At 71.7% G+C, this 112711-nt stretch carries 108 protein-coding genes, 5 tRNA genes and 1 pseudogene (1 of these 114 running past the window's edge); 30 read left to right on the plus strand and 84 right to left on the minus strand.

What is annotated here, in order from left to right; translation table 11 throughout:
* The 3 genes from IE237_RS34770 to IE237_RS34780 all read right to left on the minus strand — a co-directional run.
* On the minus strand, positions 1–7 hold the start of the coding sequence (locus IE237_RS34770; protein WP_189806179.1) for an acyl-CoA dehydrogenase family protein. The gene continues 1916 nt to the left of window position 1, outside the view; only the first 7 of its 1923 coding nucleotides appear in the window; it begins with the start codon at positions 5–7; the stop codon falls past the left edge of the window.
* Positions 8–188: 181 nt separating this feature from the next.
* The gene (locus IE237_RS34775; protein ID WP_189806180.1) at positions 189–1634 is read right to left on the minus strand and encodes an aldehyde dehydrogenase family protein; all 1446 of its coding nucleotides are present in this window, start codon (positions 1632–1634) and stop codon (positions 189–191) included.
* 183 nt (positions 1635–1817) lie between these two features.
* Positions 1818–2789, minus strand: a complete 972-nt coding sequence (locus IE237_RS34780) for an EamA family transporter (protein ID WP_189806181.1) — start codon at positions 2787–2789, stop codon at positions 1818–1820.
* Positions 2790–2940: 151 nt separating this feature from the next.
* On the opposite strand from IE237_RS34780, the gene IE237_RS34785 reads away from it, so the two are divergent.
* Positions 2941–3153 (plus strand): hypothetical protein, encoded by a 213-nt coding sequence (locus tag IE237_RS34785; protein ID WP_189806182.1) that lies wholly within the window; start codon positions 2941–2943, stop codon positions 3151–3153.
* A 121-nt stretch (positions 3154–3274) separates the two neighbouring features.
* Here the strand turns inward: IE237_RS34785 and IE237_RS34790 are convergent, their stop codons facing one another.
* Together IE237_RS34790 and IE237_RS34795 are read right to left on the minus strand one after the other, a co-directional pair.
* Complete coding sequence (locus tag IE237_RS34790; protein ID WP_189806183.1) at positions 3275–4828, minus strand: PucR family transcriptional regulator; 1554 nt, start codon at positions 4826–4828, stop codon at positions 3275–3277.
* 142 nt (positions 4829–4970) lie between these two features.
* The gene (locus tag IE237_RS34795; RefSeq protein WP_189806184.1) at positions 4971–7547 is read right to left on the minus strand and encodes an ATP/GTP-binding protein; all 2577 of its coding nucleotides are present in this window, start codon (positions 7545–7547) and stop codon (positions 4971–4973) included.
* A gap of 290 nt (positions 7548–7837) precedes the next feature.
* Between IE237_RS34795 and gabT the strand changes: the two genes are divergently transcribed.
* Positions 7838–9172, plus strand: coding sequence for a 4-aminobutyrate--2-oxoglutarate transaminase (gabT, locus tag IE237_RS34800; RefSeq protein WP_189806185.1), 1335 nt, complete (start codon positions 7838–7840; stop codon positions 9170–9172).
* A gap of 201 nt (positions 9173–9373) precedes the next feature.
* Positions 9374–10153, plus strand: a complete 780-nt coding sequence (locus IE237_RS34805; protein WP_229843876.1) for a phosphatase PAP2 family protein — start codon at positions 9374–9376, stop codon at positions 10151–10153.
* Here the strand turns inward: IE237_RS34805 and IE237_RS34810 are convergent.
* The 8 genes from IE237_RS34810 to IE237_RS34845 all read right to left on the minus strand — a co-directional run bounded on the left by IE237_RS34810 (position 10074) and on the right by IE237_RS34845 (position 19829).
* Positions 10074–11891 (minus strand): chitinase, encoded by a 1818-nt coding sequence (locus IE237_RS34810; protein ID WP_189806187.1) that lies wholly within the window; start codon positions 11889–11891, stop codon positions 10074–10076. The genes IE237_RS34805 and IE237_RS34810 overlap by 80 nt on opposite strands.
* A gap of 107 nt (positions 11892–11998) precedes the next feature.
* Positions 11999–12478, minus strand: a complete 480-nt coding sequence (locus IE237_RS34815) for a hypothetical protein (RefSeq protein WP_189806188.1) — start codon at positions 12476–12478, stop codon at positions 11999–12001.
* Positions 12479–12599: 121 nt separating this feature from the next.
* Complete coding sequence (locus tag IE237_RS34820; protein ID WP_189806189.1) at positions 12600–14018, minus strand: NAD(P)/FAD-dependent oxidoreductase; 1419 nt, start codon at positions 14016–14018, stop codon at positions 12600–12602.
* 36 nt (positions 14019–14054) lie between these two features.
* On the minus strand, positions 14055–14849 hold the full coding sequence (locus IE237_RS34825) for an ABC transporter permease (RefSeq protein WP_189806190.1): 795 nt from the start codon (positions 14847–14849) through the stop codon (positions 14055–14057).
* Positions 14849–15781: an ABC transporter permease gene (locus IE237_RS34830; RefSeq protein ID WP_189806191.1), complete on the minus strand. Its 933-nt coding sequence runs from the start codon at positions 15779–15781 to the stop codon at positions 14849–14851. The genes IE237_RS34825 and IE237_RS34830 overlap by 1 nt, the downstream gene beginning before the upstream one ends.
* Entirely contained in the window at positions 15778–16947 is a 1170-nt protein-coding gene (locus IE237_RS34835) for an ABC transporter ATP-binding protein (protein ID WP_189806192.1), read from the minus strand. Before IE237_RS34835 ends, IE237_RS34830 begins: the two co-directional genes overlap by 4 nt.
* Positions 16948–16990: 43 nt before the next feature.
* Positions 16991–18238 carry an ABC transporter substrate-binding protein gene (locus tag IE237_RS34840; RefSeq protein ID WP_189806193.1) on the minus strand — a complete coding sequence of 416 codons (1248 nt, stop codon included), beginning with the start codon at positions 18236–18238 and terminating at the stop codon, positions 16991–16993.
* A gap of 76 nt (positions 18239–18314) precedes the next feature.
* On the minus strand, positions 18315–19829 hold the full coding sequence (locus IE237_RS34845) for a gamma-aminobutyraldehyde dehydrogenase (RefSeq protein WP_189806194.1): 1515 nt from the start codon (positions 19827–19829) through the stop codon (positions 18315–18317).
* A gap of 175 nt (positions 19830–20004) precedes the next feature.
* On the opposite strand from IE237_RS34845, the gene ybiA reads away from it, so the two are divergent.
* On the plus strand, positions 20005–20562 hold the full coding sequence (ybiA, locus tag IE237_RS34850; protein WP_189806195.1) for a riboflavin biosynthesis intermediates N-glycosidase: 558 nt from the start codon (positions 20005–20007) through the stop codon (positions 20560–20562).
* 54 nt (positions 20563–20616) lie between these two features.
* Here ybiA and IE237_RS34855 read toward each other — a convergent pair whose 3' ends face one another.
* On the minus strand, positions 20617–21297 hold the full coding sequence (locus IE237_RS34855) for a DUF4190 domain-containing protein (RefSeq protein WP_189806196.1): 681 nt from the start codon (positions 21295–21297) through the stop codon (positions 20617–20619).
* 75 nt (positions 21298–21372) lie between these two features.
* Between IE237_RS34855 and IE237_RS34860 the strand changes: the two genes are divergently transcribed.
* The 6 genes from IE237_RS34860 to IE237_RS34885 all read left to right on the plus strand — a co-directional run bounded on the left by IE237_RS34860 (position 21373) and on the right by IE237_RS34885 (position 27004).
* Complete coding sequence (locus tag IE237_RS34860) at positions 21373–22404, plus strand: adenosine deaminase (RefSeq protein ID WP_189806197.1); 1032 nt, start codon at positions 21373–21375, stop codon at positions 22402–22404.
* Between the two features lie 19 nt (positions 22405–22423).
* The gene (locus tag IE237_RS34865) at positions 22424–23107 is read left to right on the plus strand and encodes a glycerophosphodiester phosphodiesterase (RefSeq protein WP_189806198.1); all 684 of its coding nucleotides are present in this window, start codon (positions 22424–22426) and stop codon (positions 23105–23107) included.
* 2 nt (positions 23108–23109) lie between these two features.
* Positions 23110–23889, plus strand: coding sequence for an SAM-dependent methyltransferase (locus IE237_RS34870; protein ID WP_189806199.1), 780 nt, complete (start codon positions 23110–23112; stop codon positions 23887–23889).
* Positions 23890–23903: 14 nt separating this feature from the next.
* Complete coding sequence (locus tag IE237_RS34875; protein ID WP_229843877.1) at positions 23904–25034, plus strand: sensor histidine kinase; 1131 nt, start codon at positions 23904–23906, stop codon at positions 25032–25034.
* Positions 25031–25735: a response regulator gene (locus IE237_RS34880; protein ID WP_189806201.1), complete on the plus strand. Its 705-nt coding sequence runs from the start codon at positions 25031–25033 to the stop codon at positions 25733–25735. Before IE237_RS34875 ends, IE237_RS34880 begins: the two co-directional genes overlap by 4 nt.
* A 96-nt stretch (positions 25736–25831) precedes the next feature.
* On the plus strand, positions 25832–27004 hold the full coding sequence (locus IE237_RS34885; protein ID WP_189806202.1) for a serine hydrolase domain-containing protein: 1173 nt from the start codon (positions 25832–25834) through the stop codon (positions 27002–27004).
* Here IE237_RS34885 and IE237_RS34890 read toward each other — a convergent pair.
* From IE237_RS34890 to IE237_RS34905, 4 genes are all read right to left on the minus strand, one after another.
* Positions 26986–27516, minus strand: coding sequence for a hypothetical protein (locus IE237_RS34890; protein ID WP_189806203.1), 531 nt, complete (start codon positions 27514–27516; stop codon positions 26986–26988). The two genes, IE237_RS34885 and IE237_RS34890, sit on opposite strands and share 19 nt — an antisense overlap.
* A gap of 63 nt (positions 27517–27579) precedes the next feature.
* Positions 27580–28110: an HXXEE domain-containing protein gene (locus IE237_RS34895; RefSeq protein WP_189806204.1), complete on the minus strand. Its 531-nt coding sequence runs from the start codon at positions 28108–28110 to the stop codon at positions 27580–27582.
* Positions 28111–28122: 12 nt separating this feature from the next.
* Positions 28123–29286, minus strand: a complete 1164-nt coding sequence (locus IE237_RS34900) for a polyamine ABC transporter substrate-binding protein (protein WP_189806205.1) — start codon at positions 29284–29286, stop codon at positions 28123–28125.
* A gap of 142 nt (positions 29287–29428) precedes the next feature.
* Positions 29429–30865, minus strand: coding sequence for a gamma-aminobutyraldehyde dehydrogenase (locus IE237_RS34905; RefSeq protein ID WP_189806206.1), 1437 nt, complete (start codon positions 30863–30865; stop codon positions 29429–29431).
* Positions 30866–31055: 190 nt separating this feature from the next.
* Between IE237_RS34905 and IE237_RS34910 the strand changes: the two genes are divergently transcribed.
* The 6 genes from IE237_RS34910 to IE237_RS34935 all read left to right on the plus strand — a co-directional run bounded on the left by IE237_RS34910 (position 31056) and on the right by IE237_RS34935 (position 37493).
* Positions 31056–31562: an Lrp/AsnC family transcriptional regulator gene (locus tag IE237_RS34910; RefSeq protein WP_189806207.1), complete on the plus strand. Its 507-nt coding sequence runs from the start codon at positions 31056–31058 to the stop codon at positions 31560–31562.
* Positions 31547–32926, plus strand: a complete 1380-nt coding sequence (locus IE237_RS34915) for an aspartate aminotransferase family protein (protein ID WP_189806208.1) — start codon at positions 31547–31549, stop codon at positions 32924–32926. Before IE237_RS34910 ends, IE237_RS34915 begins: the two co-directional genes overlap by 16 nt.
* A 232-nt stretch (positions 32927–33158) precedes the next feature.
* Entirely contained in the window at positions 33159–33887 is a 729-nt protein-coding gene (locus IE237_RS34920; protein WP_189806209.1) for an ABC transporter ATP-binding protein, read from the plus strand.
* Positions 33869–35020, plus strand: a complete 1152-nt coding sequence (locus IE237_RS34925) for a hypothetical protein (protein ID WP_189806210.1) — start codon at positions 33869–33871, stop codon at positions 35018–35020. The genes IE237_RS34920 and IE237_RS34925 overlap by 19 nt, the downstream gene beginning before the upstream one ends.
* 78 nt (positions 35021–35098) lie before the next feature.
* Positions 35099–36238 (plus strand): LOG family protein, encoded by a 1140-nt coding sequence (locus tag IE237_RS34930; RefSeq protein WP_189806211.1) that lies wholly within the window; start codon positions 35099–35101, stop codon positions 36236–36238.
* Positions 36239–36392: 154 nt separating this feature from the next.
* Positions 36393–37493 carry a hypothetical protein gene (locus IE237_RS34935; protein WP_189806212.1) on the plus strand — a complete coding sequence of 367 codons (1101 nt, stop codon included), beginning with the start codon at positions 36393–36395 and terminating at the stop codon, positions 37491–37493.
* Here IE237_RS34935 and IE237_RS34940 read toward each other — a convergent pair.
* The 10 genes from IE237_RS34940 to rpsB form a co-directional block, all read right to left on the minus strand.
* Positions 37390–38037: a dihydrofolate reductase family protein gene (locus IE237_RS34940; RefSeq protein WP_189806213.1), complete on the minus strand. Its 648-nt coding sequence runs from the start codon at positions 38035–38037 to the stop codon at positions 37390–37392. The genes IE237_RS34935 and IE237_RS34940 overlap by 104 nt on opposite strands.
* Before the next feature lie 81 nt (positions 38038–38118).
* Positions 38119–39141, minus strand: coding sequence for an ABC transporter ATP-binding protein (locus tag IE237_RS34945; protein ID WP_189806214.1), 1023 nt, complete (start codon positions 39139–39141; stop codon positions 38119–38121).
* Complete coding sequence (locus tag IE237_RS34950; protein ID WP_189806266.1) at positions 39141–40754, minus strand: ABC transporter permease; 1614 nt, start codon at positions 40752–40754, stop codon at positions 39141–39143. Before IE237_RS34950 ends, IE237_RS34945 begins: the two co-directional genes overlap by 1 nt.
* 38 nt (positions 40755–40792) lie before the next feature.
* Positions 40793–41887 carry a thiamine ABC transporter substrate-binding protein gene (locus tag IE237_RS34955; protein ID WP_189806215.1) on the minus strand — a complete coding sequence of 365 codons (1095 nt, stop codon included), beginning with the start codon at positions 41885–41887 and terminating at the stop codon, positions 40793–40795.
* Positions 41888–42099: 212 nt separating this feature from the next.
* Complete coding sequence (rlmN, locus tag IE237_RS34960) at positions 42100–43212, minus strand: dual-specificity RNA methyltransferase RlmN (protein WP_030690627.1); 1113 nt, start codon at positions 43210–43212, stop codon at positions 42100–42102.
* 171 nt (positions 43213–43383) lie between these two features.
* Positions 43384–44487: a phosphatidate cytidylyltransferase gene (locus IE237_RS34965; protein ID WP_189806216.1), complete on the minus strand. Its 1104-nt coding sequence runs from the start codon at positions 44485–44487 to the stop codon at positions 43384–43386.
* A complete protein-coding gene (gene frr / locus IE237_RS34970) occupies positions 44487–45044 on the minus strand; it encodes a ribosome recycling factor (RefSeq protein ID WP_026057589.1) in 558 nt (185 codons plus the stop codon). Before frr ends, IE237_RS34965 begins: the two co-directional genes overlap by 1 nt.
* Before the next feature lie 94 nt (positions 45045–45138).
* A complete protein-coding gene (gene pyrH, locus IE237_RS34975) occupies positions 45139–45903 on the minus strand; it encodes a UMP kinase (RefSeq protein WP_015036487.1) in 765 nt (254 codons plus the stop codon).
* A gap of 163 nt (positions 45904–46066) precedes the next feature.
* Complete coding sequence (tsf, locus tag IE237_RS34980; RefSeq protein WP_189806217.1) at positions 46067–46903, minus strand: translation elongation factor Ts; 837 nt, start codon at positions 46901–46903, stop codon at positions 46067–46069.
* Positions 46904–47005: 102 nt separating this feature from the next.
* Positions 47006–47887, minus strand: a complete 882-nt coding sequence (rpsB, locus tag IE237_RS34985; protein WP_189806218.1) for a 30S ribosomal protein S2 — start codon at positions 47885–47887, stop codon at positions 47006–47008.
* A 255-nt stretch (positions 47888–48142) separates the two neighbouring features.
* Between rpsB and IE237_RS34990 the strand changes: the two are divergent.
* Positions 48143–48481, plus strand: a pseudogene (locus tag IE237_RS34990) (peptidoglycan DD-metalloendopeptidase family protein); the annotation flags it as partial.
* A 111-nt stretch (positions 48482–48592) separates the two neighbouring features.
* Here IE237_RS34990 and IE237_RS34995 read toward each other — a convergent pair.
* The 17 genes from IE237_RS34995 to IE237_RS35075 form a co-directional block, all read right to left on the minus strand.
* Entirely contained in the window at positions 48593–49141 is a 549-nt protein-coding gene (locus tag IE237_RS34995; RefSeq protein ID WP_189806267.1) for a TetR/AcrR family transcriptional regulator, read from the minus strand.
* A 71-nt stretch (positions 49142–49212) separates the two neighbouring features.
* A complete protein-coding gene (whiG, locus tag IE237_RS35000) occupies positions 49213–50049 on the minus strand; it encodes an RNA polymerase sigma factor WhiG (protein ID WP_189806219.1) in 837 nt (278 codons plus the stop codon).
* 239 nt (positions 50050–50288) lie between these two features.
* Entirely contained in the window at positions 50289–51491 is a 1203-nt protein-coding gene (gene dprA, locus IE237_RS35005; RefSeq protein ID WP_189806220.1) for a DNA-processing protein DprA, read from the minus strand.
* Positions 51488–53101, minus strand: a complete 1614-nt coding sequence (locus tag IE237_RS35010) for a YifB family Mg chelatase-like AAA ATPase (protein ID WP_189806221.1) — start codon at positions 53099–53101, stop codon at positions 51488–51490. The genes dprA and IE237_RS35010 overlap by 4 nt, the downstream gene beginning before the upstream one ends.
* Positions 53101–53466 carry a YraN family protein gene (locus IE237_RS35015; protein WP_189806222.1) on the minus strand — a complete coding sequence of 122 codons (366 nt, stop codon included), beginning with the start codon at positions 53464–53466 and terminating at the stop codon, positions 53101–53103. Before IE237_RS35015 ends, IE237_RS35010 begins: the two co-directional genes overlap by 1 nt.
* A 131-nt stretch (positions 53467–53597) precedes the next feature.
* Entirely contained in the window at positions 53598–53906 is a 309-nt protein-coding gene (locus IE237_RS35020) for a DUF2469 domain-containing protein (protein ID WP_005311352.1), read from the minus strand.
* Between the two features lie 55 nt (positions 53907–53961).
* Positions 53962–54582: an NUDIX hydrolase gene (locus IE237_RS35025; RefSeq protein WP_370468336.1), complete on the minus strand. Its 621-nt coding sequence runs from the start codon at positions 54580–54582 to the stop codon at positions 53962–53964.
* Positions 54579–55346 carry a signal peptidase I gene (lepB, locus tag IE237_RS35030; protein WP_189806223.1) on the minus strand — a complete coding sequence of 256 codons (768 nt, stop codon included), beginning with the start codon at positions 55344–55346 and terminating at the stop codon, positions 54579–54581. The genes IE237_RS35025 and lepB (IE237_RS35030) overlap by 4 nt, the downstream gene beginning before the upstream one ends.
* A gap of 74 nt (positions 55347–55420) precedes the next feature.
* On the minus strand, positions 55421–56353 hold the full coding sequence (gene lepB, locus IE237_RS35035) for a signal peptidase I (RefSeq protein ID WP_189806269.1): 933 nt from the start codon (positions 56351–56353) through the stop codon (positions 55421–55423).
* Positions 56322–57311, minus strand: a complete 990-nt coding sequence (lepB, locus tag IE237_RS35040; RefSeq protein WP_189806224.1) for a signal peptidase I — start codon at positions 57309–57311, stop codon at positions 56322–56324. The genes lepB (IE237_RS35035) and lepB (IE237_RS35040) overlap by 32 nt, the downstream gene beginning before the upstream one ends.
* Positions 57304–58143 carry a signal peptidase I gene (gene lepB, locus IE237_RS35045; protein WP_189806225.1) on the minus strand — a complete coding sequence of 280 codons (840 nt, stop codon included), beginning with the start codon at positions 58141–58143 and terminating at the stop codon, positions 57304–57306. Before lepB (IE237_RS35045) ends, lepB (IE237_RS35040) begins: the two co-directional genes overlap by 8 nt.
* A gap of 69 nt (positions 58144–58212) precedes the next feature.
* Complete coding sequence (gene rplS / locus IE237_RS35050; RefSeq protein ID WP_015036473.1) at positions 58213–58563, minus strand: 50S ribosomal protein L19; 351 nt, start codon at positions 58561–58563, stop codon at positions 58213–58215.
* A 127-nt stretch (positions 58564–58690) separates the two neighbouring features.
* Positions 58691–59512, minus strand: a complete 822-nt coding sequence (gene trmD / locus IE237_RS35055) for a tRNA (guanosine(37)-N1)-methyltransferase TrmD (protein WP_189806226.1) — start codon at positions 59510–59512, stop codon at positions 58691–58693.
* Entirely contained in the window at positions 59509–60087 is a 579-nt protein-coding gene (gene rimM, locus IE237_RS35060; protein ID WP_189806227.1) for a ribosome maturation factor RimM, read from the minus strand. The genes trmD and rimM overlap by 4 nt, the downstream gene beginning before the upstream one ends.
* A 111-nt stretch (positions 60088–60198) precedes the next feature.
* A complete protein-coding gene (locus IE237_RS35065) occupies positions 60199–60438 on the minus strand; it encodes an RNA-binding protein (protein WP_020868149.1) in 240 nt (79 codons plus the stop codon).
* Between the two features lie 2 nt (positions 60439–60440).
* The gene (rpsP, locus tag IE237_RS35070) at positions 60441–60884 is read right to left on the minus strand and encodes a 30S ribosomal protein S16 (protein WP_015036470.1); all 444 of its coding nucleotides are present in this window, start codon (positions 60882–60884) and stop codon (positions 60441–60443) included.
* Between the two features lie 154 nt (positions 60885–61038).
* Entirely contained in the window at positions 61039–61632 is a 594-nt protein-coding gene (locus IE237_RS35075; RefSeq protein WP_030690647.1) for a hypothetical protein, read from the minus strand.
* 376 nt (positions 61633–62008) lie between these two features.
* Between IE237_RS35075 and IE237_RS35080 the strand changes: the two genes are divergently transcribed.
* Positions 62009–62734 carry a methyltransferase domain-containing protein gene (locus IE237_RS35080; RefSeq protein ID WP_189806228.1) on the plus strand — a complete coding sequence of 242 codons (726 nt, stop codon included), beginning with the start codon at positions 62009–62011 and terminating at the stop codon, positions 62732–62734.
* A 5-nt stretch (positions 62735–62739) separates the two neighbouring features.
* Here the strand turns inward: IE237_RS35080 and ftsH are convergent, their stop codons facing one another.
* From ftsH to nsdA, 6 genes are all read right to left on the minus strand, one after another.
* Positions 62740–64659 (minus strand): ATP-dependent zinc metalloprotease FtsH, encoded by a 1920-nt coding sequence (gene ftsH, locus IE237_RS35085; RefSeq protein WP_189806229.1) that lies wholly within the window; start codon positions 64657–64659, stop codon positions 62740–62742.
* A 144-nt stretch (positions 64660–64803) separates the two neighbouring features.
* Positions 64804–66357: a signal recognition particle protein gene (gene ffh / locus IE237_RS35090; RefSeq protein ID WP_189806230.1), complete on the minus strand. Its 1554-nt coding sequence runs from the start codon at positions 66355–66357 to the stop codon at positions 64804–64806.
* A gap of 119 nt (positions 66358–66476) precedes the next feature.
* Positions 66477–68951: a [protein-PII] uridylyltransferase gene (locus tag IE237_RS35095; protein ID WP_189806231.1), complete on the minus strand. Its 2475-nt coding sequence runs from the start codon at positions 68949–68951 to the stop codon at positions 66477–66479.
* 20 nt (positions 68952–68971) lie between these two features.
* Complete coding sequence (locus IE237_RS35100) at positions 68972–69310, minus strand: P-II family nitrogen regulator (protein ID WP_015036464.1); 339 nt, start codon at positions 69308–69310, stop codon at positions 68972–68974.
* Entirely contained in the window at positions 69307–70653 is a 1347-nt protein-coding gene (locus tag IE237_RS35105; protein WP_189806232.1) for an ammonium transporter, read from the minus strand. Before IE237_RS35105 ends, IE237_RS35100 begins: the two co-directional genes overlap by 4 nt.
* Before the next feature lie 365 nt (positions 70654–71018).
* Entirely contained in the window at positions 71019–72494 is a 1476-nt protein-coding gene (nsdA, locus tag IE237_RS35110) for a transcriptional repressor NsdA (protein WP_189806233.1), read from the minus strand.
* A 427-nt stretch (positions 72495–72921) separates the two neighbouring features.
* Between nsdA and IE237_RS35115 the strand changes: the two genes are divergently transcribed.
* Positions 72922–73575 (plus strand): bifunctional DNA primase/polymerase, encoded by a 654-nt coding sequence (locus IE237_RS35115; RefSeq protein ID WP_189806234.1) that lies wholly within the window; start codon positions 72922–72924, stop codon positions 73573–73575.
* Between the two features lie 60 nt (positions 73576–73635).
* Here IE237_RS35115 and ftsY read toward each other — a convergent pair whose 3' ends face one another.
* Complete coding sequence (gene ftsY / locus IE237_RS35120; protein ID WP_189806235.1) at positions 73636–74856, minus strand: signal recognition particle-docking protein FtsY; 1221 nt, start codon at positions 74854–74856, stop codon at positions 73636–73638.
* Between the two features lie 85 nt (positions 74857–74941).
* Between ftsY and IE237_RS35125 the strand changes: the two genes are divergently transcribed.
* Complete coding sequence (locus tag IE237_RS35125; protein ID WP_189806236.1) at positions 74942–76402, plus strand: cytosine permease; 1461 nt, start codon at positions 74942–74944, stop codon at positions 76400–76402.
* A 52-nt stretch (positions 76403–76454) separates the two neighbouring features.
* Positions 76455–77423 carry an LLM class flavin-dependent oxidoreductase gene (locus tag IE237_RS35130; protein ID WP_189806237.1) on the plus strand — a complete coding sequence of 323 codons (969 nt, stop codon included), beginning with the start codon at positions 76455–76457 and terminating at the stop codon, positions 77421–77423.
* Positions 77424–77498: 75 nt separating this feature from the next.
* Here IE237_RS35130 and IE237_RS35135 read toward each other — a convergent pair whose 3' ends face one another.
* The 4 genes from IE237_RS35135 to IE237_RS35150 all read right to left on the minus strand — a co-directional run bounded on the left by IE237_RS35135 (position 77499) and on the right by IE237_RS35150 (position 83779).
* A complete protein-coding gene (locus IE237_RS35135; protein WP_189806238.1) occupies positions 77499–78932 on the minus strand; it encodes a sugar porter family MFS transporter in 1434 nt (477 codons plus the stop codon).
* Between the two features lie 182 nt (positions 78933–79114).
* The gene (gene smc / locus IE237_RS35140; RefSeq protein WP_189806239.1) at positions 79115–82657 is read right to left on the minus strand and encodes a chromosome segregation protein SMC; all 3543 of its coding nucleotides are present in this window, start codon (positions 82655–82657) and stop codon (positions 79115–79117) included.
* Between the two features lie 232 nt (positions 82658–82889).
* Entirely contained in the window at positions 82890–83108 is a 219-nt protein-coding gene (locus IE237_RS35145) for a hypothetical protein (protein WP_030690660.1), read from the minus strand.
* A gap of 389 nt (positions 83109–83497) precedes the next feature.
* Positions 83498–83779 (minus strand): acylphosphatase, encoded by a 282-nt coding sequence (locus IE237_RS35150; RefSeq protein WP_189806240.1) that lies wholly within the window; start codon positions 83777–83779, stop codon positions 83498–83500.
* A 192-nt stretch (positions 83780–83971) separates the two neighbouring features.
* Here IE237_RS35150 and IE237_RS35155 point away from each other — a divergent pair, with 192 nt between their 5' ends.
* Entirely contained in the window at positions 83972–84898 is a 927-nt protein-coding gene (locus tag IE237_RS35155) for a CAP domain-containing protein (protein WP_189806241.1), read from the plus strand.
* A 135-nt stretch (positions 84899–85033) separates the two neighbouring features.
* On the plus strand, positions 85034–86533 hold the full coding sequence (locus IE237_RS35160; protein WP_229843878.1) for an MFS transporter: 1500 nt from the start codon (positions 85034–85036) through the stop codon (positions 86531–86533).
* A 67-nt stretch (positions 86534–86600) separates the two neighbouring features.
* Here the strand turns inward: IE237_RS35160 and IE237_RS35165 are convergent, their stop codons facing one another.
* Positions 86601–87185: a flavodoxin family protein gene (locus tag IE237_RS35165; RefSeq protein ID WP_189806242.1), complete on the minus strand. Its 585-nt coding sequence runs from the start codon at positions 87183–87185 to the stop codon at positions 86601–86603.
* Positions 87186–87307: 122 nt separating this feature from the next.
* Between IE237_RS35165 and IE237_RS35170 the strand changes: the two genes are divergently transcribed.
* Entirely contained in the window at positions 87308–87694 is a 387-nt protein-coding gene (locus tag IE237_RS35170) for a winged helix-turn-helix transcriptional regulator (RefSeq protein ID WP_189806243.1), read from the plus strand.
* Between the two features lie 4 nt (positions 87695–87698).
* On the opposite strand, the gene mutM is transcribed toward IE237_RS35170, so the two are convergent.
* The 9 genes from mutM to IE237_RS35215 all read right to left on the minus strand — a co-directional run bounded on the left by mutM (position 87699) and on the right by IE237_RS35215 (position 96719).
* The gene (mutM, locus tag IE237_RS35175; RefSeq protein ID WP_189806244.1) at positions 87699–88568 is read right to left on the minus strand and encodes a bifunctional DNA-formamidopyrimidine glycosylase/DNA-(apurinic or apyrimidinic site) lyase; all 870 of its coding nucleotides are present in this window, start codon (positions 88566–88568) and stop codon (positions 87699–87701) included.
* A 151-nt stretch (positions 88569–88719) separates the two neighbouring features.
* Positions 88720–89514 carry a ribonuclease III gene (rnc, locus tag IE237_RS35180; protein WP_189806245.1) on the minus strand — a complete coding sequence of 265 codons (795 nt, stop codon included), beginning with the start codon at positions 89512–89514 and terminating at the stop codon, positions 88720–88722.
* A gap of 17 nt (positions 89515–89531) precedes the next feature.
* Complete coding sequence (rpmF, locus tag IE237_RS35185; RefSeq protein WP_015036448.1) at positions 89532–89705, minus strand: 50S ribosomal protein L32; 174 nt, start codon at positions 89703–89705, stop codon at positions 89532–89534.
* Positions 89706–89707: 2 nt separating this feature from the next.
* Complete coding sequence (locus IE237_RS35190) at positions 89708–90328, minus strand: YceD family protein (RefSeq protein WP_370468337.1); 621 nt, start codon at positions 90326–90328, stop codon at positions 89708–89710.
* A 171-nt stretch (positions 90329–90499) separates the two neighbouring features.
* Positions 90500–91552 carry a F0F1 ATP synthase subunit B gene (locus tag IE237_RS35195; protein ID WP_189806246.1) on the minus strand — a complete coding sequence of 351 codons (1053 nt, stop codon included), beginning with the start codon at positions 91550–91552 and terminating at the stop codon, positions 90500–90502.
* 110 nt (positions 91553–91662) lie between these two features.
* Positions 91663–92142 carry a pantetheine-phosphate adenylyltransferase gene (coaD, locus tag IE237_RS35200; RefSeq protein ID WP_189806272.1) on the minus strand — a complete coding sequence of 160 codons (480 nt, stop codon included), beginning with the start codon at positions 92140–92142 and terminating at the stop codon, positions 91663–91665.
* 26 nt (positions 92143–92168) lie between these two features.
* The gene (gene rsmD, locus IE237_RS35205) at positions 92169–92750 is read right to left on the minus strand and encodes a 16S rRNA (guanine(966)-N(2))-methyltransferase RsmD (RefSeq protein WP_189806247.1); all 582 of its coding nucleotides are present in this window, start codon (positions 92748–92750) and stop codon (positions 92169–92171) included.
* 71 nt (positions 92751–92821) lie between these two features.
* Complete coding sequence (gene recG / locus IE237_RS35210) at positions 92822–95017, minus strand: ATP-dependent DNA helicase RecG (protein ID WP_189806248.1); 2196 nt, start codon at positions 95015–95017, stop codon at positions 92822–92824.
* Positions 95018–95075: 58 nt separating this feature from the next.
* Positions 95076–96719 carry a DAK2 domain-containing protein gene (locus IE237_RS35215; RefSeq protein ID WP_189806249.1) on the minus strand — a complete coding sequence of 548 codons (1644 nt, stop codon included), beginning with the start codon at positions 96717–96719 and terminating at the stop codon, positions 95076–95078.
* A 237-nt stretch (positions 96720–96956) separates the two neighbouring features.
* Here IE237_RS35215 and rpmB point away from each other — a divergent pair, with 237 nt between their 5' ends.
* On the plus strand, positions 96957–97142 hold the full coding sequence (gene rpmB, locus IE237_RS35220; RefSeq protein WP_003957616.1) for a 50S ribosomal protein L28: 186 nt from the start codon (positions 96957–96959) through the stop codon (positions 97140–97142).
* A gap of 135 nt (positions 97143–97277) precedes the next feature.
* Here the strand turns inward: rpmB and thiD are convergent, their stop codons facing one another.
* Together thiD and IE237_RS35230 are read right to left on the minus strand one after the other, a co-directional pair.
* Positions 97278–98075 carry a bifunctional hydroxymethylpyrimidine kinase/phosphomethylpyrimidine kinase gene (thiD, locus tag IE237_RS35225; protein WP_189806250.1) on the minus strand — a complete coding sequence of 266 codons (798 nt, stop codon included), beginning with the start codon at positions 98073–98075 and terminating at the stop codon, positions 97278–97280.
* On the minus strand, positions 98072–99034 hold the full coding sequence (locus IE237_RS35230) for a thiamine-phosphate kinase (RefSeq protein WP_116158650.1): 963 nt from the start codon (positions 99032–99034) through the stop codon (positions 98072–98074). The genes thiD and IE237_RS35230 overlap by 4 nt, the downstream gene beginning before the upstream one ends.
* 233 nt (positions 99035–99267) lie before the next feature.
* On the opposite strand from IE237_RS35230, the gene IE237_RS35235 reads away from it, so the two are divergent.
* Both IE237_RS35235 and IE237_RS35240 read left to right on the plus strand, forming a co-directional pair.
* Positions 99268–99501 (plus strand): Lrp/AsnC family transcriptional regulator, encoded by a 234-nt coding sequence (locus IE237_RS35235; RefSeq protein WP_017947604.1) that lies wholly within the window; start codon positions 99268–99270, stop codon positions 99499–99501.
* Positions 99502–99521: 20 nt separating this feature from the next.
* Positions 99522–100019, plus strand: a complete 498-nt coding sequence (locus IE237_RS35240) for a DUF3515 domain-containing protein (RefSeq protein WP_189806251.1) — start codon at positions 99522–99524, stop codon at positions 100017–100019.
* Between the two features lie 31 nt (positions 100020–100050).
* On the opposite strand, the gene IE237_RS35245 is transcribed toward IE237_RS35240, so the two are convergent.
* The 3 genes from IE237_RS35245 to IE237_RS35255 form a co-directional block, all read right to left on the minus strand.
* A complete protein-coding gene (locus tag IE237_RS35245) occupies positions 100051–101190 on the minus strand; it encodes a D-alanine--D-alanine ligase family protein (RefSeq protein ID WP_189806252.1) in 1140 nt (379 codons plus the stop codon).
* Between the two features lie 89 nt (positions 101191–101279).
* A complete protein-coding gene (locus tag IE237_RS35250) occupies positions 101280–102281 on the minus strand; it encodes an NAD(P)H-dependent glycerol-3-phosphate dehydrogenase (RefSeq protein ID WP_189806253.1) in 1002 nt (333 codons plus the stop codon).
* Positions 102278–103030, minus strand: coding sequence for a lysophospholipid acyltransferase family protein (locus IE237_RS35255; RefSeq protein WP_189806254.1), 753 nt, complete (start codon positions 103028–103030; stop codon positions 102278–102280). The genes IE237_RS35250 and IE237_RS35255 overlap by 4 nt, the downstream gene beginning before the upstream one ends.
* Positions 103031–103157: 127 nt before the next feature.
* Between IE237_RS35255 and cofC the strand changes: the two genes are divergently transcribed.
* Both cofC and IE237_RS35265 read left to right on the plus strand, forming a co-directional pair.
* Positions 103158–103823 (plus strand): 2-phospho-L-lactate guanylyltransferase, encoded by a 666-nt coding sequence (gene cofC, locus IE237_RS35260; RefSeq protein ID WP_189806255.1) that lies wholly within the window; start codon positions 103158–103160, stop codon positions 103821–103823.
* A 10-nt stretch (positions 103824–103833) separates the two neighbouring features.
* Entirely contained in the window at positions 103834–104043 is a 210-nt protein-coding gene (locus IE237_RS35265) for a hypothetical protein (protein ID WP_189806256.1), read from the plus strand.
* A 103-nt stretch (positions 104044–104146) separates the two neighbouring features.
* On the opposite strand, the gene IE237_RS35270 is transcribed toward IE237_RS35265, so the two are convergent.
* The 4 genes from IE237_RS35270 to leuC form a co-directional block, all read right to left on the minus strand.
* On the minus strand, positions 104147–104842 hold the full coding sequence (locus tag IE237_RS35270) for an HU family DNA-binding protein (RefSeq protein ID WP_189806257.1): 696 nt from the start codon (positions 104840–104842) through the stop codon (positions 104147–104149).
* 143 nt (positions 104843–104985) lie between these two features.
* Positions 104986–105213 (minus strand): SCO5555 family protein, encoded by a 228-nt coding sequence (locus IE237_RS35275; protein WP_030325570.1) that lies wholly within the window; start codon positions 105211–105213, stop codon positions 104986–104988.
* A 104-nt stretch (positions 105214–105317) separates the two neighbouring features.
* Positions 105318–105911, minus strand: coding sequence for a 3-isopropylmalate dehydratase small subunit (gene leuD / locus IE237_RS35280; RefSeq protein WP_189806258.1), 594 nt, complete (start codon positions 105909–105911; stop codon positions 105318–105320).
* A 6-nt stretch (positions 105912–105917) separates the two neighbouring features.
* On the minus strand, positions 105918–107342 hold the full coding sequence (leuC, locus tag IE237_RS35285; RefSeq protein WP_189806259.1) for a 3-isopropylmalate dehydratase large subunit: 1425 nt from the start codon (positions 107340–107342) through the stop codon (positions 105918–105920).
* A 140-nt stretch (positions 107343–107482) separates the two neighbouring features.
* Here leuC and ndgR point away from each other — a divergent pair, with 140 nt between their 5' ends.
* Positions 107483–108199 carry an IclR family transcriptional regulator NdgR gene (ndgR, locus tag IE237_RS35290; protein ID WP_005311436.1) on the plus strand — a complete coding sequence of 239 codons (717 nt, stop codon included), beginning with the start codon at positions 107483–107485 and terminating at the stop codon, positions 108197–108199.
* Between the two features lie 128 nt (positions 108200–108327).
* Here the strand turns inward: ndgR and IE237_RS35295 are convergent.
* From IE237_RS35295 to IE237_RS35335, 9 genes are all read right to left on the minus strand, one after another.
* Positions 108328–108400, minus strand: a tRNA-Glu gene (locus IE237_RS35295).
* Between the two features lie 41 nt (positions 108401–108441).
* Positions 108442–108513: transfer RNA gene (locus IE237_RS35300), tRNA-Gln, on the minus strand.
* Positions 108514–108532: 19 nt separating this feature from the next.
* Positions 108533–108608, minus strand: a tRNA-Glu gene (locus IE237_RS35305).
* 61 nt (positions 108609–108669) lie between these two features.
* A tRNA-Glu gene (locus IE237_RS35310) sits at positions 108670–108742 on the minus strand.
* 40 nt (positions 108743–108782) lie between these two features.
* Positions 108783–108854 (minus strand) — tRNA-Gln (locus tag IE237_RS35315).
* Positions 108855–108949: 95 nt separating this feature from the next.
* On the minus strand, positions 108950–109672 hold the full coding sequence (locus IE237_RS35320; protein ID WP_189806260.1) for an HAD family hydrolase: 723 nt from the start codon (positions 109670–109672) through the stop codon (positions 108950–108952).
* A gap of 60 nt (positions 109673–109732) precedes the next feature.
* A complete protein-coding gene (gene gltX / locus IE237_RS35325; RefSeq protein ID WP_189806261.1) occupies positions 109733–111208 on the minus strand; it encodes a glutamate--tRNA ligase in 1476 nt (491 codons plus the stop codon).
* On the minus strand, positions 111201–111986 hold the full coding sequence (locus IE237_RS35330; protein ID WP_189806262.1) for a fumarylacetoacetate hydrolase family protein: 786 nt from the start codon (positions 111984–111986) through the stop codon (positions 111201–111203). The genes gltX and IE237_RS35330 overlap by 8 nt, the downstream gene beginning before the upstream one ends.
* Before the next feature lie 141 nt (positions 111987–112127).
* Positions 112128–112331 carry a hypothetical protein gene (locus IE237_RS35335; protein WP_189806263.1) on the minus strand — a complete coding sequence of 68 codons (204 nt, stop codon included), beginning with the start codon at positions 112329–112331 and terminating at the stop codon, positions 112128–112130.
* Between the last annotated feature and the right edge of the window lie 380 nt (positions 112332–112711).

Below are 112711 nucleotides of genomic sequence, written 5' to 3' on the forward strand. Positions count from 1 at the left end.
CGGACATGGACACCTCCTTGGGCTTCCTGTCCGTCGTACCCGATTCCGGCGGGTCCGGAAAGAGGAGCGGGCCGCTCCGGGTACGTCCCGCGGAGGTCGTCCGCCTCGTGGACGCCCCCGTCTCATGAGAAAGGCGGCCCGAGCCCCCGCACAGTGGGCTCGGACCGCCTGGTCTCGTGGCGTACGCCTTACAGGGCGAGGCCCGTCAGGACGAGCACGCGCTCGTAGGTGTAGTCGTCCATCGCGTACTTGACGCCCTCACGGCCGACGCCGGAGCGCTTGGCACCGCCGTACGGCATCTGGTCGGCGCGGTACGAGGGGACGTCGCCGACGATCACGCCGCCGACCTCCAGGGCGCGGTGGGCGCGGAAGGCGGTCTGCAGGTCGTGGGTGAAGACACCGGCCTGGAGGCCGAAGTCCGAGTCGTTGACCGCGGCGAAGGCCTCGGCCTCGCCGTCGACCTTGGCGATGGTCAGGACCGGGCCGAAGACCTCGGCGCGGGCCAGGGTGACGTCCGCCGGGAGGTCGGTGAGGACGGTCGGGGCGTAGGTGGCGCCCTCGCGCTTGCCGCCGGCGAGGAGCTTCGCGCCGGCCTCGACGGCCTCGTCGACCCAGGACTCGACGCGCTTGGCCGCGGCCTCGTCGACGAGCGGGCCGACGTCGGTGGCGTCGTCCGCCGGGTCGCCGGTGACCTGCGCCTCGACGGCGGCGACGATCTTCGGCACCAGGCGGTCGTAGACCGAGGCGTCGGCGATCACGCGCTGCACGGAGATGCAGGACTGGCCGCCCTGGTAGTTGGAGAAGGTCGCGATGCGGGTCGCGGCCCAGTCCAGGTCGGCCTCCGAGGACCAGTCGGGCAGGACGACGGCCGCGGCGTTGCCGCCGAGCTCCAGGGTGCAGTGCTTGTGCGGCACCGACTGCTGGATGGCGTAGCCGACCTTGTCGGAGCCCGTGAAGGAGATGACCGGGAGGCGCTCGTCCTGGACGAGGGCGGGCATGCGGTCGTTCGGCACGGTCAGGATCGACCAGGAGCCGGCCGGCAGGTCGGTCTCGGCCAGGATCTCGCCCAGGATCAGGGAGGAGATCGGGGTCGACGGGGCCGGCTTGAGGATGATCGGGGCACCGACGGCGATGGCCGGGGCGACCTTGTGGGCGCTGAGGTTCAGCGGGAAGTTGAACGGCGCGATGCCGAGGACGACGCCCTGGGGGATGCGGCGGGTCAGGGCGAGGCGGCCCGCGCCGCCGGCCTCGGTGTCCAGGCGCTGGGCCTCGCCGGCGTTCCAGCGGCGGGCCTCCTCGGCGGCGAAACGGAAGACGGAGACGGCACGGCCGACCTCGCCGCGGGCCCACTTGATGGGCTTGCCGTTCTCGGCGGAGATCAGCTGGGCGATCTCCTCGGTGCGCTCGGCGAGCCGCTTCGACACGTGGTCGAGGGCGGCGGCGCGGACGTGCGCCGGGGTCGCGGCGAACTCGTCGACGACGGCGTGCGCGGCGGCGACGGCCTCCTCGACCTGGGCCTCGGTGGGCACGCTGACCTTGCCGACCAGACGTCCGTCGTACGAGTTCGTGACGTCGAAGGAGGCGTCGCCGGTGGCCTCGCGGCCGGCGAGCCAGAAGGCGTGGGTGGTCGTCATTGCGTCCCGGCCCTTTCCGTTTCGGGGAGCGAGCGATTGCTCTGGTGACACGTTAGGGCCGGGGCGGCGGGCGCGGGCTTGTCCGGTATGGAGTAGTGGGGGTGGCGGCTCTGTCCGCTTCGGCCGAAGAGCCGCGGCCGAAGGGCTCCGATCGCGAGGCCTGTCAGGCGGGAGGACGGTTGATCATCCGCGCCGTTCCGTCGAGACGATCAGTGAGACGCCGCCGACGACGATCGCGCCGCCGAGGAGGATCGGCCAGGTCAGGGCCTCGTCGAGGACGAGGGCGCCGAGCAGGACGGCGACGACCGGGTTGACGTAGGCGTAGGTGGCGACGAGGGAGACCGGGGCGGCCTGGAGGAGCCAGGCGTACGCGGTGAAGGCGACGAGCGAACCGAAGACGATCAGGTAGGCGAGGGCGGCCCAGGAGCGGCCGGAGACGGCGCCCAGGTCGAGGCCGTGCTGCTCGCCGCGCACGAGGCCGAGGGTGAGCGCCGCGAGGCCGCCGGCCAGCATCTCGTACGCGCTCGCCGTGAAGGGGTTGGCGGGCATGGGCAGCCGGGCGGAGGAGACGGAGCCGACGGACCAGAGCAGGGCCGCGACGAGGACGAGCAGGACGCCGCCGATCTTCACCTCGCCGCTCAGGCCCGGGACGGTGAGGACGCCGAGGCCGGCGAAGCCGAGCAGGACGCCGCCGTAGGCGCCGGAGCCGGGGCGGTCGCCGAAGACCGTGCGGAGCAGGACGACCCAGACGGGGACGGCGGCGACGAGGAGGGCCGCGAGGCCGGAGGGTATGGAGGTCTCGGCGAGGACGACGAGACCGTTGCCGCCGAGGATCAGGAGCAGGCCGACGAGGACGGCGGAGCCGAGTTCCCGGCGGGTGACCTTGAGGGCGGCGGGGCCCTGCCGCCAGGCGACGATCGCGGCGAGGAGCAGGCCGGCGGTGACGAAGCGGGCGCCGCCGGAGAGGAACGGCGGGAGGGTCTCGACGACGATCCGGATGCCGAGGTACGTGGACCCCCAGACGACGTACACGATGCCGAGCGCGGCCCAGACGGCGCCGGTGATCCGGCGGGCGGGGACGGCGGGAGCGTCGGTACGGGGTGCGGGGGCGGCCGGGTGCGTCTCGGGGGCCGGATCGACGGCGGGGCTTGTCATGAGCAGGAGAGTAAGGAGTACGAGCCCTGACGGCCAAGAAAACTGCCCGAATCCGGGCAGCGTCAGCGGAATTCGGACGGAACGGGAGGCTCGGCGGGCCTTGCGGAGGGGTGGGAGGATGACCGGGACCGCATGACCTCAGGGGGAAAGCATGATCCTTTACGTACTGATCGGAGTCCTCGTACTCGCCGTTCTCGGCTGCGTCTGCGTCGTGTGGGCGTCCCGCGGCGGCCCCCGCTGGGTACGGGCCGTGGCCATGGTGACCCTGCTGGGCGGCGAGGCGGTCCGCGCCGGACAGCGCAGGAGCAGGCGACGGTCGGGCGGGGACACCTACACCGGTGACTACGGCGGCGGCTCCGACTAGGGGGCGTCGCGAGCCCGGCCTGATCGACAAGACACCCCCTAGGGCCTGATCGGCGGACCAGGGCCGGCCCCGGCCATGATCGGCCGGACAGGCCCGGGAGCCCCTCGCCCTCCCCGACGCGCTACTCCGCGCCCTCGCCCGTCGCCTTCAGGGCCAGCCACAGCTCCATCCGGACGTCCGGATCGTCCAGGGAGCGGCCGAGGATCTCCTCCACCCGGCGCATCCGGTACCGCAGCGTGTGCCGGTGGACGCCCAGGTCCGCCGCCGCCGCGTCCCACTGGCCGTGCCGCGAGAGCCAGGCGCGCAGCGAGGCCACCAGGTCGCCGCGGCCGGTCGCGTCGTGCTCCCGCAGCGCCCGGAGCATCCCGTCGGCGAAGGCGCGGACGGCGTCGTCGGCGAGGAGCGGAAGCACCGACCCCGCCGCCAGGTCCTCGTGCTCGACGAGCGCCCTGCCCCGCCGCCGGGCGACCGAGAGGGCCTGCTCGGCCTGCTTGTACGCGGCCGCCGCGCCGCTCGGGCCCGCCGGTGCCGAGAGACCGACGACGACACCCGCCTCCTCCGCCTCCCGCTCCGCGTACCCCTCGCAGGCGGCGACGACCGCGCCCGCGTCCCCGGCGAGGACGACGAGCCGCTGCGCGCTCTCCGCGACGGTGAGCACCGCCTCGCCCGCACGGGCGGCGGCGGCCTCCAGGGCCTCGGCGAGCACCGGCAGCGGGGGCTCCCCGGCCGGTTCTCCCCCGGCGGGCTCGGCGACGAGGAGCCGGTACGGGGCGTCGAGCAGCCCTCCGTACAGATCGCCGGCGACCGAGCGGGCCGGCTCGGGCTGGCCCGCGAGCATCAGGCGCAGCACCGCGGCGCCGAGCCGCTGCTCCGCCGCCTGGAGCGAGCGGGAACGTTCCGTCGTGAGGGTGAGCAGGGCGATCGCCGAGTGGACCGCGTACCGCTCGGCGGTGCCGAGGGGCGCGCCCGTACCGACGGCGAGGGCGCCGCGCACCCGGCGCCCGGTTCCGAGCGACTGGAGCTCGACGCGGTCGTCCGTACCGCCGACGACAGCGCTGGCGGGCGCGGGGCGCTCGCGCAGCCGCTCCACGTCGGGGGTGAGCCGGGCGGCCCGGCGCGCCGCCCATTCGGGGGAGACGGCGACGACGGTGCCGGAGGCGTCGTACAGCGCGGCCCAGCCGTCGACGTGCGCGGCGAGCCGGGCGACGACGGCCTCGGGGCCCTCGGAGAGCGCGGCGCGGGTGAGCTCGCGCTGGGCCTCGAAACCGGCCGTGACGGCCCGGTACTGGTCGGCGGAGATGGCCGCCGACACGGCCTTGCTGATGGCGAGGAACGGCGTCCGGCGCGGCACTTCGAGCAGCGGCAGGTGCTCCTCGCGGGCCGCGTCGAGCAGGGCCGGCGGGATCTCCTCGTAGTTCACGCCGACGGCGAACCCGAGCCCGACCACTCCGGCGCCGAGCAGCCGCCGCACATAGCGGCGCATGGCCTCCAGGTCCTCCGCGTCGAGGGTGAGCGCGGTGGTGAGGAGAAGCTCGCCGCCCTCCATGTACGGGACGGGGTCGGCGAGCTCGCTGACGTGGGCCCAGCGGACGGGGGTGTCGAGGCGGTCCTCACCGGCGCGGACGATGAGCTTGAGGGCGGAGTGCTGCACGAGCGAGGCGAGGGTGGGCGGCATTGGGGACCGTCGGACCTTTGAGCGAGGACCGTGCGCGGGGGGAGCCGCGCACAGCGGCGGGGGGCACCGCTCAGCCGAGCGGCGCCCCCGATTGTGCCAGGGCCACCGGGAGCGCGCTCAGCCGCGCGAGGGGTGAGACGGGTCAGCCGCGCAGGTCGACGAGGACCGGTGGGGTGTGCGCGCCCTGGGCCGTGGTCAGGGACACGACGGCGTGACCGGGCGGCACGGAATGCGCGAGCTCGGACGCGGACCACCGCTCCCGCTCGACCTTCCGGGTCGTGACCGCGTCCGTGGTGACGGCCTTGCCGGTGACCCTCTTGCGGACAGCGTGGATGAACCGGGTCATCGGCTGGTCGGCGAAGACCGTGTGGTGCGCCACCTCGGTGGTCTCGACCCACTCCTTGCCCCACGTCTCGGCGAAGCCCCGGCCGTCCCAGGTGGTGATGCCGGAGAGCGCCACCCGGCAGCCGACCGCGCCGAACAGCGGGCCGTGCAGGGCCTCGGGCACCTCGCCGAGGGTACGGAGCCCCAGGACGACACCGGCGTCGTGCGGACGCAGCCGCTGGAGGGAGCGCACGGTGCCCGCGGTGAGCGCCCCGGTGGCGTCGTCGAGGACGAGGGAGACGAAGTGCGCGCGCTTGGCGCCGGTCCGGGCCGCCGCCAGGAACTGGGCGAGGACCAGCCGGGCGAGGAGTCGCGAGGCCTCCTCGTGGCCGCGCTCGGGAAGCTTGATCCGGACGCGCAGCGGGTGGTGGACGACGGACTTCAGCGAGAAGGGCCGCACGTCGCTCCCGTCCGCGCCGAAGAACTCGGCGAAGGCCGGCCGGTCGAGCAGCGAGAGGCGGTCCGCGAGGAGCGGCCCGGCGTCGGCGGAGGTGCCGGCCTGCCGGATCCGGGCCTCCAGCTCGCGGCGCATGGCCGTGCCGTCGGCCGGCAGCCGGTCGAGGAGCGCGGTCAGCGTCTCCGGGCCCGCTTCGAGGAGCTCACGGAGCACCGGCACGGACGGGAAGCGGCCATGCGCCGCCCGGTAGGGGCCGATGAGCTGGGCGAGGACGGTGGCGGCCCGCCGGGCGTCGAGGTTCTCGACGTCGCCCACGAGGCCCTCCGCGAGCAGCGCGGCCGCCTCGTCGGGGTCGCCGAGGCCCGCGTACAGGTCGAGGTCGTACGGCGAGGCCGGGTCGCCCGGCCGGACCACGACGTCGTACGCGGCGTCCGGGCCGAGCGGCGCGTCCGCCGTGCCCACGGCGACGACCGCGCAGGCGCCGGTGAGGGCCTGCAGGGTCAGCGACTCGACGACCGGGCCGGTCAGCCGCGTGGTCTTCCCGGCGCCGGAGGGGCCCACGACCAGCAGGGAGGTGGCGAGCGCGGCCGGTTCGAGGGCGAGGCCCACACCCCGGTAGGCGGCCGGGTTCCGCTCCTCGGCCACGCAGCGGCCGATGCGGACCTGTCCGAGGAGGAGGTCGTGGGTGGCGGCGCGGCCCGGCAGGTCGCGGTCGCCCGAGGGGTGCGCCCCGGCCGCGGCGCCCTGTCGGAGCACGGTGTCGACGAAGGAGGCGAGGCCGCCTCCGTGCGTCCGTCCCCGCTCCACGCTTCGGCGTACGCGGGCGCAGTCGACGTCGTTCATGCGCCCGGCGTAGAGCTCGGCGGCGAGCAGGTCCGCCGCCGGCCGCCCGCCGGCCGCCCGCAGCTCGGGCCACTGCGAGAGCGGTACGGGCGCTGCCGGGTCGAGGGGCGGCGGGGTGCCGTCCGCCGTGGCGGCGGCGCGGGCCCTGAGCCGTCCCCGGACCAGGCCGGGCCAGTCGCCGAGGCGGGCGAAGGGCCAGAGCACGGCGGCCGTGATCAGGGCGTACAGGGTGTAGACGAGGGCCGGCGAGGTGAGGACGTCGTACCCGCCGCCGAGGAGCACCACGAGGGAGAGCAGCGGCGCGACGACCGGCAGCGCGTCCCAGCCGACGCCGGGGAAGGCCTCCGGCCAGACGAACGTCAGGACGATCAGCGCGGCGCCCGCCGTGAGCGCGGCGCGCACGGGCGGGCGGCGGTCGGCGAGGAGGTGGCGGGAGAGTTCGGCCCAGGCTCCGAGGCGGGCGATCGCGTAGACCAGGACGGCGAAGAAGACCCCGTCGTAGACGACGTGTGCCTCGGCGCCGTGCCAGTCACGGGGTGAGGTGCCTCCGCCGTACCACCAGTCGGCGGGGGTGAAGGTGGCGAGCGGGATCCACTGGTAGGGGACGGCCCCGCGCCGCCAGGCCGACCAGAGCAGGAGTCCGATCACGAGCGGGATCAGCAGCCCGGCCACGGTGACGGGCGCGAGCTTCCGCGCCTCGCGGGGCGGCGGCGGTGGCACGTGCCGGAACCGCCAGATCCCGGGCGCGGTCTCCGGCCGCGGGGCGTCGAGCCAGGCGACGACGGGAGGGGCGACGGCCCCGGCGGCGACGGGAGCACCGGGAACGGCCCCCGCGGCGGCGGGAGCGGCGGGGCCCGTCCCGGCGGCCGCGGAGCCGCCGACAGCCGCCACCCCAGGCGCCACAGTCCCAGGTGTCACAGTCCCGGGCACCGGCGTCCCGGGCGCGGTCGTCGGCCTCGGCGGCGTGCGCGGCGGGGCCGGTACGTGTGCGGGGGCGTCGGGGTGCGCGGCCCGGCCGTCGGTCGGCGGCGCCGCCGGGCGCGGTACCGCGCCCCCCCTGGTGTCGCGTGACTCGTACGTGCCGTCGGTCTCCATGAACCCCTGCCCCCTGACCAGCCAGGTCGCCGCGTCTGTGCCACCGTCAATCTAGTGGGCCGGGAGCCCCCGGGAGGGGATTCGACCACCCGTACGGCCGAGGACCGGCCCGAGTCGTCCGGGGACGGGTCGGGGACGTTCCGGCGCACGGAACCGGAGCCGCCATGTCCATCCCGGACAACGACACACCCCCCATCACTCCCGATCGGCGCATGCCTCTCCCCCTCCCCCGCGCCTAGCCTGCGGAGGAAACCCGCAAGTGCGTCCAGAACCACCCCCAGGAGCCACGCATGAACGCTGTCCCGCAGGAGCGGCGCGTCGTCACCGCCATCCCCGGTCCGAAGTCGCAGGAGCTTCAGGCCCGCCGTCTCGACACGGTCGCCGGTGGCGTCGGCTCGACGCTGCCCGTCTTCACCAAGCGGGCCGGCGGCGGCATCATCGAGGACGTCGACGGCAACCGCCTGATCGACTTCGGCTCCGGCATCGCCGTGACCTCGGTCGGTGCCTCCGCCGAGGCCGTCGTGCGCCGCGCCGCCGCGCAGCTCCAGGACTTCACCCACACCTGTTTCATGGTGACGCCGTACGAGGGTTACGTGGAGGTCTGCGAGGCGCTCGCCGAGCTGACCCCGGGCGACCACGCCAAGAAGTCCGCGCTGTTCAACTCGGGCGCCGAGGCCGTCGAGAACGCGGTGAAGATCGCCCGTTCGTACACCAAGCGCCAGGCCGTCGTCGTCTTCGACCACGGCTACCACGGCCGTACCAACCTCACCATGGGCATGACGGCGAAGAACATGCCGTACAAGCAGGGCTTCGGCCCGTTCGCGCCCGAGGTCTACCGCGTGCCGGTCGCCTACGGCTACCGCTGGCCCACCGGTGCCGAGAACTGCGGTCCCGAGGCCGCCGCCCAGGCGATCGACAACATCACCAAGCAGATCGGCGCCGAGAACGTCGCCGCGATCGTCATCGAGCCGGTCCTCGGCGAGGGTGGCTTCATCGAGCCGGCCAAGGGCTTCCTGCCGGCGATCGTGAAGTTCGCCAACGACAACGGCATCGTCTTCGTCGCGGACGAGATCCAGGCCGGCTTCTGCCGTACCGGCCAGTGGTTCGCCTGTGAGGACGAGGGCATCGTCCCGGACCTCATCACCACCGCCAAGGGCATCGCGGGCGGTCTGCCGCTCGCCGCCGTCACCGGCCGCGCCGAGATCATGGACTCCGTCCACGGCGGCGGTCTGGGCGGCACCTACGGCGGCAACCCGGTGGCCTGCGCCGGTGCGCTCGGTGCCATCGAGACGATGAAGGAGCTCGACCTCAACGGCAAGGCCAAGCGCATCGAGGAGGTCATGAAGGCCCGCCTCACCGCCATGCAGGAGAAGTTCCCGGCCATCGGTGACATCCGCGGCCGCGGCGCCATGATCGCCATCGAGCTGGTGAAGGACCCGGTCACCAAGGAGCCGTACGCCGAGGCCGCCGCCGCGCTCGCCAAGTACTGCCACAACGAGGGCGTGCTCGTCCTCACCTGTGGCACCTACGGCAACGTGCTGCGCTTCCTGCCGCCGCTGGTCATCGGCGAGGACCTGCTGAACGAGGGCCTGGACGTCATCGAGGCCGCGCTCGCGCAGATCTGATCGCAGATCCGGTCGGCCGTCGGATCGCCGATCCGGTCGGCTGTCGGATCGCCGATCTGATCGATGGTCGGATCGCCGATCTGATCGATGGTCGGATCGGATCGCGGATCTGACGCTCCGTGTGAAGACTCTGTGGGGGGCCGATGGCGGGATGCGTTTCCCGCTGCCGGCCCCCCGTTTCGTGACGTACGGTTTCTGCAGATGAGAGAAACACCCCGGGCGGAGCCTCCCCAGCCCCGCCCACACCGTGCCTTCGCGCACACCACCGGGGCCTCGTGCCCCGGAACTCCTCACCGATCGGATGGCCGCCCGCCCCACACCCCCCGGGGCGCGCGGCAGCCCGGTCCCCTCGGCCGCTCTGGAACCACCCCCCCTGTTCCAGGGCGGCCGGCTCTCTTCTCGGCGCTCGTCGCCCTCGCCGTCGTGACCTGGCAGGTGCTCGTCCACGGCCCCTTGGCCAGGCTCGACGAGCGGGTGTCCCGGTCCTTGGTGGACACGGTCCCCCGGTGCCTCTCCGAACTCGCCTCCGACCTCGGCAACATGACGGTCGCCCTGCCCGTCCTCGCCTGCGCGATGGCGTACGCGGTGTGGCGGGGCCGCCGCGCCGCCGCCCTGTACGCCGGGCTCGCCATGGCCGCCGTGCCGCTCCTGGTGATACCGCTGAAGGAGTGGACCGCGCGTCCCGGACCGCTGGAGCCCTGGGCCCAGGGCTACTACCCCTCGGGCCACACGGCCACCGCGGCGGTCGCCTACTTCGGTGCGGCCTTCCTGGTCTCGAACCGCCTGATCCCCGTCGCCGCCGTGCTGACGGCGGTGACGGGGACCGGGCTGATCCTTCGGGGCTTCCACTGGCCGCTGGACGTGTTCGCCAGTCTCTGCCTCTCGCTGATCGTGCTGGCCGTCAGCTCCAGTTGGCAGCGTTCCCGAAGTACGTGTCGAAGTTCTGCGAGAACTGCCACTGGTTGTAGCGGTCCCAGTTGATCGACCAGGTCATCAGGCCGCGCAGGGCCGGCCAGGTCCCGTGGGTCTGGTAGCTGCCGCAGTTCGTCTTCTTCGTGAGGCAGTCCAGGGCCTTGTTCACCTCGGCCGGTGCGGTGTGGCCGTTGCCCGCCTGGGTGGAGGCGGGGAGGCCGATGGCGACCTGCTCGGGGCGGAGCGCCGGGAAGAAGCGGTCCGTGTTGCCGGCGACGGGGAAGCCGGTGAGGAGCATGTCGGTCATGGCGATGTGGAAGTCGGCGCCGCCCATCGAGTGGTACTGGTTGTCGAGGCCCATGATGGAGCCCGAGTTGTAGTCCTGGACGTGGAGCAGCGTCAGGTCGTCGCGCAGGGCGTGGATGACCGGCAGGTAGGCGCCGGCGCGCGGGTCCTGGCCGCCCCAGGGGCCGGAGCCGTAGTACTGGTAGCCGAGCTGGACGAAGAAGGTCTCCGGGGCCATCGTCAGGACGAACTTCGCGCCGTACTTGGCCTTGAGGGTCTTGACCGCCTGGATCAGGTTGACGACGACCGGGCTGGTCGGGTTCCGGAAGTCGGTGTCGCCGGTCTGGAGCGAGAGCGAGTGGCCCTCGAAGTCGATGTCGAGGCCGTCGAGGCCGTACTCGTCGATGATCTTCGAGACGGAGGAGACGAAGGTGTCGCGGGCCGCGGTGGTGGAGAGCTGCACCTGGCCGTTCTGGCCGCCGATGGAGATGAGGACCTTCTTGCCGGCGGCCTGCTTGGCCTTGATCGCCGCCTTGAAGTCGGCGGGCGATTCGACGCCGGGGCACTCGGTCGCCGGGCAGAGGCTGAAGCGGATGTCGCCGGAGGTCACCGAGGTCGGTTCGCCGAAGGCGAGGTTGATGACGTCCCAGGAGTCGGGGACGTCGGCCATGCGGGTGTAGCCGGAGCCGTTGGCGAAGCTGGCGTGGAGGTAGCCGACGAGGGCGTGCGCGGGGAGGCCGCCCCCGCCCCCTCCGCCGCCGGAGGTGGTGGTCGCGGTGACCGCGGGGGACTTCGGGGATTCGCCGGCGCTGTTCACGGCGGTGACCTGGAAGGTGTACGGGGTGGAGGCCGTGAGGCCGGAGACGGTGGCCGAGGGGGCGGTGACCGTCTGGACCCTGGTGGACCCCTGGTAGATGTTGTACGAGGTGGCGCCGGAGACCGCGGTCCAGGTCAGCGGCACGGAGGTGGAGGTCGGGGAGCCCGCCGTGAGGCCGGCGGGAGCGGCCGGGATCTGCACCGGGTCGCCGCCGGGGCCGTACAGGGAGAGGTCGTCGGCCTGGTAGGCGGGGGTGCCGTACCAGCCGTGGGTGTAGATCGTGACCGAGGTGGTCGAGGCGCCCGTGGTGAACGAGGTGGTGAGCTTCTGCCAGTCGGGGGCGGAGCCCGTCCAGGTGGAGACGTCGGTGGTGCCGGTGCCGGAGGCGCCGAGGTAGACGTAGCTGCCGCGGACCCAGCCGCTGAGCGTGTACGTGGAGCCGGGCTTCACGGTGACGGTCTGGGAGCACTTGGCGTTGTCGCTGCCGGCCGGGGTGGCCTGGAGCGCCTTCGTCCCGCCGTGCACCGGTGACGGGACGACGGCGCCGCTGCCCGCCGTGCAGGTCCAGCCGTCGAGGCCGGCCTCGAAGCCGCCGTTGCGGGCGAGTTCGGTGTCGGCGGCCTGGGCCGCGGGGGTGAGTGCGAGGAGCCCGCCGGCGGCGAGGGAGCCCGCCAACAACAGGGTGAGGGGTCTGGTGCGGTCCACAACTGCCTCCGGGGGTGGGGGAATCGAGGTGGAGCGCGCCACAGCATGGTCCAGACCAATCGAGTGGTCAAGACCTCTGTAGACCTCCATGCGGCCCGGGGCTCCGCTCAGACGGCCCCCGACCCCCGGTCCTCCCTGGCCAGTCGGCCCGCCGCCTCGTGCATCGCCAGTTCCAGGAGCGAGGGGTCCGTGAGGGTGCCCAGGCCGTCCGGCGCCACCAGCCAGTGCGCCGCACCGGTCGCCCGCCCCGGGTACGGGACGACGATCCAGGTGCCGGCGCCCGCGCCGCGCACCCCGGTGCCGAGCCAGCGGGCGGCCGTTCCCGGCGGGACGAAGAAGCCCGTCCGGGCGTCGCCGAAGTCGGCCAGGACCGGGCCCGGGCGGTCCACGAGGCGGCTCAGCACGTCGAGCGTGGGGCGACCGAGGTCCCCCGGCAGGATCAGTACGTCCCAGCGCCTGCCGGCGGGCAGCAGCGCGACCCCGTGGGGGTTGCGCTCCCACTCCCACCGGCAGGCCTCGGGATCCGGCGCGACCGAGGCCAGCCATTCCACCGCGGCCCTGGCGCCAGAAGCCCCCGTACCAGTCATCGCGACGTTCTCCTCTCCGTGTGGACACGGTGTCCACACGGAGAGAGCGGGTACGGGGGCTTCTCTTACGCGGCTTCGCCTACTCGCCGCTTGTGACCTGCGTCACTCTCCGGTTCGTCCGTCAGCTGTCGAAGCCGAGGCCGAGCCGGTCCATGGCCTTCAGCCACAGGTTGCGCCGGCCGCCGTTCTCGTCGGCGCGGGCGAGCGACCACTTGGTGATGCCGATGCCGGCCCAGGCCACCGGCTCGGGCGGGAACGGCAGCGGCTTGGAGCGGACCATCTCCAGGTCGGTGCGCTCGGTGCGCTCCCCCGCGAGCAGGTCGAGCATCACGTCCCCGCCGAAGCGGGTGGCGCCGACGCCGAGGCCGGTGAACCCGGCCGCGTACGCCACCTTCCCCTGGTGGGCCGTGCCGAAGAAGGCGGAGAAGCGCGAGCAGGTGTCGATCGCGCCGCCCCAGGCGTGGCTGAAGCGGAGTCCCTCCAGCTGCGGGAAGCAGCGGAAGAAGTGCTCGGCGAGCTTGAGGTACGTCTCCGGGCGGTGGTCCATCTCGGCGCTGACCTTGCCGCCGTACGGGTAGATCGCGTCGTAGCCGCCCCACAGGATGCGGTGGTCGGCGGTGATCCGGAAGTAGTGGAACTGGTTCGCGGAGTCGCCGAGCCCCTGCCGGTTCTTCCAGCCGATGGAGGCGAGCTGCTCGGGGCTGAGCGGCTCGGTCATCAGGGCGTAGTCGTAGACCGGGACGGTGTACGCCCGGACGCGCTTGACCAGCGACGGGAAGACGTTGGTGCCGAGCGCGACCCGGCCGGCGACGACCTTGCCGTACGGGGTGCGGACGCCCATGCCGGCGCCGACCGACACCAGCTGCAGACCGGGGGTGTTCTCGTAGATCCGGACGCCCAGGTCGAGGCAGGCCCGCTTCAGGCCCCAGGCCAGCTTGGCCGGGTGGAGCATGGCGACGCCGCGCTTGTCCCACATGCCGCCGAGGAAGGTCGGCGAGTCGACCTCGGCCCGTACGGCGTCCCGGTCGAGGAGTTCGACGCCGTCCGCGAGCCCGAGCCGGTCGAGCTCCTCGTACACCTCGGCGAGTTCCTCGACCTGGTACGGCTCGGTGGCGACGTCGATCTCGCCGGTGCGCTCGAAGTCGCAGTCCAGCGCGTAGCGGGCGACGGCCTCCTCGATGGCGTCGAGGTTCTGCTCGCCGAGCCGCTCCAGCTTCGGCAGCTCGCCCGGCCAGCGGGCGAGCCCGTTGCCGAAGCCGTGGGTGAGGGAGGCCGCGCAGAAGCCTCCGTTGCGGCCCGAGGCGGCCCAGCCCACCTCGCGGCCTTCGATCAGGACGACATCCCGGGAGGGGTCGCGCTCCTTGGCGAGGAGCGCGGTCCACAGTCCGCTGTATCCGCCGCCGACCACGAGGAGATCGCACTTCTCGGTGCCGGTGAGGGCGGGCAGGGCTCCGGGCTTGCCGGGGTCTTCCAGCCAGAAGGGGACGGGCTGGGCGTCGGAGAGAGATTGTGCAGCGAGACGCATGGCGACTGGGGCCATGGTTTCCAACTCCTTCGGTGCCTGACCGACGGACGGTCAGGCTGTTGCTGTTTTCTTGCGCCGGTTCGTAATCATTTGCCCGGCCACGACCACCAGTACCGCGAGGACGAACATCGCGGTGCCGATGACGTTGATCTGAACGGGGGTTCCACGCTGCGCCGAGCCCCAGACGAACATGGGGAAGGTGACGGTGGAGCCCGCGTTGAAGTTGGTGATGATGAAGTCGTCGAACGAGAGCGCGAAGGCGAGCAGCGCGCCGGCGGCGATGCCGGGCGCGGCGATCGGCAGGGTCACGCGCAGGAAGGTCTGCGTCGGTCCCGCGTAGAGGTCGCGCGCGGCTTCCTCCAGGCGCGGGTCCATGGACATGACCCGGGCCTTGACCGCCGTCACGACGAACGACAGGCAGAACATGATGTGGGCGATCAGGACCGTCCAGAAGCCCAGCTCGATCCCCATGTTGAGGAAGAGCGTGAGCAGCGAGGCGGCCATGACGACCTCGGGCATCGCCATCGGCAGGAAGATCAGCGAGTTGATCGCGCCGCGCGCCCGGAAGCGGTAGCGGACCAGCGCGAAGGCGATCATCGTGCCGAGCACGACCGCGCCGAGCGTCGCCCAGGCGGCGAGCTGGAGCGAGAGCGAGAGCGACTCGCACATGTCGGCGACGCCGCAGGGGTCCTTCCAGGCGTCGAGGGAGAACTCCTGCCAGGAGTAGTTGAAGCGTCCCTTCGGCCGGTTGAAGGAGAACGCCATCACCACGAGGTTCGGCAGGATCATGTACGCGAGCGTCAGCAGGCCCGCGATGACGACGAGGTTGCGTCGTATCCAGCGCATCAGACCAGGTCCTCCGTTCCGGCACGGCGGATGTACACGGTGACCATGCCCAGCACGATCGCCATGAGGATGAAGGAGAGCGCGGCCGCCGTCGGGTAGTCGAGCACGCGCAGGAACTGCGACTGGATGACGTTTCCGACCATCTTGGTGTCGGTCGAGCCGAGCAGTTCGGCGTTGACGTAGTCGCCGCTCGCCGGGATGAAGGTGAGCAGGGTGCCGGAGACGACGCCGGGCATCGACAGCGGGAAGGTCACCTTGCGGAAGGTGGTGGCCGGGGAGGCGTACAGGTCCTGCGCGGCCTCGTGCAGCCGGCCGTCGATCCGCTCCAGGGAGGTGTAGAGGGGCAGGATCATGAAGGGCAGGAAGTTGTACGTGAGACCGCAGACGACCGCCATCGGGGTGGCGAGCACGCGGTCGCCCTCGGTCCAGCCGAGCCAGCTGGTGACGTCCAGGAAGTGGAGGGCGTTGAGCGCCTCGACCACCACGCTGTCGTCGGCCAGGATCGTCTTCCACGCGAGCGTGCGGATGAGGAAGCTGGTGAAGAAGGGCGCGATGACGAGGACGAGGAGCAGGTTGCGCCAGCGGCCGGCCTTGAAGGCGATCAGGTAGGCCAGCGGGTAGCCGAGCAGGAGGCAGAGCAGGGTCGCGGTCCCGGCGTACAGCAGGGAGCGGATGAACTGCGGCCAGTATTCCTGGAAGGCGTCCCAGTAGGTCTGGAAGTGCCAGGTGACCTCGAAGCCCTTCTCCAGGGAGCCGGTCTGGACCGAGGTCGAGGCCTGGTAGATCATCGGCAGCGCGAAGAAGACGACCAGCCAGATGATGCCGGGCAGCAGCAGCCAGTACGGGACGAGCCGCTTGCGGGCGGAGGGCTTGCGCAGAACCGGCTCTTCGACCGGTGCCGCGTCCTCCTTCGTCAGGGTGGAGGTGCTCATCCGGCGTCCTCCACCGTCTCGACGCCCGCGTCGATGTCCTGGGCGGCGTCGAGGCCGAAGGTGTGGGCCGGGTTCCAGTGCAGGACGACCTCGGCACCGGGGACGAGCCGGGTGTCCCGCTCGATGTTCTGCTCGTAGACCTGGAGCTCCGCGCCCGCCGGGCTGTTCACCACGTACTGGGTGGAGACTCCGATGAAGGAGGAGTCGGCGATCCGGCCGGTCACCCGGTTGCGGCCGTCGGCGATCGAGCCCGCGTCGTCGGCGTGCGTGAGCGAGATCTTCTCCGGGCGGACGCCCACGAGCACCTTGCCGCCCTGGCGGACGGCGGAGGTACAGCGGTCGCCGGGGACGCGGAGCTTGCCGCCGCCGGCCGTGACGATCACGTCGGCGCCGGTCTCGACGACCTCGGCCTCGATCAGGTTCGAGGTGCCGAGGAAGTTGGCGACGAAGGTGGTCTGCGGGTTCTCGTACAGGTCGGCGGGAGCGCCGAGCTGCTCGACCCGGCCGCCGTTCATCACCGCGACCTGGTCGGCCATCGTCATGGCCTCCTCCTGGTCGTGGGTGACGTGCACGAAGGTGATGCCGACCTCGGTCTGGATCCGCTTGAGCTCCAGCTGCATCTGGCGGCGCAGCTTGAGGTCGAGGGCGCCGAGCGGCTCGTCGAGGAGCAGCACCTGCGGGTGGTTGATGAGCGCGCGGGCGACGGCGACGCGCTGCTGCTGGCCGCCGGAGAGCTGGTGCGGCTTGTGCCGCGCCTTGTCGCCGAGCTGGACGAGCTCCAGCATGTCGTCGACCTGCTTCTTCACCGACTTGATGCCGCGCCGGCGGAGGCCGAAGGCGATGTTCTCGGATATGTCCATGTGCGGGAAGAGCGCGTAGGACTGGAAGACGGTGTTGACCGGCCGCTTGTACGGCGGGAGGTCGGTGACGTCCTTGTCGCCGAGGAAGACGGTGCCGGTGGTCGGGTCCTCCAGGCCGGCGATCATGCGCAGCGTGGTGGTCTTTCCGCAGCCGGAGGCGCCGAGCAGGGCGAAGAAGGAGCCCTGCGGGACGGTCAGGTCCAGCGGGTGGACGGCGGTGAACGAGCCGTACGACTTGCTGATCCCGGTGAGACGGACGTCGCCGCCGCCAGTGTTCTTTCCGGTGTGAGCAGTCTTGTCAGTCATGGGTTGCGGTCCCAGGGAGTGAGAGAGGTGGACGAGGCCGGACTCAGGCGCCGATGAGCTTGGCGAACTTCTCCTCGTACGCCGTCTCCTCCGCGCTGCTGAGCGAGCGGAAGGCGTGCGACTTCTTGGCCATGGCCTTGTCCGGGAGGATCAGCGTGTTGTTCGCGAGCTCGGGGTCGATCTTGGCGAGCTCGTCCTTCACCCCGTCGACGGGGCAGACGTAGTTGATGTACGCGGCGAGCTGGGCGGCGACGGGAAGCTCGAAGTAGTAGTCGATGAGCTTCTCGGCGTTCGCCTTGTGCCGGGACTGCGCGGGGACGAGCAGGTTGTCGCTGGAGGTGATGTATCCGGCGGACGGTATGGAGTACTTGATGTCCGGGTTGTCGGCCTGGAGCTGGATGATGTCGCCGGCCCAGGCGAGGCAGGCGGCGATGTCGCCCTTGTCCAGGTCGGAGGTGTAGTCGTTGCCGGTGAAGCGGCGTATCTGCTTCTTGTCGACGCCCTTCTGGAGGCGCCCGATCGCCGCGTCGTAGTCGGCGTCCGTGAAGTTCCCCGGGTCCTTGCCCATGTCGAGCAGGGTCATGCCGACGGAGTCGCGCATCTCGGTGAGGAAGCCGACCCGGCCCTTGAGCGCGGGGTCGTCGAGGAGCTGGGTGACCGAGTCGACCTTCTTGCCGCCGGTCGCCTTGACGTTGTACGCGATGACGGTCGAGATGCCCGTCCACGGGTACGAGTAGGACCGGCCCGGGTCCCAGTCGGGGCGGCGGAACTGGGCGGACAGGTTCGCGTACGCGTTGGGCAGGTTGGCCGGGTCGAGCTTCTGCGCCCAGCCGAGCCGGATGATGCGGGCGGCGAGCCAGTCGGTGACGCATATCAGGTCGCGGCCGGTGTCCTGGCCGGCCGCGAGCTGCGGCTTGATCTTGCCGAAGAACTCGACGTTGTCGTTGATGTCCTCGGTGTACTTGACCTTGATCCCGGTGCGCTTCGCGAACGCCTCCAGGGTCGGACGGGACTTCTCGTCCTCGCTGACGTCCATGTACTCGGTCCAGTTGGAGAAGGCGACGCTCTTCTCCTTGGCCGAGTCGTCGGTGGAGGCGGGGCCCTGGCCCTCCCGCTTCGCCGGCGGGATGCCACAGGCGCTCAGGCCGGCGAGACCGCCGACCGTGAGCGCGCCGACGCCGCCCGCGCGCAGCATCGAACGGCGGCTGAGGGCGCCCCGGCCGCTCGTCAGGCTGCGCCGTATCGCCGCCAGCTGCGCGGCGGACAGGCTGTCGGGCTCGTACTGCTCCATGCGCTGTGCCCTTTCGGGATGGGTGGGCCGCTGGTCGGGCGGCGGTCGCCGAGCGGCGGTAGCCGCATATCGATTACTAACGGTCCCCGAAGATCGTGCGGTGCCAATCCTTCGCCGCCACCGCGGTGTTGTCGAACATCACGTGCTTGACCTGCGTGTACTCCTCGAAGGAGTACGCCGACATGTCCTTTCCGTAACCCGAGGCCTTGGTGCCGCCGTGGGGCATCTCGCTGATGATCGGGATGTGGTCGTTGACCCACACACAACCCGCCTTGATCTCCCGCGTGGCACGGTTGGCCCGGTAGACGTCACGGCTCCACGCGGAGGCGGCGAGGCCGTAGGGGGTGTCGTTGGCGAGCCGGATGCCCTCGTCGTCACCGTCGAAGGGCAGGGCCACCAGGACCGGACCGAAGATCTCCGACTGCACGACCTCGCTGTCCTGTGCGGCGCCGGTGATCAGGGTGGGACGGTAGTATGCGCCGTTCTCGAGCTCTCCACCAGGGGCTTCTCCGCCGGTGACGACCGTGGCGTAGCCGCGGGCCCGCTCGACGAAGCCGGCGACGCTGTCGCGGTGGCGGTGGCTGACGAGCGGACCGAGGTCGGTGTCGGAAGCGAAGGGGTCGCCGACGCGGACGGTCTCCATGAGCTCGGCGACCCGGGCGACGAAGGCGTCGAAGAGCGGGCGCTGGACGTACGCGCGCGTGGCGGCGGTGCAGTCCTGGCCGCTGTTGATGAGGGAGGCGGCGACGGCGCCGTGGGCGGCGGCCTCCAGGTCGGCGTCGTCGAAGACGAGGAACGGGGCCTTGCCGCCGAGTTCGAGGTGGAGCCGCTTCACGGTGGCGGTGGCGACCTCGGCGACCCGCTTGCCGACCGGGGTGGAGCCGGTGAAGGAGGTCATGACGACGTCGGGGTGGCCGACGAGGTGCTCACCGACGACCCGCCCGGAGCCGCTGACGATGTTGATCACACCGTCGGGGATACCGGCCTCCTTCGCCGCCTGCGCGAACATGATCGAGGTGAGCGGGGTCAGCTCGGCCGGCTTCAGGACGATCGTGTTTCCGGCGGCGATCGCCGGGAGGATCTTCCAGGCGGCCATCTGGAGGGGGTAGTTCCAGGGGGCGATGGAGCCGACGACGCCGATCGGCTCGCGCCGGATGTACGAGGTGTGGTCGCCGCTGTACTCGGCGGCCGACTGGCCCTGGAGGTGGCGGGCGGCCCCGGCGAAGAAGGCGGCGTTGTCGATCGTGCCGGGCACGTCGAACTCGGTGGTGAGCTTGAGCGGCTTGCCGCACTGGAGGGACTCGACCCGGGCGATGTCCTCCGCCCAGTCGGCGAGGACCCCGGCGAGGCGGTGCAGGGCGTCGGAGCGCTCGCCCGGGGTGGCTCCCGCCCAGCCCGGGAAGGCGGCCTTGGCCGCGGCGACGGCCTCGTCCACGTCGGCGGTGGAGGCGAGCGCGTACGTGTAGACGCTCTTCCCCGTCGCCGGGTCGATCACGCTGTGTTCCTGACCTGAGGTTCCGGCGCGGAGCTTTCCGCCGATGTACTGCGCGCCGTCCGCGAAGCGGTCCGTCACCTGGAAGCGGTTGCTCATGACGCTCTCCGTTGTCCCAGCTCGAATTGAGTGCCGATCCTGGCATGGGGATAGTGGTCCAACAAGTGATTCCGTTGTTGCCTTTTGGTTACGCGACGGAATCGGTCGACCATGTGTCGAGGCCGCCGGAAAATCTCCGTACGTAGTGTCCGTGGCGAATGCCAGACTCGCATGTATGACCAAGATCGAAGAGCTGACACAGCAGGTCACCCGGGGTGACCGAGTGAAGTGGCTGCATTTCTGGGGGCACCGTCCGCACCCCGACGGCCGCCTCTCGGCGAGCTGTCTGAGCCAGTGGTGGCCGGCGCCCTTCGTGGTCGACGGCGTGTCCTACGCGACGGCCGAGCACTGGATGATGGCGGCCAAGGCCCGCCTCTTCCGGGACGCGGACGCCGAGCGGGCCGCGCTGACGGCCCGCACCCCCGCCGAGGCCAAGAAGGCGGGCCGGCTCGTGCGGGGCTTCGACGACGCGGTCTGGGAGCGCGAGCGCTTCGGGATCGTCGTCGAGGGCAGCGTCCACAAGTTCTCCTCGGACGAGGCCCTGCGCGCCTTCCTCCTGGGCACGGGCGAGCGCGTCCTGGTGGAGGCCAGCCCGATGGACCGCATCTGGGGCATCGGGCTCGCCGCGGACGCCCCGGGGGCCCACGACCCGGCCCGCTGGCGCGGCCTCAACCTGCTGGGCTTCGCCCTGATGGAGGCGCGGGAGCGGCTGCGCGCGGCGCCCGGCGTATGAGAGAGGGGCCCCGCACCGGTCGGTGCGGGGCCCCTCTCTCCTGACGTACCGGCGTCAGCGGCCGTCCCGCTCGATCTGGAGGACCGATCCGAAAGGGTCGTCGCCCGAGTCCTCGAAGGACGTGCTGTCCTGCGAGATCGCCCAGATCATGAAGCCCAGGAAGACGGCGCTGACCAGCGTGCCGATGGCGCCGAGCACGACGCCCGCGAGGGCCATGCCCCGGTTCGTCGCCTCGCCCCGGCCGACCTTCTTCAGGCCGATGATGCCGAAGATCAGCGCCAGGATGCCGAGGATCACCCCCAGGCCGTACATGCAGAAGCCCGCGACGGCGATGATGCCGAGCACCATCGCGGTCGTCCCCATGCCGTTGGACGGGGACTGCTGCCAGCCGGGCTGGCCGGGCTGCGGGTACCCCGACCCGTAGGCGGGGTAGCCGTACCCCGGGGACGTCGGCGGCGTCGGGGCCGCCGCCGGGTAGCCGTAGCCGCCGGACGTGTCCGCCGGGTAGCCGTAGCCGGGCGTGGCCGCCGGGCCGCCGGGGGCGACCGGCGGCGGCGGGACGTCCCCCGTAGGGGCTCCCGGAGCGGCCGGGAAGGCCGTCATGGTCGGCTGGTCGTGCACCGGCGAGGGCGACGGCGTCGCCGGCTTGCTCAGTTCCACCCCGTCGCGGTTCGGCGGAGCCCACGGGTCCGTCGGGTCGTACCCGCCCCGCGACTGGTCTCGGTTGTCAGACATGGGCCTCCCCCATCGTGGTCACGCCATGTTACGGCCTCACCCCTGCGAGGGAACCGCCCGGCCTACGATGATCCGATGACCGACCTCCACCCCTTCATCGCGGGGCTCCCCAAGGCCGAGCTGCACGTCCACCACGTCGGCTCCGCCTCGCCACGGATCGTCGCCGAGCTCGCGGCCCGGCACCCCGACTCCAAGGTCCCCACGGACCCGGAGGCACTCACCGACTACTTCACGTTCACGGACTTCGCGCACTTCATCGACGTCTACCTGTCGGTCGTCGACCTGGTCCGCACCCCCGAGGACGTCCGGCTGCTGACCTTCGAGGTCGCCCGGGACATGGCCCGGCAGAACATCCGCTACGCCGAGCTGACCATCACCCCGTACTCCTCCACCCGCCGCGGCATCGACGAGCGCGCCTTCATGGCGGCGATCGAGGACGCCCGCAAGGCCGCCGAGGCCGAGTTCGGCACGATCCTGCGCTGGTGCTTCGACATCCCCGGCGAGGCCGGCCTCGTCTCCGCCGAGGAGACCGCGCGCCTCGCCACCACCGACGGGCTGCGCCCGGAGGGCCTGGTCTCCTTCGGCCTCGGCGGCCCGGAGGTCGGTGTGCCGCGCCCTCAGTTCAAGCCGTACTTCGACCTGGCCCGGGCGGCCGGTCTGCACTCCGTCCCGCACGCGGGCGAGACGACCGGCCCGGAGACCGTCTGGGACGCGATCCGCGACCTGGGCGCCGAGCGCATCGGCCACGGCACCAGCTCCGTCCAGGACCCGGCGCTCCTCGCCCACCTCGCCGAGCACCGCATCGCCCTGGAGGTCTGCCCGACCTCCAACATCGCGACCCGGGCCGTCGCCACCCTGGAGGAGCACCCGATCCGGCAGATGGTCGACGCCGGGGTCCTCGTCACGGTCAACAGCGACGACCCGCCGATGTTCGGCACGGACCTCAACAACGAGTACGCCGTCGCCGCCCGTCTCCTCGGCCTCGACGAGCGCGGTGTGGCCGCCCTCGCCAAGAACGCGGTGGAGGCCTCCTTCCTCGCCCCGGCGGGCAAGGCCCTGATCGCCGCCGAGATCGACACGTACACGAACGACTGGCTGGCGCGCTGACCGCGACGAGAATGGGGCCATGCGCCCTGTCACTGCCGTAGGCCACCGCGGCGACCCGTACCGCGTCCGCGAGAACACCCTCCCCTCGATCGCCTCGGCGATCGAGCAGGGAGCGGACGCGGTCGAGATCGACGTCCGGCTGACGAAGGACGGGGTGCCCGTCCTCCTCCACGACGACACCCTGAAGCGCCTGTGGGGCCACGACCGACCCCTCTCCGGCCTCTCGCACGAGCTGCTGCGCGAGCTCACCGGCGACGGGGTGCCGACCCTCCGGGACGCGCTGCTCACCGCCGGGGACCACCGGCTGATGCTGGACCTGCCGGGCGGGAACGAGGACTCGGTCCGCGCGATCGTCCGTACGGTCCGCGAGTGCGGGGCCGGGGAGCGCGTCTACTACTGCGCGGGCGCCGTCGCCATGCTCCAGGTGCGGGCCGCCGACCCGGCCGCCGAGATCGCCCTCACGTGGACCTCGCTCGCCCCGCCCCGCCGGGTGCTGCTCGACGCCGTACGGCCCCGATGGCTCAACTACCGTTTCGGCCTGGTGAGTCGGGAGCTGACCGAGCGGGTCCACCGGGACGGGCTCCTCGTCTCCGCCTGGACGGCGGACACCCGGCGCACCATGCGTAAGCTGATCGGGAACGGGGTCGACTCGGTCACCACGAACCGGGTCGACGCACTCGCCGCCGTGCTCCGAAGGACTTGACGATGAACGACCGGATCCGCACCGACATCGCCCACAACGCCCGGGTGTGGAACTACTGGCTCGGCGGCAAGGACAACTATCCGGTGGACCGCGCGGTCGGCGACCAGGTCACCGGCTTCTACCCGAGCATCGGCGAAGTGGCGCGCGCGGACCGGGCGTTCCTCGGGCGGGCGGTGACCCATCTGGCCGCCGAGGCGGGCGTCCGGCAGTTCCTGGACATCGGTACGGGCCTGCCGACCGCCGACAACACCCACGAGGTGGCGCAGCGGGTCGCCCCCGACGCCCGGATCGTCTACGTCGACAACGACCCGATCGTCCTCACGCACGCCCGCGCGCTCCTGACGAGCGCGCCGGAGGGCGTCACCGAGTACGTCGACGCCGACGCCCACGACCCCGAGCGGATCGTGGCGGCGGCCGTGGGGACGCTCGATCTCTCCCGTCCGGTCGCGGTGATGATGCTCGGCATCCTCAACTTCGTCCTGGACACCGGCAGGGCCCGGTCGATCGTGCGGACCCTGATGGCCGCGATGCCGTCCGGAAGCCACCTGGTGCTGACCCATCCGACGCTTGAGCCGGAGCTCGGCGGCGAGGGCAACAAGGCCGCGATGGCCTTCTGGAACGAGAACGCAACCCCGCCGATCACCGCCCGCACCCGGGAGGAGTTCACCTCCTTCCTGGACGGCCTCGACCTCCTGGAGCCGGGCATCGTCTCCTGCTCCCGCTGGCGCTCCGAGGAGGGTCCCGTGGTGGCGCAGTTCGGCGCGGTGGGCCGCAAGCCGTAATGCGCATACGGGGGATGCGGGAGCTGCGCTCCTGGGGGGCCGCCCATCCGTGGGCGGTGGACATCGGGCTCGCCCTGGTCGTGCAGGCGGCGATGACGATGCCGTTCGTGGTGCCGCGCGGGCCCGAGCTCGAACCGGCGACCTGGCCGGCGTACGGGCTGACGACGCTCACCGTGGTGCCGCTGGTGTGGCGGCGGCGTGCGCCGATGGCGGTGCTGCTCGCGATCCTGGCGACGAGCGCGCTGTACAAGCTGGCCGTCGAGGGGCCGGGGCAGCCGCTGCCGTACACGGGTCTGGTGAGCGTCTACACGATCGCGGTGCTCGCGCCCTCGTGGCAGCGGATCGTGACGGCGGGGCTCATGGTGGTCGCGGTGCCGGCCTCGGTGTGGCTCAACACCCAGTCGGTGCGCGAACTCACCTTCTCCCTCTTCGTGTTCGGCGCGGCCTATGCGTTCGGGCGGCTGACCGAGGCCCGGCAGCGGGCGCAGACCGTGGAGGCGGAGCGGGCGGCGGCGCGCGAACGGGCCAGGATCGCCCGGGAGATGCACGACGTCCTCTCCCACGCGGTGAGCCTGATGATCGTGCAGGCGGAGGCCGGTCCCCTGGCCGTGCGGGCGGCGCCGGAGCGGGCGGAGGCGGCGTTCGAGGCGATCTCGGCGGCGGGCCGCGACGCCATGACCCAACTGCGCGGGATGCTGGGCGTGCTGCGGGAGGGGGAGGAGGCGCCGAGGGCGCCGCAGCCGGGGATCGGGGATCTCCCCGCGCTCCTGGAAGGGGTGCGGGCCGGCGGTCTGACCGTCGGGTACGCGACGGAGGGCGGGGTGCGGGCGCTGCCCGCGGCGGCCGGCGCGAGCGTCTACCGGATCGTCCAGGAGGCCCTGACGAACGTGGTGAAGCACGCGCGGGCCCGGGCCGTCGACGTCCGGCTCGTCCACGCCGACGGTGTCCTGCGGGTCACGGTGACCGACGACGGACGCGGCCCGCAGGGCGGTCCGGGCGGGCACGGTCTGGTGGGCATCCGGGAGCGGGCCGGCGCGCACGGCGGGACGGCGGAGACGGGCCCGGGCCCGGACGGCCGGGGCTTCGAGGTGCGGGTCCTGCTCCCCGTGGCGGAGACGGCGGGGACGAGGAAGGTGGGGGCATGACGATCCGTGTGCTGGTCGCGGACGACCAGGAGCTGGTGCGCAGCGGCTTCGCGATGATCCTGGACGCGCAGCCGGACATCGAGGTGGTGGCGGAGGCCGGGGACGGGGCGGAGGCCGTCGAGGCGGTGCGCCGGCTCGCGCCGGACGTGGCGCTGCTCGACATCCGGATGCCCCGGACGGACGGCATCGAGGCGTGCCGGGCGATCAGCGCGGAGTCCGGCTGCCGGACGGTGATGCTGACGACCTTCGACACCGACGCGTACGTGTACGAGGCGCTGCACGCGGGCGCGAGCGGTTTCCTCCTCAAGGACGTGCGGCGGGACGACCTGGTGCACGCGGTACGGGTGGTGGCGGCGGGCGACTCGCTGCTCGCGCCGTCCGTGGCGCGGCGGCTCGTGGAGCAGTACACGGCGGGCGGGCCGCGCAGGACCGATCCCCGGCTCGACGTCCTCACGGGACGGGAACGCGAGACGCTGCTGCTGCTCGCCCGGGGCCTGTCGAACGCGGAGATCGCGGCGGAGCTGGTGGTCAGCGACCACACGGTGAAGACGCACGTGGGGAACGTGCTGGCCAAGCTGGGGCTGCGGGACCGCATCCAGGCGGTCATCTGCGCGTACGAGACGGGCCTGGTCGCGGCGGGCTCTCCCCCGCCCGGGGGAGGAGCCGGCCCCGGTCTCTCCCCCGCGCCGGGGAGGAAGTGACCGGCCGAAGACCGCCGGTGCGGGCGATCCGTGGATCGCCACAGGTCAGCAGGATGGAGCCATCGAGAACAACGGCTCACACCACCGGAGTTGACCATGAGGAAGTCCACCCGCACCCTGCTCGCCGCCGCCCTGGTCCTGGGCGTCGCGGCCGGCCCTGCGCTCACCCCGGCCTTCGCGGCGGAGCCCCCGCAGGCCGTGTCGCAGAGCTCTCAGGAGCGGAGCCCTGACCTGAGCGCGGTCATCGCCGGGCTCCCGCGCGCCGACGCGACGGCCGCGCTGGTCCGGGTCGGCGGCGCCGAGGGTTCCTGGCAGGGCAGTGCGGGCGTCCACGACCTGGAGACGAACGCCCCGGCGGACCCGGCCGCCCGCTTCCGGGCCGGTTCGGTGACGAAGGTGTTCACGGCGGCGACCGTCCTCCAGCTGGCCGCCGAGGGCCGGATCGACCTGGACCGGCCGGCCCGCGCGTACCTGCCGGACCTGATCCCGGGCCGCTACGCCCGGGTGACCGTGCGTCAGCTCCTCAACCACACCCACGGCATCCCGGCCGCCGACCTCCCCGGCGAGACCGTGGAGGAGTGGTACGAGAACCGCTTCGTCGTCCACACCCCCGAGGAGCTGGTCCGTTCGGCGACGGCGCAGCCGCGCGAGTTCCGGCCGGGCACGAAGCAGCACTACCTGAACATCGGGTACACGATCGCCGGCCTGATCGTCGAGCGTGTCACGGGAGACTCGTACGAGCACCAGGTGGAGCGTCGGATCCTGCGCCCGCTGGGGCTGCGGGACACCTGTTTCCCGGGCGCGGACCCGGAGATCGCCGGCCCGTACAACCACGGGTACCAGACGATGCGGCTGGACGACGGCACGACGGGGCTGCGCGACGTCTCGGTGTGGGGGACGACGGACGGCTGGGCGGCCGGGGATCTCGTGTCGACCACCGCCGACCTGGAGCGCTTCACCCGGGTCCTGTTCAAGGGCGGTGTGGTGCGCGGTCCGCTCCTGGAGGAGATGTTCACGATCCCGAAGGTCCCGGACTTCACGTCCGGCGACCCGGCCGCGTACTCCGCCGGTCTGTCGATGAAGCGGCTGGGCGGGCGCGAGGTCTGGGGCAAGACGGGTGGCCGCTGGGGCTACAACGCGGCCATCGCCTCGACCCGCGACGGCGCCCGCACCCTCGTCTACAGCGTCAACTCCACCGACGCCAAGGGCCAGCAGATGAACAAGACGGCCCTCGGCCTGATGGTGGCGGCCTACGGCCTGCCGGACTGAACGGGGCGCAGGGCCTCCAGGCGCTTGATCAGCCGGCGCACGTGGAACAGCGGCAGGATGCCGATGACGCCGAAGGACATGTCGATGACCGACCACCAGAAGGGGATGCCCCGGAGGGGCCCGCAGATCAGGGCGAGGGGGATGATGCCGACGCAGGCGATCATGCCGAACTCGATGACCCAGATGTTGCGGACGGGGTCGCGGTAGGGCCCGTAGAAGGCGACCGCGATGACGAGGTGGGCGAAGGCCAGCCAGTCGGTGCCGTAGAGCAGGTACGGAGCCTGCTCGTCGGCGGACCGGACCCCCTCCTCGACACGGCCGATCCACTCGGCGAGCCCGGGCAGGAGTTCGGCGACGGGCGCCGCCCAGCCGTCCAGGGCGGCGTCGAGGAGCCGGAGTTCGGTGACGAGCGGGAAGGCGGTGGCCCCGCTCAGGACCAGGCAGACGACGAAGGCGATCAGCCACACACGGATGCGCTGGAGAAGGGCTCTCGGCCCGTTCGTGTCGCTCATGGGACCAACGTACACCCCTCTTGAACGTGTTCAGAAACGAGGGGTGGTCAGTTTTGATCGCGTTCAGAAACGGGCGGCGAGCCTGCGTCCCACCGCGTGCGAGACCACCGTCGCCCCGGCCGCCACCGCGAGCCCCGTCACCACTCCCCCGAGCCGGACCGGCCGCAGCACCCCGGCCCTCCGCAGCCGGCCGCGGGCCCACAGGGAGAAGGGGACGACGACGAGCGGCGAGGTGACCGAGCCGGGGGTCACGTCCCGGACGGCGGCGGCCTGCGCGAGGTGGACGAGCCCGTGCAGACCGAAGCCGGCCAGCGCGCCCTGATAGAAGGAGGACCGGCCGCCGGAACGCGCTCCCGCCGCGGCCGCCGCGCCGACGATCACCGCCATCACCCCGACGGCCGCGGCGAATTCACGCTCGTCGACGCCTTCGGCCGCCCGCCACACGGCCTCCGGGACCCCGGGGAACCGCTCGCGCAGCCCCGGCAGGTTCTCCCGGAGCCAGCGCGGCCCGAAGGCCAGCTCCTCCGCGTCGTGCACGGCCCAGGCGAGGAACAGCCCATAGGTGGCGAGGGGGTTCACGTTCGATGTGGTCACATCCCGCTCAACTCACAGGCCGACGATCGCGTTCCACCTCTTCGCGAAGGCCTGGCGCTCCTCGGCCGTGATGTCCCGGGCGATGGCGAGCCGGCTCCGCATGTCGGCGTCGGGGAAGATCAGCGGGTCCTCGGCGAGCGCCACGAGCTCCTCGTCGCCGGAGTCCGCCAGGACGTTCTGCGCGGCGGGGACCGGACAGACGTAGTTGACCCAGGCGGCGAGGTCGGCGGCGACCTCGGGCTCGTAGTAGTAGTCGACGAGCTTCTCGGCGTTGGACTTGTGCCGGGCGAGATTCGGGATCATGAGGGACTCGGCCCACAGCTCGGCGCCCTCCTCGGGGACGACGAACTCGATGTCCGGGTTGTCGGCCTGGAGCTGGATGACGTCGCCGGAGTACGCCTGGCAGGCGAGGACGTCGCCGGTGGACAGGTCCTTGATGTAGTCGTTCCCGGTGAAGCGCCGGATGTGCCGGGTCCGGACGAGCCCCTCGATCTGCTCGCACACGGCCTGGAAGTCGTCCCCGGTCCACCGGGTCACGTCGACGCCGTTGCCCAGCATGAGCAGGGCGAAGGACTCGTCGAGGCCGGAGAGCAGGGTGACCTTGCCGCGCAGGTCGTCGGCCCACAGCTCCTTGATGGAGCGCAGCTCCCGGCCGAGCTTCCTGCGGTTGTACGCGATGCCGGTGATCCCGGACTGCCAGGGCACGCTGTGCAGCCGCCCGGGGTCGAAGGCGGGCGACCTCAGCTGCGGGTTGAGGTTCTTCGCGACGTTCGGCTGGGCGGCGCGGTCCATCTCCTGGACCCAGCCGAGGCGGACGAAGCGGGCGGCCATCCAGTCGCTGACGACGATCAGGTCGCGCCCGGTCTCCTGGTGGTTCATGAGCGACGGGCTGATCTTGCCGAAGAACTCGTCGTTGTCGTTGATCTCCTCGGTGTACCGGACGGAGATCCCGGTCCGCTTCCGGAACGCGTCGAGGGTGGGCCGCCTCGACGTGTCGTCGTCATCGGTGTCGATGTACAGCGGCCAGTTGGCGAAGTCGAGCGTGCGGTCGCGCGCCGAGAGGTCACGGCCCGCCCGGTCGCCCTCGTCGACGTAGGCGGCGGGAACCCCGCACCCGGCGAGCAGGGCGGCGGCCCCCACACCGCCCGCGCCGCGCAGCAGGGACCGGCGGGACATGTACTTCCTGGCTGTCGCTCTCACCCGAGCAGCATCGCCGCCCGCCGCCGACCGGGGCAATGGACGGTCCGTCGAGCGACGGCGCGCGGCCCCGACACCCTGTCGATCAAGGTGCCGGGGCCGCGCGGGGGTCCGGAGGGGATCAGCCCAGGGAGGTCATGACGTGCTTGATGCGCGTGTAGTCCTCGAAGCCGTAGGCGGAGAGGTCCTTGCCGTAGCCGGACTTCTTGTAGCCGCCGTGGGGCATCTCGGCGACGAGCGGGATGTGGGTGTTGATCCACACGCAGCCGAAGTCGAGGGCCTTGGACATGCGCATCGCGCGCGCGTGGTCCTTGGTCCAGACGGAGGAGGCGAGGGCGTACTCGACGCCGTTCGCGAACTCCAGGGCCTGGGCCTCGTCCGTGAAGGACTGGACGGTGATGACCGGGCCGAAGACCTCGTTCTGGACGATCTCGTCGTCCTGCTTGAGGCCCGAGACGACGGTCGGGGCGTAGAAGTAGCCCTTGTCGCCGACGCGGTGGCCGCCGGCCTCGACCTTGGCATGGGCCGGGAGGCGCTCGATGAAGCCGGTGACCTGCTTCAGCTGGTTGGCGTTGTTCAGCGGGCCGTACAGCACGTCCTCGTCGTCCGGCTGACCGGTCTTCGTCTCGGCGGCGGCCTTGGCGAGGGCGGCGACGAACTCGTCGTGGATGGACTCGTGCACGAGGACACGGGTCGCGGCCGTACAGTCCTGGCCGGCGTTGAAGAAGCCCGCGACCGAGATGTCGCCGACGGCCGACTCGATGTCGGTGTCCTCGAAGACGACGACCGGGGCCTTGCCGCCCAGCTCCAGGTGGACGCGCTTGACGTCCTTGGCCGCCGACTCGGCGACCTGCATGCCGGCGCGGACCGAGCCGGTGATGGAGGCCATCGCCGGGGTCGGGTGCTCGACCATGGCCTTGCCCGTCTCGCGGTCGCCGCAGACGACGTTGAAGACGCCCTTGGGCACGATCTGACCGATGATCTCGGCCATCAGGACGGTCGACGCGGGGGTCGTGTCCGAGGGCTTGAGGACGACGGTGTTGCCCGCGGCGAGGGCCGGGGCGAACTTCCACACGGCCATCATCATCGGGTAGTTCCACGGCGCGACCTGCGCGCAGACGCCGACCGGCTCGCGGCGGACGATGGAGGTCATGCCCTCCATGTACTCGCCGGCCGAGCGGCCCTCGAGCAGCCGGGCGGCACCCGCGAAGAAGCGGATCTGGTCCACCATCGGCGGAATCTCCTCGCTCGCGGTGAGAGCGACCGGCTTGCCGGTGTTCTCGACCTCGGCGGCGATGAGCTCCTCGGCGCGCTCCTCGAAGGCGTCGGCGATCTTGAGGAGCACCTTCTGGCGCTCGGACGGCGTGCTGTCACGCCAGGCGGGGAAGGCCGCGGCGGCAGCCTCCATGGCGGCGTCGACGTCGGCCTGCCCGGAAAGCGGGGAGGTGGCGAAGACCTCGCCGGTGGCCGGGTTGACCACCTCGATGGTGCGGCCGTCGGCCGCGTCGCGGAACTCCCCGTTGATGTAGTTACGCAGCCGGCGCAGCTCGGTGGTCACTTGCCACCCCTCCTGTCACGTTCTGTCTTCGCACATCTTTGTGCGGTGTCCCGATGGGCGAGACACCTCAGCCTAATCGCTCGACTGACGCTTTCAACAGCCCCGACCCCCCGCAACTTCGGATTCAGTGAGATCTGGAGCGCTTCACAACGAATTTCATCGCTCCGGGCTTGCATGACTGCCCATCTCGGTGCACAGTGAAGCCGTGGCCAGTCGAAGCACAGACTCCAGAACCGGAACCGGTTCGTCCCCGACGATCGACGCCGTCTCCCTGGCGATCATCGAACAGCTCCAGGAGGACGGTCGCCGCCCCTACGCGGCGATCGGAAAGGCCGTGGGCCTCTCCGAAGCCGCCGTGAGGCAGCGCGTCCAGAAGCTGCTCGACCAGGGCGTCATGCAGATCGTCGCCGTCACCGACCCTCTCACCGTGGGCTTCCGGCGGCAGGCGATGGTCGGCATCAACGTCGAGGGTGACCTGGATCCGGTTGCGGAAGCCCTGACAGGCATGGCCGAATGCGAGTACGTGGTGATGACCGCGGGCTCCTTCGACCTGATGGTGGAGATCGTCTGCGAGGACGACGACCACCTGCTGGATGTGATCAACAAGCGCATCCGCACACTGCCCGGCGTCCGCTCGACCGAGAGCTTCGTCTACCTCAAGCTCAAGAAGCAGACCTACATGTGGGGAACTCGATAATCGTGACCCAGGACCTCTCCAAGACCGCGTACGACCACCTGTGGATGCACTTCACCCGCATGTCGTCCTACGAGAACTCGCCCGTTCCCACCATCGTGCGTGGCGAGGGCACCTACATCTTCGACGACAAGGGCAAGCGCTACCTCGACGGTCTCGCGGGGCTCTTCGTGGTCAACGTCGGACACGGCCGCAAGGAACTGGCCGAGGTCGCGTACAAGCAGGCCCAGGAGCTCGCGTTCTTCCCCGTGTGGTCGTACGCGCACCCCAAGGCCGTCGAGCTCGCCGAGCGTCTCGCGGACTACGCGCCGGGCGACCTGAACAAGGTCTTCTTCACCACCGGTGGCGGCGAGGCCGTCGAGACCGCCTGGAAGCTCGCCAAGCAGTACTTCAAGCTGCAGGGCAAGCACACCAAGTACAAGGTCATCTCGCGTGCGGTCGCCTACCACGGCACCCCGCAGGGCGCCCTGTCCATCACCGGCCTGCCGGCCCTGAAGGCCCCCTTCGAGCCGCTGGTCCCCGGCGCGCACAAGGTGCCGAACACCAACATCTACCGCGCCCCGATCCACGGCGACGACCCCGAGGCCTTCGGCCGCTGGGCCGCCGACCAGATCGAGCAGCAGATCCTCTTCGAGGGCCCCGACACCGTCGCGGCCGTCTTCCTGGAGCCCGTGCAGAACGCCGGTGGCTGCTTCCCGCCGCCGCCCGGCTACTTCCAGCGCGTCCGCGAGATCTGCGACCAGTACGACGTGCTGCTCGTCTCGGACGAGACGATCTGCGCCTTCGGCCGCCTCGGCACGATGTTCGCCTGTGACAAGTTCGGCTACGTGCCGGACATGATCACCTGCGCCAAGGGCATGACCTCGGGCTACTCCCCGATCGGTGCCTGCATCGTCTCGGACCGCATCGCGGAGCCGTTCTACAAGGGCGACAACACCTTCCTGCACGGCTACACCTTCGGTGGCCACCCGGTGTCGTCGGCGGTCGCGATCGCCAACCTCGACATCTTCGACAAGGAAGGCCTGAACCAGCACGTCCTCGACCAGGAGGGCAACTTCTTCAACACCCTGAAGAAGCTGCACGACCTCCCGATCGTCGGCGACGTCCGCGGCAACGGCTTCTTCTACGGCATCGAGCTCGTCAAGGACAAGGTCACCAAGGAGTCCTTCACGGACGAGGAGACCGAGCGCGTCCTGTACGGCTTCCTCTCCAAGGCCCTGTTCGAGAACGGCCTGTACTGCCGTGCCGACGACCGTGGCGACCCGGTCATCCAGCTGGCCCCGCCGCTGATCGCCGACCAGGGCACCTTCGACGAGATCGAGGGAATCCTGCGCTCGGTGCTCACCGAGGCGTGGACCAAGCTGTAAGCACGAGGCTGTAAGGACCGAACCACGGCGGTCCCCCCAGCATCACGCCGCCCTCACGGCGTGACCCCCGGCCCGGGTATGCCGCCATCCGAGTGGATGGTGACTGCCCGGGCCGTGTGCTGTCCGTACAAGCGGATCTGAATCCTTACGGTGCCCAGTGACCGACAGGCCCGTCCTTCGTTCCCCCGGACGGGGGAACGTAAGAATCGGATCCGACATCGAGGTGTACGCGATGGCCCCACCGGACAACGACGTGCTCTGGGCGCGTTCCCTGCACTGCGCCCTGGGCGGTTCGGACGCGCTCAGCGGCGTCTCCCTCGGCGTCCGCGAAGGCGAGATCCTCGCCCTCGTCGGCCCGCGCGGCAGCGGCAAGACCACCCTCATGCGCTGCCTCTCCGGCCAGCTCGTCGCCCAGCAGGGCGAGGTCTGGTTCAACAGCAGCCCCGTCCACACCCTGAGCCCCGCCCAGCGCGAGCGGCTCCGCCGCGACCGCTTCGGCTGGATCGACCCCGAGCCCGGCCTCGTCCCCGAACTCACCGGCTGGGAGAACACCGCCCTGCCGCTGCTGCTCCGCGGCGACTCCCACCGGGCGGCGAAGACGGCCGCCCTGGAATGGCTGGAGCGGCTCGACATCGGCGACAGCGCCCGCAAGCGGCCGCACGCCCTCACCCACTCCGTGCGCCAGCGGATCGCGATCGCCCGCGCCCTGGTCACCACCCCGTCGGTCCTCTTCGCCGACGAACCCGTCGCCACCCTCCACCGCGCCGACGGCGCACAGGTCCTGCGCACGCTCACCGCAGCGGCCCGCTCGCACGGCATCACCGTGCTCCTCGCCACCCACGACAGTGAGGTCGCGGCGCTCGCCGACCGCACCGTCGCCCTCCTCGACGGACGCAGGGTCGCCGCCGTACCCCCGGCGTCAGGGGCGGAGGGCGTCGCCGCGTGCTCGCTCTCCGTCTAGCCCGCGGGACCCACCCCCTCGTCCTCACGCGCCGGCTCCTCGTCGCCGCCGCGGCCGCGGGGGTGGGCTTCCTGCTGCTCTGCACCCTCGGATACGCCGTCGGACACCCGGAGCGGTCCTCGACCTCGGCGCTGCGGCTGCTCTGGTGCGTCCTGCCGCTCGCCGCCACCGTCCAGTTCGCCGTCGCGGTGGCCCGCACCGACCCCAGCACCCGGCCGCGCCCCGGGCTCTCGGCCGTCGGCCTCGGCCCCGCCCGCCTCACCGCGATCGCCGCCGCCTCGACGGCCGTCGCCTGCACGCTCGGCTCCGTCGTCGCGCTCCTGTTCTACCTGCACCTGCGCGGCGACATCACCGGTCTGCCCTTCGACGGCGCGGCCGCCGAGCTCCTCGCCGCCGACCAGCCGATCCCGCTCGCGGCCGCCCTCACCCTGCTCGCCGTCCTGCCGGTCGTCGCCGCCACGGCGGCCGGCCTGGCGCTGCGCCCCCGCACCGCACCGGTCCCGCCGGAGGGCGCCGAGACGACGATGCCGTCCGGGCTGCCCTGGGGTGTCGCCCTCGTCGCCATCGGCCTCGCGATCGAGACGTACGCGGGCCGCGGCGGCGCCGGGAGCGGCCTCCCGCTGCCGGGCCGCTTCGACGGCAACCCGGCGGGCGTCCTCGCCGGCTGGGTCCTCACCGCCGCGGGCCTCGCCCTGGCGGGCCCGGGCCTCGCCCACGGCTGCGGCCGGCTCCTCCAGGCGGTCCGGCCGGGCGCCACCCGGCTCCTCGCGGGCCGCGTCCTGATGGACGAGGCCCGCCGTATCGGCCGCCCGCTCGGCGTGGTGAGCGCCGTGCTCTCCGGCACCTTCGCCGCGGCCTCGGTGTACGACGCGGGCACGGGCTCCGACGCCTTCGGCCCCCTCACCGGCCTCGGCGCCGCCCTGATCCTGGCCTGCACCACCGCCACCCTCCTGACGGCCGCGCTGGAATCCAGGCAGGGCCGCGCCCACACCACGGAGGCCCTCCTCCGCATCGGCGCACCGCCCACCGTCCTGCGCACGGCGGCGCTGCTGCGCGCCGGCGCGCTGCTCGCCGTCTTCCTCCCGCTGACCTGGGCGGTCGCGGAACTGGCGGCCCTGCCGCTGACCGGCTGAGCGGCCCCGCCCAGCGCCCGCCCGGCTCGGCCACCCGCACGAGGGGCCGCCCACCACGGCGGCCCCTATCGTGGGCCCATGGCGACGCTTCCCCCGGCACACCGCCCGCCCGGACCGCGCGGGCACGGACGCGAGATCCACACGCTCGCCGAGTTCGACGCCGCCGCAGCCCGCCCCGGCTCACTGACAGGACACCGGATCCAGTCGATCGACCTCACCGGCCGGACCTTCACCCTGCTCACCGCGGTCACCGCCGACGCCGTCTTCCTCGGCTGCCGGATGGAGCCGGAGGCCGCCGCCAAGGTCCGCGCCGACGGGGCACTCGTCTTCCCGCCCGTCCCCGAGCTGCCCTTCGACCCCTACCGGGCGCGGCTCTACACCCCCGAGGAGCTCTACGAGGGGATCACCGACGCCGGGTACGGGGGAACGCCGGACGCGCGCGCGTACGCGTGGTTCGGCCGGACCAGGGCCGACGGCGACATCCTCTCCTCGATGCTCCGCTCCCTCCACGACGACGCCGTCTCCGACGCCCTCGACGAACTCCTCGACGGAGCCCGGGTCGTCGGCGTCATGGGCGGGCACGCGATGGGCCGGGGCACGGAGGCGTACGCGGGCGCGGCCCGGCTCGGCAGGTCCCTGGCCCGCGCCGGGATGACCGTGGCGACCGGCGGCGGACCGGGCGCGATGGAAGCGGCGAACCTCGGCGCGTACCTCGCGCCCTTCGAGGACGCGGCCCTCACCTCCGCGCTCGACCTCCTCGCTCGGGCCCCGTCCTTCACCCCGTCGGTGACCGACTGGGCACGCGCCGCCTTCGCGGTACGGGACCTGTGGCCGCACGGCGGCGACTCGGTCGGCATCCCCACCTGGTTCTACGGCCACGAGCCGCCGAACCCCTTCGCCGACCACATCGCCAAGTACTTCGCCAACGCCACCAGGGAGGACGGCCTGCTCGCCCGCTCGACGGCGGGCATCGTCTTCCTCCCGGGAGCGGCGGGCACGGTGCAGGAGGTCTTCGACAACGCGACCCCGAACTACTACGGGTCCCGGGGCGACGCGACCCCGATGGTCCTGGTGAACCGCGCCCACTGGACGGAACACCTCCCGGCCTGGCCCCTCCTGGAGGCCCTGGCCGCCGGCCGCCCGATGGCGGCCCGCATCACCCTCGTGGACTCGATCGACGAGGCTCCGGAGGCCCTGGAGCGGCTGGCGAAGGCCTGACGGGGCGGGCGGGCCGGCGGGGGCTCACGAAGTGCTGCCGAGAGGCCGGCGGGGGCCTGCCCCCTGAGCCGTATCCCCGCCTCCGCCGCACGGCGGAGCGGGAGGCGACCACAGGCCGACGCCCCCGGGGGGCGCTTCCCGCGAGGCTCGGACCATGACGCCGAAGACACGTCCGGCCGAACGGCCGTCCTGGGCCGACTGGCCCTCCTGGGCGGGGCGCGCCGCCCTCCTCTGGTCGCTTCTGTACGCCACGGGCGCGGGGCTCGCCGCCCTCACCGGGCCCGCGTTCGGCTACGCGCTCCTCGGCAAGGGAACGGGCACGGCCGCCGAGGCAGCCGCGGCGGTGCTGTACGGGACCACCGCCGTCCTCGCGTACGCGCTGCTCCGCCGCCCGGACACGAGGTGGCTGTCCACCGCTGCCTGGGCGGTCGTCGCGCTCTGTCTGACCTCGGGCTTCCCGGCCCTCCTCAGCCCCACCCACCTGCTGTTCTTCCTGTCCCGCAACCAGGACCCGGTCGACTGGGCGGCCCTGGTCAACCAGTCCCTCGCCGTCCTCGGCGCGGTGCTGTGGGGGCGCGCGGCCCTCGCCCACCGCCGCCGGGCGCTCGGCACGTGCCTGTACTGCGGCGGGCGTGGCCGCACCGCCACGGGCACGGAGAGCGCGCCCGCCACCCGCGCCGGTCTCGTCGCCGTCGCCGCCCTCGTCCCGTACACCGTCCTGAAGACGATGTGGGCGCTGGGCGTCACCCCCGGCTACACGGGCACCGGCCGCCCCGGTGCCGACCCCGAGTACACCAGCGACCTGGGCATCTGGCTGTACGACCACGGGGTCGACGTCACCGCCGTCCTCGCCCTCATCGGCATGGCCCTCGCGCTCGCGCTGACCCGGCCGTGGGGCCGGCGGCTGCCCCGGCTGCCGCTGCTCGCGCTCGGCTGGGCCGGGGCGGGCGCGCTCGCCCCGTTCGGGGCCTTCCTCGCCGCGCTGGGCGTGCTCGCCTGGACCGGTGTCATCGACGTCGGCATGGCGGACCACGCCCCCTGGGTGGTCGCCGTCGCCTACGGCGGCTTCTCCCTCTACGGGCTCGCCCTCGCCCGGGCCGCCCACCGGTTCCAGCGGGCGACCCGTACGGCCTGCGGACGATGCCGGCCGGTCACTTCCGCCAGTAGAGGTGGTGCGTCACCGTCCCGCCCGGGCTGGGCACGACATCGCGGTGGAACCGGTCGAGCAGCTCGTCGGGCGAGTCCCAGAGCTTGACCCCGGCGCCGAGCTTCACCGGCGAGACCGCGACGTGCAGGGTGTCCACGAGGTCGGCGTCGAGGAACTCCCGGATCGTGGTCGCCCCGCCGCCGAGCCGGACGTCCTTGCCGTCCGCCGCCTCCCGCGCGGTCGCCAGGGCCGTGGCCGGGTCGGCGTCGATGAAGTGGAACGTGGTGTCGGAGAGCGTGAACGACGGACGCGGATGGTGGGTCAGGACGAACACCGGCGTGTGGAACGGCGGCTCGTCGCCCCACCAGCCGCGCCACTCCTCGTCCTGCCAGGGCCCACGCTGGGGCCCGAACTTGTTGCGGCCCATGATCTCGGCGCCGATGTTCCGGGCGAAGTCCCGCGTGAAGTAGTCGTCGAGGCCCCGGCTGCCCCCGGGGTCGGTGCGGTTGGGCCAGCTCGCCGTGGCCCCGGCCCAGGAGAACAGCTCCCCCGGATCCGCGTGGCCGAACGGCCGCTCCAGGCTCTGGCCCTCCCCCGTACCGAAACCGTCGGACGAGACCATGAAGTTCTGCACTCTGAGCAACTGGCCCATCGCTGTGCCTCCTGTGTGGTGGGCGGAGAGACGCCGAACACCTAAGGAGACTCCCCCGACCGGGAAAACTCATCGCACCCGCTACGGGGTGTCGTCCCCCAGCACCACCACGTCCTCCGCACGGAACTCCACTCCGACCCGCGCGCCCTCCTCCGGCGCCTCGCGGAGCGGCAGCTCGGCCTCCAGGGCGGGCCCTTCGGCCGGGCGGAGCCGTACGACGGCATGGCTGCCGCGGAAGGTCCGGGACTCCACCGTCCAGACCGGCCCCTCCGCCACCAGCCGCACCCCGCCCGGGCGGACGAGGAGCCGCCGCTCCCCCTCCGGCGAGCCGTCCGGGACCGGGACCTTCCCCCACACGGTCTGCGCGACGCCGCCGGTCACCCGTGCCGCCACCACGTTGTCGAAGCCGAGGAACCGCGCCACGAACTCCGACGCGGGCCGCCGCCACACGTCGACGGGCGTCCCGGACTGGGCGATCCGCCCGTCCCGCATGACCACGAGCCGGTCGGCGAGCGCGAAGGCCTCGCCCTGGTCGTGGGTGACCGCGAGGACCGTCGTCCCGAGCCGCCCGAAGAGCTGCCGCAACTCCACCACGAGCCGCTCCCGCAGCCCCCGGTCCAGCTGGCCGAGCGGTTCGTCGAGCATCAGGAGGCGGGGCCGGGGCGCCAGGGCGCGGGCCAGCGCCACCCGCTGCTGCTCGCCGCCGGAGAGCGCGGCGACGGACCGCCGCTCGGCCCCCGGGAGGCCGACGAGGTCGAGCAGCTCCCGCACCCGCTCCGCCTGCTCGGCCTTCCCGGCACCCCGCATCCGCAGCCCGAAGGCGACGTTGCCGCCGACGTCCCGCTGCGGGAACAGCTGGTGGTCCTGGAACATCAGGCCGACGCCCCGCCGGTGCACCGGCACCCCGGCCTGGTCGGCGCCGCCGAGCAGCACCCGGCCCCCGTCGAGCGCCTGGAGCCCGGCGACGGCCCGCAGCATCGTGGACTTGCCGCTGCCGCTCGGGCCGAGCACGCACACGATCTCGTGCTCGGCGACGTCCAGGCGCACGGCGTCGAGCACGGCCCGCTCCCCGAACCGTACGGTCGCGTCCTCGATCGAAAGCATCAGAACTCCCCGGAGGTCCGGTCGGTGCGCAGTCGTTCGAGCAGCAGCAGGGACACCGCGCACACCACCATCAGAATCGTCGAGAGGGCCATCGCCTGGCCGTAGTTGAGCTCGCCGGGCCGGCCGAGCAGCCGGGCCACCGCCACCGGAAGCGTCGGGCTGTCGGGCCGGGCGATGAACACGGTCGCCCCGAACTCGCCGAGCGACACCGCGAACGCGAACCCGGCCGCGATGAGCAGCGCCCGCCGCACCAGCGGCAGGTCCACCTCGCGCCAGGCCCGCCACGGCGAGGCGCCGAGCACGGCCGCCGCCTCCCGCAGCCGCTCGTCCACCGCGCGGAGGACCGGCAGCATCGTCCGCACGACGAAGGGGACGCCGACCAGGGCCTGCGCGAGCGGTACGAGGATCCAGCTGGCCCGCAGGTCGAACGGCGGCTCGTCGAGCGTGATGAGGAACCCGAAGCCGACGGTGACGGCCGACACCCCGAGCGGCAGCATGAGGAGCGCGTCGAAGCCCCGGACGAGCCGCCCGGCCCGCCTGGTCAGCGCGGCCGCGGCGAGCCCGCCGATGACGAGGGCGATCAGGGTGGCGACGACGGCGTACCGCAGCGAGTTCCCGATCGTGTCGAGCAGGGGCACGAGGAAGGTGCCGGAGGGGTCGGGGGTCTGCAGGGCCCGGTAGTAGTCGAGCCCGTACCCGTGGGAGGTGGCGAAGGACCGCTCGACGAGCACCCCGAGCGGCAGCACGATCAGCAGGGCGACGGAGAGCAGCACGCCCGCGAAGAGCGCCCACTGGCCGATGCCCCGGGGCCGGCGGGCCGCCTCCTCGGGTGCCACCATCCTCAGCGCGGTCTCCCGGCGGCGGACCGTCCGGGCGTGCACGGCGAGGACGACGCCGACGGCGACGAACTGCACCATCGTGAGGACGGCCGCCGTCGTCAGGTCGAAGCGGACGACGGTCTGCCGGTAGATCTCCGTCTCCAGGGTGGAGTACGTGGATCCACCCAGGATCTGGACGACGGCGAAGGAGCTCGCCGTGAACAGGAAGACCATCAGCGCCGCCGCGGCGACCGACGGGGCGAGCGCCGGCAGGGTCACGGTCCGCCACGCCTTCCAGCGGGACGCGCCGAGGACCCGGGCCGCCTCCTCCTGGCGTGGGTCGAGCTGCGCCCACAGGCCCCCGACGGTCCGTACGACGACGGCGTAGTTGAAGAACACATGGGCGATCAGGATCGCCCAGACCGTGGTGTCGAGCCGTACGCCCCACAGCTCGTCGAGGAGCCCGCCGCGACCGACGAGCGCCAGGAAGGCCGTACCGACCATGACGGTCGGCATCACGAAGGGCACGGTGACGACCGCGCGCAGCAGCCCCTTCCCGCGGAAGTCGAAACGCGCGAAGACGTACGCGCCGGGCAGCGCGATCAGCAGGGTCAGCCCGGTGGAGGCGAGCGCCTGCCAGAGCGTGAACCACAGGACGTCGAGGATCTCCGGCCGGCTCAGCGTCTCGCCGAACCGGCCGAACTGCCACACCCCGTCGACCCGCAGCCCGCGCTCCACGATCGAGGCGACGGGCCAGGCGAAGAAGAGCGCGAAGAAGGCGACGGGCACGGCCATCAGGCCGAGCCGCGCCGCGCTTCCCCGGCGGTCGGGGACTACTTCAGAACGAGCGACGACCACTGCTGGATCCACGGGTCACGCTTCTCGGCGATCTTCTCGGGCGCCATGGTCTCCGGCTTGTCGATCACCACGCCGTGCTTCGTGAACAGCTCGGGCAGGGCCGCGTCCTTCGCCACCGGGTTGACGAACATCTGGAGCGGCATGTCCTCCTGGAACTTCTTGGAGATCAGGAAGTCGATCAGCGCCTTGCCGCCCTCGGGGTTCTTCGCCCCGTTCAGCAGACCCGCGAACTCGGTCTGCCGGAAGCAGGTGCCGGTGGAGACGCCGGTGGGCGCCACCTTCGGCTGCGGCTCGCCGTAGAGCACCTCGACCGGCGGGCTGGAGGCGTACGACACGACCAGCGGGCGGTCGCCCTTGGCCTGCTTGCCGCCGGCCGAGCCGGAGAACTCCTGGTTGTAGGCGAGCTCCCAGCTGTCGACGGTCTTCACGCCGTTGGCCTTGAGCTTCTTCCAGTAGTCCTGCCAGCCCTCGTCGCCGTACTTCGCGGCGGTGCCGAGGAGGAAGCCGAGGCCCGGGGAGGACCGCTCCGGGTTCTCGACGACGAGGAGGTCCTTGTACGCCGGCTTCGCCAGGTCGTCGAAGGTCACCGGCGGCGCCAGCTTCCTGTCGGCGAAGTACTTCTTGTCGTAGTTGACGCAGATGTCGCCGGAGTCGATCGGGGTGACCCGGTGCTCCTTGTCGAGCTGGTACGCGGCCGGGACCCGGTCCAGGCCCTTCGCCTCGTACGGGACGAAGATCCCGTTGTCGAGGGCGCGGGACAGCAGCGTGTTGTCGACGCCGAAGAAGACGTCGCCCTGCGGGGAGCCCTTGGTCAGGATCTCCTTGTTGACGGCCTCACCGGCGTCGCCGCTCTTCAGGACCTTGACGGTGAAACCGGTCTGCCGGGTGAAGTCCGCCAGCACCTCCTTGGAGGCGTTGAACGAGTCGTGGCTCACCAGCGTCACGGTCTTCGGCGCGGGCTCTCCGGTCTTGCCGGCCGCGCCCCGGACGTCGTCGGTGCCGCACGCGGCGAGGCTGGTGACGCCGAGCGCCGCGACGAGCGCGGCGGCAGCAGCCTTCTTGATGCTCACTGGAATTTCCTCCTGGGTATGACCAGGAAGAGACGCGGCCCCGCCCACCCGAAGGTGGGCAGGGCGCAACAGCTTGAGTTACGACCGAACTTCCTACCCAGAATGACCTGGGCGAGGTTCAGAGGGTCTGCGGTCCTACGGTGACCGCACTCTCAGCGCTGTGGCGCTCCCCTGTCGGAATATGGAGATGTGTTCGAGCTCAGACTACAAGGTCAGCGCTCCGCGGCCGCGAGCTGTCCACAGGCACCGTCGATCTCCTGGCCCCGGGTGTCCCGCACGGTCACCGGCACGCCGTGGCGGGCGATCGCCTCGACGAAGGCCTTCTCGTCCTCGGGGCGGGACGCCGTCCACTTCGAACCGGGCGTCGGGTTCAGCGGGATCAGGTTGACGTGCACCCGCTTGCCCTTGAGCAGCCGGCCGAGCAGGTCACCCCGCCAGGCCTGGTCGTTGATGTCCCGGATGAGGGCGTACTCGATGGAGATCCGGCGCCCGGACTTCTCCGCGTACTCCCAGGCCGCGTCGAGGACCTCCCGCACCTTCCAGCGCGTGTTGACGGGTACCAGGGTGTCGCGGAGCTCGTCGTCCGGAGCGTGCAGCGAGACCGCGAGCCGGCACTTGAAGCCCTCGTCGGCGAAGCGCAGCATCGCGGGCACGAGACCGACGGTGGAGACGGTGATGCCGCGCTGCGAGAGCCCGAGGCCGTCCGGCTCGGGGTCGGTCAGCCGCCGGATGGCGCCGACGACCCGCTTGTAGTTGGCGAGGGGCTCGCCCATGCCCATGAACACGATGTTGGACAGCCGCGCCGGCCCGCCGGGCACCTCGCCGTCGCGCAGGGAGCGCATCCCGTCCACGATCTGGTGCACGATCTCGGCGGTCGACAGGTTCCGGTCGAGGCCCGCCTGCCCGGTCGCGCAGAACGGGCAGTTCATCCCGCATCCGGCCTGCGAGGAGATGCACATGGTCACCCGGTCCGGGTAGCGCATGAGCACCGACTCCACGAGCGTGCCGTCGTGCAGCCGCCACAGGGTCTTGCGGGTGGTGTCGTCGTCGCACGAGATGTGCCGCACCACGGACATCAGATCGGGCAGCAGCTCCCCGGCCAGCTTCTCCCGCGAGGCGGCCGGGATGTCGGTCCACTCGGCGGGGTCGTGCGCGTACCGCGCGAAGTAGTGCGTGGACAGCTGCTTGGCGCGGAACGGCTTCTCGCCGATCGCGGCGACGGCCTCCTTCCGCTCGGCGGGCGAGAGGTCGGCCAGGTGCCGCGGCGGCTTCTTGGCTCCGCGGGGGGCGACGAAAGTGAGTTCTCCGGGCACTGGACGGGCCACGATCGGGTGTCTCCTCAGACGGCACGAGGTCCGGCATCCCGCATCGGCGGGAAGGGCGGCATCACGATGCCGGAGCCAGGAGACCTCACTGGACCGTCCCCGCAGCGGCGAGGACGACGGAAGGGCCCGCGGCGCACGCGCCACGAGCCCTTCCAGAGTACCCGCTGTCCGTCAAGCCGTTCCGACGAACAAGGCCAGCAGCAGCCACACCACCGGTGCCGTCGGCAGCAGGGAGTCCAGGCGGTCCATGATGCCGCCGTGGCCCGGCAGCAGCGTGCCCATGTCCTTGATGCCCAGGTCACGCTTGATCATCGACTCGCCGAGGTCGCCGAGCGTCGCGCTCGCCGCCACCGCAAGGCCGAGGATCAGCCCCTGCCACCAGGCACCCTCGTCGATCATGAACTCCATGCACAGCGCGCCCGCCGCCATCGCGAACGTCACCGCGCCGACCAGACCCTCCCGGGTCTTGCCGGGACTGATCCGCGGAGCCAGCTTGTGCTTCCCGAAGCGCCAGCCGACCGCGTACGCCCCCGTGTCGCTGACCACGGTCAGGATCAGGAAGGTCAGCACCCGCTCCGGGCCGTCGTCCGCGGTCAGCAGCAGCGCCACGAAGGTCGCCAGGAACGGCACGTAGAACGCCGCGAAGACGCCCGCCGTGACGTCCTTCAGGTAGCCCTCGGGAGGCTCCGTCATCCGCCAGACGAGCACCGCGAGCGCCGTCAGGGCCATCGCCACCCAGGCACCCTCGGCACCCCGGACGTAGCCGGCGACGACCATCGCCGCACCGCCGACCGCGAGCGGCACCAGCGGAGCCTTGATCCCCTTGCGCTCCTGGAGGCGGGAGGTCAGCTCCCACAGCCCGACCACCACGGCGACCGCTATCACCCCGATGAACGCCGGCGCCCAGATGTACAGCGAGGCGATGATGACGGCCCCGAGGCCGACCCCGACCCCTATGGCCGCGCCCAGATTGCGCCCCGCGCTCTTCTTCTGCCGTGGCGCCGTCGGCGCGGGCGGCGGAGGCGGGGTGGGGCTGGACATGGGCTCCTGCGGGTGCTCGTGCGGCGTCTCGTCACGGAACAGGGGACCGCTCGGGTGAGCGGCCCCCCGACCGTGACCGTCCTGGAATCCGCCGGCGGGAACGTCGGGCACGATGGGCATGGGCCGAGTCTGCGCCGCCTGATGCCGATCGTATGCGGGACCCGCCGGGGCGGGCCCCTGGTCGGGTCCCCCACGGCCGGAACCGGCCGGGGCCCCCCAGGAAGAGTCGTTCATCAGACCTCGAGCAGCTCGGCTTCCTTGTGCTTGAGCAGCTCGTCCACCTGCGCGACGTACTTCGCGGTGGTGTCGTCGAGCTCCTTCTCGGCGCGGCGGCCCTCGTCCTCGCCGACCTCGCCGTCCTTGACGAGCTTGTCGATGGTCTCCTTGGCCTTGCGGCGCACCGAGCGGATCGAGATCTTCGAGTCCTCGGCCTTGCCCTTGGCGACCTTGATGTACTCCCGGCGGCGCTCCTCGGTCAGCTCGGGGAACACCACCCGGATGATGTTGCCGTCGTTGCTCGGGTTGACCCCGAGGTCCGAGTCCCGGATCGCCTGCTCGATGTTGCGCAGGGCGCTCTTGTCGAACGGCGTCACCACGGCCATGCGCGGCTCCGGGACGGAGAAGGACGCCAGCTGGTTGATGGGGGTGATGGCACCGTAGTAGTCGGCCACGATCTTGTTGAACATCGCCGGGTGCGCACGGCCGGTGCGGATCGCGGCGAAGTCCTCCTTGGCGACCACGACGGCCTTCTCCATCTTCTCCTCGGCCTCGAGGAGGGTCTCTTCGATCACCACATGCTCCTGCGTGTCGTCGCGTTGTGTCCTGCACGGTGTACGACCGGCAGGGCTCTGTCCATCCCCTTGCGGGGCGGTTCCCCGGTTCGGGTCAGGCCCGGGTGCCCTGGTCGCTCACGAGCGTGCCGATCTTCTCACCCTTCACCGCGCGAGCGATATTGCCCTCGGTGAGCAGTTCGAAGACGAGGATCGGGAGGTTGTTGTCCCGGCACAGGGTGATGGCGGTGGCGTCGGCGACCTTGAGGTCGCGGGAGATCACCTCGCCGTACTCGAGGGCGTCGAACTTGACCGCGTCGGGGTTGGCCTTCGGGTCGGAGTCGTAGACGCCGTCCACGCCGTTCTTGCCCATGAGCAGGGCCTCGGCGTCGATCTCCAGGGCCCGCTGGGCGGCGGTGGTGTCCGTGGAGAAGTACGGCATGCCCATGCCCGCACCGAAGATGACCACGCGGCCCTTCTCCAGGTGGCGCACGGCGCGCAGCGGGATGTACGGCTCGGCGACCTGCCCCATGGTGATGGCGGTCTGGACGCGGGAGTCGATGCCCTCCTTCTCCAGGAAGTCCTGGAGCGCGAGGCAGTTCATCACGGTGCCGAGCATGCCCATGTAGTCGGAGCGGGCCCGGTCCATGCCGCGCTGCTGGAGCTCGGCGCCGCGGAAGAAGTTGCCGCCGCCGATCACGATCGCGATCTCCGCGCCGTCGCGGACGACGGCCGCGATCTCACGCGCGATGGCGTGCACGACGTCGGGGTCGACGCCCAGGCCGGTACCGCCGGAGAAAGCTTCTCCGGACAGCTTCAGCATGTAGCGGCCGGCCTTCTTGCCGTTGTTGTCGTCGCCCTGTACGGCGCCCTGGTTCATGGAGATCTCCTCGTGCACATACGAAGGAGGCCATTGCCTTGGGTCCTCGCGGTATCCCGTACGGCAATGGCCTCCTCGTCAGATCTGCGGTCGTCCTGCGCGTGCGCGGACGACTGCCTCAGACCCTACCGGGGTCCGGCGTCCGTCGCGTTCGCGTACGGACTCAGATGCCGACCTTGATGCGGGTGAAGCGCTTCAGGGTGACACCGGCCTCGTCCAGGACCTTCTGGACGGACTTCTTGTTGTCAAGGGCGTACGGCTGGCCGAGCAGCGTGGCGTCCTTGAAGAAGCCGTTGACGCGACCCTCGACGATCTTGGCGATCGCGGCCTCGGGCTTGCCCTCGGCGCGGGTGGTCTCCTCGGCGATGCGACGCTCGGACTCGACGACCTCGGCCGGAATGTCTTCCTTGGTGAGGTACTTCGGCGCGAAGGCGGCGATGTGCTGGGCGACACCCTTGGCGACGTCGGCGTCGGCCTTGTCGAACTCGACGAGGACACCGATCTGCGGCGGGAGGTCCGGCATCGTGCGGTGCATGTACGCGTAGACGAAGCCGTCGGCGTACTGCGCGAAGCGGTCCAGGACGATCTTCTCGCCGAGGTTGGCGTTGGCCTCGTCGACGAACGCCTGCACGGTCTTGCCGGCCTCGATCTCGGAGGCGAGCAGCGCGGCCAGGTCGGCCGGGGCGGTGGCGGCGACGTGCTCGGCCAGCTGGGCGGCGACGGCCTGGAACTTGTCACCCTTGGCGACGAAGTCCGTCTCGCACTTCAGCTCGACCAGGACACCGGAGGTGTTGTCGTCGGCGATGAGGGAGACCACGGCGCCGTTCTCGGCAGAGCGGCCCTCGCGCTTGGCGACGCCCTTCTGACCCTTGATACGCAGCGCCTCGACGGCCTTGTCGACGTTGCCGTCGGCCTCGTCCAGGGCCTTCTTGCAGTCCATCATGCCGGCGCCGGTGAGCTCGCGGAGCTTCTTGACGTCAGCGGCGGTGTAGTTCGCCATGAGTCTGTTTCTCTCTCGAAGTCTGAAAGATCGGGCGGGTCCACGGGTGGACGGCGGGGGCTTCGTGGGCCCCCGCCGTCGTCACCCGAAGGTCCTGAAGGGTCAGGCCTGCTCGGCGTCCGTGGCCGGAGCCTCGGCGGCGGCCTCGGCCGGAGCCTCGGCAGCGGCCTCGGCGGCGGGGGCCTCGACAGCCTCGTCGGCCTTCTTCTCGCCCTCGAGCAGGTCGCGCTCCCACTCGGCGAGGGGCTCTCCGGCGGCCTTCTCGCCCGGCTTCGAGTCGCCGGTCGCGGCGCCGGAGCGGGCGATGAGGCCCTCGGCGACGGCGTCGGCGATCACGCGGGTGAGCAGGGTGACGGAGCGGATCGCGTCGTCGTTGCCCGGGATCTTGTAGTCGACCTCGTCGGGGTCGCAGTTGGTGTCGAGGATCGCGACGACCGGGATGTGGAGCTTGCGCGCCTCACCGACGGCGATGTGCTCCTTCTTGGTGTCGACGATCCAGACGGCGCTCGGCACCTTCTGCATCTCGCGGATACCACCGAGGGTCTTCTCCAGCTTGGCCTTCTCGCGGGAGAGGACCAGGAGCTCCTTCTTGGTGAGACCCGAGGCGGCGACGTCCTCGAAGTCGATCTGCTCGAGCTCCTTGAGGCGCTGCAGACGCTTGTAGACGGTGGAGAAGTTGGTGAGCATGCCACCGAGCCAACGCTGGTTGACGTACGGCATGCCGACACGCGTCGCCTGCTCGGCGATGGCCTCCTGGGCCTGCTTCTTCGTACCGACGAACATGATGGAGCCGCCGTGCGCGACGGTCTCCTTGACGAACTCGTAGGCGCGGTCGATGTACGACAGCGACTGGAGCAGGTCGATGATGTAGATGCCGTTGCGCTCGGTGAAGATGAAGCGCTTCATCTTCGGGTTCCAGCGACGGGTCTGGTGACCGAAGTGGACGCCGCTCTCCAGCAGCTCCCGCATCGTGACGACGGCCATGGCCGTATCTCCTTGGGTTTCTCGGTTGTGTTCCTGACGCCCCGGCGCGCCGTGCCACGAAGGACCGAAAGGCGCTGCCACCCGCCGTGAAGGCTGGTGGCGGGGCGTGCGAAGTCGACCCGGTGACCCGAGTCGCCATAGGAAGTGTACGGGACCCCGGGAGCGCCGGGTGACGGCACTGTCCACAACCGGCGAGTAGTCCACAGATACCGTCTGTCATCGGAACGAACCGGACGCCCGGGGGAGCCTTCCCCCATGCATCTGATCCCTCTGTTCCTCGCCCTGGCCCTCGTGTGGCCGGTGGGCCCGCCCCCGCCGGAGATCCTCCGCGGCTGGCAGCCCCCGCCCGGCCCGTACGCCGCGGGCCACCGCGGTGTGGACCTCGCCGCGCCCCCGGGCACCCCGGTCGTCGCCCCGGCCGCGGGCACGGTCACCTTCGCGGGCCCGGTGGGCGGCCGCGGCGCCGTCACCCTCACCCTTCCGGGCAGGGGCACTCCCCCGCTCCGTACGACCTTCACCCCGGTGACCCCGCTGGTACCGGCCGGCACCCGGGTCGCGGCGGGCACCCCGATCGCACGGGTCACGGAGAGCTCCCACTGCCCCCGAGCCTGCCTCCACTGGGGTCTCCTCAGGGGCGGGGAGTATCTGAACCCCCTGCTCCTGACGAGAAGGGCCCCCTCGCGTCTGCTCCCGCTCGCGGGTGGCTCAGGCCTGGCGGCCGGTGACGCCGTGGAGGGCCATCGTGACCGCCGCTTCGGCGATGTCCGCGGGATCCTCGGCGGCGCCGAGCTCGATGCGGCGGACGGCGGCGTCGACGACGCCCTGGAGGAGCATGGCGCCCAGGCGGGGCTGGGGCTGTCCCAGGGCGGCGAGTGCTTCGACGATCATCGCGACGAGGCCGCCGTGGGCCGCGCGGATCTTCTCACGGGCGCCGTCGTCCAGTTCGCTCGCCGAGATGGCGACGACCGCGCGGTGGCGCCGGTCCCCGACGAGGTCCAGCTGCTTGCGGACGTACGCCTCGACCTTGCCGCTCGGTGACTCCGCGCCGGCCATGGCGGCCTCGACCTCGGCGGCCCAGACGGGGAAGTCGACGGCGCACAGCTCTTCGACGACGGCGGCGCGGGACCGGAAGTACTCGTAGACCGACGAGCGGGCGAGGCCCGTGCGCTCGGCGAGGGCGGAGAAGGTCAGCGCCTCCGTACCACCCTCGGACAGCAGGGAACGCGCGGCGTCCAGCAGGGCGCCGCGCTGCATCGTCCGGTGCTCGGCCACCGAGGCCGCTCGAATCCTGGGCACGGCTCCACTGTACGACCGGGCCGCAAGCCTCAGCGTCCGACGTCGGCCAGCTTGGCGCGGAGCTGGAGGACGGACTTGGTGTGGATCTGGCTGACCCGGCTCTCGGTGACACCGAGGACATGGCCGATCTCGGCGAGGGTCAGGCCCTCGTAGTAGTAGAGCGTGACGACGGTCTTCTCCCGCTCGGGGAGCGTGTTGATGGCGCGGGCGAGCAGCCGGCGCAGCTCACGGTCCTCGGCCACCTCGACGGGGTTGTCGGCGGCGGTGTCCTCCAGGGTGTCCATGAGCGACAGCCGGTCGCCGCCCTCGCCGCCGACGTGCAGCAGCTCTTCCAGGGCGACCACGTTCGCCAGGGACAACTGGCTGAAGACCCCGTGCAGTTCCTCCAGCGTGATGTCCATCTCCGCGGCGACCTCGCTCTCGGAGGGGGTCCGGCGGAGCTGGGCTTCGAGGGTGGCGTAGGCGCGCTCGACGTTGCGGGCCTTCTGGCGGACGGAGCGCGGGATCCAGTCCAGGGCGCGGAGTTCGTCGATCATGGCGCCGCGGATGCGGGTGATCGCGTACGTCTCGAACTTGATCGCCCGCTCGACGTCGAACTTCTCGATGGCGTCGATGAGGCCGAAGACCCCGGAGGAGACGAAATCGGCCTGTTCCACGTTGGACGGCAGCCCCACGCTGACTCGTCCGGCGACGTACTTGACGAGGGGCGAGTAGTGCAGGATCAGCTGCTCCCGCAGCCGCTCGTCGCCGGTGTCCTTGTAGGACCGCCACAGCTCGTCGAGTGAGGTCGGTGCGGGCGGTCGCATGGCGCCCCGGGCTGCTGGGGGCGCCGCAGCGCGGTCAGACCCGGAGGTGTGCTGGGGCATGCGTTGCCTTGAGCCGTTCTGCTGTCGGGTGTGTCGGTGCGGTTGTCCTGGAGGGAATTCTGGTGAGCGTAGCGTGAGTGCGCTGTCGCGGTGCGCGAACATCGGCGGATCGCGCCGCTCCGGGTGGACGCCGTCGGCCACATCTTCGAACCCGGGCCGTGGCGCGTGTCGGCCCCTCGGGTGCGACCGAGAGAACTCGGTTCTTCATCGGCTTCACCTTTTCACCCGAATGCGCCAGGTCAAGTACCGCCTCGCCGGGCGTTCGACGCTTCTGTCGCGGTGTTCGTCAACCGCCAGCCCTCCCCGTGCCGTTCGACGAAGCCGAGCGAATGGAGTTCGTACAGCTTGGCGAGGGTGTCGTCCGGGGTGGTCCCGGCCCGGCGGGCGACGACGGTGGTGGGCGTGGGACCGCGGGCGGGGATCGCTTCGAGGACGTGCGCGGCGGCCGGGGCGAGGAGGTCGCGGGGCAGGACGGGGCCCCGGCGCGCGGGGGCGAGCCGGCCGATGTCCCCGACGAGCTCGATGATCTCGTCGGTGTCGGTGACGAGGGTGGCGTCGCCGCGCAGCAGTTCGTGGACGCCGGCGGAGAGTGCGCTGGTCACGGGGCCGGGGACGCCCATGGTGTGGCGGCCGAGGCGGGCGGCGGCGCGGGCGGTGACGAGGGAGCCGCTGCGGTGCTGGGCCTCGACGACGACGGTCCCCCGGGTGAGGGCGGCGATGACGCGGTTGCGGAGGATGAAGCGGCTGGGGGTGGGGTGGCTGTCGGGGGGCAACTCGCCGACGACGAGGCCCTGTTCCGCGACGCGTCGGATGAGGCGGTCGTGGCCGCGGGGGTACGGGGTGTCGACGCCGCAGGCGAGGACGGCGACGGTCGCGCCGCCCGCGGCGAGGGCGCCCCGGTGGGCGGCGCCGTCGATGCCGTAGGCGGCTCCCGAGACGACGACCCAGCCCTGTCGACTGAGGCCCGCGGCGAGGTCGGCCGCGGTGTGGGCGCCGTACGGGGTGCAGGCGCGGGCGCCGACGAGGGCGACGGAGCGCAGGGCCCAGGTGCGCAGGTCGGCCGGGCCGCGCACCCAGAGGCCGATCGGTCGGGCGTCGCCGAGGTCGTCGAGTTGACGTGGCCATTCGGTGTCGCCGGGGACGAGGAAGCGGCCGCCGAGGCCGTGGACGGTGTCGAGGTCGTGGCCGGGCCGGGCGGCGGTGGCGCGTTGTCGCCAGGAGGCGACGCGTTTGGCTCCGGTGCCGGGGAAGGGCGAGGTGTCGTCCCCGCCGTGGAGCAGGCGGTCGAGGAAGCCGGTGGCGCCGTACCGGCGGAGCCAGCGGCCGGCGTGCTCGTCGCCGGGCTCGACGGCGCGGCTGAGGGCCGCACGGGCGAGGTGCTCCTCGGTGGGGGCGGGAGGGGGAGCGGGCGTGGGGGCGGAGGGAGTGGAGGGAGTGGTCATACGAACTCCCCCGCTCCGACGGGCACGCCGCGGGCGACGCCGGTGCGCAGTTCCAGGGCGAGGCCGATGTCCTGGCTGTCGGGCCGGTCGTGTCCGGCCAGGTCGGCGACGGTCCAGGCGACGCGGAGGACGCGGTCGAGGCCGCGGGCGGTGAGCAGCCCGCGCTCGATGTCGCGTTCCGCGGCGGCGAGGGCGCCGGGTACGGCGAGGTAGCGGGTGCGGAGCTCGTGTCCGGGGATCTCGCTGTTCACCCTCCAGGGGGTGTCGGCGAGGCGCGCGGCGGCCCTGGCCCGGGCCTCGTGGACGCGCCCGGCGACGGTGGCGGTCGTCTCGCCGCGCCCGCCCTGTCCGAGGAGGTCGGCCCGGGTGACGGGCTCGACCTCCACACGGAGGTCGACGCGGTCGAGCAGGGGTCCGGAGAGCCGCGCCTGGTAGCGGCGGACGAGGGAGGCGGGGCATTCGCAGCCGGTGCCGAGGAGGGTGTGCCGGCCGCAGGGGCAGGGGTTGGCGGCGAGGGCGAGGAGGAAGCGGGCGGGGAGGCGGACGACGCCGGCGGCGCGGGCGATGACGACGTGTCCGGATTCGAGGGGCTGGCGGAGCGCGTCGAGTGCTTTGCCGGAGAACTCCGGGGCTTCGTCGAGGAAGAGGACGCCCCGGTGGGCCAGGGAGACGGCGCCGGGCCTGGGGAGGCCGTTCCCGCCGCCGACCAGGGACTGCATGGTGGCGGAGTGGTGGGGTGCGCAGTAGGGGGCGCGGCGGACGAGGGGTTCGCCGGGCGGCAGGATGCCGGCGACGGAGTGGACGGCGGTGACCTCCAGGGATTCCTGCCGGGTGAGGGGCGGGAGGATGCCGGGGAGCCGCTCGGCCAGCATGGTCTTTCCCGCGCCCGGTGGGCCGGAGAGGATCAGGTGGTGGCTGCCCGCGGCGGCGACCTCCAGGGCGAGGCGGGCCCGGTGCTGGCCGGCGACGTCGGCGAGGTCGGGTCCTTCGGCGGGGCCGGCGGCGAGTCCGGTGCCGAGGCCCGCGCCGGGGACCAGGAGCCCGGCGAGCATGGCGTCGGGCCTGCCTTCTTCGTCGGCTTCCTCGTCGGGGACGGGTTCGTCGGTGAGGACGGCGATCAGCTGGCGGAGGGTGCGGACGCCGAGGACGGAGACGCCGGGGACGAGCGAGGCCTCGCCGGCGGTCTGTTCGGGGACGACGACCTGGCTGTATCCGGCGTCGGCGGCGGCGAGGACGGCGGGCAGGACGCCGCGGACGGGCCGGACGCGCCCGTCGAGGCCGAGTTCGCCGATGAGGACGAGGTCGGCGATGGCTCGCGGGTCGATGCGCTCGGCGGCGCCGAGGACGGCGGCGGCGACGGCCAGGTCGAATCCCGAGCCGCCCTTGGGGACGGAGGCCGGGCTGAGGCCGACGGTCAGCTTCTTCTGGGGCCATTCGCCACCGGAGTTGACGACGGCCGCGCGGACCCGGTCGCGGCTCTCGGTGAGGCTCTTGTCGGGAAGGCCGACGAGGGTGAAGGCGGCGACGCCCGGTTCGAGGTCGGCCTGGACCTCGACGACGACGCCTTCGACGCCGACGAGGGCGACGGAGCAGGTGCGGGCGAATCCCATCAGGCCACCCCCTGGGCGTGGGTGAGGACGGGGGCGCCCTTGCGCGGCAGGACGATGCCGACGAGGTCGATGCGGACGCCGCCGCCGGGGGCCGGGGTGTCGTTGCGGTCGAGCCAGCAGGCGGCGAGGCGGCGGAGCCGCTCGGCCTTGCGGGGCGTGACGGCGGCCATCGGGTGCTCGTAGGCGCCGTCGCGCCGGGTCTTGACCTCGCAGATGACGAGGGTGTCGCCGTCGCGGGCGACGATGTCGATCTCGCCGCTCCGGCCGCAGCGCCAGTTCCGGGCGAGGATGTGCATGCCGGTCGCGGTGAGCCGGCGGGTCGCCAGCTCCTCGCCGTACCGTCCGAGTGCTTGGGTCTTGTTCATGCGGTACCACCTCCGTCACCGACTGTGACGGAGTGCGGCGGACCGCGTGCGGCGCTGTGTACGGCCGGGAGGCTGTGGACAACCTCGTCACCCTTGAGGGTGGTTCGGGCCGGGGAGGCGCGGGGGTGGCCTCAGCTGCCGGGAAGTTCGAGGTCGCTCTTGTTGAGCTCCTCGATGTTCACGTCCTTGAAAGTGAGGACGCGGACCTGCTTGACGAACCTGGCGGGCCTGTACATGTCCCAGACCCAGGCGTCAGCCATGCTGACCTCGAAGAAGACCTCGCCCTGCACCGAGTGCACCTGCATCTCGTAGTCGTTGGTGAGGTAGAAGCGCCGCTCGGTCTCGATCACGTATTTGAACAGCCCGACGACGTCGCGGTACTCCCGGTAGAGCTTCAGCTCCATCTCGGTCTCGTACTTCTCGAGGTCCTCGGCGCTCATGGCATGTTCCCCTTCAGCCGTGCGTCCCCCTATTGTGCGCCAGTCGTACGCGCCCCTAAACGATTTCGGGGGCGAGAACCACCGGTGCACTCGGAGGTCCCTCGTCGAGCAGCGTGTGGAGCAGCTCGGCGAGCCTGGTCGGGTACACCGTCTCACGGGCCGCCGACAGTTCGGCGGAGGTCCACCATCTCAGGCCCGCGAGACTGCGGGTCTCCAGCTCCGTGAGGGCCTGCGGCCGGGGCGCGGCCTCGGTCCCGCGGGTGCGGGCCAGGTAGTACCACTCGTCCTGGTCCCAGCGGCGCCCGTCGAAGGGGAACGAGCAGTACCGCTTCCAGAGCACCGGGCCGAGTTCGACCTCGGTGATGCCGGTCTCCTCCGCCAGTTCGCGCAGCGCCGCCTCCTCCCGGGTCTCGTCGCCCTCCAGGCCGCCGCCCGGGGTGAACCACCAGCTGTCGTCCGGGTGGTCGGGCTCGTAGCCGTGCATGAGCAGGATGCGGTCGTCGGGGTCGAGCAGCACGACCCGCGCGACCCGCCGCCGCACGGCCGCCGACCCGGACCCCGACCCCGGCAGCGACACCGGTCCCGGCCCGGGCTCGGACCCCGGCGCAGGCGACGACGCCCCCGCCGGCCGGGTCTCGGAACCGGACCCCGGCCCCGCGCTCCCCGTGTCCCTCATGCCCCCACCTTCTCCCGCGTGCCCGGCCGCTGCCCGTCGGGCCGGCGCCGGGTCAGGCGGCGTGCCACCGGACCGTACGCGGCCCCCACGAGGATCAGCGCGGTGCCGGCCGTGATCGCCGTGAAGAGCGCCGTGAACGGACCCGGCTGCGAGATGCCGCCCGGGAGGTCGGCGAAGCCCTCGGGGGGCGCCAGGAGACCCTTGGCGGGCCAGACGACGGCGTCGACCCTGCCGACGACCGTGGAGCGCGGCACGGAGCCCTGTCCGGCCTCCTCCATGTGCGTACGGGAGTCGAGCGAGGTGTGCCGGTCGTCGCCGAGCAGGAAGAGGTTGTCCCGGGGGACGGTCACGGAGAAGTCCTGGCCCGAGGCGACCGTCCGGCCGCCGGGTCCGGGCCGGAGGTACGGCTCCTCGACGGGCTTGCCGTTCACGGTGAGCCGCCCGTCCCGGTCGCAGCAGGCGACGGTGTCGCCGCCGACGGCGGCGACCCGCTTGACCATGGGCGAGGAGCCCCAGAGCGGGTCGGTGAAGACGACGACGTCACCGCGCCGCACCTCGTCGCCGTCGATCCGCTGGGCGAGGATCTTGGACCCGACGTCGAGGGTCGGGGTCATCGAGTCGGTGGGGACGGTGTACGGCTGGTAGAGCACGGCGCCCCAGACGAATCCGCCGAGGAAGAGCACACAGCCGACGGCCACGGCCAGCCCCGACAGCACGCTGCCGAGGCGGCCGTGGCCGCCCTTGGTCCGTATGTTTCCGCTCATGTGCGCACCCCGTAGGTCTGTCGGCGGACCGTAGTCCTGTCGACGGTCCGGGACGGCACCCTACCCGCGGGTCGCTACTCGGCGGTATGCCGTGCGGCCTGCTTCTTCCGGCGCCACAGCACGAGCGGGAGCGCCCCGGCGAGACCGGCCGCTCCCATGGGGGCGGCGGCCATGGCCTTGTCGAGGGCCGGCTGGTCGAAGACCTCGGGGATCGGGAGCGTGGCCCAGCGCGTGACCGGCCAGGCGACCACGACGGCGCGGCCCACGACCTCGTCGTTGGAGACGGTGCCGCCACCGGGGAGCTGCTGGTGGAAGCGGGAGTCCAGGGAGTTCTGGCGGTTGTCGCCCATGACCCAGATCCGGTCCTTGGGGACCTTGATCGGGCCGAAGGAGTCCTGGCAGGGCACCGCGCCGGGGGCGAGGTACGCGCTCTCGTCGAGCGCCACGCCGTTGAGGACGACCTTGCCGCCCTCCTTGCAGGAGATGGTGTCGCCGCCGACCGCGATGACGCGCTTGATGAGGTCCTTCTCCTCGGCGGACGGCATGAGGCCGATGAAGCTGAGGAACTTCTGCACGACGTTCGGCTTGGGGGCCTCCTGGCCCTCCAGCCAGCCGCCCGGGTCGTGGAAGACGACGACCTCGCCGCGCTCGGGCTCGGAACCGAACCAGGGGGTCAGCTTGTCGACGAGGACGCGGTCGCCCTTCTGGAGGGTGTTCATCATCGATTCCGAGGGGATCGAGAACGCCTGCACCAGGAAGGTCTTGATCAGCAGGGCGAGCACCAGGGCGATACCGACGAGAAGCGGCAGTTCCTTCCAGAAGGAACGCGGCTTCTTCGGGTACTTGCCCTCGCCCGCGGCTGCGTCGCCGTCATCGCCCGGCGTACCGTCGCCCGGCGGCTGCGCCTGCTCGTCACCCGTCACGTCGTCACCCGTCGTGTCATCGCGGAAGGCCCCGTCGGCCCTCTTCTCGGGCTCATCGTGTCCGGATCGTGCGCCGACGGCCAAATCCCCCACATCCACTCCTCAGTCCGTGCGAACGCCCGCCCCGGGTCAGGGACAGGCCCACCACTCCCATAACGAGCAGAAGTTCCGCAGGGGTCGGGAGCCCGGGCAATCCGTTCAGATTGCGCGGGGACACACTATGCGACAGATCGGATGCGGTCCCGGAACTCGCACGGGCGTCCGGTACGGCGGAGAAGGTGTCCCGTTCCTCCAGGCCGCGCCAGTGCCCGAAGGGCCAGGCGATCACCACGGCACGCCCGACGATCTGGTCCTCCGAGACGGTCCCGTGGTCCTTCTCGTCGAGGTGGTAGCGGGAGTCCGCCGAGTCGGAACGGTGGTCGCCGAGGACGAAGACGCGGCCCTGCGGGACCTTCACCTCGAAGGGGATCTTGGACGGCGGGTTCCCGGGATGCAGGTACGGCTCGTCGAGCGGCACGCCGTTGACGCTGATCCGCCCGTCCGCGCCGCAGCAGCGGACGGTGTCGCCGCCGACGGCGACGACCCGCTTGATGAGGTCCCGGTCGTCGGCGGAGGGCAGCAGCCCGATGAAGGTCAGGGCCTGCTTGGCCTGCTTGATGCCGATCGGGTCGTCGGCGGGCGGCGCGGTCTCCTGCTGGAGCCAGTTGCCGGGGTCCTGGAAGACCACGACGTCGCCGCGCTCCGGCCGGGAGCCGAACCAGGGCGTGAGCTTGTCGACGAGGACCCGGTCGTCGATGCGGATCGTCTGCTCCATGGAGCCGGACGGAATGACGAACGCCTGGACCAGGAAGGTCTTGAGGACGAGCGCGATCAGCACGGCCACGGTGATCAGGATCGGGATCTCCCGGAGCGCGGAGCGCTGCCTGCGCCGCTTGACCTTGCGGGCCAGCTTGCGGCGCTCGGCACGCCCCGGCAGGGCGGCGCCCTGACCGGCGGCGGGGCCGTGGGCGGACCCGCCGGGCGGACGGCCCCGGCTACCCATGGGGTCCCGCTCCGTGTCCGCCGGCCGGTGGGGCCGGTACGGCGTGGAAGGCATCGGTGCCGGGCACGGTGGACCAGCGGCCGAAGGGCCAGGCGATCCAGTCGGCGCGGCCGACGACCCTGTCGACGGGGACCATGCCGCCGCCGGGGTTGCCCAGGTGGTCGCGGGAGTCGCTGGACTGGCTGCGGTGGTCGCCCATGACCCAGAGCCGGTCCTGCGGGACGACGATGTCGAAGGGGACCGCGGAGGGCCGGTCGCCGAGCATCACGTACCGCTCCTCGACGGGGACGCCGTTGACGGTGAGCCGGCCGTCCTTGTCGCAGCAGACGACCCGGTCGCCGCCGACGCCGACGACCCGCTTCACGAAGTCGGTCTCGTCGGGCTCCGCGAGCCCGAGGGCGGCCGCCCCGTCGTGCAGGAGCCCGGTGACCGGATTGCCCTGCGGCTGTTCCCGTACGAAGGAGCCGGTGCCGTCGAAGACGACGACGTCACCCCGGGCGGGCTCGCTGCCGAAACGGTACGCCAGCTTGTTCACGAGGATCCGGTCGCCGACCTGGAGCGTCGGCTCCATGGAGCGGCTGGGGATCAGGAACGGCTGGATCACGAAGTGGCTCAGGAGCAGCAGGAAGGCCACACAGGCGCCGCCCACGAGGGCGGTGCGGCGCCAGGAGGGGGCGCGCCCGGAGTCCTGGGAAACGCGCCCGGAGTCCTCGGCTACGCGTCCGGCGTCCTCGGACGCGCGCGCGGAGTCGGCGGAAACGCGCGCGGAGCGCGACCCTTCCTCCGTGTCGGAAGAGGGGTCGCGCTCCGTGTGCTGTGCTTCGGTGTCCATCGCTGGCAGAGCCTATCCGGCCTGCCTGTGCGAGGAGTCGGAAGCGGTGAGCGTGCCGGGAGCCGAGGCTCAGCGGTCGCGCTTCTCCTTGATCTTGGCAGCCTTGCCGCGCAGCTCACGCAGGTAGTAGAGCTTGGCGCGACGGACGTCACCGCGGGTCACGAGCTCGATCTTCTCGAAGATCGGGCTGTTCACCGGGAAGGTGCGCTCGACGCCGACGGAGAAGGAGACCTTGCGGACCGTGAAGGTCTCGCTGACGCCCGAACCCTGGCGGCGGATGACGACGCCCTTGAACTGCTGGATACGGGAGCGGTTGCCCTCGATGACGCGCACGTGGACGTTCACGGTGTCGCCGGGACGGAAGGCGGGGAGGTCGGAGCGGAGCGAACCCGCGTTGACCTGGTCGAGCAGGGAGGCCATGGAGGTCTCTTTCCTCGCTGATGCCACAGGTCATCAGCGGTACGTTCGAATGATTCGGAGCGTCGTCCGTTTCTGGCGGCGTCGTTCCCCCTGTGGCAGGGGCGCGCGCCGGACGGACGACAGCGGCCTATTCTTCCACGCCCTCGACCCTGCGCCAAAATCGGCCGCCGGGCTCGGGCGCCCACCCCATCATGGAGAGGATCTCGCGGTCCTTCTTGTCGAAGGCGGACGGGTCGCAGCGCTCGATGAGGTCGGGCCGGTTGGCGACGGTGCGGCGGAAGGCCTCGTCACGCCTCCAGCGGGCGATCTTGCCGTGGTGCCCGCTGAGGAGGACGTCGGGGATGCCCCGGCCGCGCCACTCGGGCGGCTTGGTGTAGACGGGGCCCTCCAGCAGGTTGGCCATGGCGCCGGGGGCGAAGGAGTCGTCCCGGTGGGACTCGGCGTTGCCGAGGACGCCGGGCAGCAGACGGGCGACGGCCTCGGTGACGACGAGGACGGCCGCCTCGCCGCCCGCGAGGACGTAGTCGCCGATGGAGACCTCGTAGACCGGCATCCGGGTCGCGTACTCGTCCATGACGCGGCGGTCGATGCCCTCGTAGCGGGCCGGGGTGAAGATCAGCCAGGGCCGCTCGGAGAGCTCGACGGCGAGCTCCTGGGTGAAGGGGCGGCCGCTGGGGGTCGGGACGACGAGGACCGGTCCGTGCGCGCCGGCCTCGTAGCCGTCGGCGAGCGTCTGGTCGAGCGCGTCGCCCCAGGGCTCGGTCTTCATGACCATGCCGGGACCGCCGCCGTAGGGGGTGTCGTCGACGGTGTTGTGCCGGTCGTAGGTCCAGTCGCGCAGGTGGTGCACGTGGACGTCGAGCTGTCCGCGCGCGCGTGCCTTGCCGACGAGGGAGACGTTCAGCGGTTCGAGGTACTCGGGGAAGATCGTGACGACGTCGAGCCTCATGCCGTCTCCTCGCCGGACTCGTCGCCGGAGGCCTCGCCGTCGTCCCGGGAGGAGACGATCTCGGCGCGGTCGTCGATCAGGCCGGGCGGCGGGTCGATCACGGCCCGCTGCTCCTCCAGGTCGATCTCGGTGACGATCGACGACACGAAGGGGATCATCAGCTCGGTGCCGTCGGGCCGCTCGACGATGAAGAGGTCCTGGGACGGCAGGTGGGAGATCTCGGTGATCCGGCCGATCTCGGTGCCGTCGGCGAGGACGACGTCGAGGTCCATGAGCTGGTGGTCGTAGTACTCGTCCTCCTCCTCCGGCAGTTCCTCGGGGTCGACCTCGGCGATGAGGAGGGTGTTGCGCAGGGCCTCGGCGGCGTTGCGGTCGCGGACGCCCTCGAAGCGCAGCAACAGCTTGCCGCTGTGGACCTTGCCGGACTCGATGGTCAGCGGCCCGGCGGAGGCCGGGTCGGTGAGCAGTACGGCACCGGGGCCGAGCCTGAGCTCGGGCTCGTCCGTCCGCACCTCGACGGTGACCTCGCCCTTGACGCCGTGGGCGCGGCCGACCCGCGCGACTACCAACTGCACTGCTCCACACTCTCCTGTCACACAGCTCGTACGTACGACAACGGGCCGGGGTGGGCTCTTCAGCCCTCCCCGGCCCGTGCCGGCACAACTAAGGTGATGCTGCCGACCTGCTCAGCGGACCTGGTCCACGTCGACGAGGTCGACGCGGATCCCACGACCGCCGATGGCACCCACGACGGTGCGCAGCGCACGCGCGGTGCGGCCGTTGCGGCCGATCACCTTGCCGAGGTCGTCGGGGTGGACCCGGACCTCCAGCACGCGCCCCCGGCGCAGGTTGCGCGAGGCGACCTGCACCTCGTCGGGGTTGTCGACGATGCCCTTCACGAGGTGCTCGAGAGCCTCCTCGAGCATGATCAGGCCTCGGTCGACTCGGTGGACGCGGCCTCGGCCTCGTCCGCCTTCTTGTCGGCCTTCTTGGCCTTCGGGGTGATGGCCTCACCCTTGTCGTCGCCGCCCTCGAGGGTCTTCGCGAACTCGTCGAACGAGGCGCGCTTCGCCTCCTTCGTGGCGGGGACGAGCAGAGCCTTCTCGGGGGCCGGCAGACCCTTGTGCTTCTGCCAGTCGCCGGTGAGCTTCAGGATGGCGAGAACCGGCTCGGTCGGCTGGGCGCCGACGGACAGCCAGTACTGCGCACGCTCGGAGTCGACCTCGATACGCGACGGGTTGTACGTCGGGTGGTAGAGGCCGATCTCCTCGATCGCGCGACCGTCACGACGGGTGCGCGAGTCGGCGACGACGATGCGGTAGTGCGGCTGGCGGATCTTGCCGAGGCGCTTGAGCTTGATCTTGACTGCCACTGGAGTGGTGTCTCCTGGTCTTGACGTGGTTGGGCACTTGAGATGCCACGTGGGGTTGCGGTACTCGGGTGCCCGATGGACGCGTCAGCCGGAGGAGAGAGGGGTCCTGTGCGACTGTCGAGTACAGCTAGCCATTGTGCCACACCCAGCCGACTCAGTTGGCGGCGCCCACGGTCTCCGGGATCCGGAAGGGCTTGCCGCAGCCGCCGCAGACGATCGGGGCCTGGGCGAGCACCGACGGCACCACGCGCACGTTCCGCCCGCAGTCGCAGACGGCCTTGACGCGGACGCCGCCGCCCGAGGAGCCGTGGCGGGCGGCCGGTCCGCGGAAGGAGCGCTTGGTGTCGGCGGCCGTGGCGACCGTGTGCGCCTTGAGGGCGCGCTGGAGCCGCTCGATGGTGGGCCGGTAGCGCCGCCTGGCCTCGGGGTTGAGCGTGACCAGGGAGAAGCCGCTGCTGGCGTGGGGCTCCTCGGGATGGTCGAGGCCCATCTCCTCGGCGATCGCGAGGAATCTGCGGTTGTGGTAGCGGCCGGCGCGGGAGGTGTCGCGGACACCTCGGGCGGCGGCGATGCCGTGGACTGCCTCGTGGAGCAGTCGTTCGAAGGAGAGTTCGGCGCCGCAGGCGGACGAGGACTCTCCGATCAGGGACTCGGGCGCGGCAAGATCGGGCAGCTCGGGGTGGTGCCGCTGAATGTCGGCCCACGCCTGTGCCAGCTCTGCGGCGAGAACAGGGGGTGTCGTGCTCACGTCGCGTACAACGAGCCGGAGTGCCCCCGGGTTCCATTCCGGGGCATCCCAAATATTTTGCACGTACCCGTCAGTTGCCCTTGATGTGTCCCGACGCGGGCCAGTGCCCCGATCTGCGGAGAAGTCACGCAGAGAACGTCAAGTCGGTGTCTAGTGGCGCATACGCCCCGGCGCGTGGCCGCGGTGCGTGCGCCCCCGAGGGGGACGGCGCGGCCCGGGCGACCGTTGCGAGGACATTACCGGGTCGGGGCGCAAGGCGGCGCACCGCCCCTCCCCCGGGCGAATCCGTCCGGCGCGACCACTGGACGCGGCCCGGGATGCGCAGTTCCCTGACTACGGGGGGCTGTCGTCCGAGCACGGATTGGGGCGCTTTTCCATGACACCTACGCTCGTCCCGCACCACCCCGCGCGCGACTGGGCCGAGATCCAGGAACGGATGCTGGTCCCGCTCTACGAGGCGGTCTACGACCACCTCGGTGTGGGCGCGGGCACCCGGCTGCTCGGCCTGGGCTGCGGCTCCGGCCTGGCCCTCCTGATGGCGGCGGCGCGGGGCGCGCGGGTGGCCGGCGCGGACCGGGACCACGCGCGCGTGGCGCTGGCGCGGGAGCGGCTGCCGGAGGGCGTCACGGTCACGGAGGAACCGCCCGAGGACCTCCCGTACGACGTGATCACGGCCTTCCACGCGACCAACGGGATGCTCCCGGGGCTCCGGTCTCTCACCCGTTCGGCCCAACCGGGCGCGGCGGTCGTCCTCGCCGGGTGGGGGCCGTCGGAGCGGTGCGCCACGGAACCGGTGCTGCGGGTGGCGGCCCGGCTCGCGGACCGCGCGCCGGCGCCGGGGCCCGACCTGGACGCAATGGTGGCCGGGGCGGGGCTCCGCCCTGTCGGCTCGGGCCGGGTGGCCTGCCCCTTCGGATACGCGGGCGAGGCCAGCGCGGTGCGCGGGCTGCTCTCCACGGGCGCCTTCGACGCGGCGGTCCGGGCGACGGACCTGTCGCAGGTGGAGAAGGAGATCGAGGAGGCGCTCGCCCCGTACGTCCGGCCGGACGGGACGGTGTGGATGCCGAACGTCTTCCGGTACGTCGTCGCCCGTGTGGCGTAGGCCCTTCAGGACTCCTTCTTCAGGCGCGGGATGCCGGCCGCACGGTAGGCGGCCTCCTCCTCCAGGGTCTCGTTGGCGAGCAGGGCCTCGGCCAGGGCGTCCAGCTTGTCGCGGTGCTCGCGGAGCTGCCGCAGCGCGCTCTCGTAGCACTCGTCGACGATGCGGCGCATCTCCTCGTCGACGGTGTCGAGGGTCGCGGGGGCGGCCGAGAGCCCGTACGCCTGCTGGGCGTCGCTCGGGATGGCGGTGAGGCGGCCGACCCGCTCGCTCATGCCCCAGCGGCCCGCCATGCCCCGGGCGATGTTGGTGACCTGTTCCAGGTCGCTCTCGGCGCCGGTGGTGATGACGTCGAAGACGACCTGCTCGGCCGCCATGCCGCCGAGGGCGCCGATGATCCGGCCCCGCAGGTAGTCCTCGGTGTAGGCGTACTTGTCGGCGTCGGGGGTCGAGAGGGTGACACCGAGGGCCCGGCCGCGCGGCACGATGGTGATCTTGCGGACCGGGTCGGCTCCGGGCTGGAGCATGCCGAGCAGGGCGTGGCCGCTCTCGTGGTACGCGGTCCGGCGCCGCTCCTCGTAGGGCATGACCAGGGGGCGTTCGGCGCCGAGCTGGACCTTCTCCAGGGCGTCGGACAGATCGGACTGGGTGACGGCCTTCTGGTCGCGCTTGACCGCGAGGAGGGCGGCCTCGTTGGCGAGGTTGGCGAGTTCGGCGCCGGTCATGCCCGGGGTGGTCCGGGCGACGTGCTCCAGGTCGACGTCCTGGGCGAGCGGGATCTCCCGGGTGTGGATCCTGAGGATGGCCTCGCGGCCGCCGCGGTCGGGCGGGTTGACGTGGACGATCCGGTCGAAGCGGCCCGGCCGGGTGAGGGCCGGGTCGAGCACGTCGGCGCGGTTGGTGGCGGCGAGGACGATGACGCCCTCGGAGCCGGTGAAGCCGTCCATCTCGGTGAGGATCTGGTTGAGGGTCTGCTCGCGCTCGTCGTGCCCGCCCATCCCGGAGCCGCCGCCCCGGGCCCGGCCGATGGTGTCGATCTCGTCGATGAAGATGATCGCGGGGGCGACCTTGCGGGCCTCGGCGAACAGCTCGCGGACCCGGGAGGCGCCGACGCCGACGATCATCTCGATGAACCCGGAGGCGGAGGCCGAGAAGAACGGCACCCCCGCCTCGCCCGCGACGGCCCGGGCGAGCAGTGTCTTGCCGGTGCCGGGAGGGCCCGCGAGGAGTACGCCGCGGGGCATCCTGGCACCCATCTCGCGGTAGGCCTGCGGGTTCTTCAGGAAGTCGACGACGTCGTTGAGCTCGCCCTCGACCTCGTCGATGCCGGCGACGTCCTGGAAGGTGGTGCGCCGACCGCCCTCCAGCTCGACCGGCTTCGGCGGCTGCTTGCGGCCGAGCATGCCGCCCGCGCCGCCCATGCCCGCGCTCATCCGGCGGGCGATGAACACCCAGAGCACGACGAGCAGCAGCATCGGCGCCAGCGAGATCAGCAGGTTGACGAGGAAGCTGCGCTCCTTGACGACCGGCTCGGCCGTGACGACCACGTTCTGCTTGGTCAGCTGCGCCCACAGGTCGTCGTCGGCGAAGGCGGGCCGCTGGGTCTGGAACTTGGTGTAGTCGCCGTCGCCGTCGGGGACGGGCTGTTTGTTCTTCAGCTGCCCCTGGATCGCGTCGCCCTTGGAGTAGATCTTGGTGACGTTCCCGGCGGCCACCTGCTTGTCGAACTCGGTGTAGGAGATGGTCGGCCCGTCGCCCTCGTTGAAGAACGACAGCACGATGTTGGCGAGCAGGTAGACGACGAGCGCGGTGAGGATGAGGCTGCCCCAGGACCCCGGCATCCTCTTCTTCGGCGACGGGGGCGGCGGAGCCCCTTCCGAGCGCCAGGGCTGATCGGTCCGGTCGCGCGGGGGTACGGGGTTGGCCACGTGGCTCTCCTCGGGGCGGCAGTGGCCCCAGTATCGAAGAGCGGGTCGAACCGGGCATCGCGGGCGGTCCGGCGGGGTGAAGAGGGGAGTGAGAAGGGGCCCGGGGCGGTTTCGCACCGCCCCGGGCCCCTTCTCGTACGCGTGTCAGCCCATGAACTTCTTGAACTCGTCCGGGAGCTCGAAGTCCTTCGGGGTCTGCCCGGCCGCCGGGAGTCCGAAGGCGCCGCCGGCCTGCGCCTGCTCGCGGCGCTCGGCCGCGGCCTGCTCCTCGGCCTTCCGCTTCATCGGGTTGCCGCTCTTGCGCTTGCCCTTGGCCTGCTTGACCTGCTTCTTCTGCCGGCCGGGGCCGCCGCCCATGCCCGGGATGCCCGGCATCCCCGGCATGCCGCCGCCCTGCGCCATGCGGGACATCATCTTGCGGGCCTCGAAGAACCGCTCGACCAGGCCCTTGACCGCGCTGACCTCGACACCGGAGCCCTTGGCGATACGCGCCCGGCGGGAGCCGTTGATGATGGTCGGGTCCTGGCGCTCGGCCGGGGTCATCGACTTGATGATGGCGCCGACGCGGTCGACCTCACGCTCGTCGATGTTGGCGATCTGCTCCTTCATCTGGCCCATGCCGGGCAGCATCCCGAGGAGCTTCGAGATGGAGCCCATCTTGCGGACCTGCTCCATCTGCGCCAGGAAGTCGTCGAGCGTGAAGGCCTCGCCCTTCTTCGAGGCGAGCTTCGAGGCCATCTTGGCGGCCTCTTCCTCGTCGAAGGTCTGCTGCGCCTTCTCGATGAGGGAGAGCATGTCGCCCATGCCGAGGATGCGGGACGCCATGCGGTCCGGGTGGAACGCGTCGAAGTCGTCCAGCTTCTCGCCGTTGGAGGCGAACATGATCTGCTTGCCGGTGACGTGCGCGATGGAGAGCGCGGCACCACCGCGGGCGTCGCCGTCGAGCTTGGAGAGCACGACGCCGTCGAAGCCGACGCCGTCGCGGAAAGCCTCGGCGGTGTTGACCGCGTCCTGACCGATCATGGCGTCGACGACGAAGAGGACCTCGTCGGGGCTGACGGCGTCGCGGATGTCCGCGGCCTGCTGCATCAGTTCCTGGTCGATGCCGAGACGGCCGGCGGTGTCGACGATGACGACGTCGTAGAGCTTGGTCCGCGCGTACTCGATGGAGTCCTTCGCGACCTGGACCGGGTCACCGACGCCGTTGCCCGGCTGCGGGCCGTAGAAGGCCACGCCCGCGCGGTCCGCGACGACGGAGAGCTGGTTGACGGCATTGGGGCGCTGGAGGTCACAGGCGACGAGCAGCGGGGAGTGGCCCTGGCTCTTCAGCCAGACGCCCAGCTTTCCGGCGAGGGTGGTCTTACCGGCACCCTGCAGACCGGCGAGCATGATCACGGTCGGCGCGGTCTTGGCGAACCGCAGGCGGCGGGTCTCGCCGCCCAGGATGGCGATCAGCTCGTCGTTGACGATCTTGATGACCTGCTGGGCGGGGTTGAGGGCCTGGGAGACCTCAGAGCCCAGCGAGCGCTCCTTGACCTGCTTGATGAAGGCGCGGACGACCGGCAGGGCGACATCCGCTTCGAGCAGCGCGATACGGATCTCGCGCGCGGTGGCGTCGATGTCCGCCTCGGACAGACGGCCCTTGCCGCGGAGGTTCTTGAAGGTCGCTGCAAGGCGGTCGGAGAGGGTATCGAACACGGCGGTCGCGGATCCTCGGTGTCGGGGGCGGTCGGATTGCCCTCCAGGGTATCGGGCCGCTCGAAGTGTGTGCCCCCGCCCGCCGAAACCGGCGCGCGGAGGTGGTTCCGGTCACGCCGTCACCGCAGCGCCTCCTCCAGGGTGCGGGCCAGGTCGATCGCCTCCTCGTCGGGGAGCAGGGAGCCGTCCGGGCGGGTCACGTACAGGGTGTCGACGGCGTTGGCGCCCAGCGTGGAGACATGGGCGCTCCGCACCCGCACCGCCGCACCCTCCAGGGCGCGGCCGATGCGGTGGAGGAGGCCGGGGGCGTCCTGGGCGCGGACCTCGATGACGGTGGCGAGGCGGGAGTCGGCGGCGGCGACGGTGACCCGGGGCGGCGGGGCCGTGAGGCCCCGGCGGCGGGGGTAGGCGGCCTCGCGTTCGGCGAGGCGGGCGGGGATGTCGAGGGAACCGTCCAGGGCGCGGACGAGGTCGGCGCGGAGCCGGGCGGCCTCGGGCAGGGAGCCGTACTCGGCGGCGACCCGCCAGTCGAGGACGAGGACGGAACCGGAGCCGAGGCCGACGGGGAGGTCGACGGCGCGGAGGTCGGCGGCGCGGACGGTGAGCCGGTGGAGGGCGAGGACGCCGGCGGCGGCGGGGAGGACGCCGGGCTGGTCGGGCAGGGCGATGAGGAGCTCCACGCCGACCGGCTCGGGCCCCTCGGGCTCCGCGCCGGCGGGCCCGGGGCCGTCGGCTTCCGCGCCGGCGGGCTCGGTACGGAGGGCGAGGACGGGTTCGCCGGTGCGCAGGGCCTCGATCGCGAGCCGTTCCTGTTCGGCGCTTGGTGCGGCGGCCTCGGGGTCGGGCAGAGGTTCGCCCGCGAGGACGCCGGCGACCCGTTTGACCAGGTCGGCGACGAGCGAGGCGCGCCAGGAGGACCAGGCGGCGGGGCCGGTGGCGAGGGCGTCGGCCTCGGTGAGGGCGTGCAGGAGCTCCAGGGTGCCGAGGGTGCCGACGGCGGTGGCGACGGACTGGACGGTGGCGGGGTCGTCGAGGTCGCGCCGGGTGGCGGTCTCGACGAGGAGCAGGTGGTGGCGGACGACGGTGGCGATGACGTGGGTGTCGGTGCGGTCGAAGCCGATGCGGGCGGCGAGGTCGCGGGCGATGGTCTCGCCCGCGACGGAGTGGTCGCCGGGCCAGCCCTTGCCGATGTCGTGGAGGAGCGCGGCGACGAGGAGGAGGTCGGGGCGGCCGACGCGCCGGGTCAGCGAGGAGGCCCGTACGGCGGTCTCGACGAGGTGCCGGTCGACGGTCCAGGTGTGGACGGGGTTGCGCTGGGGCCGGCAGCGGACCCGCTCCCAGTCGGGGAGGAGGAGGGTGATCAGCCCTTCGGCCTCCAGGGCCTCCCAGACGGGGACGGTGGCCTCACCCGCGCCCAGGAGGGTGACGAGTTCCTCGCGGGCCTCGGCGGGCCAGGGCACCGGCAGGGGTTTGGCGACGGCCGCGAGGCGGCGTACGGCGTGCAGGGAGATCGGGAGGGCGGACTGGGCGGCCGCGGCGGCGGCCCGCAGGGGCAGGACCGGGTCCCGCTCCGGTCGGGCACCGCGGGCGAGGACGGCCTCTCCGTCCATCTCGACGACGCCCTCGGCGAGCGGGGTCCGCTCCACGGGGGGTTTCGCGGCGCCGCTGCGGCTGAGGAGGGCGCGGAGCCGGGGGCGGGCGGAGCGGGCCTTGAGGACGCGGTTGACCTCGCGCCAGGTGACGTCGGTGGCGTACGAGATGGTCCGCGCGGCCTCGTACACCTCGCGGAGCAGGGTGTCGGCGTCGAGGAGGCCGAGCTCGGCGGCGACGGCGTCCTGTTCCTGGAGGGCGAGGCGGTCGGTGGCGCGGCCGGTGGCGAGGTGGAGGGCGTCGCGGGCGTCGAGCAGCCGGCGGCGGGCGGTGTCGAGGCCTTCGCGGGGGGCGTCGGCGAGCCAGGAGGCGGCGACGGCGCGCAGGACCTGGGCGTCGCGGAGGCCGCCCCTGGCCTCCTTGAGGTCGGGTTCGAGGAGGTACTGCAGCTCCCCCATGCGTTCGGCGCGCTCCCGGCAGAGCGCGTCGAGTTCGGGGAGCCGCCGGGGGGCCTGGTTGCGCCAGTCGGCGAGGACGGGGGTGCGCAGGGCGGCGACGAGTCCGTGGTCGCCGGCGAGGGGCCGGGCGTCGAGGAGGCCGAGGTGGACCTTGAGGTCCTCGCCCGCCGTGGCGCGGGCCTCGGCGGGGGTGCGGACGGAGTGGTCGAGCGCGAGGCCGAGGTCCCAGACGGGGTACCAGATCCGGTCGGCGAGGGCGGCGACGGCCGCCTTGTCGGCGGTGCCGTCGTGGAGCAGGAGGAGGTCGAGGTCGCTGCGCGGGGAGAGCTCGCCGCGCCCGTAGCCGCCGACGGCGACGAGGGCGGTCCCGCGGGGCGGTGCGGCGGCCGCGAAGAGGCCGGCCAGCCAGTCGTCGGTGAGCCGGGCCAGGGCGGCACGGCGCGGCGGCCCGGGCCGCTCCTTCTCCTGGAGAAGGAGCAGCCGGGCCGCCGCGTAGCCGCCGGGTCCCGAATCTTCGGTCGCTTCACTCGTCTCGAGGCTCGTCACCCGGCGGCTCCTTCGTGTGCTTACAGTGCGTCCGGACCGCGCTCGCCGGTGCGGACCCGTACGGCGGTCTCGACCGGCACGCTCCACACCTTGCCGTCTCCGATCTTGCCGGTTCGGGCGGCCTTCACGACGACGTCGATGAGCTGTTCGGCGTCCTCGTCCTCGACGAGGACCTCGATGCGGATCTTGGGAACCAGGTCGACGGTGTACTCGGCGCCCCGGTAGACCTCGGTGTGGCCCCGCTGGCGGCCGTAGCCGCTGGCCTCGGTGACGGTGAGCCCGTGGACGCCGAACGCCTGGAGGGCCTCCTTGATCTCGTCGAGCCGGTGCGGCTTCACGACCGCGGTGATGAGCTTCATGCGTCCACCTTCTTGTTCTCGCTCAGGACGGGCGTGGCCACGGAGGTGCTGCGTCCGGTGATGCCGCCGCCGGCCCCGCTGAAGTCGTACGCGGTCTCGGCGTGCTCGACCTGGTCGATGCCGGAGACCTCGTCGTCCTCGCTGACCCGCATCCCCATCGTCTTGTCGATGATCAGGGCGAGGATCGCGGAGGCGATCAGAGAGTAGGCGAGGACGGCGAAGACGCCGATGGCCTGCTTGCCGAGCTGCTCCAGGCCGCCGCCGTAGAAGAGGCCCTTGGCGTCGGACTGGACGCCGCCGGTGGCGAAGAGGCCGACGAGGAGGGAGCCGGCGACACCGCCGACGAGGTGGACGCCGACGACGTCGAGGGAGTCGTCGTAGCCGAACTTGTACTTGAGCCCGACGGCCATGGCGCAGAGGAGGCCGGCGATGGCGCCGACGGCGATCGCGCCGAGCGGGCTGACGGCGCCGCCGGACGGGGTGATGGCGACGAGTCCGGCGACGGCGCCGGAGGCGGCGCCGAGGGTGGTGAAGGAGCCGTGGCGGATCTTCTCGTACGCGAGCCAGGCGAGCATGGCGGCGGCGGTGGCGACCTGGGTGTTGACGAACATCACGGCGCCGACGCCGTCGTCGTTGCCGAGCCAGGAGCCGGCGTTGAAGCCGAACCAGCCGAACCAGAGGAGACCGGCACCGAGCATGACCAGCGGGAGGCTGTGCGGGCGCATCGGGTCCTTCTTGAAGCCGACGCGCTTGCCGATGACGAGGATCACGCCGAGGGCCGCGGCGCCGGCGTTGATGTGGACGGCGGTGCCGCCGGCGAAGTCGATGACGCCCATCTCGAAGAGCCAGCCGCCCGCACCCCAGACCCAGTGCGCGACCGGGAAGTAGACGATCGTGACCCAGAGCGTGATGAAGAGGGCCCAGGCCGTGAACTTGACGCGGTCGGCGAGGGCGCCGCTGATGAGCGCGGGGGTGATGATCGCGAACATCAGCTGGAAGACGGCGAAGACGTACACCGGGATGGTGTAGCCGTCCCAGAGCTCGGTGATGCCGATGCCGCTGAGGCCGACGTACTCGGAGGACCAGCCGATGAGCGATCCCGAGTCGGTGCCGAAGGCGAGGCTGAAGCCGAAGAGCACCCAGAGGATCGTGACGATCCCGAGGCTGATGAAGCTCATCATCAGCATGTTGAGGGTGGACTTGACGCGGACCATGCCTCCGTAGAAGAAGGCGAGTGCCGGGGTCATCAGCATGACCAGGGCGGAGCAGATGAGCATGAACCCGGTGTTGGCGGCAGACAGCTCGGGGGCGTCTGCTGCCAGGGTCGTGATGGCTGGTGCCATCGGCGTCTCCTCGTCGTCGAATGCGGCCTGTGCGGGGCGGGGCCGGGGAGCGTCCGGCCTTGAGGGGTGGCCGGTTATGGGCCAGAGATTCGCGCAGCGCGGTTTCCGCCGATGCCGCTCGATGTTTCGGCGCAGTGACGAAGGGGTGGGGCGTGTTACGTGGCCGTGAACGGTCGTGTCGGTACGAGGGGACGTCCGCACGCTCCCCGGGGCCGTGGACCGGCCGCGCCCCGGGGGAAACGAGCCGGCCGCGCCGGGCGTCCGTGTGACCTTGCGGCGGGGGAGCCGAGTCGGGCAGTACGGGACGTCCGGCACGGCCGGGGTCTGTGCGGGCTCAGGGAGCCGGGGGCCGGGGCCCTGAGGGGTCAGACCGCTTCGGCGGCCTCGGGCAGGAGCTGGGTGAGCCGGTCGGTGAGCTGGACGACCTCGGCGACGTCGCTGTAGTTGCGGGCGGCGTGGTCGACGGTCTTGCGGAGCCGGGTGTTGACCCGCTCGGAGCGGATGCTGCGGGCGACCCCGAGGGCCTTCTCGGCGAGGACCACGGACTGCTCGGGCTCGCGCTTGAGGAGGTGGACGGTGGCCATGCCGATCAGGTTGAGCGCGTACGACCGCTGGTGGTCGGGGTCCTTCTCGAAGAGCTCCACGGCCCGCTCCATGACGGGCTCGGCGAGCGAGGCGTAGGTCGGGGAGCGGCCCGCGACGTAGGCGAGGTCCCGGTAGGAGTGGGAGTTCTCGCCGTTGAGCTCGGCCTCGGAGAAGAAGCCGATCCAGTCGGGCTCGGGCTCGCCGTCGAGACCGACGTCGGCGAAGGTGTCCTCGGCCATCCGGACGGCCCGCTTGCACTTCGAGGGCTGCCCCATGTTGGCGTAGGCGCGGGCCTCCATCGCATACAGCATGGCCTGGGTGCGGGAGGTGGCGCAGTCCCGACTGCCGTACTGGGCGAGGTGGATGAGTTCGAGGGCGTCGTCGGGCCGGCCGAGGTGGATCATCTGGCGGCTCATCGAGGAGAGGATGTACGAGCCGAGGGGCTTGTCGCCGGCCTCCTTGGCGGCGTGCAGGGCCAGCACGAAGTACTTCTGGGCCGTGGGCTGGAGACCGACGTCGTAGCTCATCCAGCCGGCGAGCTCGGCGAGTTCGGCGGCGCAGGTGAAGAGGCGCTTGGCGGTGGCGGCCGGCTGGGACTCCTGGAGGAGGTCGGTGACCTCGTGGAGCTGGCCGACGACGGCCTTGCGGCGCAGTCCGCCGCCGCACTGGGCGTCCCACTTGCGGAACATGGCGGTGGTGGACTCCAGGAGGTCGAGCTCGATCTCCGAGAGCCGGTTGGGGCGGCGGGCGTCGACGAGGGGCTCGGGGCGCTCGATGTCGCCGACCGGGGTGGGGACGAGCCAGCGCTGCATCGGTTCGATGAGGGCGGGTCCCGCGGCGAGCGAGAGGGAGGAGCCGAGGAAGCCCCGGCGGGCGAGCATGAGGTCGCTGCGGGAGAACTCGCTGAGCAGGGCGACGGTCTGCGGCCCCGCCCAGGGAAGGTCGACGCCGGAGACGGAGGGCGACTGGTGGGCGGTGCGCAGCCCCAGGTCCTCGACGGCGACGACGGAGCCGAAGCGCTCGGAGAAGAGCTCGGAGAGGATCCGCGGGATGGGCTCGCGGGGCTGCTCGCCGTCGAGCCAGCGGCGCACGCGCGAGGTGTCGGTGGAGATGTGGTGCGCGCCCATCTGGCGCGCCCTGCGGTTCACCTGGCGTGCCAGTTCGCCCTTCGACCAGCCGCTGCGCACGAACCACGAGCCCAGCTGCTCGTTCGGGCGCTTGCCGGCAGTCGTACCGTCTGCGCCGTTGCCGCTCACTGGAACGCCCCCATCCACCTGATTCACCTGTCGTCCGAACCCCTATCAGAATGCCGCCTCTCGCGGCATCCGTCCGGCGTTCGCACTCCTCCGAACGGGAAACCTGGTTGCCACCGGCATACCCACGCGTGCACGTGGTCCCGGGGTTCGAGTACCGAAAGTAATCCTACGATCACCCCTCCACGAGGGGGATTCAAGAAACGCCACCATTCGCCACCCCTTCGAATGAACTCGCCGCGCGTGGAACGCGATTCACTTGACATGCGACGAACCGGAGTCGGCGGACGGAAGCGCGGAGAGGCGCGTGTCCCGGCCCGCACCACCCCTCCCGCGACCGTGCGCCAGATCGGGCGACGGGAACGTGACGAAGGGTGACGCCCGTGCTCCGGGTCGTAACCACCGGCGCGCTCGACCCGTTGGAGGGGGCATGGGTTTCACGATCGGCGGCATTCGTGAGATGCGGTCCGGCGCACGCCGCCGCGTACGCACCACGGAGTGCACTGCGGTGGCCGAGTACACGGGACTTTGGGGCTGGGACGTCGTCCCCGGCGCGCGGGCCGTCTCCGGCCAGTGCTCCTGCGGGGATCCGGCGTGCGCGGCCCCCGGCGCGCACCCCCTCTCCTTCGCGGAACCGGTCCCGGCGGGCGCCGGCCTCGACGACGCCACCAAAGCCTGGTCCGAGTACCCGGGCGCGGCGCTGCTCCTCCCGGTCGGCCGGGCCTTCGACGTGATCGAGGTCGCCGAGGCGGCGGGCCGGCGGGCGCTGGTGCGTCTGGAGCGCATGGGGCTGCCGCTGGGCCCGGTGTGCGCGACCCCGACCGGTCGGGCGCGGTTCTTCGTGGCCCCCGGAGCGGCGGCGGAGCTGCCGCAGCTGCTGTACCGGATGGGCTGGGACGACGCCGATCTGGACCTGCACTGTCTGGGTCCCGGCTCCCATGTCACCGCTCCCCCGTCGGACCTGGGCGGGCTCGGGCCGGTGCGCTGGCTGCGGCCCCCGACGCTGGACACGGCGGGCGCGCCGCCGCAGGCCCGGCTGCTGCTCGGCACGCTGGCGTACATCTGCCACCGGACGCACTTCTGAGGACGCGGAAGGGCCCCCGCCAGGAGATGGCGGGGGCCCTTCCGTGTGCCGTACGGGGTGTCAGTCGCCGATCAGGGCGTCGACGAAGGCGCCCGGCTCGAAGGGCGCCAGGTCGTCCGGGCCCTCGCCGAGGCCGACCAGCTTGACCGGGACGCCCAGCTCGCGCTGGACGGCGACGACGATGCCGCCCTTGGCGGTGCCGTCGAGCTTGGTCAGCACGATGCCGGTGATGTCGACGACCTCGGCGAAGACACGGGCCTGGATCAGGCCGTTCTGGCCGGTGGTGGCGTCGAGGACGAGGAGGATCTCGTCGAGCGGGCCGTGCTTCTCGACGACGCGCTTGACCTTGCCGAGCTCGTCCATGAGGCCGGTCTTGGTGTGGAGCCGGCCGGCGGTGTCGATGAGGACGACGTCGGCCTTCTCGGCGATGCCCTCCTTGACCGCGTCGAAGGCGATCGACGCCGGGTCGCCGCCCTCCGGTCCGCGCACGGTGCGGGCGCCGACGCGCTCGCCCCAGGTCTGGAGCTGGTCGGCGGCGGCGGCGCGGAAGGTGTCGGCGGCGCCGAGGACGACGGACTTGCCGTCGGCGACGAGGACACGGGCCAGCTTGCCGGTGGTGGTGGTCTTGCCGGTGCCGTTGACGCCGACGACCATGACCACGCCCGGGGTGTCCTCGGGACTCTCGGTGTGCACCGTGCGGTCGAAGTCGCCGAGGAGGGCGACGAGCTCCTCGCGGAGCAGGCCGCGCAGCTCGTCGGGGGTGCGGGTGCCGAGCACCTTGACGCGCTCGCGCAGCCGGTCGACGAGCTCCTGCGTGGGGGCGACGCCGACGTCGGCCGTGAGAAGGGTCTCCTCGATCTCCTCCCAGGTGTCCTCGTCGAGGTGCTCGCGGGACAGGAGCGTGAGCAGCCCCTTGCCGAGCGAGTTCTGGGAGCGGGCGAGCCGGGCGCGGAGCCGCACGAGGCGGCCGGCGGTCGGCTCCGGGACCTCGATCTCGGGAGCGGCGGGCTCCTCGACGACGGGCTCCTCGACCGCGACGGGGGCCTCGGGGGCCGCCTCGGCGGGGAGTTCGACCTCCTCGACCGTGCGGCGTGGTTCCTCCCGCGGTGTCTCCGCCTCCTCGCCGACGTGCGGTTCGGCGGGCGGAGCGGTGATGGTCGGCGTGGTGGACGGCGGCTCGGCCGGCGGCAGCTGCTTCTTCTTGCGACCGCTGATCACGAGCCCGCTCGTCACGGCGACCGCGACGACCAGAGCGATGACTACAGCAAGGATGAGTTCCATAACCCGACCAGTATCGGCCACGAGGGGACCGATGGAGGAGCACGTACGCTGGGTGGGTCCCCCCACATCTGTACGGAGTACCCCCATGCCCCACGACGCCTCCGAAGCCGCAGGCGCGACGCACGACGGTGCCATGGAGACCCGCGGTCTCGAACCCGTCCCCGACACCGAGCGGACCGGTCGGGTCCGTGAGCTCTTCCCGACCTGGGTCGCGGCCAACATCAGTGTGCTGCTGCTCACGATGGGCGCCGGGCTCGTCGTCTTCAACGGGCTGAACTTCTGGCAGGTCCTGACCGTGGCGATCGTCGCGCCGGTCCTCTCGTACGGGATCGTCGGCCTGATCTCGATCGCGGGGAAGCGCGGCGGGGCGCCGGGCATGGCGCTGTCGCGGGCCGTCTTCGGTCAGCGGGGAAACCTTTTTCCCGGTGCGCTGATCTGGGTGGCCCGCTGGGGCTGGGAGACGATCAACGCGGTCGCGGGGGCGTACGCGGTGCTGACCGTCCTCGATCTGCTCTTCGGCGTGAAGTCGAACACGCTCCTCATCGTGGTGACCCTGCTGCTCTTCGTGACCTGCACGTTCCTGGTCTCGGGCCTCGGGATCAACGCCCTGCGGGTGTGCAGCAAGTGGTCGACGTACCTCTTCGGCGCCTTCTCCGTCCTCGTCCTCGTCTACCTGGTCGCGAACACCGACTGGTCGGCGGTCTTCGACAAGCCGGCCGGTTCGACGGCGATGATGGTCGCGGGCATCGGCACGATCGCGGCCGGCGGCATCAGCTGGGTGCCCTCGGGCCCCGACTTCACGCGCTACCTGCCGCGTACGGCCTCCTCGCGGGCGATGGTCGGCTCGACGATCGGCGGCGCCGGCATCGTGGTGCTCCCGATGGTGCTGATGGGCGCCGTGATGGCGGTGTCCACTCCGGACCTGGCCTCGGCGCAGGATCCGGTCTCCTTCATCGGTGAGCTGCTGCCGATGTGGATCTCGGTGCCGTACCTGGTGATCGCCCTGCTCGGGATGCTCCTGATCAACTCGATGTCGATGTACTCGGCCGGGTTCACGGCGCAGACCCTGGGCATCAAGGTGTCCCGGGCGGCGGCGGTGAGCGTGAACGCCGTGATCAGCCTGGTCTTCGGCTTCCTCCTGATGGTCGTGGCGACCAGCTTCATCGGCTCGTTCATCTCCTTCCTGACCCTGCTCGCGGTGGCGTTCTCGGCGTGGATCGGGGTCTTCGGCGTGGACATGCTGCGCCGGAGGTCGTACGACGCGAAGGCGCTGATGGACACCACCCGGACCAGCGCCTACTGGTACCGGGGCGGCTTCGCCTGGCAGGCGATGACGGCGTGGGCCGCGGCGCTGCTCGTGGGTCTGCTGTTCACGAAGGTCGACTGGTTCTCCGGTCCGCTCGCCTCGTCCTGGATCGGTGAGAACGGTCTGGGCTGGGCGGCGACGATCGTGATCGCGGGCGTGCTGTACGCGGTGCTGCCCCGCACTCCCGAGCGGACCCCGGCGGAACCCGCCGCCGAGGTGCGCGAGACCGTTTCCATCTGACGCCACGTCAGTTACTGTCCCCCTTCCGCGCACCAGCGAAGGGGGACTTCCCATGCCGTTCAGCGTCGTACGGTTCAACCTCGTCGATCCCCGCGCGACCCCGGAGTCCCTCTCGGAGCGCTACCGGGCCGCGCTCGCCATGGCCGCGTACGCCGACGAGCACGGGGTCGACACGGTGCAGACCGAGGAGCACCACGGGGTCGAGAACAACTGGCTGCCCTCCCCCTTCGCCTTCGCGGGCGCGGTCTTCGGCGCGACGCGCAGGATCGCGGTCACGGTCTCTGCGATCATCGGCCCGCTGCACGACCCGCTGCGCCTGGCCGAGGACATCGCGGTCCTGGACCTGCTGAGCGGGGGCCGGCTCGTGACGGTGGCCGGGATCGGCTACCGGCCGGAGGAGTACGAGGAGCGCGGGGTCGACTGGGGGCGGCGGGGCAAGCTCCAGGACCTGCTCCTGGAGACCCTGCTCACGGCCTGGACCGGGGAGCCGTTCACGTACCAGGGCCGTACGGTACGGGTCACCCCGCGGCCCTTCACCCGCCCGCATCCGATGCTCCTGGTCGGGGGTTCGTCGCGGGCGGCGGCCCGGCGGGCGGCCCGGCTCGGGCTGCCGTTCTTCCCGAGCGCGCATCTGCCGGAGCTGGAGGCGTACTACCGGGAGCGGTGCGCGGAGTACGGCACGGAGGGCTGGACGATGATGCCGGCGGAGGAGACCCCGCTGCTGCACCTGTCGGAGGACCCGGACCGGACCTGGGCGGAGCACGGCGAGCACTTCCTGCACGAGGCGCGGACCTACGCCTCCTGGCAGTCGAAGGACATCCGCTCGGCGGTGCGGTCGGCGGCGACGACGGTGGCGGAGCTGCGGGCGGAGGGCGTCTACCGGATCGTCACGCCGGAGGAGTGCCTGGCGCTGGGCCTGGAGAGCCTGGTGCTGCATCCGCTGTGCGGCGGGATGCCGGTCGAGGAGGGGTGGCGGAGCCTGCGGCTGTTCTGCGACGAGGTACTGCCACGGCTCGCCTGAGACGACGGAACCGCCCCGGCCGGAGGCGTCGGGCCTCGGCCGGGGCGGTCGTCGTGAGGAGAGGGGCAGCGGGGATTAGCCCATCTCCTCCAACGCCTTGCCCTTCGTCTCCTTGACGTACCTGAGCACGAAGGGGATCGAGAGCACGGCGAAGACCGTGTAGATGATGTAGGTGCCGGAGAGGTTCCAGTCCGCGAGGGACGGGAAGCTGGCGGTGATGGCCCAGTTGGCGATCCACTGGGCGGAGGCGGCGACGCCGAGGGCCGCGGCGCGGATCCGGTTGGGGAACATCTCGCCGAGGAAGACCCAGACCACCACGCCCCACGAGAGGGCGAAGAAGAGCACGAAGACGTGGGCGGCGACGAGGGCCACGACGCCCTGGGTCTCCGGGAGCTTGCCGTCGACGAGGTCCGCGGAGAAGGCCCAGGCCTCGACGGCGAGGGCGATCGCCATGCCGACGGAGCCGACGAGGGCGAGCGGCTTGCGGCCGACCCGGTCGACCAGGACCATCGCGATCACGGTGCCGATGATGTTGATGATCGACGTGGTGAACGAGTAGAAGAACGAGCTGGACGGGTCGATGCCGACGGACTGCCAGAGGGTCGCGGAGTAGTAGAAGGCGACGTTGATGCCGACGAGCTGCTGGAAGACCGAGAGTCCGATGCCGACCCAGACGATGGGCAACAGCCTGAACCGGCTTCCGGCGACGAGCAGGTCCCTGAAGGTGGACTTGTGCTCGCTGCGCATGGCGCGGTCGATCTCGGCGACGCGGTGGTCGAGGTCGACGCCCTGGCCCTCGACCTCGGCGAGGACCTCCTTGGCCCGGTCGGTCTTCCCGACGGAGATCAGGAAGCGCGGGGACTCGGGGATGGCGAAGGACAGCATGCCGTAGAGGAGCGCCGGGACGACCATCACGCCGAGCATCCACTGCCAGGCCTCCAGGCCGCCGATCTCGCCGCGCTGGTCGCCGTCGGCGAGCTGGAGGATGCCGTAGTTGACCAGCTGGGAGATGGCGATGCCGATGACGATCGCGGCCTGCTGGAAGGAGCCGAGGCGGCCGCGGTAGGCGGCGGGGGCGACCTCGGCGATGTACGCGGGGCCGATGACGGAGGCCATGCCGATGGCGAAGCCGCCGATGATCCGCCAGAAGGCGAGGTCCCAGAGGGCGAAGGGCAGCGCGGAGCCGACGGCGCTGACGGCGAAGAGCACCGCGGAGATCTGCATGCAGCGGATGCGGCCGATGCGGTCGGCGATCCGGCCGGCGGTGGCGGCGCCGATGGCGCAGCCGATCAGGGCGATGGCGATGACCTGCGCGAGGGTGCCGGAGCCGATGTCGTAGCGGTCGCGGATCGCCTCGACGGCGCCGTTGATGACGGAGCTGTCGTAGCCGAAGAGGAAGCCGCCCATCGCGGCGGAGGCCGTGATGAAGATGACGTGGCCGAGGTGGTCCGGGTGAGCGGCTCGGCCTTCGGAAGGCGGCGGCGTGGGCGCCTGCGCGGTGCTGGTCACATGGACTCCTCGGTGGGGGGGCAAGCCCTTCCAGTGGCGCACAACTTCACGCCGCCCACCACGTGAAGGTAAAAGCAACGTTGCAGAGACTATGCCTTCAAGTTTCTAAGTCAATAGTCGATGTCGTGTGACTTTAGGAGCATGGCGAGGATGCTTGAGTTCAACACTTGAACGAGTGCAGCTCAGCGCAGTCGCTGGCTGATCACCTTCGAGACGCCGTCGCCCTGCATGGACACGCCGTACAGCGCGTCCGCGACCTCCATCGTCCGCTTCTGGTGCGTGATCACGATCAGCTGCGAGGACTCCTGGAGCTCCCGCATGATCCGGATCAGCCGCTGGAGATTGGTGTCGTCGAGCGCCGCCTCGACCTCGTCCATCACATAGAACGGGCTGGGCCTGGCCTTAAAGATCGAGACCAGCAGCGCCACGGCGGTCAGCGAGCGCTCCCCGCCGGAGAGCAGCGAGAGGCGCTTGACCTTCTTGCCCGGAGGACGGGCCTCCACCTCGACGCCGGTGGTGAGCATGTTGTCCGGGTCGGTGAGGACGAGCCGGCCCTCGCCGCCCGGGAAGAGCCGCGAGAAGACGCCCTCGAACTCGCGGGCGGTGTCCCGGTAGGCCTCGGTGAAGACCTGCTCGACGCGCAGGTCGACCTCCTTCACGACCTGAAGCAGGTCGGTACGGGTCTTCTTCAGGTCCTCCAGCTGCTCCGAGAGGAACCGGTGCCGCTCCTCCAGGGCCGCGAACTCCTCCAGGGCCAGCGGATTGACCTTGCCGAGCTGGTGGTACGCCCGTTCGGCGGCCTTCAGCCGCTTCTCCTGCTCCGAACGGACGAACGGCCGCGGGCGGACATCGGACGCCTCCTCCGGATCCCCCTCCGCCGTTGGCGCCGGGGGCACGGGCTGGTCCGGGCCGTACTCGGCGACCAGCGCGGTCGCCTCCACCCCGAACTCCTCCAGCGCCTTCGCCTCCAGCTGCTCGATCCGCAGCCGCTTCTCCGCGCCGAGCACCTCGCCCCGGTGCACGGAGTCCGTCAGCTTGTCGAGCTCGGCCTTGAGGTCCCTGCCCCGGGCCCGGGCGACCGTCAGGCCCCGCTCCCGGTCGGCCCTCGCCGCCTCGGCCACCGCCCGCTCCCGCTCGGCGCGGACCAGCGAGACCTCCACATGGGCCAGGAGGGACCTGGCGCCGGCGCCGACCGCGCCCGCGACGCGCTCCTCGTGGCGCAGCCGGGCCCGGCGCTGTTCGGCACGCGCGCGTGCCTCCCGTTCGGCGCGGGCGGCCCGGTCGAGCGAGTCGGCCCGCCCGGCGAGCGCCTTGACCCGCTCCTCGTGGGTACGGACCTGGAGCCGCGCCTCCATCTCGGTCTGGCGCGCGTTGGAGCCGTCGATCGCGAGCCGGTCGCGCGTGGAGGTGTCGGGCTCGTCCTCGGCCGGCATCTCCTCGGCCACGAGGAGCCGTTCGGTCAGCTCCTCGGCCTCGGCGGCGGCCTTCTCCAGCGCCTCCTGGGCACGGGCGGCGGCCGCCGCGGTGCGCTCGGCCTCCCCCGCCGCTCCCCTGGCCTGCCCGGCGAGCCGCCCGAGCCGCTGCGCGACGGCGGACCTCTCGCGCTCACCGGCCCGGCGGCGGGTGTCGAGCTCCTCGACGAGCGACGCGGCGGCGCGGCGGCGCTCCCCGGCCTCGTCGCGCGCGGCGGCGGACTCCTCGCACAGGACGCCCAGTTCGTCGAGCTCGGCGGCGGCCTCGGCGACCGAGGCCTGGACCTCCAGGAGGCTGGGCGCGCCGGCGGAGCCGCCCTGCGCGAAGTGCGCCCCGAGCAGGTCGCCTTCGGCGGTGACGGCGGTCAGCGCGGGCCGGGTCCTGACCAGCTCGGCGGCCTCGTCGAGGTCACCGACGACCACGATCCCGGCGAGCAACCGGCGGACGGCGCCCAGGAGTTCGGCGGGTCCGCGGACCAGATCGGCGGCGTACGGGTGTCCTTCGGCCGGCTCGGAGGCCCCGGCCGGGATCGGCTCGGGGGTGCCCGCCAGGATCAGGGAGGCCCGGCCCGCGTCCTGCTTGCGCAGCAGGCGCAGGGCCTCCGCGGCGGCGGAGGGCCCATCGGCGGCGAGCGCGTCGGCGGCCGCGCCGAGGGCGGCTGCGACGGGGATCTCGTACCCCGGGGTGACGGTGAGGAGTTCGGCCGCCGGGCCGAGGATTCCGCTGAGCCCCGCGGAGAGCAGCGCTCCCGTGCCGTCCTTGCGGCGCAGCCCGAGGGCGAGGGTGTCGTGCCGGGCCCGGGTCGCGGCGCGGCGGCGCTCGGCGTCGGCGGCGGCCTCGCGGGCGGCGCTCAGCGCGGCCTCCGCGTCGGCGAGTTCGCGGCGGGCGGCCTCGTACCGCTCGCTCTGCTCGGTGTCCTCCGCGTCGAGGCCGTCGACCTCGGCCTTGAGCTGCTCGTACTCCTCCTGGGCGGCGGCGGCCCGCTCCGCGGCCTCGTCTCGGGCGGCGGCGAGCCGGTCGATCTCGGCCTGGGCGGAGGCGGCGCGCGAGCGGGCCGCGTTGGCCTGGCCGTGGAGCCGGGCGAGGCCCTCGCGCCGGTCGGCGATGGCACGGGCCAGGTCCTTGAGGCGGCGCTCCTCGGCCGCGAGGGTCCGCTCCAGGTCCGCGCGGTGGGCGACGGTGTCCTCCAGGGCGCGCTCGGCGGCCTCCAGGGCGGCTTCGAGCTCCGCCTCCTGTTCACGGACGCGGGCGGCCTCGCGCTCCAGGTCCTCCGGGTCGCGGCCGCGGCGTTCCTCGGCGGGTGCGGCGGTGGCGCTCTTCACGCGCGCGTCGGCCAGGGAGACGGTGCCCCGGACGCGCTCGGCGAGCTGGGAGAGGGCGTACCAGTTCTGCTGCGCGCGCTCCAGACGGGGCACGAGGGTGCGGGCCTCCGCCTCCAGACCGGCCTCCTCGGCGAGGGCGGCGCGCAGTTCGGCCTCGGTGGCCTCCTTGCGGGCGAGCAGCGCCGCCTCGTCGGCGACCTCCGCCGTGAGCGCCTGCTGGAGCCGGACGAGGTCGTCGGCGAGAAGGCGGAGCCGGGCGTCGCGGAGATCGGACTGGATGACGACGGCGCGGCGGGCGACGGCGGCCTGCCGGCCCAGCGGCTTGAGCTGGCGGCGGAGTTCGTCGGTGAGGTCCTGCACGCGCGCGAGGTTGGCCTGCATCGCGTCCAGTTTCCGCAGCGCCTTCTCTTTCCGCTTGCGGTGCTTGAGGACGCCGGCGGCCTCCTCGATGAAGGCGCGCCGGCCCATCGGGTCGGCGTGCAGCACCGAGTCGAGCTGTCCCTGTCCGACGATGACGTGCATCTCGCGTCCGATGCCGGAGTCGGAGAGCAGGTCCTGGAAGTCGAGCAGGCGGCAGGTGTCGCCGTTGATCTGGTACTCGCTGCTGCCGCCGCGGAACATGATCCGGGTGAGGGTGACCTCGGCGTAGTCGATGGGCAGCGCGCCGTCGGAGTTGTCGATGGTCAGCGAGACCTCGGCGCGGCCGAGCGGGGGGCGCCCGGTCGTGCCGGCGAAGATGACGTCCTCCATCTTGCCGCCGCGCAGCGACTTGGCGCCCTGCTCGCCCATGACCCAGGAGAGGGCGTCCACCACGTTGGACTTGCCCGATCCGTTGGGGCCCACGACACAGGTGATTCCCGGCTCGAACCGCAGCGTGGTGGCCGAGGCGAACGACTTGAATCCGCGGAGGGTCAGGGCCTTGAGGTGCACTCCGGGGACTCTACCGGGGCCCGTGCGTTTCGCCCGCGACGGCGTGGGGCAGATCCTCGGATGAGGAGGGGTGGTACGCGGGGGAAACAACGGGTGAAAGAGAGAAGGGACGCCGAGGCGCCCCTTGCAGGTCCAGCTGTCGTGCGCGTGCGTCGATCCGCACGATCAGCTGTGTGGGTGTCCGGCTGCGCCGACGAGAATGCTTTCCACCTGGCCCCTGGGGGCTGGGTTGTCAGGTGAGCGCAGGCTCTGCCTGGGGTACGTCGAGGTCGATGCTGTTCAGCAGCGACTCTCCCTGGTGCTGAGCGGCGGCAGCGGCGAGCGTGTCGTTCTCGGACTGGATCCGTACCAGCTCGGATTCGAGGTCCTGGACGCGCTGCTGAAGCCGTCGCATCTCGGCGAGGAGTCGCGGGTCGGAGCCGCCGACGTAACCGAGAAGCGCCTTTGCCATGATGGATGGTCCTCCACAATGAGTGACCGACCGAAGCGGTGTGGGTCGTGAGGGATTCGCACCCGCGGTGCTCGGCAGTACTGCTTGTCGTGCCGGTTCCACTGCCAAACAGCTAAGGTGCGCGGGGATTCCAGCGTCTCACCAAAAAGTTTGACGGTCAACACGATCACGCCCCGTTTGAAGGGCTACCGAGGAGTCCACGGCCGCTCAGCGGGCGGCGGGGCCTTCGAACTCGGTGCCTCGGGGGCGTCGCGATCATCCTTACCGGGCAGCCTTGCACGCTCGGCGTCAGTTGGCAACCATCAGGCGGTTCGCTGGTCACACCCCTGTTACCGCCCGTCCGCCCGGCACCGCTCTGGGTCACCGGGCGGGGTGTCGGAGCGTGATCGTCAGCGGATGGCGAATCCGTCGTAGCCGCCGCGCGGGGTGTCCCAGATCTCAGTCACACCGTCCACGCGTCCGGGTGTGTCGTCGGAGTGGAGCCAGTCGAGCAGACGGTGGCAATTCTCACGCGACCCCTCGGCCACGACCTGCACCCGGCCGTCGTCGAGGTTCAGGGCGAAGCCCACCAGGCCACCGATCTCCAAGGCGTTTGCCCTGGTGAACCAGCGGAAGCCCACTCCCTGTACCCGACCGCGCACCCAGGCGGTCATCCGTGCGTCGTCACTCATGACTGCACGCTAGCGGGCGGATTGCCAGATCAGCACATCGCCCCTGCTTCTCATGGACTACAGTCCCGACCGAACACGCCTCACCCGTTCGGGCGCGCACCGTTCGACTGCCGTTCCGGACCGGTACCGACAGCAAAGATCAGCAAAGCCCGGCAAAGAGCCAGCGAAGACCAGCAGAGGAAGGCAGGGCAGATGGGACGCCACCGTCGCTCCGGCGCCGCACCCGCCGCAGAAGACTACGCGGCCGGTTCGGGCCGCCCCGACCGGGGTGCCCGTCGCCGCCGGCCCGTGCGCAACGGCCTGCTCGGCGCCTCCGCGGCCGTGGCGGTCGGCGCCGTCGCCGTCGCCTCGGGTCTGCTCCCCGGCGGGGACACGTTCACCGTCGGAAGCGCCGGTACGAGCGAGCGCCAGGTCCAGACCCGGCAGGCCCCGGAGCTGACGACGCAGGGCGGGGCGACGCAGACCCCGACCGGCACGGGCACCGGGACGGACACGGGCAGAGCCCGCACCTCCCCCGTGGCGGCCCCGTCCGCGAAGCCGAGCCCGAAGGTCACCCCGAAGGCGAAGCCGAAGCCGACCCCCACTCCGACCCCGACCAGGACGAGGACGAAGGCGCCCGCCCCGAAGCCCGTGCCCACGAAGGCCTCGGCCGCGCCCACGACGAAGGCGCCCGCGCCGAAGCCGGACCCGACCACGGCGGCGCCGACGGCGAAGGCCCCGGTCACCTCCACCGCCGACCGGAGCGAGGCCGCCGAGGCCGAGGTCCTCCGGCTGGTCAACGCCGAACGCGCCAAGGTGGGCTGCACCCCGGTCCGCGCCGACGCGCGGCTCGCGTCCCTGGCCGGCGCGTTCAGCGCGGACATGGCCACCCGGGGCTTCTTCGACCACACCGACCCGGACGGCGACACCCCGTGGGCCCGGGCGGAGCAGGCCGGCGTCACGGGCATGGGCGGCGAGAACATCGCGCGCGGCCAGGTGGACGCGGCGGCGGTCATGGCGTCCTGGATGAACAGCGACGGCCACCGCGCCAACATCCTGAACTGCGACTTCACCACCCTGGGCGTGGGCGTCGCCTTCGGCGACGGCGGCCCCTGGTGGACCCAGGACTTCGGCTACTGAGGTTCCCGCAGGTCAAAGCGTATTTCTTGAGGTGGGCCGTCCCGGGCCGTGAATTCGGCACCGGGGCGGCCCACACCGCGTTCCGGTGGCCGTGGCCGAACTGCGGGGCGGCGCACCGCGTGTGACCCTGCCCCTGTGAACATCCAGGAACAGGGTGCGGCCGCCGAAGGCGCCGGCACGGCGGCCCCGGCGGCCGTGCTCATCGCGACCTGCGTCTCGACCTTGGTCGTCAACGCGAACACCTCGGCGGTGAGCATCCTGCTGCCGGCGATCAGTGAGGACACCGGCATGTCCCTGGACGCCCTGCAGTGGGCCGTCACCGGGTATTCGCTGGTCGGAGCGGCGGTGATCGTCACCTCGGGGGCCCTCGGCGACGTGTTCGGACGACGGCTGGTCTTCCTGGGCGGCCTGGTGCTGTTCATCGTCTCGTGCGTGCTCATCGCGCTCTCCGACAGCGGAGGCGGGGTGATCGCGGGCCGGGCGATCCAGGGGGCGGCGGGGGCGACGATCCTGGCCTGTGGGATGAGCCTGCTGTCCGTGTCCACCTCGGGGGAAGGGCAGGTCCGGGCGGTGACGCTGTGGGGTGGCGCGTCGGCGGTGGGCGCCGCGGCCGGGCCGTTGCTCGGTGGTCTGCTGGTGGACGGCACGGGCTGGCAGGGCCTGTTCTGGATCGATGCGGCGGTGGCGCTCGCCTGCGTACCGATCACGTTGAAGGGGGTCGCCGAGTCCCGCGATCCGACGCGCAGCCGCTCGATCGACTTCGCGGGGACGGTACTGATCGCCGCCGTCCTCGCCCCGGCGCTCCTCGCGCTCAGCGAGGGGGCGGAGTGGGGCTGGACCTCGGCCGCGGTGCTGGGGTGCTTCGCGGTGGCGGCGGTGTCGTGCGTGGCGTTCGTCGCGGTGGAGCGGCGGGTCGAGGCACCACTGGTCGACCTGCGGCTGCTGAAGGACCGCGTACTGATCGGGGCGACGGTCGGGATCCTGCTGAGCGCGGGCGTCATCAACGGTCTGATGTATCTGGTCAGCCTCTACTTCCAGAACCCCGCCACGCTCGCGCTGAGCCCGTTCGAGGCGGGCCTGGCCACGCTGCCCGCGACGGTGGGTCTGATCGCGGTCACGCCCCTGGTCCCCCGGATGGTCCAACTGCTCGGCATCGGACCCGTGATCGCTCTCGGCTTCGCGGCGGCGACGGCCGGTTGCGTGCTGCTGGTCTTCGTCCAGGGCGACTGGCGGTACGCGGCGTTCGTCCTGCCGCTCGTGCTCCTGGCCGCGGGTCTGGGGTTCGTCAACGGTCCGGCGAGTTCGGCGTCCACGTCGACGGTGTCCGCCGCCGACGTCGGAGCGGCCTCCGGCATCTCGAACATGGCGCGCTACATCGGTGCCGCGGCGTTCACGGCGGCCGTGGCGACGGTCAACGCGACGGTGGGAGCGGATCGGCTCGCGGAGGGGGACGGGGCGGCGGACGCCCTGGCGGCCGGTCTGTCCGGCGCGTGCCTGCTGCTCGCGATCGCCTCCGGGGTGGGCATGCTGCTGTCGGTCCTGGCGGTCCGGGCCCGCCGGCGCCGGGTCGGACCGGGCGCCTACGGAGCGGCCGCGGCGTCCCACGCGCACACCGTCCACGTCGGCGGCACATGATCGCGTGAACGCCCGAGGGCCCCGTCACCCTCATGGTGACGGGGCCCTTCCGCAGGACGCGGGGGTGTCAGACGGCGGCCTTGCCGGCCGCGAAGGTGCGGGCCGTGGCGGCGACGCGGCGGCCGAGGTGCTCGGCGGTGGCGACGTCGGCCTTGTGGACGCCCTCGGGGCCCTGGTCGGTGTGGGTCTGGGCGCCGGCGCCGGAGAAGAAGCCGAGGCGGTTGAGGTCGTTCTCGGAGGCCTCGCTGCTGTTCCAGCCGGGCTTCAGGCCCAGGTTGACCCAGGTCATGCCGTGCTGGCCGGCGAGGGTCTGGAAGAACTGCAGGGTGTGCAGCTTGTCGCCGCTCTTGGAGCCGGAGTTGGTGAAGCCCGCGGCGAGCTTGTCCAGCCAGGCGTCGGTGAACCAGCGCTTCGAGGTGGCCTCGGCGAACTGGTGGAAGGCGCCGGAGGCGGTGCCCATGTAGGTCGGCGAGCCGAAGACGATCGCGTCGGAGGCGTCGAGGAGCTCCCACTCGGCGTCGGTGATCTCGTCGACCTTGATCAGGTGGACGGTGGCGCCCGCGTCGGCGGCGCCGTCACGGACGGCCTCGGCCAGGACGGCGGTGTGGCCGTAACCGGAGTGGTAGGCGATGGAGACGACGGGCGTGGTCACAGAGTGCTCCTCGAAGGGGTGTGCGGGGTATGACCAGAAGTAGAGCACTAACTTTTGGATAGCGCAAGCCTGTAGATAGCGCACCCGTGGCAGTAAGCGCTGCGCGAGAGTACGGTGGACCCATGACTGACGACCTCGCCTACGACGTGTTCGCGCGCGCCTGCCCCTCGCGCGGCACGCTGGAGCACGTGACGGGCCGCTGGGGCAGCCTCACCCTGGGCGCCCTGCACGAAGGGACGTTCCGCTTCAACGAGCTGCGGCGCCGGGTCGACGGCGTGAGCGAGAAGATGCTGTCGCAGACCCTGCACGCCCTGGAGCGCGACGGCCTCGTCCACCGCGAGGCCCAGCCCACGAACCCGCCGCGGGTCGACTACCGGCTCACCCCGCTCGGCCGCGAGATCGCGGACCGGCTGATCGGCCTGATCGAGCTGGTGGAGGGGCGGATGCCCCAGGTGGAGGCGGCGCGCGAGAGTTACGACGCGGAGCGCGCGGCCCCCGTCACGGCCTGAGAGCTCAGGCGGTGGTGCGCGGCGGGCGCTGGCAGCGCGGGCAGAAGTAGCTGGACCGGTTCATCCAGGCCCGTCGCCGCATCGGCGTACCGCAGCGGTGACAGGGCTCGTCCTCGCGTCCGTACGCGTCGAGCGAGCGGTCGAAGTAGCCGGACTCGCCGTTGACGTTCACGTACAGGCTGTCGAAGCTGGTGCCGCCGGCGACGAGTGCCGCGTTCATCACGTCCCGGACATGGCCGAGCAGCTCGGCCGAGCGCGGGCGGGTCAGAGAGGCCGTCGGGCGGTCGTAGTGCAGCTTCGACCGCCAGAGCGCCTCGTCCGCGTAGATGTTGCCGACGCCGCTGATCAGCGACTGGTCGAGCAGCGCCCGCTTGATCGTCGTACGGCGCAGCCGCAGCGCGCTCTGGAAGGCGGCGTCGTCGAACACCGGATCCAGCGGATCGCGGGCGATGTGCGCGATGACGTCCGGAAGCCCGTCGGTCCCGGCGGGGGTCTGGTCGTGCAGCGAGAGCCCGCCGAAGGTGCGCTGGTCGACGAAGCGCAGCTCGGTGCCGGCCGAGTCGTCGAAGCGGATGCGGATGCGGAGGTGCTTCTCGTCCGGGGCGCCCTCCGGCTGCACCAGGAGCTGACCGCTCATCCCGAGGTGCCCCAGGACGGACGTCCCGGTCTCCGCCAGCGGCACCCACAGGTACTTCCCGCGCCGCCGCGCCACCTCGAAGCGCTGCCCCTTCAGCCGGGCCGCGAAGTCCTCGCCACCCGCCGGATGGCGTCGTACGGCCCTGGGGTGCAGCACCTCGACCTCGGTCACGGTCCGTCCGGCGACCCAGCGCTCCAGACCGCGCCGTACGACCTCGACCTCGGGCAGCTCGGGCACGGGACTCCTCCGGAGGGGGTGCGGGGTGGTCCGGCCAGCCTACCGCCCGGGAAGGACCCGCCCCCTCCCCCGGAAACGGCTCCGCCCGCCCCTGGCGGGGGCGGGCGGGAAGACTCCGCTGAAGGAGTGCGGAAAATGCGCGGGGCCGCGGTCAGGCGGTGGCGGGGGTGACCCCGTCCGTCCGGTCCTGCTCGCCGGCCGTGCCGGCGTCGGCCGCGGCCTTCGCCGCCGCCGCACGCTCGTCCGCGGCCGCGCGGATCGCACGCCACGCGGATTCCGCGGCCTGCTGCTCCGCTTCCTTCTTGCTGCGGCCGGTGCCGGTGCCGTACGAGACACCACCGACGCGGGCGGCAGCAGTAAAGGTCTTCTCGTGGTCCGGACCCTCCTCGGAGACGAGGTACTCCGGAACACCCAGACCCTCGGCCGCGGTGAGCTCCTGGAGGCTGGTCTTCCAGTCCAGGCCGGCACCGAGGTTCGAGGACTTCTCGATCAGCGGGTCGAAGAGCCGGTGCACCAGCTCGGACGCCGCGTCGAGGCCCTGGTCGAGATAGACCGCGCCGATCACCGCTTCAAGGGTGTCGGCGAGGATGGACGCCTTGTCCCGGCCGCCCGTGCCCTCTTCGCCCCGGCCGAGCCGGATGAAGGAGCCGAGTTCGAGGCCGCGGCCGACCTCCGCCAGCGCACGCGAGTTGACCACCGCGGCCCGCAGTTTGGCCAGCTGGCCTTCCGGCAGATCGGGGTGGGTGCGGTACAGCGTGTCCGTGACCACCAGGCCGAGCACGGAGTCCCCGAGGAACTCCAGACGCTCGTTGGTGGGCAGACCGCCGTTCTCGTACGCGTACGAGCGGTGGGTCAGCGCACGCACCAGAAGGGCGGACTCGAGCTGATACCCGAGCCGCCCTTCCAGAAGCGTGTGGGACGAGGCTGCGCTGATGCTCTCAGACATCGTGCCTCTCACCAGCCTCAGACCGAGAGGACCTGGCGCTTGTTGTAGGTGCCGCAGCTCGGGCACGCGATGTGCTGCAGCTTCGGCTCCTGGCAACGCTCACACGAAACCAGGGTGGGGACCGCAGCCTTCCACTGCGACCGGCGGTGGCGCGTGTTGCTGCGCGACATCTTCCGCTTCGGAACAGCCACGGCTACTTCTCCTGCTTCTCGGCGGCGCTTCGGACGTCCCCGTCAGAGGCTTTGCCGCTCATGTTGTCCTTCTCATCGGTTCCCAGCGAACCGGCGAGTCCCTGCAGTGCCGCCCAACGGATGTCGACGGCGTCGTGGTGGTGGTCCGGGTTCTCGTTCAGGTTGGTTCCACACTCGGAACACAGGCCTGCACAGTCCTCCCGGCACACCGGCTGCATCGGCAGTGCGAGCACCACCGCATCACGCAGCACGGGTTCGAGGTCGAACATGCCGTCCTCGAGGGGGATCATGTCCTCGTCTGCCTCGGCTTCGTCGTCCGCGGCCGCCCTGGAGCGGCCCCGGTCGTCGGAGTCGGGGTACGAGAACATCTCCTGGAAGTCCACGTCGAGCTCCAGCTCGACGGGCTCCAGACACCTTACGCACTCCCCCTCGGCCGATGCACGGGCGGTGCCTGTGACAAGCACCCCTTCCATGACCGACTCAAGACGGAGATCGATTTCCACCGGAGCGCCCTCGGGCACTCCGATCACTCCTTCGACGCCCAGGTCCCGGGGGGCCTCGATCGAGCGGGAGATCCTCTGGAGGGCGCCAGGACGCCGCCCCAGCTCGTGCGTGTCGAACACGAGGGGGTTGCGGTGGTCGAGGCGCGTGCTCAGGGCTCTTCCTGCTTTCGGATCGTTCTGCTGCGTAGAGGAGGCTGCCAGACGTGGGCAGCAAGGATCGCGGACATAGCGCGACCGAAGAGCCAGGATACTGGACGCTTCGCTCAGGGCCCAATCCGGGCCCCGTGCCCCTTACTGTCCCTGTTCGTACCGGCGCAGCTGCTCCAGGTCGATCATGCTCGTGTCGAAGAAGCTGGTCTCGTCGAGCGCGGCGGCCTGCTGCTGCTGCTGCTGGTGGTGGGGCTGTGCGTGGACCTGGCCCTGGGGGTCGTACTGCTGCTGTTCGTAGCCGTACTGCCCCTGGTACGCGTAGGGGTCCTGCTGCTGGTAACCGTAGGCGTCCTGCTGCTGGTACGCGTAGGCGGGGTCCTGCTGGGGCTGCTGGGGCTGCTGGTAGCCGTACGGGTCGGGCTGCTGCGCCGGGATCTGCGGGGCCTGCGGCTGCGCCGGCGCGGGGTCGGAGAGCTCCGCGAGCCCGGCCAGGTAGTCGGCGTCGCTGGTGTGCACCGCGCCGCCCAGGCCGTCCTGTGCGGCCATGTGCTCACCGAGGGCGTCGGTGGCGATCCGGCCGTGCAGCTTCTGCCGGCCCCGCCCGACGGCCTCCAGGGTCTTGCTGAGGACGGCCTCGAAGGCGCCCAGCTTGGCGTCCACGTACGCGTCGGCCCGCTGGATCAGGGTCTGCGGGTCGGCGCTGTACTCGGGGGCGTCCGCGTCGGCGTAGCCGTCCTGGTCGAGGCCCGGGCCGCGGCCGAGGAGCTTCTCCCGCCCGCGGTCGACGGAGCCGATGGTCTTGTTGAGGACGACCTCGAAGTTGGCGAGCTTGGAGTCGACGTAGTCGTCGGCCTCGGCCTTGACCTCCTCGGCCTCGCGGCGGGCCTCGGAGAGGATCCGGTCGGCCTCCTCCTGCGACTGCCGGGCGACCTGGGTGTCGGAGACGATCGAGCCCCGCTCGGCGTGGGCGGCCTCGATGATCCGCTCGGCCTCCTGGCGGGCCTGCTCGACCATCTGCTCGCGGCCGCCGATCAGCTCCTGGGCCTGGGCGAGGGAGCCGGGCAGGGCCTCCCGCACCTCTTCGAGCAAGGCGAGCAGCTCGGCGCGGTTGACCACGCAGGATGCCGACATGGGCATGGAGCGGGCGCCCTGCACGGTCGCGACGATCTCGTCGAGCTTCTTCTGCACGTCCACCTGGTGCTCGCCACTCTCTACAGCTGGATGGAGACGGACGGGACGACTGTAAGGGCAGTCGGCGCCCGTCCGACACCAGGTGACGGAGCGTCAGCGGCGGTGGCCGCGCGTCACTTCTGCGCGAGCCGCTCGGTCAGCCGGCCGAGGACCAGCGGCGGGACGAGGTGCGAGACGTCGCCGCCCCAGGCCGCCACCTCCTTGACCAGGGAGGAGGAGAGGAAGCTGTAGGTCGGGTTGGTGGGGACGAACAGGGTCTCCACGCCCGAGAGGCCGTTGTTCATCTGGGCCATCTGCAGCTCGTAGTCGAAGTCGCTGACGGCGCGCAGGCCCTTGACGATCGCGGGGATGTCGCGCTGCTTGCAGAAGTCGACGAGGAGGCCGTGGAAGGACTCCACCTCGACGTTGCCGAAGTCGGCGGTGACCTCACGGATCAGCTCGATCCGCTCGTCGACCGTGAAGAGGCCCTTCTTCGACTGGTTGATCATCACCGCGACGTGTACGACGTCGTACAGCTTGGACGCGCGGGCGATGATGTCGAGATGTCCGTTGGTGATGGGGTCGAATGACCCCGGACAGACGGCGCGGCGCAACTTGGGTCCCTCGCTCTCCGGTCCGGTCATCGTGCGTCTTCGCACGTAGAGGCGGCGCGACCGTACCAAAACGTTCCCTCGCCGTAGCGACGGGACCGCAGGGCCTCGAACCCGGCCGGCCAGCCGAATTCCCCGCCTCGGGTGCTGCGCTCCACGGTGACGAGGGCATCCTCGCTCAGCCAGCCCCCTGAGCGCAGTGTGAGGAGAATCTCGCGGAGATCGTCGTCCCCGACGGCGTACGGCGGGTCGAGGAAGACCAGGTCGTACGGATCGGCCGGGGCCGGTCCCGTCACGATCTGCTCGGCCCGGCCGGTGCGGAGTTCGGCGCCGGGGAGTCCGATCGAGCGGACGTTGTCCCGGATCGTCTTCGCGGCGCGGGGGTCGGCCTCGACGAGGAGGGCGTGCACGGCCCCCCGGGAGAGCGCCTCCAGACCCACGGCGCCGGAGCCCGCGTACAGGTCGGCGACCCGGGACCCGGCGAGGCCGTGGAACGACTCCCAGGTGGAGAAGAGGCCTTCCCGTGCCCGGTCGGAGGTGGGGCGGGTGCCGTTGCCGGGGGGCACGGCCAGGCGCCGTCCGCCGGCGGTACCGGCGATCACGCGGGTCATCGGTGTCCTCGTCCTGCGTCGTCCAATGCGTACGTCCCAGGATATGGCCGCGGTCGGGCGCTCAGCCCTTCTCAGCCCTTCTCGAGGTACTCCTCCCGCTCCTCGCTGAGGAGGGCGTCGAGCGCGGTGCGCAGGCCCGGGTGGGCGGTGAGGTCGGGATCGGCGAGGACGAGGGCGGTGGCCTCCTCGCGCGCGGCGGCGATGACCTCCTCGTCGTCGATGACGGTGAGCACCCGCAGCGAGGAGCGGACGCCGGACTGGGCCTGGCCCAGGACGTCGCCCTCGCGCCGCTGTTCGAGGTCGATGCGGGAGAGCTCGAAGCCGTCGAGGGTGGTGGCGACGGCGTTGAGCCGCTGCCGTGCGGGGCTCGCCTCGGGCATCTCGCTGACGAGGAGGCAGAGGCCGGGGGCGGAGCCGCGGCCGACGCGGCCGCGGAGCTGGTGGAGCTGGGAGACGCCGAAGCGGTCGGCGTCCATGATCACCATGGCGGTGGCGTTGGGCACGTTGACGCCGACCTCGATGACGGTGGTGGCGACGAGGACGTCGAGCTCGCCGGCGGCGAAGCGGCGCATGACGTCGTCCTTGTCGTCGGGGTGCATGCGGCCGTGCAGGACGGCGATGCGCAGGCCCGCGAGGGGGCCGGTGCGGAGCTTCTCGGCGACGTCGAGGACGGCCAGCGGCGGGCGCTTCTCGGCCTCGTCCTCGGGGGACGCCTTGGACTTCTTCTTCTGGTCCTCCTCGTCGCCGATGCGGGGGCAGACGACGTAGGCCTGGTGCCCGTTGCCCACCTCTTCCCGGACCCGCTCCCAGGCGCGCGCGAGGAAGTGCGGCTTGTCGGCGGCGGGGACGACATGGCTGGCGATCGGCGAGCGGCCGGCGGGCAGCTGGTCGAGGACGGAGGTCTCCAGGTCGCCGAAGACGGTCATGGCGACCGTGCGCGGGATGGGGGTGGCGGTCATGACGAGGAGGTGCGGGGGCTGCTTCCCCTTGCCCCTGAGGGCGTCGCGCTGTTCGACGCCGAAGCGGTGCTGCTCGTCGACGACGACGAGGCCGAGGTCGTGGAACTTGACCTTGTCCTCGATCAGCGCGTGCGTGCCGATGACGAGGCCGGCCTCGCCGGTGACCAGGTCGAGCAGGGCCTGGCGGCGGGCGGCGGCGCCCATGGAGCCGGTGAGCAGGACGACCTTGGTGGCGCGGTCGGAGCCGCCGAGCATGCCTCCCTCGGCGAGCTCGCCCATCATCTCGATGACGGAGCGGTGGTGCTGCTGGGCGAGGACCTCGGTGGGGGCGAGCATCGCGGCCTGCCCGCCGGAGTCGACGACGGCGAGCATGGCGCGCAGCGCGACCATCGTCTTTCCGCTGCCGACCTCGCCCTGGAGGAGGCGGTGCATGGGGTGTTCGGTGGCGAGGTCGTCGAAGATCTCCTTGGAGACCTTCGTCTGGCCGTCGGTGAGGGTGAAGGGCAGCTTGGCGTCGAAGGCGTCGAGGATGCCGTCGGGGGCGGGCCTCCGGGCGACGGCGGGCAGTTGGGTGTCGGCGTGCCGGCGGCGGGCGAGGGCGACCTGGAGGACGAAGGCCTCGTCCCACTTGAGCCGCTCACGGGCGGCGGCGATGTCGGCCTTGGTGCGGGGCCGGTGGATCAGCTCCAGGGCCTCGGGCAGCTCGACGAGGCCGCGGCCCTCGCGCAGGGCGGGCGGCAGCGGGTCGACGGCGTCGGCGGCGCTCGGCAGGACGGCGTGGACGGCCTTCGCGATCTTCCAGGACTCCATCTTGGTGGTGGCCGGGTAGATCGGGATGAGGGCGCCGGCCCAGGTGTCCACGGCGGCCTCGCTGTCGCCGCGGAGGAGTTCGTACGAGGGGTGGGCGAGCTGGAGGCGCCGGTTGAAGAGCGAGACCTTGCCGGCGAACATCGCGCGGGTGCCGGGCAGCAGGTCGTGGTGGGGCTTGTGCACGCCCTTGCCGAAGAAGACCAGCTGGAGGCGGCCGCTGCCGTCGGTGATGGTCACTTCGAGGCGCTGGCCGCGTCCCTTGGAGCCGTTGAACGTGAGCACACGGGCGTCGGCGACCTGCGCGACCACCGTGACGTGCTCGTCGAGCGGCAGGTCGGCGAGGGTGGTCAGCTCCCCGCGCTCGGCGTACCGGCGGGGGTAGTGGTGGAGCAGGTCCCCGACCGTGTGCAGGTCGAGCGCCTCGGCCAGGACCTTGGTGGTGGCGGGGCCGAGGGACTGCTTGCTGAGTGGTTCGTCGAGCGCGGGCACGCCCTCCATTGCACACCACGGGACCGACAGTCGTGCGGAAGCCTGTGGACGACGGGGGGAACGGGGGCTATTCCACCCCGATGAGCAGCGGCGGGGCCCCCGCGCCCGCGTGGTACGTGGTGGTATCGACGGCCAGGTAGCCGCGCCGGACGTGGCGTTCCAGGTCGGGGGCGAGCCCGGGCGGGGTGTCGTCGGCGACGACGAGGGTGACGAGTTCGCCGCCCGCCGAGAGCATGCGGTCCAGGACGGTGCGGGCGGTCTCGGTCAGGTCCTTGCCGATGACGGCGACGTCGCCCTCGATGAGGCCGAGGATGTCGCCGGCCTGGCAGACGCCGGCCGAGGTGAAGGACTGGTGCTCGGCGACGGCGAGTTCGGCGTAGCGGGTGGCTCCGGCGGCGGCCGTCATGGCGACGACGTCCTCGTCGAAGCGGCGGTCGGGTTCGTGGACGGCGAGGGCTGCGATGCCCTGGACGGCGGCCCGGGTCGGGATGAGGGCGACGCGGATGCCCTCGGCCCTGGCGCGTTCGGCGGCGGCCGCGGCGGTCTGGCGCAGGTCGGTGTCGTTGGGCAGGAGGACGACCTCGCGCGCGTGCGCCCGCCGGATCGCCTCGACGAGTTCGTCGCCGGCGGGCGGTTCGCCGGGCCTGCTGCGGACCGTCGTCGCGCCGGCCTCGGCGCAGAGTCCGGCGAGGCCTTCGCCGGGGACGACGGCGACGACCGCGCGCTGGGCGCGTTCCCCGCGTGCGGTGCCGGCCGCCGCGTCGGCCGCGAAGTGGGTGATGCGGATGCGGTGGGGCCGTCCGGCCTCGACGCCGGCCTCGACGGCGGCGCCCGCGTCGTCGACGTGGACGTGCACGTTCCACAGTCCGTCACCGCCGACGACGACGAGGGAGTCGCCGAGGGCGTCGAGCCGGGCCCGCAGCAGGTCCACGGCGGCGTCCTCGGCCTCCAGGAGGTAGATCACCTCGTAGGCGGGCCCCGCCTCGCCCTCGCAGGGTCCGGCCGGGGCGGCCGGCACGGGCCGTACGTCGCCGAGGAGCCGTACCCCGCCCGTGGCGGTCCCGATGTGGTCGGGCGCCCTGCCGCTCACGGTCTCCACGAGCGCTCCGAGGACGGCGACCAGGCCGCGTCCGCCGGCGTCCACGACCCCGGCCCGGCCGAGCACGTCCAGTTGGCCGGGGGTCGCCGCCAGGGCGGTCCTGGCGGCTGCGTGGGCCCGTGCGGCCACGTCCGCGAGCGTTCCGCCGCCCGCGCAGCCGTCGGCGGCGGCCGTGGCGACGGTGAGGACGGTGCCCTCGACGGGGTGGGCGACGGCCTGGCGCGCGGCGGCGGCGGCCTCGGCCAGGGCGCGGGCGAGGTGATCACCGTCACGTCCTTCGGCGAGGACGGCGGCCATGCCGCGCAGGAGCTGGGCGAGGATGGTGCCGGAGTTGCCGCGGGCGCCGAGCAGGGCGCCGTGCGCCATGGCCCGTACGGTCTCGGCGGTGTCGGGCGCGGAGGCGGCGAAGACGGCTTCGACGGCCTCGTGGGCGGCCTCGGCTGTCAGGTACAGATTGGTGCCGGTGTCCCCGTCCGCGACCGGGTAGACGTTGATCGCGTCGATCTCCTCGCGCTCCCGTCCGAGGGCGTCGAGGGTCCGTGCGCACCAGGTCCGGACCGCTTCGGCGTCGAGCTCGACGAGCTCCTCGTCAGGCTGAAGGGCTCGCGACAACGGGGGGTCCTCCTTCGGCGGTGAGCTCACCGCAGGGTAGACCGGGGGTGACCCGCTCGTGACCGGGGCCCGGGGCGAGGTCCGCGGAGACCATGGTAGTTTCGTTCCACGGAAGCAGGCGTTGTATGCTGCTTCGGTTGCCCGGTTCAAACCGGGCCATCCCCCGGCAAGCCACTTCAGACTCCTGATTCCGGTGCGCCGGATTTCACTGTAATTCTGAAGTCTTTGGAGTGACCCGTGGCTGCCAACTGCGACGTCTGCGGCAAGGGGCCGGGCTTCGGCAACAACATTTCGCACTCGCACCGCCGTACGTCCCGTCGCTGGAACCCGAACATCCAGCGCGTGCGTGCCGTGGTCGGTCGGACGCCGAAGCGGCTCAACGTCTGCACCTCGTGCATCAAGGCCGGCAAGGTCTCGCGCTAATTGCGACGTTCTGTCGTAGCGCAGCCCCTGCGGTTGCCTTGAGAGGCCGGTTCACCTCGGTGAACCGGCCTTTTGCCATGCCCGGGAACATGCCGGTGGGCCTGCCCGAAGGCGGCTGAGCCGCCCCCGGACCCCTCAGCGCGTCCGCCAGCCGTGGTCGACCGGGCCGATGCCCTCGCCCAGGGCGAATCCGGCGGCTATGGCCCCCGTCACGTACTCCTTCGCCTCTCGTACGGCCTCCGGCACCGCCAGGCCCTTGGCGAGCCCGGAGGCGACCGCCGAGGCGAGCGTGCAGCCCGTGCCGTGGGTGTGCCGGTTGTCGTGGCGCGGGGCGCGCAGCCAGTGCTCCTCGGTGCCGTCCGTGAGCAGGTCCACGGCCTCCTGACCGGTGGGCAGGTGCCCGCCCTTGATCAGGACCCAGTCCGGCCCGTACGACAGGACGGCCTCGGCGGCGACCCGCATGTCGCTCTCGCGCGCGACGTGGACGCCCGTGAGCTGCGTCACCTCGTCCAGGTTCGGCGTGGCGACGGTCGCCCGGGGCAGCAGCCGCCTGCGTACGGAGTCGAGCGCGCTCTCCGCGAGCAGCGGATCGCCGTGCTTGGAGACGCCGACCGGGTCGACGACGACGGGGGCGCCGGTGTCCGCGAGGAGCTCGGCGACGGTCTCCACGAGCACGGCGGAGGCGAGCATGCCGGTCTTCACGGCGTGGACGCCGATGTCGTCGACGACGGCCCGGTACTGGGCGCGCACGGCGTCCGTGGGGAGTTCCCAGACTCCCTGGACGCCCCGCGAGTTCTGCGCGGTGACGGCGGTGAGCACGCTCATGCCGTGGACGCCGAGGGCGAGCATCGTCTTCAGGTCGGCCTGGATGCCCGCGCCGCCGCCGGAGTCGGATCCGGCGACGGTGAGGACGAGCGGGGGCCGGGAGGTCACTCCGTCTCTCCGAAGTGGTCCCAGCCGCCCACGCTGTGCCAGGGCGCGCCGTCCACGGTGACCTGGGGCAGCGCCGAGGGGTGGAGGACCTCGCCGATGACCTTCCAGCGGGCGGGGAGCTTCACGTCCGGCGGGAAGGTGGCCACGATGGCGTGGTCCTCTCCCCCGGTGAGCACCCACTGCATGGGGTCGACGCCGACGGCCTGGCCGATGTCGTTCATCTGGGTGGGGATGTCGATGAGTCCCGAGCGCAGGTCGATGCGGACCTTGCTGGCCTCGGCGATGTGTCCGAGGTCGGCGATGAGGCCGTCGCTGACGTCGCACATGGCGGTGGCGCCGAGACCGGCCGCGGCGGGACCCGCGTGGTACGGCGGCTCGGGCCTGCGGTGGGCCTCGACGAAGGCGCGCGGGGAGCGGAAGCCGCGGGAGAGGACCGCGTATCCGGCGGCGGACCAGCCGAGCCAGCCGGTGTAGGCGACGACGTCGCCGGGCTGGGCGCCGCCGCGGGTGACCGGGTCGTGGTTGCGGAGGTCGCCGAGGGCGGTGATGGAGACCATGATCGTGTCGCCGCGGACGACGTCGCCACCGACCACGGCCGCGCCCGCGACCTGACATTCGTCGCGCAGGCCGTCCATGAGTTCGGTGGGCCAGGTGACGGGGAGTTCGGCGGGGACGACGAGGCCGAGGAGGAGCGCGGTGGGGACCGCGCCCATGGCGGCGATGTCGGCGAGGTTCTGCGCGGCGGCCTTGCGGCCGACGTCGTACGCCGTCGACCAGTCGCGGCGGAAGTGACGTCCTTCGAGGAGGATGTCCGTGCTGGCCACCACGCGCCGGTCGGGGGCGGAGACGACCGCGGCGTCGTCGCCGGGCCCGATCCGTACCGCCGGGGTGGAGGTGAGCCGGGACGTGAGCTCCCTGATGAGCCCGAACTCGCCCAGCTCTCCGACTGTGCCCTTCACCGCGTCTCACCTCGTGTCTTCGTGCCGGCCGGCGGGCGGGGGCGCGTCCGTGCGCGCCGCGGGTCGCGGGCCGTCACCGTGCTGGGTACCGTCAAGTAGACCGTCAACTTCTGTCCTGCGTACGCCACACCCCGAGCGCCTCCGGACGCGCGGGTCTCCCCGTGGCCCGCGGCGACGCGGTACCGTGGCGTCCCTTTCTCCCACAAGATCCTCGTGGTCGCCCTGGAGGTTCCGTGGTTCAGGCGTACATCCTCATCCAGACCGAGGTGGGCAAGGCGTCGACCGTCGCCGACACCATCTCCAAGATCCCGGGGGTGATCCAGGCCGAAGACGTGACCGGTCCGTACGACGTCATCGTGCGCGCACAGGCGGACACCGTCGACGAGCTGGGCCGCATGGTGGTCGCCAAGGTCCAGCAAGTGGACGGCATCACGCGCACCCTCACCTGCCCGGTCGTTCATCTGTAGCCCCCGTCTACGCTTGGCCGGTGACGTCTTCCCACCGGCCTTTCGGCCTGCCCGCCGCCGTAGCGGCCGCCGTCCTGCTGTCGGCCGCCGCCGGCTGTTCCTCGCCGGACGCCTCGGCGTCCGTCGTGGTCCCGAGCCCGCCGGCGGAGGAGGCGTCCTTCTGCCAGGCCCTGGCGAAGGAACTGCCCGACACCGTGGCGGGGCTTCGGCGGAGTGACCCGGAGCCCGGCTCCGAGTTGACCGCCGGGTGGGGTGACGGTGCGATCGTACTGCGCTGCGGGGTCCCCCGGCCCGAAAAGATGAGCGATCCGAAGGCGCAGGGCATCTCCGCGAACGGTGTGCGGTGGATGCTGGAGCAGCGCGCGGGCGACGGACCCCGTCTCACCTCGGTGTACCGGAAGACGTACGTCGAGGTGACGCTGGACGAGCGGTACGCGCACGACGTCGGCCCGCTCACGGATCTCGCGGACCCCGTGGAGCGGGCCGTTCCGTGCGCCCTGGAGCCGGAGTGCTCGTGACGGCACTCCGGCACCCCCTGGCTCGGACCGTCTAGCGCAGGCCCGTGGAGCGGGTCAGCGCGGCCTGGATGAGCCGGTCGACGAGCTCCGGGTAGCTCACGCCGCTCTCCTGCCACATGCGCGGGTACATGGAGATGGGCGTGAAGCCCGGCATGGTGTTGATCTCGTTGATGACGAAGTCGCCGTCCTCGGTGAGGAAGAAGTCGGCGCGGACCAGGCCCTCGCAGGACACGGCCTCGTAGGCGGCGACGGCGAGGCGCTGGATCTCGGCGGTGGCCTCGTCCCCGATGGGGGCGGGCACGATGCCGGAGGCCGAGTCGATGTACTTGGCCTCGAAGTCGTAGAAGTCGTGGTTCGTGACCGGCGGGATCTCGGCCGGGACGCTGGCGCGCGGGCCGTCCTCGAACTCCAGGACGCCGCACTCGATCTCGCGGCCGCGGAGCAGCGACTCGACGAGGATCTTGGGGTCGTGGCGGCGGGCCTCCTCGATGGCCTCGTCGAGGCCGGAGAGGTCGTCGACCTTGGTGATGCCCATGGAGGAGCCGCCGCGGGCCGGCTTCACGAAGAGCGGCCAGCCGTGCTCGGCGGCGAACTCGACGATCTTCTTGCGGGCGGCGGCGGGGTTCTGCTCCCACTCGCGCGGCCGGATGACCTCGTACGGGCCGACGGGGAGGCCGAAGGAGACGAAGACCCGCTTCATGTACTCCTTGTCCTGGCCGACGGCGGAGGCGAGGACGCCCGCGCCGACGTAGGGGACGCCGGACAGCTCCAGGAGGCCCTGGAGGGTGCCGTCCTCGCCGTAGGGGCCGTGGAGCATCGGGAAGACCACGTCGACCTCGCCGAGGGCCCTGGGCACGTTGCCGGGCTCGGTGAGGACGACCTCGCGGTTGGCGGGGTCGACGGAGAGGACGACGCCGCCCTCCGTGGACTCGGCCAGGTCGGCGACGTTCGGCAGGGCGCGGTCGGCGATGGCCATGCGCTCGGGGGCGTCGGCGGTGAGCGCCCAGCGCCCGTCCGTCGTGATGCCGATGGGCAGCACGTCGTACTTGTCCCGGTCGATGGCGCTCAGGACGGCGCCCGCCGTGACGACGGAGATGGCGTGCTCGGAGCTGCGTCCGCCGAAGACGACGGCCACGCGCGGCTTGCGGGGGCTCTGGGTGTTCTCGCTCATATCGCGATGAGCGTACCTTGCGACTCCCGAACTCCTGAGCGCCCCGCTGCCGCCGCGCGCGTACGGCGCAGCGGGGGCGCCCCGGGGGGTCAGCGGCGCTCGGGCTTGGCCGACCGGGACATGAGTTCCTTGAGCGCGACGACCGGCGGCTTGCCGTCGTGGACGATGGAGACGACGGTCTCGGTGATGGGCATGTCGACGCCGTGGCGGCGGCCCAGATCGAGCACGGACTCGCAGGACTTGACGCCCTCGGCGGTCTGCTTGGTGGCCGCGATGGTCTCCTGGAGGGTCATCCCGCGGCCGAGGTTGGTGCCGAAGGTGTTGTTCCGGGAGAGCGGCGAGGAGCAGGTGGCGACGAGGTCGCCGAGGCCCGCGAGGCCGGAGAAGGTGAGCGGGTCGGCGCCCATGGCGAGGCCGAGCCGGGTGGTCTCGGCGAGGCCGCGGGTGATGAGCGTGGCCTTGGAGTTGTCGCCGAGGCCCATGCCGTTGGCGATGCCGACGGCGAGGCCGATGACGTTCTTCACGGCGCCGCCGAGCTCGCAGCCCACCACATCGGTGTTGGTGTACGGGCGGAAGTACGGGGTCATGCAGGCGGTCTGGAGGCGCTGGGCGACCGTCTCGTCGGAGCAGGCGACGACGGCGGCGGCGGGCTGCCGGGCGGCGATCTCCTTGGCCAGGTTGGGGCCGGTGAGGACGGCCACGCGGTCGGCGGGCACGTCGGCGACCTCGGTGATGACCTCGCTCATCCGCTTGGCGGTGCCGAGTTCGACGCCCTTCATGAGGGAGACGAGCACCGTGTCGGGGGCGAGCACCGGCTTCCAGGCCGCGAGGTTGCCGCGCAGGGTCTGGGAGGGGACGACGAGGACGGTGAAGTCGGCGTCCGCGGCGGCCTCGGCCGGGTCCGCGGTGGCCGTGATCCCCGCCGGGAGTTCGACGCCCGGCAGGTAGTCGGGGTTGACCCGGGTGGTGTTGATCTCCTTGGCGAGTTCGGCGCGGCGGCCCCAGAGGCTCACCTCGCAGCCCGCGTCGGCGAGCACCATCGCGAAGGCGGTGCCCCAGGATCCGTTGCCGAAGACGGCTGCCTTGGTCACTTGGTGCCCTCCCCGGCGGCCTTGCGCCGCTGCTCCAGGCGGGCCCGGCGGTGGTCGTACGGTTCGGCGGGCGCCTTCTCGCCGCGGACCTCCTCCAGGAGGGCGGTGATGGCGGCCATGATGACCTCGGTGGCCTCGCGGAGCACCTCGGGCGTCGGCTCCAGGCCGTCGAAGCGGGAGAGGTCGACGGGCGGTCCGGCCTGCACGATCAGCGTCTTGCGGGGGAACAGGCGGAGCTTGTTCTCCTTGGCGTACGGCGGCACCGCGAGGTTGGCGCCCCACTGGGCCACCGGGATGACGGGGACCTTGGTGAGCAGCGCGACGCGTGCGGCGCCGGTCTTGCCGGCCATGGGCCACATCTCGGGGTCGCGGGTGAGGGTGCCCTCCGGGTAGAAGGCGACGCACTCGCCGCGCTCGATGGCGTCGACGGCGGCGCGGAAGGCGTCCAGCGCGTTGGTCGTCTCGCGGTAGACGGGGATCTGGCCCGTGTTGCGGAGCATCGTGGCGACGAAGCCGCCCTTGAAGAGGCCCGCCTTGGCGAGGAACCGCGGAACGCGACCGGTGTTGTACTGGTAGTGCGCGTAGGACAGCGGGTCCAGGTAGGAGTTGTGGTTGACCGCGGTGATGAAACCGCCGTCGGCCGGAATGTGCTCCATACCGCGCCAGTCCCGCTTGAACAGAACCACCAGGGGGGGTTTGGCGATGACCGCCGCGAGGCGGTACCAGAAGCCGATTCTGCGGCGGGGCACTCGGACACCTTTCTCCGGGACTGGCTGGCAGGGGGTCAAGTGTCGCCCCATGCTCCTGGTCTGTCGAGTGACACCGTACGCCCCGGGCCCTCCGGCGGACCGCGTGGGCGGGACAGAATGGGCCCCGATGAAGCCGCTGCACCCGACGCACACCGAGGCCGACGACGGCTGGTCCCTGGTCGTACCCCTGAAGCCCCTTGCCCTGGCGAAGAGCAGACTCGCCGCGGCGGCGGGAGCGCGGCTGCGCCCCCGGCTCGCGCTGGCGTTCGCCGAGGACACCGTGGGGGCGGCGCTGGACTGCGCGCGCGTGCGCGATGTGGCGGTCGTCACGGACGATCCCGCGGCCGGCGCGGCGCTCGCGGCCCTGGGCGCGCGGATCGTGCCGGACTCCCCGGCGGCGGGGCTCAACGCGGCGCTCGCGCACGGGGCCCGTGCCGTACGGGCCGGGCGGCCGCACGCGCGCGTGGCGGCGCTCAACGCGGACCTTCCGGCGCTGCGGCCGGCGGAGCTGGCCCGTGTCCTGGACACGGCCGGCAATTTTCCGAGGGCATTTCTCGCGGACGCCGCCGAAATCGGTACGACATTCCTCTCGGCGGCTCCGGGGGTGGAATTGGAACCGGCATTCGGGGGCGCGTCGAGGCTGCGGCATTTGTCTTCGGGAGCGGTGGAAATCCGGCTCGCCGGGGTGGATTCCGTACGCCGGGACGTGGACACCGGGGAGGATCTGGCGGCTGCTCTGGCCCTGGGGCTCGGTCCGCGGACGGCCGCCCGGTGGCTGACGGCGGCCGGATAGGCTGCGGTCCATGCAGGCGACCGCGTTCACGTACGACCCCGAGACCCACAGCGGCAGTGTGCTGCTCGACGACGGCACCCCCGTGGAGTTCGGGGCGGAGGCCTTCGAGGCGGGCGGGCTGCGGCTGCTGCGGCCGGGGCAGCGGGTGCGGATCGAGTCCGAGCCCGGCACCTCGGGCGCGGGGCTCCGGATCACCCTGGTGACGCTGCAGACCTTCTGAGACGCCCGTCAGACCTTCCGAGACGCCCGTCCGGGGCGTCCGGACGCGCCGCGGGCCGGGCTCCCCGGGGGGAGCCCGGCCCGGCGGGTCGGTACCGCGCGTCCTACTTCTTGGCGGCGGTCTTCTTGGCGGTGGTCTTGCGCGCCGTCGTCTTCTTGGCGGGCGCCTTCGTCGCCGTGGCCTTCTTCGCGGCCGGCGCGGTCTTCTTGGCGGTGGCCTTGGTCGCCTTCTTCGCGGCGGCCGTGGTGGTCTTCTTGGCGGCGGCGCTGGTCTTCTTCGCCGCGGCCGTGGTGGCCTTCTTCGCGGGGGTCGCCTTCTTGGCGGCCGCGGTGGTCTTCTTCGCCGGGGTCGCCTTCTTCACGGCCGCGGTGGTCTTCTTCGCCGGGGTCGCCTTCTTCGCGGCGGCCTTCTTGGCGGTGGTGGCCTTCTTGGCGGCGGCCTTCTTCACGGTCGCGGAGGCGCCACCGGTCAGGCTGCCCTTGGGGGCCTTCTTGACGGAGACCTCGCCGCCCTTGGGGAGCTTCTTCGAGCCGCTGACCAGGTCCTTGAAGCCCTGACCTGCACGGAAGCGCGGGACGGAGGTCTTCTTGACCCGGACCCGCTCACCCGTCTGCGGGTTGCGGGCGTAGCGGGCCGGCCGGTCGACCTTCTCGAACGAGCCGAAACCCGTGACCGAGACCCGGTCACCGGCCACCACGGCACGCACGATGGCGTCGAGCACGTGGTCGACGGCTTCGGCGGCCTGCTGACGACCGCCCATCTTGTCGGCAATCGCTTCTACGAGCTGCGCCTTGTTCACGTCTTCCCCTTCGGAGACATTGCCAGAACGAAAGTGTTCAAGCTTTTTCGCACGTTAGGCATGTATATACCGCAAATCAAACACGAAACGGTCTAATCACCCTAGTGCCGCAACGCAGAAGTCCCGTTGCGGAGTTCCTGGTGTCAGTCGTCCTCTGGGAATCGGCCCTCGTCGAGGTCCTTCATCAACCGGTCGAGACGCGTTGCCGCGTCCTTGAGATCGTGCTTCGCCGCTGCCGTGACGACCAGCAGCTTCCGGGACAGCGCCATCCTTACGCCCTCCGGGACTTGCAGTGAGCGCACTCTTGTGTGCGCTTCCTTCAATCGGGCGGCGACTGACTCGTAGAGCTCGAGTTGGCTGTCGCGTTCCATGCACCGATTGTGCCATCTAGGGCGAGTTGTCGCCCGACAGGGTCCCAACAAGCGACTGCGCCCCCCACCGGGCGGTGGGGGGCGCAGTCGTGGAAAAGCGCTGCTCAGACCGTAATTGTACGGGGCTTGAAGCCCGGTCGAGCCGCCTCGTAGGCCGCGATGTCGGCTTCGTTCTGAAGGGTGAGGCTGATGTCGTCCAGGCCGTTGAGCAGTCGCCAGCGGGCGTTCTCGTCGAGCTCGAAGTCGGCGTCGATCCCGGCGGCCAGGACCTTGCGGGCCTCCAGGTCGACGGTGATCTCGGCGGTCGGGTCGGCCTCGGTCAGCTCCCAGAGGGCGTCCACCGTCTCCTGCGGGAGGACGACGGTCAGCAGGCCGTTCTTCAGCGAGTTGCCGCGGAAGATGTCGGCGAAGCGGGAGGAGATGACCGCCTGGAAGCCGTAGTTCTGGAGCGCCCAGACGGCGTGCTCGCGGGAGGAGCCGGTGCCGAAGTCGGGGCCGGCGACCAGGACCGTGGCGCCCTGCCGCTCGGGGCGGTTGAGGACGAACTCGGAGTCCTTGCGCCAGGCCTCGAAGAGGCCGTCCTCGAAGCCGTCGCGGGTGACCTTCTTGAGCCAGTGCGCCGGGATGATCTGGTCGGTGTCGACGTTGCTGCGGCGCAGCGGGACGGCCCGGCCGGTGTGCGTGGTGAAAGCTTCCATGGTTCCTCAGACCCCCGCGGTGGTGGCGACGTCGGACAGATCGGCCGGGGAGGCCAGGTGGCCCAGGACGGCGGTGGCGGCGGCGACCTGGGGGGAGACCAGGTGCGTCCGGCCGCCCTTGCCCTGCCGGCCCTCGAAGTTGCGGTTGGAGGTGGACGCGGAGCGCTCACCGGGGGCCAGTTGGTCGGGGTTCATGCCCAGGCACATCGAGCAGCCCGCGTGCCGCCATTCGGCGCCGGCCTCCTTGAAGACCTTGTCCAGGCCCTCTTCCACGGCCTGCAGGGCGACCCGGACCGAGCCGGGGACGACCAGCATGCGGACGCCGTCGGCGACCTTGCGGCCCTCCAGCAGGGAGGCCGCGTTCCGCAGGTCCTCGATGCGGCCGTTGGTGCAGGAGCCTACGAAGACGGTGTCGACCGTGATGTCGCGCAGCGGCTGCCCGGCGGTCAACCCCATGTACTCCAGGGCCTTTTCGGCGGCCAGGCGCTCCGAAGCGTCTTCGTACGAAGCCGGGTCGGGGACGTTCGCCGAAAGCGGCGCACCCTGGCCGGGGTTGGTGCCCCAGGTGACGAACGGCGCCAGGGAGGCGGCGTCGATGACGACCTCGGCGTCGAAGACCGCGTCCTCGTCGGACTTCAGGGTCTTCCAGTACGCGACGGCGGCGTCCCAGTCCTCGCCCTCGGGGGCGTGGGCGCGGCCCTTCAGGTAGGCGAAGGTGGTCTCGTCGGGGGCGATCATGCCCGCGCGGGCGCCGGCCTCGATCGACATGTTGCAGATGGTCATCCGGGCCTCCATCGAGAGCTTCTCGATGGCGGAGCCGCGGTACTCCAGGATGTAGCCCTGGCCGCCGCCGGTGCCGATCTTCGCGATGATCGCCAGGATCAGGTCCTTGGCGGTGACGTCCTCGGGCAGCTCGCCGTCGACCGTGATCGCCATGGTCTTGGGGCGGGCCAGCGGCAGCGTCTGGGTGGCGAGCACGTGCTCGACCTGGCTGGTGCCGATGCCGAACGCCAGCGCGCCGAAGGCGCCGTGCGTGGAGGTGTGCGAGTCGCCGCAGACCACGGTGGTGCCGGGCTGGGTCAGACCCAGCTGCGGTCCCACGACGTGGACGACGCCCTGCTCGACGTCGCCCAGCGGGTGCAGCCGCACGCCGAACTCGGCGCAGTTCTTGCGGAGGGTCTCCAGCTGGGCGCGGGAGACCGGGTCGGCGATCGGCTTGTCGATGTCGAGGGTCGGGGTGTTGTGGTCCTCGGTGGCGATGGTGAGGTCGAGGCGCCGCACCTGCCGGCCGTTCTGCCGGAGGCCGTCGAAGGCCTGGGGGCTGGTCACCTCGTGCAGCAGGTGCAGATCGATGAAGAGGAGGTCGGGCTCGCCCTCGGCGCGCCGGACGACGTGGTCGTCCCAGACCTTCTCCGCGAGTGTCCTACCCATCGCTTTCCCTCCGGCCGACGTCTACGCCGGCACAACTAGAGACCCGTTTCGCGGGCCGTTGTGCGGCCGCCCCACCAGAGTGACAAGTTCCTCGGAAAATTGAACTTGCGTTTCACAGAGTGAGACGCGAATATCGTTGCATGGACAACTCTAGCGGCGTAGGCGTTCTCGACAAGGCAGCCCTTGTCCTGAGCGCCCTGGAGTCCGGTCCGGCCACCCTCGCAGGACTGGTCGCGGCGACGGGACTCGCACGACCCACGGCTCATCGTCTCGCCGTGGCACTGGAACACCACCGGATGGTGGCGCGTGACATGCAGGGCCGGTTCATCCTCGGACCGCGCCTGGCGGAGCTCGCCGCCGCGGCCGGCGAGGACCGCCTGCTCGCGACCGCGGGCCCGGTTCTGACGCATCTGCGCGATGTCACCGGCGAGAGCGCCCAGCTCTACCGGCGCCAGGGCGACATGCGCATCTGCGTGGCGGCCGCCGAGCGGCTCTCGGGCCTGCGGGACACCGTCCCGGTCGGCTCGACGCTGACCATGAAGGCCGGCTCGTCCGCGCAGATCCTGATGGCCTGGGAGGAGCCCGAGCGGCTGCACCGCGGCCTCCAGGGCGCCCGCTTCACGGCGACGGCCCTGTCGGGCGTACGGCGCCGCGGCTGGGCCCAGTCGATCGGTGAGCGGGAGCCGGGCGTCGCGTCCGTCTCCGCGCCCGTGCGCGGCCCCTCGAACCGCGTGGTGGCCGCCGTGTCGGTCTCGGGTCCCATCGAGCGTCTGACGCGCCACCCGGGCCGTATGCACGCCCAGGCGGTCATCGACGCCGCCGCCCGTCTCTCCGAGGCGCTCCGCCGCAACGGCTGACGCTCCGCTTCCCTCCTGTTCGTACCGGCCCACCGCTCCAACGCCGCAGCGGTGGGCCGGAGTTGTGTGTGCCGTGAGCACGAACAGCGAATAAGCCCTCCCCCGAAGGGAAGGGCTTCTCCGTCTTGTACCCCCGACCGGATTCGAACCGGCGCTACCGCCTTGAGAGGGCGGCGTGCTAGGCCGCTACACAACGGGGGCAAGATCTTGCGTCCATGCGACAAGTCGCCTGGAGTACTACGCTGGCCTACCTGGACTCGAACCAAGACTAACTGAACCAGAATCAGTCGTGCTGCCAATTACACCATAGGCCACTGGTGGTTTAGAACCAGTTGGTACCCCCGACCGGATTCGAACCGGCGCTACCGCCTTGAGAGGGCGGCGTGCTAGGCCGCTACACAACGGGGGCCCTAGCGATCCTGCATCGAGTTCACCGGGTGCGACCCAGGTGATCCCGCGGGAAGGATCTGTACCCCCGACCGGATTCGAACCGGCGCTACCGCCTTGAGAGGGCGGCGTGCTAGGCCGCTACACAACGGGGGCTTTGTGGATGCCATCCACGGTTGCAGATGAGCTCTGCGAGCTGGCCTACCTGGACTCGAACCAAGACTAACTGAACCAGAATCAGTCGTGCTGCCAATTACACCATAGGCCACCGGAACGTGATCACTTCGAGAAGCGATCTTGCTCGGCTTGCGCTTCCGGGGCTTTCCGGCCTTTCGGCCCGTTCCCCTCGGCGCAGAAAGAACATTACCCGAAGGTGGACGGTGCTCCAAAACGCGTATCCGCACGCAGCAGCGCGGGCAGCTGGTGGAGGCCGGTGATCCGGGACAGCTCGGGCCTCCCGCCGGTCCCCGCACGGTCCAGCCAGATCCCCTGGAGCCCCGCCTCCACGGCCCCCCGGGCGTCGATGTCCGGCTGGTCCCCGACGTACGCCACCTCGTGGGGGCGCAGGTCAAGGGCGGTGCAGGCGGCGTGGAAGGCCTCCGGGGCGGGCTTGGCCACCCCGAGCTCGGCGGCGCACAGCACGGCCTCGAAGCGGTCCCGTACGCCCAGGGCGCGGAGCTTGTGGTCCTGGTTGTGGATGCTGGAGTTGGACAGAACTCCGTGACGGTAGTCACGAGCCAGCAGGTCGAGGACGGGCACGGTGTCGGGGAACAGCTCCCAGGCGGCCTCGTAATGGACCACGTAGCGGTCGAACCAGTCGTCGGCCTCGGCGGCGGTGAGCGCCGGCCGCCCGAGGAAGTCCCGCACGCGCGCGCGTCGCTGGTCCCGGAAGTCCCCGCCCTCCGCCTCGTACCGGCGCCAGTGGAGCTCCGTGAGCTCCTTCCAGCGCCGCAGGGCCTCCTCGACGGAGCCCCACGCGTCGAGCAACCCCTCGGCCGCGAGATGCGCCCGCATCCCGGCCCGGTCGGCGCTCGCGTAGTCGAAGATCGTGTCGTCGATGTCCCAGAGCACCGCGCGGATGGCCATGGAGACGACGGTACCCCTGTCCCGGGCGCGGGACAGGGGTACCGGTGCGTACGGCTCGGATCAGGCGGCGAGCTTCGCCAGGGCCGCGTCGATGCGGGCCAGCGTCTTCTCCTTGCCCAGGATCTCCAGGGACTCGAAGAGCGGCAGGCCGACCGTGCGGCCGGTGACGGCGACGCGGACCGGGGCCTGCGCCTTGCCGAGCTTGAGGCCGTGGGCCTCGCCGGCGGCCAGGACCGCGTTCTTGAGGGACTCGGGGTCGCTCCAGTCGGCCGCGTCGAGCTTCTCGCGGGCGGTGGTGAGCAGGGCCGCGGGCTCGCCCTTCATCGCCTTGTCCCACGAGGGCTGGTCGAAGACCGGCTCGGAGAGGAAGAGGAAGTCCACGTTGGCCGTGATGTCCGAGAGGACGGTCAGGCGGGTCTGGGCGTGCGGCGCGATGGCCTCCCAGGCGGCCTGGTCGAAGTCCTCGGGCGCCCAGGGGGCGTGCGGGGCGCGGAGCCAGGGCTCGCAGGCCGCGGCGAAGGCCTTCACGTCCAGCATCCGGATGTGGTCGGCGTTGATCGACTCGGCCTTCTTGAGGTCGAAGCGCGCCGGGTTGGCGTTGACGTCGGCGATGTCGAACTTCGCCACCATCTCGGGGATGGTGAAGATGTCCTGGTCGGCCGAGAAGGACCAGCCGAGGAGCGAGAGGTAGTTCAGCAGGCCCTCGGGGAGGAAGCCGCGCTCCCGGTAGAGGTTGAGGGAGGCCTGCGGGTCGCGCTTGGAGAGCTTCTTGTTGCCCTCGCCCATCACGTACGGCAGGTGGCCGAAGGAGGGGATCTCCTTGGCGACGCCCAGCTCGATCAGCGCCTTGTAGAGCGCGACCTGGCGCGGGGTGGAGGAGAGCAGGTCCTCGCCGCGCAGGACGTGGGTGATCTCCATCAGGGCGTCGTCGACCGGGTTGACCAGGGTGTAGAGCGGGGCACCGTTGGCCCGGAGGATGCCGTAGTCCGGCACGTTCTCCGGGGTGAAGGTGAGCTCGCCGCGGACCAGGTCGGTGAAGGTGATCGGCTCGTCGGGCATCCGGAAGCGGACGATCGACGCGCGGCCCTCGGCCTCGTACGCCGCCTTCTGCTCGGCGGTGAGGTCGCGGCAGTGGCCGTCGTAGCCGGAGGGGCGGCCGGCGGCGCGGGCGGCCTCGCGGCGCTCGTCGAGCTCCTCGGTGGTGCAGTAGCAGGGGTACGCGTAACCGCCGGCGAGCAGCTTGTCGGCGACGTCCTTGTAGATGTCCATCCGCTGCGACTGGCGGTACGGCGCGTGCGGGCCGCCGACCTCGGGGCCCTCGTCCCAGTCGAGGCCGAGCCACTTCAGGGAGTCGAGCAGCTGGTTGTACGACTCCTCGGAGTCGCGCGCAGCGTCGGTGTCCTCGATGCGGAAGACCATGGTGCCCTCGTTGTGCCGGGCGAAGGCCCAGTTGAAGAGGGCGGTGCGGACCAGGCCCACGTGGGGGTTGCCGGTCGGCGACGGACAGAAACGGACGCGGATGTTCGCGTTAGCCACGCTTGATCACCTTATTGGTGAGAGTGCCGATGCCTTCGATGGTGACGGCGACCTCGTCGCCGACGTTGAGGGGGCCGACCCCGGCGGGGGTGCCGGTGAGGATGACGTCGCCGGGGAGCAGCGTCATGGCCTCGGTGATGTGGACGACCAGGTCCTCGATGGAGCGGATCATGTCGCTCGTCCGACCCAGCTGGCGCTGTTCGCCGTTGACCGTGGCCTGGATGGCCAGGTCGCTCGGGTCGAGGTCGGTCTCCACCCAGGGGCCCAGGGGGCAGGAGGTGTCGAAGCCCTTGGCGCGGGCCCACTGCTTCTCGCGCTGCTGGGCGTCGCGGGCGGTGACGTCGTTGGCGCAGGTGTAGCCGAAGACGACGTCCTTCACGCGCTCGCGGGGCACCTCGCGGCACATGCGGCCGATGACCACGGCCAGTTCGGCCTCGTGGTGCAGCTCGTTGGAGAAGGAGGGGTACTCGATGGCGTCGCCGGAGCCGATCACCGAGGTGGTGGGCTTGAAGAAGGCGACGGGGACCTCGGGGACCTCGTTGCCGAGTTCGGCGGCGTGCTCGGCGTAGTTGCGGCCGATGGCCACGACCTTGTTGGGGAGCACGGGCGGCAGGAGCCGTACCTTGCTCAGCGGGACCTTGGTGCCGCTGAGCTCGAAGTCGGTGTACGGGATGCCCTTGATGATGTCGAGGACGAGGCCGCCGGACTCGACGGTTCCCTCGCCCTCGACGGCGCCGAAGGCCACATTGCCGTCGATGGAGAATCTGGCGATGCGCACGAGTGCTGTCGCCCCTCACTTGGTACTGGCTGGAGTCTGACGCTCCAGGCTAACGCGGCGAGGGGGCGGCCGACCGGCGATATCACCGGGGGTGATGGAAGGTGATGACAAGCGTGACGCGGGCGTGATGCCGCGTCACGGTCAGCGGGACGCGGTGGCGTACGGCTGGGGCTCGTAGGGGGCCGGGGCCTGCATCAGGACGGTACGGCGCGGGTTGGCCGTGTTGCCCGGCAGCTCCGCGGCGTACTCCGGCTGGGCGCCCCGGCCGAGCTCTGCGGCGTCCGTGAGGTGGACGAGGGTGGAACGGCGGGGGTTGGCCGTGGTGCGGAGCGTCGTCGTCTTCATCGCGGTGATCAGACCTTGTTCCGGGACGGGCACCCGTACGGGCGCGAAGGGGTGTAAAGCGTCAGGCTAAACATGCGATTCCCTTCGAATGCATGGCTAAGACATCGATTCATGTGTGAGTTTGCTCACCACGCGCCCTACATTCCGGGCATTACGGACCGTCTCCGGTCGTCACGGAAAGGGACATTCCGCCACTGAATGAGCTATTCCGCTCCTGATCATGTCGACTGGGACACACGGGGATGCCCGACCATTGGGCTGGAAAAGTCCGAATCCTCCGTGATCATCTTCTACGTGGGGTGACATCTCGTGCACACGTTGTCATACCCCTCTCGCCGCGACACGCGGCCCTTGTTGGAGATCCGGCACTGTGCTGGAAT

The organism is Streptomyces tanashiensis (assembly GCF_014648895.1).
Lineage (GTDB): Bacteria > Actinomycetota > Actinomycetes > Streptomycetales > Streptomycetaceae > Streptomyces > Streptomyces tanashiensis.

Excerpts from the sequence above, each read along its gene's own strand:
- IE237_RS34775 (WP_189806180.1), bottom strand. The coding sequence starts at position 1,634 with ATGACGACCACCCACGCCTTCTGGCTCGCCGGCCGCGAGGCCACCGGC.
- IE237_RS34780 (WP_189806181.1), bottom strand. The coding sequence starts at position 2,789 with ATGACAAGCCCCGCCGTCGATCCGGCCCCCGAGACGCACCCGGCCGCC.
- IE237_RS34785 (WP_189806182.1), top strand. The coding sequence starts at position 2,941 with ATGATCCTTTACGTACTGATCGGAGTCCTCGTACTCGCCGTTCTCGGC.
- IE237_RS34790 (WP_189806183.1), bottom strand. The coding sequence starts at position 4,828 with ATGCCGCCCACCCTCGCCTCGCTCGTGCAGCACTCCGCCCTCAAGCTC.
- IE237_RS34795 (WP_189806184.1), bottom strand. The coding sequence starts at position 7,547 with ATGGAGACCGACGGCACGTACGAGTCACGCGACACCAGGGGGGGCGCG.
- gabT (WP_189806185.1), top strand. The coding sequence starts at position 7,838 with ATGAACGCTGTCCCGCAGGAGCGGCGCGTCGTCACCGCCATCCCCGGT.
- IE237_RS34805 (WP_229843876.1), top strand. The coding sequence starts at position 9,374 with ATGAGAGAAACACCCCGGGCGGAGCCTCCCCAGCCCCGCCCACACCGT.
- IE237_RS34815 (WP_189806188.1), bottom strand. The coding sequence starts at position 12,478 with ATGACTGGTACGGGGGCTTCTGGCGCCAGGGCCGCGGTGGAATGGCTG.
- IE237_RS34820 (WP_189806189.1), bottom strand. The coding sequence starts at position 14,018 with ATGGCCCCAGTCGCCATGCGTCTCGCTGCACAATCTCTCTCCGACGCC.
- IE237_RS34825 (WP_189806190.1), bottom strand. The coding sequence starts at position 14,849 with ATGCGCTGGATACGACGCAACCTCGTCGTCATCGCGGGCCTGCTGACG.
- IE237_RS34830 (WP_189806191.1), bottom strand. The coding sequence starts at position 15,781 with ATGAGCACCTCCACCCTGACGAAGGAGGACGCGGCACCGGTCGAAGAG.
- IE237_RS34835 (WP_189806192.1), bottom strand. The coding sequence starts at position 16,947 with ATGACTGACAAGACTGCTCACACCGGAAAGAACACTGGCGGCGGCGAC.
- IE237_RS34840 (WP_189806193.1), bottom strand. The coding sequence starts at position 18,238 with ATGGAGCAGTACGAGCCCGACAGCCTGTCCGCCGCGCAGCTGGCGGCG.
- IE237_RS34845 (WP_189806194.1), bottom strand. The coding sequence starts at position 19,829 with ATGAGCAACCGCTTCCAGGTGACGGACCGCTTCGCGGACGGCGCGCAG.
- ybiA (WP_189806195.1), top strand. The coding sequence starts at position 20,005 with ATGACCAAGATCGAAGAGCTGACACAGCAGGTCACCCGGGGTGACCGA.
- IE237_RS34855 (WP_189806196.1), bottom strand. The coding sequence starts at position 21,297 with ATGTCTGACAACCGAGACCAGTCGCGGGGCGGGTACGACCCGACGGAC.
- IE237_RS34860 (WP_189806197.1), top strand. The coding sequence starts at position 21,373 with ATGACCGACCTCCACCCCTTCATCGCGGGGCTCCCCAAGGCCGAGCTG.
- IE237_RS34865 (WP_189806198.1), top strand. The coding sequence starts at position 22,424 with ATGCGCCCTGTCACTGCCGTAGGCCACCGCGGCGACCCGTACCGCGTC.
- IE237_RS34870 (WP_189806199.1), top strand. The coding sequence starts at position 23,110 with ATGAACGACCGGATCCGCACCGACATCGCCCACAACGCCCGGGTGTGG.
- IE237_RS34875 (WP_229843877.1), top strand. The coding sequence starts at position 23,904 with ATGCGGGAGCTGCGCTCCTGGGGGGCCGCCCATCCGTGGGCGGTGGAC.
- IE237_RS34880 (WP_189806201.1), top strand. The coding sequence starts at position 25,031 with ATGACGATCCGTGTGCTGGTCGCGGACGACCAGGAGCTGGTGCGCAGC.
- IE237_RS34885 (WP_189806202.1), top strand. The coding sequence starts at position 25,832 with ATGAGGAAGTCCACCCGCACCCTGCTCGCCGCCGCCCTGGTCCTGGGC.
- IE237_RS34890 (WP_189806203.1), bottom strand. The coding sequence starts at position 27,516 with ATGAGCGACACGAACGGGCCGAGAGCCCTTCTCCAGCGCATCCGTGTG.
- IE237_RS34900 (WP_189806205.1), bottom strand. The coding sequence starts at position 29,286 with ATGTCCCGCCGGTCCCTGCTGCGCGGCGCGGGCGGTGTGGGGGCCGCC.
- IE237_RS34920 (WP_189806209.1), top strand. The coding sequence starts at position 33,159 with ATGGCCCCACCGGACAACGACGTGCTCTGGGCGCGTTCCCTGCACTGC.
- IE237_RS34930 (WP_189806211.1), top strand. The coding sequence starts at position 35,099 with ATGGCGACGCTTCCCCCGGCACACCGCCCGCCCGGACCGCGCGGGCAC.
- IE237_RS34935 (WP_189806212.1), top strand. The coding sequence starts at position 36,393 with ATGACGCCGAAGACACGTCCGGCCGAACGGCCGTCCTGGGCCGACTGG.
- IE237_RS34940 (WP_189806213.1), bottom strand. The coding sequence starts at position 38,037 with ATGGGCCAGTTGCTCAGAGTGCAGAACTTCATGGTCTCGTCCGACGGT.
- IE237_RS34945 (WP_189806214.1), bottom strand. The coding sequence starts at position 39,141 with ATGCTTTCGATCGAGGACGCGACCGTACGGTTCGGGGAGCGGGCCGTG.
- IE237_RS34950 (WP_189806266.1), bottom strand. The coding sequence starts at position 40,754 with ATGGCCGTGCCCGTCGCCTTCTTCGCGCTCTTCTTCGCCTGGCCCGTC.
- IE237_RS34965 (WP_189806216.1), bottom strand. The coding sequence starts at position 44,487 with ATGAACGACTCTTCCTGGGGGGCCCCGGCCGGTTCCGGCCGTGGGGGA.
- pyrH (WP_015036487.1), bottom strand. The coding sequence starts at position 45,903 with ATGAACCAGGGCGCCGTACAGGGCGACGACAACAACGGCAAGAAGGCC.
- tsf (WP_189806217.1), bottom strand. The coding sequence starts at position 46,903 with ATGGCGAACTACACCGCCGCTGACGTCAAGAAGCTCCGCGAGCTCACC.
- rpsB (WP_189806218.1), bottom strand. The coding sequence starts at position 47,887 with ATGGCCGTCGTCACGATGCGGGAGCTGCTGGAGAGCGGCGTCCACTTC.
- IE237_RS34995 (WP_189806267.1), bottom strand. The coding sequence starts at position 49,141 with ATGCAGCGCGGCGCCCTGCTGGACGCCGCGCGTTCCCTGCTGTCCGAG.
- whiG (WP_189806219.1), bottom strand. The coding sequence starts at position 50,049 with ATGCCCCAGCACACCTCCGGGTCTGACCGCGCTGCGGCGCCCCCAGCA.
- dprA (WP_189806220.1), bottom strand. The coding sequence starts at position 51,491 with ATGACCACTCCCTCCACTCCCTCCGCCCCCACGCCCGCTCCCCCTCCC.
- IE237_RS35010 (WP_189806221.1), bottom strand. The coding sequence starts at position 53,101 with ATGGGATTCGCCCGCACCTGCTCCGTCGCCCTCGTCGGCGTCGAAGGC.
- IE237_RS35015 (WP_189806222.1), bottom strand. The coding sequence starts at position 53,466 with ATGAACAAGACCCAAGCACTCGGACGGTACGGCGAGGAGCTGGCGACC.
- IE237_RS35020 (WP_005311352.1), bottom strand. The coding sequence starts at position 53,906 with ATGAGCGCCGAGGACCTCGAGAAGTACGAGACCGAGATGGAGCTGAAG.
- IE237_RS35025 (WP_370468336.1), bottom strand. The coding sequence starts at position 54,582 with ATGAGGGACACGGGGAGCGCGGGGCCGGGGTCCGGTTCCGAGACCCGG.
- lepB (WP_189806223.1), bottom strand. The coding sequence starts at position 55,346 with ATGAGCGGAAACATACGGACCAAGGGCGGCCACGGCCGCCTCGGCAGC.
- lepB (WP_189806224.1), bottom strand. The coding sequence starts at position 57,311 with ATGGGTAGCCGGGGCCGTCCGCCCGGCGGGTCCGCCCACGGCCCCGCC.
- lepB (WP_189806225.1), bottom strand. The coding sequence starts at position 58,143 with ATGGACACCGAAGCACAGCACACGGAGCGCGACCCCTCTTCCGACACG.
- rplS (WP_015036473.1), bottom strand. The coding sequence starts at position 58,563 with ATGGCCTCCCTGCTCGACCAGGTCAACGCGGGTTCGCTCCGCTCCGAC.
- trmD (WP_189806226.1), bottom strand. The coding sequence starts at position 59,512 with ATGAGGCTCGACGTCGTCACGATCTTCCCCGAGTACCTCGAACCGCTG.
- IE237_RS35065 (WP_020868149.1), bottom strand. The coding sequence starts at position 60,438 with ATGCTCGAGGAGGCTCTCGAGCACCTCGTGAAGGGCATCGTCGACAAC.
- IE237_RS35080 (WP_189806228.1), top strand. The coding sequence starts at position 62,009 with ATGACACCTACGCTCGTCCCGCACCACCCCGCGCGCGACTGGGCCGAG.
- IE237_RS35100 (WP_015036464.1), bottom strand. The coding sequence starts at position 69,310 with ATGAAGCTCATCACCGCGGTCGTGAAGCCGCACCGGCTCGACGAGATC.
- IE237_RS35105 (WP_189806232.1), bottom strand. The coding sequence starts at position 70,653 with ATGGCACCAGCCATCACGACCCTGGCAGCAGACGCCCCCGAGCTGTCT.
- IE237_RS35115 (WP_189806234.1), top strand. The coding sequence starts at position 72,922 with ATGGGTTTCACGATCGGCGGCATTCGTGAGATGCGGTCCGGCGCACGC.
- ftsY (WP_189806235.1), bottom strand. The coding sequence starts at position 74,856 with ATGGAACTCATCCTTGCTGTAGTCATCGCTCTGGTCGTCGCGGTCGCC.
- IE237_RS35125 (WP_189806236.1), top strand. The coding sequence starts at position 74,942 with ATGCCCCACGACGCCTCCGAAGCCGCAGGCGCGACGCACGACGGTGCC.
- IE237_RS35130 (WP_189806237.1), top strand. The coding sequence starts at position 76,455 with ATGCCGTTCAGCGTCGTACGGTTCAACCTCGTCGATCCCCGCGCGACC.
- IE237_RS35145 (WP_030690660.1), bottom strand. The coding sequence starts at position 83,108 with ATGGCAAAGGCGCTTCTCGGTTACGTCGGCGGCTCCGACCCGCGACTC.
- IE237_RS35150 (WP_189806240.1), bottom strand. The coding sequence starts at position 83,779 with ATGAGTGACGACGCACGGATGACCGCCTGGGTGCGCGGTCGGGTACAG.
- IE237_RS35155 (WP_189806241.1), top strand. The coding sequence starts at position 83,972 with ATGGGACGCCACCGTCGCTCCGGCGCCGCACCCGCCGCAGAAGACTAC.
- IE237_RS35170 (WP_189806243.1), top strand. The coding sequence starts at position 87,308 with ATGACTGACGACCTCGCCTACGACGTGTTCGCGCGCGCCTGCCCCTCG.
- rnc (WP_189806245.1), bottom strand. The coding sequence starts at position 89,514 with ATGTCTGAGAGCATCAGCGCAGCCTCGTCCCACACGCTTCTGGAAGGG.
- rsmD (WP_189806247.1), bottom strand. The coding sequence starts at position 92,750 with ATGACCCGCGTGATCGCCGGTACCGCCGGCGGACGGCGCCTGGCCGTG.
- recG (WP_189806248.1), bottom strand. The coding sequence starts at position 95,017 with ATGGAGGGCGTGCCCGCGCTCGACGAACCACTCAGCAAGCAGTCCCTC.
- IE237_RS35245 (WP_189806252.1), bottom strand. The coding sequence starts at position 101,190 with ATGAGCGAGAACACCCAGAGCCCCCGCAAGCCGCGCGTGGCCGTCGTC.
- cofC (WP_189806255.1), top strand. The coding sequence starts at position 103,158 with ATGAAGCCGCTGCACCCGACGCACACCGAGGCCGACGACGGCTGGTCC.
- IE237_RS35265 (WP_189806256.1), top strand. The coding sequence starts at position 103,834 with ATGCAGGCGACCGCGTTCACGTACGACCCCGAGACCCACAGCGGCAGT.
- IE237_RS35275 (WP_030325570.1), bottom strand. The coding sequence starts at position 105,213 with ATGGAACGCGACAGCCAACTCGAGCTCTACGAGTCAGTCGCCGCCCGA.
- leuD (WP_189806258.1), bottom strand. The coding sequence starts at position 105,911 with ATGGAAGCTTTCACCACGCACACCGGCCGGGCCGTCCCGCTGCGCCGC.
- leuC (WP_189806259.1), bottom strand. The coding sequence starts at position 107,342 with ATGGGTAGGACACTCGCGGAGAAGGTCTGGGACGACCACGTCGTCCGG.
- ndgR (WP_005311436.1), top strand. The coding sequence starts at position 107,483 with ATGGACAACTCTAGCGGCGTAGGCGTTCTCGACAAGGCAGCCCTTGTC.
- IE237_RS35320 (WP_189806260.1), bottom strand. The coding sequence starts at position 109,672 with ATGGCCATCCGCGCGGTGCTCTGGGACATCGACGACACGATCTTCGAC.
- IE237_RS35335 (WP_189806263.1), bottom strand. The coding sequence starts at position 112,331 with ATGAAGACGACGACGCTCCGCACCACGGCCAACCCCCGCCGTTCCACC.